The 115,343-nt window shown below is 42.6% G+C and carries 104 protein-coding genes and 1 riboswitch (2 of these 105 only partly in view); of the genes, 49 read left to right on the forward strand and 55 right to left on the reverse strand.

What is annotated here, in order from left to right; all coding sequences use genetic code 11:
• The 9 genes from recG to LP316_RS02880 form a co-directional block, all read left to right on the forward strand.
• Nucleotides 1-1,432: the 3' portion of an ATP-dependent DNA helicase RecG gene (recG, locus tag LP316_RS02840; RefSeq protein WP_193022582.1), read on the forward strand. The gene continues 671 nt to the left of window position 1, outside the view; only the last 1,432 of its 2,103 coding nucleotides appear in the window; its start codon lies off the left edge, out of view; the stop codon is at nt 1,430-1,432.
• A 68-nt stretch (nt 1,433-1,500) separates the two neighbouring features.
• Entirely contained in the window at nt 1,501-2,271 is a 771-nt protein-coding gene (gene ubiE, locus LP316_RS02845) for a bifunctional demethylmenaquinone methyltransferase/2-methoxy-6-polyprenyl-1,4-benzoquinol methylase UbiE (protein ID WP_193022583.1), read from the forward strand.
• Nucleotides 2,271-2,900: an SCP2 domain-containing protein gene (locus tag LP316_RS02850; RefSeq protein ID WP_193022584.1), complete on the forward strand. Its 630-nt coding sequence runs from the start codon at nt 2,271-2,273 to the stop codon at nt 2,898-2,900. Before ubiE ends, LP316_RS02850 begins: the two co-directional genes overlap by 1 nt.
• Nucleotides 2,901-2,914: 14 nt before the next feature.
• Nucleotides 2,915-4,549 (forward strand): ubiquinone biosynthesis regulatory protein kinase UbiB, encoded by a 1,635-nt coding sequence (ubiB, locus tag LP316_RS02855; RefSeq protein WP_193022585.1) that lies wholly within the window; start codon nt 2,915-2,917, stop codon nt 4,547-4,549.
• A gap of 175 nt (nt 4,550-4,724) precedes the next feature.
• A complete protein-coding gene (locus tag LP316_RS02860) occupies nt 4,725-5,429 on the forward strand; it encodes a DUF1538 domain-containing protein (RefSeq protein WP_193022586.1) in 705 nt (234 codons plus the stop codon).
• Nucleotides 5,426-6,214 carry a DUF1538 domain-containing protein gene (locus LP316_RS02865; RefSeq protein WP_193022587.1) on the forward strand — a complete coding sequence of 263 codons (789 nt, stop codon included), beginning with the start codon at nt 5,426-5,428 and terminating at the stop codon, nt 6,212-6,214. The genes LP316_RS02860 and LP316_RS02865 overlap by 4 nt, the downstream gene beginning before the upstream one ends.
• Nucleotides 6,215-6,259: 45 nt before the next feature.
• Complete coding sequence (locus LP316_RS02870; protein ID WP_193022588.1) at nt 6,260-6,610, forward strand: P-II family nitrogen regulator; 351 nt, start codon at nt 6,260-6,262, stop codon at nt 6,608-6,610.
• The gene (locus LP316_RS02875) at nt 6,607-7,014 is read left to right on the forward strand and encodes a CBS domain-containing protein (protein ID WP_226960789.1); all 408 of its coding nucleotides are present in this window, start codon (nt 6,607-6,609) and stop codon (nt 7,012-7,014) included. Before LP316_RS02870 ends, LP316_RS02875 begins: the two co-directional genes overlap by 4 nt.
• A gap of 115 nt (nt 7,015-7,129) precedes the next feature.
• Nucleotides 7,130-7,507, forward strand: coding sequence for a PH domain-containing protein (locus LP316_RS02880; RefSeq protein WP_193022589.1), 378 nt, complete (start codon nt 7,130-7,132; stop codon nt 7,505-7,507).
• 58 nt (nt 7,508-7,565) lie between these two features.
• On the opposite strand, the gene rep is transcribed toward LP316_RS02880, so the two are convergent.
• Nucleotides 7,566-9,578, reverse strand: coding sequence for a DNA helicase Rep (rep, locus tag LP316_RS02885; protein ID WP_193022590.1), 2,013 nt, complete (start codon nt 9,576-9,578; stop codon nt 7,566-7,568).
• A gap of 136 nt (nt 9,579-9,714) precedes the next feature.
• On the opposite strand from rep, the gene ubiK reads away from it, so the two are divergent.
• A complete protein-coding gene (gene ubiK, locus LP316_RS02890) occupies nt 9,715-9,972 on the forward strand; it encodes a ubiquinone biosynthesis accessory factor UbiK (RefSeq protein WP_193022591.1) in 258 nt (85 codons plus the stop codon).
• Between the two features lie 637 nt (nt 9,973-10,609).
• Here ubiK and ilvA read toward each other — a convergent pair.
• From ilvA to ilvG, 5 genes are all read right to left on the reverse strand, one after another.
• The gene (ilvA, locus tag LP316_RS02895; protein WP_193022592.1) at nt 10,610-12,178 is read right to left on the reverse strand and encodes a threonine ammonia-lyase, biosynthetic; all 1,569 of its coding nucleotides are present in this window, start codon (nt 12,176-12,178) and stop codon (nt 10,610-10,612) included.
• Between the two features lie 4 nt (nt 12,179-12,182).
• Nucleotides 12,183-14,063: a dihydroxy-acid dehydratase gene (gene ilvD, locus LP316_RS02900; RefSeq protein ID WP_193022593.1), complete on the reverse strand. Its 1,881-nt coding sequence runs from the start codon at nt 14,061-14,063 to the stop codon at nt 12,183-12,185.
• 80 nt (nt 14,064-14,143) lie between these two features.
• Entirely contained in the window at nt 14,144-15,070 is a 927-nt protein-coding gene (locus tag LP316_RS02905; RefSeq protein WP_193022594.1) for a branched-chain amino acid transaminase, read from the reverse strand.
• An 80-nt stretch (nt 15,071-15,150) separates the two neighbouring features.
• On the reverse strand, nt 15,151-15,408 hold the full coding sequence (gene ilvM / locus LP316_RS02910; RefSeq protein WP_193022595.1) for an acetolactate synthase 2 small subunit: 258 nt from the start codon (nt 15,406-15,408) through the stop codon (nt 15,151-15,153).
• Nucleotides 15,408-17,072, reverse strand: a complete 1,665-nt coding sequence (gene ilvG / locus LP316_RS02915; protein ID WP_193022596.1) for an acetolactate synthase 2 catalytic subunit — start codon at nt 17,070-17,072, stop codon at nt 15,408-15,410. The genes ilvM and ilvG overlap by 1 nt, the downstream gene beginning before the upstream one ends.
• A 455-nt stretch (nt 17,073-17,527) precedes the next feature.
• Here ilvG and LP316_RS02920 point away from each other — a divergent pair, with 455 nt between their 5' ends.
• Nucleotides 17,528-19,057 (forward strand): YifB family Mg chelatase-like AAA ATPase, encoded by a 1,530-nt coding sequence (locus LP316_RS02920; RefSeq protein ID WP_193022597.1) that lies wholly within the window; start codon nt 17,528-17,530, stop codon nt 19,055-19,057.
• On the opposite strand, the gene ilvY is transcribed toward LP316_RS02920, so the two are convergent.
• Nucleotides 19,044-19,928, reverse strand: coding sequence for an HTH-type transcriptional activator IlvY (gene ilvY / locus LP316_RS02925; protein ID WP_193022598.1), 885 nt, complete (start codon nt 19,926-19,928; stop codon nt 19,044-19,046). The two genes, LP316_RS02920 and ilvY, sit on opposite strands and share 14 nt — an antisense overlap.
• Nucleotides 19,929-20,039: 111 nt before the next feature.
• On the opposite strand from ilvY, the gene ilvC reads away from it, so the two are divergent.
• Nucleotides 20,040-21,524 (forward strand): ketol-acid reductoisomerase, encoded by a 1,485-nt coding sequence (gene ilvC, locus LP316_RS02930; protein WP_193022599.1) that lies wholly within the window; start codon nt 20,040-20,042, stop codon nt 21,522-21,524.
• 122 nt (nt 21,525-21,646) lie between these two features.
• Here ilvC and LP316_RS02935 read toward each other — a convergent pair whose 3' ends face one another.
• The 3 genes from LP316_RS02935 to speE form a co-directional block, all read right to left on the reverse strand.
• On the reverse strand, nt 21,647-22,906 hold the full coding sequence (locus tag LP316_RS02935; protein WP_193022600.1) for a glutamate-5-semialdehyde dehydrogenase: 1,260 nt from the start codon (nt 22,904-22,906) through the stop codon (nt 21,647-21,649).
• A gap of 3 nt (nt 22,907-22,909) precedes the next feature.
• Nucleotides 22,910-24,025 (reverse strand): glutamate 5-kinase, encoded by a 1,116-nt coding sequence (gene proB / locus LP316_RS02940; protein ID WP_193022601.1) that lies wholly within the window; start codon nt 24,023-24,025, stop codon nt 22,910-22,912.
• Nucleotides 24,026-24,231: 206 nt separating this feature from the next.
• Nucleotides 24,232-25,098: a polyamine aminopropyltransferase gene (gene speE / locus LP316_RS02945; RefSeq protein ID WP_193022602.1), complete on the reverse strand. Its 867-nt coding sequence runs from the start codon at nt 25,096-25,098 to the stop codon at nt 24,232-24,234.
• A 116-nt stretch (nt 25,099-25,214) separates the two neighbouring features.
• Between speE and speA the strand changes: the two genes are divergently transcribed.
• From speA to LP316_RS02960, 3 genes are read left to right on the forward strand one after another with little or no spacing between them, the layout of a single operon-like run.
• Nucleotides 25,215-27,095, forward strand: a complete 1,881-nt coding sequence (speA, locus tag LP316_RS02950) for a biosynthetic arginine decarboxylase (protein ID WP_193022603.1) — start codon at nt 25,215-25,217, stop codon at nt 27,093-27,095.
• 13 nt (nt 27,096-27,108) lie between these two features.
• Complete coding sequence (locus LP316_RS02955; protein ID WP_193022604.1) at nt 27,109-28,008, forward strand: acyltransferase; 900 nt, start codon at nt 27,109-27,111, stop codon at nt 28,006-28,008.
• Nucleotides 28,009-28,031: 23 nt separating this feature from the next.
• Nucleotides 28,032-29,270: a mechanosensitive ion channel family protein gene (locus LP316_RS02960; RefSeq protein WP_193022605.1), complete on the forward strand. Its 1,239-nt coding sequence runs from the start codon at nt 28,032-28,034 to the stop codon at nt 29,268-29,270.
• A 30-nt stretch (nt 29,271-29,300) separates the two neighbouring features.
• Here LP316_RS02960 and tesB read toward each other — a convergent pair whose 3' ends face one another.
• Complete coding sequence (gene tesB, locus LP316_RS02965; protein WP_193022606.1) at nt 29,301-30,158, reverse strand: acyl-CoA thioesterase II; 858 nt, start codon at nt 30,156-30,158, stop codon at nt 29,301-29,303.
• Between the two features lie 222 nt (nt 30,159-30,380).
• Here tesB and LP316_RS02970 point away from each other — a divergent pair, with 222 nt between their 5' ends.
• A complete protein-coding gene (locus tag LP316_RS02970; RefSeq protein ID WP_193022607.1) occupies nt 30,381-30,635 on the forward strand; it encodes a hypothetical protein in 255 nt (84 codons plus the stop codon).
• Nucleotides 30,636-30,764: 129 nt separating this feature from the next.
• Here the strand turns inward: LP316_RS02970 and LP316_RS02975 are convergent, their stop codons facing one another.
• The 4 genes from LP316_RS02975 to LP316_RS02990 all read right to left on the reverse strand — a co-directional run bounded on the left by LP316_RS02975 (nt 30,765) and on the right by LP316_RS02990 (nt 36,239).
• Nucleotides 30,765-31,583: a hypothetical protein gene (locus LP316_RS02975; RefSeq protein ID WP_193022608.1), complete on the reverse strand. Its 819-nt coding sequence runs from the start codon at nt 31,581-31,583 to the stop codon at nt 30,765-30,767.
• Between the two features lie 108 nt (nt 31,584-31,691).
• Entirely contained in the window at nt 31,692-32,210 is a 519-nt protein-coding gene (locus tag LP316_RS02980) for a hypothetical protein (protein WP_193022609.1), read from the reverse strand.
• A gap of 15 nt (nt 32,211-32,225) precedes the next feature.
• Nucleotides 32,226-34,127, reverse strand: coding sequence for a tetratricopeptide repeat protein (locus tag LP316_RS02985; RefSeq protein WP_193022610.1), 1,902 nt, complete (start codon nt 34,125-34,127; stop codon nt 32,226-32,228).
• 89 nt (nt 34,128-34,216) lie between these two features.
• A riboswitch (cyclic di-GMP riboswitch) is annotated at nt 34,217-34,300 on the forward strand.
• Nucleotides 34,301-34,472: 172 nt separating this feature from the next.
• Entirely contained in the window at nt 34,473-36,239 is a 1,767-nt protein-coding gene (locus LP316_RS02990; protein ID WP_193022611.1) for a DUF885 domain-containing protein, read from the reverse strand.
• 212 nt (nt 36,240-36,451) lie between these two features.
• Here LP316_RS02990 and LP316_RS02995 point away from each other — a divergent pair, with 212 nt between their 5' ends.
• Entirely contained in the window at nt 36,452-37,459 is a 1,008-nt protein-coding gene (locus tag LP316_RS02995) for a GGDEF domain-containing protein (RefSeq protein WP_193022612.1), read from the forward strand.
• On the opposite strand, the gene LP316_RS03000 is transcribed toward LP316_RS02995, so the two are convergent.
• From LP316_RS03000 to LP316_RS03015, 4 genes are all read right to left on the reverse strand, one after another.
• The gene (locus LP316_RS03000; RefSeq protein ID WP_193022613.1) at nt 37,446-37,907 is read right to left on the reverse strand and encodes a DUF523 domain-containing protein; all 462 of its coding nucleotides are present in this window, start codon (nt 37,905-37,907) and stop codon (nt 37,446-37,448) included. The two genes, LP316_RS02995 and LP316_RS03000, sit on opposite strands and share 14 nt — an antisense overlap.
• A complete protein-coding gene (locus tag LP316_RS03005; protein WP_193022614.1) occupies nt 37,907-39,502 on the reverse strand; it encodes a GGDEF domain-containing protein in 1,596 nt (531 codons plus the stop codon). Before LP316_RS03005 ends, LP316_RS03000 begins: the two co-directional genes overlap by 1 nt.
• 68 nt (nt 39,503-39,570) lie before the next feature.
• A complete protein-coding gene (locus LP316_RS03010; RefSeq protein WP_193022615.1) occupies nt 39,571-39,897 on the reverse strand; it encodes a DUF3630 family protein in 327 nt (108 codons plus the stop codon).
• Complete coding sequence (locus tag LP316_RS03015; protein ID WP_193022616.1) at nt 39,885-41,357, reverse strand: protein adenylyltransferase SelO; 1,473 nt, start codon at nt 41,355-41,357, stop codon at nt 39,885-39,887. Before LP316_RS03015 ends, LP316_RS03010 begins: the two co-directional genes overlap by 13 nt.
• A 472-nt stretch (nt 41,358-41,829) precedes the next feature.
• On the opposite strand from LP316_RS03015, the gene LP316_RS03020 reads away from it, so the two are divergent.
• A complete protein-coding gene (locus LP316_RS03020; protein ID WP_193022617.1) occupies nt 41,830-42,129 on the forward strand; it encodes a c-type cytochrome in 300 nt (99 codons plus the stop codon).
• 77 nt (nt 42,130-42,206) lie between these two features.
• On the opposite strand, the gene recQ is transcribed toward LP316_RS03020, so the two are convergent.
• On the reverse strand, nt 42,207-44,027 hold the full coding sequence (recQ, locus tag LP316_RS03025; protein ID WP_193022618.1) for a DNA helicase RecQ: 1,821 nt from the start codon (nt 44,025-44,027) through the stop codon (nt 42,207-42,209).
• A gap of 189 nt (nt 44,028-44,216) precedes the next feature.
• Here recQ and rarD point away from each other — a divergent pair, with 189 nt between their 5' ends.
• Nucleotides 44,217-45,113: an EamA family transporter RarD gene (rarD, locus tag LP316_RS03030; RefSeq protein ID WP_193022619.1), complete on the forward strand. Its 897-nt coding sequence runs from the start codon at nt 44,217-44,219 to the stop codon at nt 45,111-45,113.
• 24 nt (nt 45,114-45,137) lie between these two features.
• Here rarD and LP316_RS03035 read toward each other — a convergent pair whose 3' ends face one another.
• Genes LP316_RS03035 through LP316_RS16050 form a run of 7 tightly spaced genes read right to left on the reverse strand, consistent with a single transcriptional unit; the run spans nt 45,138 to nt 52,306 of the window.
• Complete coding sequence (locus LP316_RS03035; protein ID WP_193022620.1) at nt 45,138-46,394, reverse strand: diguanylate cyclase; 1,257 nt, start codon at nt 46,392-46,394, stop codon at nt 45,138-45,140.
• A gap of 12 nt (nt 46,395-46,406) precedes the next feature.
• Nucleotides 46,407-48,584, reverse strand: coding sequence for a DNA helicase II (gene uvrD / locus LP316_RS03040; protein ID WP_193022621.1), 2,178 nt, complete (start codon nt 48,582-48,584; stop codon nt 46,407-46,409).
• A gap of 18 nt (nt 48,585-48,602) precedes the next feature.
• Nucleotides 48,603-49,322, reverse strand: a complete 720-nt coding sequence (locus LP316_RS03045) for an HAD-IA family hydrolase (protein ID WP_193022622.1) — start codon at nt 49,320-49,322, stop codon at nt 48,603-48,605.
• A complete protein-coding gene (locus LP316_RS03050; RefSeq protein WP_226960790.1) occupies nt 49,322-50,059 on the reverse strand; it encodes a DUF484 family protein in 738 nt (245 codons plus the stop codon). The genes LP316_RS03045 and LP316_RS03050 overlap by 1 nt, the downstream gene beginning before the upstream one ends.
• On the reverse strand, nt 50,056-50,886 hold the full coding sequence (gene dapF / locus LP316_RS03055; RefSeq protein WP_193022623.1) for a diaminopimelate epimerase: 831 nt from the start codon (nt 50,884-50,886) through the stop codon (nt 50,056-50,058). Before dapF ends, LP316_RS03050 begins: the two co-directional genes overlap by 4 nt.
• 10 nt (nt 50,887-50,896) lie before the next feature.
• Complete coding sequence (gene lysA, locus LP316_RS03060; RefSeq protein ID WP_193022624.1) at nt 50,897-52,168, reverse strand: diaminopimelate decarboxylase; 1,272 nt, start codon at nt 52,166-52,168, stop codon at nt 50,897-50,899.
• A 3-nt stretch (nt 52,169-52,171) separates the two neighbouring features.
• Nucleotides 52,172-52,306 (reverse strand): hypothetical protein, encoded by a 135-nt coding sequence (locus tag LP316_RS16050; RefSeq protein WP_264298964.1) that lies wholly within the window; start codon nt 52,304-52,306, stop codon nt 52,172-52,174.
• 160 nt (nt 52,307-52,466) lie between these two features.
• Between LP316_RS16050 and cyaY the strand changes: the two genes are divergently transcribed.
• From cyaY to LP316_RS03090, 6 genes are read left to right on the forward strand one after another with little or no spacing between them, the layout of a single operon-like run.
• Nucleotides 52,467-52,787 carry an iron donor protein CyaY gene (gene cyaY / locus LP316_RS03065; RefSeq protein ID WP_193022625.1) on the forward strand — a complete coding sequence of 107 codons (321 nt, stop codon included), beginning with the start codon at nt 52,467-52,469 and terminating at the stop codon, nt 52,785-52,787.
• A 14-nt stretch (nt 52,788-52,801) separates the two neighbouring features.
• Complete coding sequence (gene hemC, locus LP316_RS03070) at nt 52,802-53,731, forward strand: hydroxymethylbilane synthase (RefSeq protein ID WP_193022626.1); 930 nt, start codon at nt 52,802-52,804, stop codon at nt 53,729-53,731.
• Nucleotides 53,718-54,452: a uroporphyrinogen-III synthase gene (locus tag LP316_RS03075; protein ID WP_193022627.1), complete on the forward strand. Its 735-nt coding sequence runs from the start codon at nt 53,718-53,720 to the stop codon at nt 54,450-54,452. Before hemC ends, LP316_RS03075 begins: the two co-directional genes overlap by 14 nt.
• The gene (locus LP316_RS03080) at nt 54,442-55,785 is read left to right on the forward strand and encodes a uroporphyrinogen-III C-methyltransferase (protein WP_193022628.1); all 1,344 of its coding nucleotides are present in this window, start codon (nt 54,442-54,444) and stop codon (nt 55,783-55,785) included. Before LP316_RS03075 ends, LP316_RS03080 begins: the two co-directional genes overlap by 11 nt.
• A complete protein-coding gene (locus LP316_RS03085; protein WP_193022629.1) occupies nt 55,782-56,963 on the forward strand; it encodes a heme biosynthesis HemY N-terminal domain-containing protein in 1,182 nt (393 codons plus the stop codon). The genes LP316_RS03080 and LP316_RS03085 overlap by 4 nt, the downstream gene beginning before the upstream one ends.
• Before the next feature lie 38 nt (nt 56,964-57,001).
• Complete coding sequence (locus tag LP316_RS03090) at nt 57,002-57,622, forward strand: hypothetical protein (RefSeq protein WP_193022630.1); 621 nt, start codon at nt 57,002-57,004, stop codon at nt 57,620-57,622.
• 56 nt (nt 57,623-57,678) lie between these two features.
• Here LP316_RS03090 and fre read toward each other — a convergent pair whose 3' ends face one another.
• The 5 genes from fre to trxA all read right to left on the reverse strand — a co-directional run bounded on the left by fre (nt 57,679) and on the right by trxA (nt 62,604).
• Nucleotides 57,679-58,374: an NAD(P)H-flavin reductase gene (gene fre / locus LP316_RS03095; protein ID WP_193022631.1), complete on the reverse strand. Its 696-nt coding sequence runs from the start codon at nt 58,372-58,374 to the stop codon at nt 57,679-57,681.
• A 39-nt stretch (nt 58,375-58,413) separates the two neighbouring features.
• The gene (gene ubiD, locus LP316_RS03100; protein ID WP_193022632.1) at nt 58,414-59,883 is read right to left on the reverse strand and encodes a 4-hydroxy-3-polyprenylbenzoate decarboxylase; all 1,470 of its coding nucleotides are present in this window, start codon (nt 59,881-59,883) and stop codon (nt 58,414-58,416) included.
• Between the two features lie 82 nt (nt 59,884-59,965).
• Complete coding sequence (locus tag LP316_RS03105; protein WP_193022633.1) at nt 59,966-60,733, reverse strand: substrate-binding periplasmic protein; 768 nt, start codon at nt 60,731-60,733, stop codon at nt 59,966-59,968.
• Nucleotides 60,734-60,794: 61 nt separating this feature from the next.
• Nucleotides 60,795-62,054, reverse strand: coding sequence for a transcription termination factor Rho (gene rho, locus LP316_RS03110; RefSeq protein WP_193022634.1), 1,260 nt, complete (start codon nt 62,052-62,054; stop codon nt 60,795-60,797).
• Between the two features lie 223 nt (nt 62,055-62,277).
• Nucleotides 62,278-62,604, reverse strand: coding sequence for a thioredoxin TrxA (gene trxA / locus LP316_RS03115; RefSeq protein ID WP_193022635.1), 327 nt, complete (start codon nt 62,602-62,604; stop codon nt 62,278-62,280).
• A 237-nt stretch (nt 62,605-62,841) separates the two neighbouring features.
• Between trxA and rhlB the strand changes: the two genes are divergently transcribed.
• Together rhlB and LP316_RS03125 are read left to right on the forward strand one after the other, a co-directional pair.
• The gene (gene rhlB / locus LP316_RS03120) at nt 62,842-64,104 is read left to right on the forward strand and encodes an ATP-dependent RNA helicase RhlB (RefSeq protein WP_193022636.1); all 1,263 of its coding nucleotides are present in this window, start codon (nt 62,842-62,844) and stop codon (nt 64,102-64,104) included.
• Between the two features lie 5 nt (nt 64,105-64,109).
• The gene (locus tag LP316_RS03125; protein ID WP_193022637.1) at nt 64,110-65,591 is read left to right on the forward strand and encodes a guanosine-5'-triphosphate,3'-diphosphate pyrophosphatase; all 1,482 of its coding nucleotides are present in this window, start codon (nt 64,110-64,112) and stop codon (nt 65,589-65,591) included.
• 26 nt (nt 65,592-65,617) lie between these two features.
• Here LP316_RS03125 and hemB read toward each other — a convergent pair whose 3' ends face one another.
• The 7 genes from hemB to tatA are packed head-to-tail and all read right to left on the reverse strand — an operon-like array spanning nt 65,618 to nt 71,081.
• Nucleotides 65,618-66,628, reverse strand: coding sequence for a porphobilinogen synthase (gene hemB, locus LP316_RS03130; RefSeq protein ID WP_193022638.1), 1,011 nt, complete (start codon nt 66,626-66,628; stop codon nt 65,618-65,620).
• 6 nt (nt 66,629-66,634) lie between these two features.
• Nucleotides 66,635-68,482, reverse strand: coding sequence for a diguanylate cyclase (locus tag LP316_RS15965; RefSeq protein WP_226960791.1), 1,848 nt, complete (start codon nt 68,480-68,482; stop codon nt 66,635-66,637).
• Complete coding sequence (locus LP316_RS03140; RefSeq protein ID WP_193022639.1) at nt 68,475-69,272, reverse strand: TatD family hydrolase; 798 nt, start codon at nt 69,270-69,272, stop codon at nt 68,475-68,477. Before LP316_RS03140 ends, LP316_RS15965 begins: the two co-directional genes overlap by 8 nt.
• Before the next feature lie 4 nt (nt 69,273-69,276).
• The gene (locus LP316_RS03145) at nt 69,277-69,780 is read right to left on the reverse strand and encodes a hypothetical protein (protein WP_193022640.1); all 504 of its coding nucleotides are present in this window, start codon (nt 69,778-69,780) and stop codon (nt 69,277-69,279) included.
• Entirely contained in the window at nt 69,773-70,522 is a 750-nt protein-coding gene (gene tatC, locus LP316_RS03150) for a twin-arginine translocase subunit TatC (protein WP_193022641.1), read from the reverse strand. The genes LP316_RS03145 and tatC overlap by 8 nt, the downstream gene beginning before the upstream one ends.
• Nucleotides 70,523-70,864: a Sec-independent protein translocase protein TatB gene (gene tatB / locus LP316_RS03155; RefSeq protein WP_193022642.1), complete on the reverse strand. Its 342-nt coding sequence runs from the start codon at nt 70,862-70,864 to the stop codon at nt 70,523-70,525. It lies immediately after the preceding gene.
• A 4-nt stretch (nt 70,865-70,868) separates the two neighbouring features.
• The gene (tatA, locus tag LP316_RS03160; RefSeq protein ID WP_193022643.1) at nt 70,869-71,081 is read right to left on the reverse strand and encodes a Sec-independent protein translocase subunit TatA; all 213 of its coding nucleotides are present in this window, start codon (nt 71,079-71,081) and stop codon (nt 70,869-70,871) included.
• 100 nt (nt 71,082-71,181) lie between these two features.
• Between tatA and LP316_RS03165 the strand changes: the two genes are divergently transcribed.
• Nucleotides 71,182-72,264, forward strand: coding sequence for a hypothetical protein (locus tag LP316_RS03165; RefSeq protein ID WP_193022644.1), 1,083 nt, complete (start codon nt 71,182-71,184; stop codon nt 72,262-72,264).
• 272 nt (nt 72,265-72,536) lie between these two features.
• Here LP316_RS03165 and LP316_RS03170 read toward each other — a convergent pair whose 3' ends face one another.
• Both LP316_RS03170 and LP316_RS03175 read right to left on the reverse strand, forming a co-directional pair.
• Nucleotides 72,537-73,571, reverse strand: a complete 1,035-nt coding sequence (locus LP316_RS03170) for a DUF2157 domain-containing protein (RefSeq protein ID WP_193022645.1) — start codon at nt 73,569-73,571, stop codon at nt 72,537-72,539.
• An 82-nt stretch (nt 73,572-73,653) separates the two neighbouring features.
• Nucleotides 73,654-76,245 (reverse strand): EAL domain-containing protein, encoded by a 2,592-nt coding sequence (locus tag LP316_RS03175; protein WP_193022646.1) that lies wholly within the window; start codon nt 76,243-76,245, stop codon nt 73,654-73,656.
• 291 nt (nt 76,246-76,536) lie between these two features.
• Here LP316_RS03175 and LP316_RS03180 point away from each other — a divergent pair, with 291 nt between their 5' ends.
• Genes LP316_RS03180 through LP316_RS03190 form a run of 3 tightly spaced genes read left to right on the forward strand, consistent with a single transcriptional unit; the run spans nt 76,537 to nt 82,320 of the window.
• The gene (locus tag LP316_RS03180; protein WP_193022647.1) at nt 76,537-77,943 is read left to right on the forward strand and encodes an efflux transporter outer membrane subunit; all 1,407 of its coding nucleotides are present in this window, start codon (nt 76,537-76,539) and stop codon (nt 77,941-77,943) included.
• Entirely contained in the window at nt 77,933-79,201 is a 1,269-nt protein-coding gene (locus tag LP316_RS03185) for an efflux RND transporter periplasmic adaptor subunit (RefSeq protein WP_193022648.1), read from the forward strand. The genes LP316_RS03180 and LP316_RS03185 overlap by 11 nt, the downstream gene beginning before the upstream one ends.
• Complete coding sequence (locus LP316_RS03190) at nt 79,198-82,320, forward strand: efflux RND transporter permease subunit (protein ID WP_193022649.1); 3,123 nt, start codon at nt 79,198-79,200, stop codon at nt 82,318-82,320. The genes LP316_RS03185 and LP316_RS03190 overlap by 4 nt, the downstream gene beginning before the upstream one ends.
• Before the next feature lie 102 nt (nt 82,321-82,422).
• Here LP316_RS03190 and rpoH read toward each other — a convergent pair whose 3' ends face one another.
• A complete protein-coding gene (gene rpoH, locus LP316_RS03195; RefSeq protein ID WP_193022650.1) occupies nt 82,423-83,286 on the reverse strand; it encodes an RNA polymerase sigma factor RpoH in 864 nt (287 codons plus the stop codon).
• 223 nt (nt 83,287-83,509) lie between these two features.
• Here rpoH and LP316_RS03200 point away from each other — a divergent pair, with 223 nt between their 5' ends.
• Nucleotides 83,510-84,736 (forward strand): EAL and HDOD domain-containing protein, encoded by a 1,227-nt coding sequence (locus LP316_RS03200; protein ID WP_193022651.1) that lies wholly within the window; start codon nt 83,510-83,512, stop codon nt 84,734-84,736.
• Here the strand turns inward: LP316_RS03200 and ftsX are convergent.
• The 3 genes from ftsX to ftsY form a co-directional block, all read right to left on the reverse strand.
• On the reverse strand, nt 84,714-85,685 hold the full coding sequence (gene ftsX / locus LP316_RS03205; RefSeq protein ID WP_193022652.1) for a permease-like cell division protein FtsX: 972 nt from the start codon (nt 85,683-85,685) through the stop codon (nt 84,714-84,716). The genes LP316_RS03200 and ftsX overlap by 23 nt on opposite strands.
• On the reverse strand, nt 85,678-86,373 hold the full coding sequence (gene ftsE, locus LP316_RS03210; protein ID WP_193022653.1) for a cell division ATP-binding protein FtsE: 696 nt from the start codon (nt 86,371-86,373) through the stop codon (nt 85,678-85,680). Before ftsE ends, ftsX begins: the two co-directional genes overlap by 8 nt.
• Before the next feature lie 84 nt (nt 86,374-86,457).
• Entirely contained in the window at nt 86,458-87,711 is a 1,254-nt protein-coding gene (ftsY, locus tag LP316_RS03215; RefSeq protein WP_193022654.1) for a signal recognition particle-docking protein FtsY, read from the reverse strand.
• Nucleotides 87,712-87,834: 123 nt separating this feature from the next.
• On the opposite strand from ftsY, the gene rsmD reads away from it, so the two are divergent.
• Nucleotides 87,835-88,416, forward strand: a complete 582-nt coding sequence (gene rsmD / locus LP316_RS03220; RefSeq protein WP_193022655.1) for a 16S rRNA (guanine(966)-N(2))-methyltransferase RsmD — start codon at nt 87,835-87,837, stop codon at nt 88,414-88,416.
• A 54-nt stretch (nt 88,417-88,470) separates the two neighbouring features.
• On the opposite strand, the gene LP316_RS03225 is transcribed toward rsmD, so the two are convergent.
• The 4 genes from LP316_RS03225 to LP316_RS03240 all read right to left on the reverse strand — a co-directional run bounded on the left by LP316_RS03225 (nt 88,471) and on the right by LP316_RS03240 (nt 92,899).
• Nucleotides 88,471-89,058, reverse strand: coding sequence for a YjaG family protein (locus LP316_RS03225; RefSeq protein WP_193022656.1), 588 nt, complete (start codon nt 89,056-89,058; stop codon nt 88,471-88,473).
• Nucleotides 89,059-89,314: 256 nt separating this feature from the next.
• Nucleotides 89,315-89,989, reverse strand: coding sequence for a transporter substrate-binding domain-containing protein (locus tag LP316_RS03230; protein WP_193022657.1), 675 nt, complete (start codon nt 89,987-89,989; stop codon nt 89,315-89,317).
• A 280-nt stretch (nt 89,990-90,269) separates the two neighbouring features.
• The gene (locus tag LP316_RS03235; RefSeq protein ID WP_193022658.1) at nt 90,270-91,964 is read right to left on the reverse strand and encodes a hypothetical protein; all 1,695 of its coding nucleotides are present in this window, start codon (nt 91,962-91,964) and stop codon (nt 90,270-90,272) included.
• A 167-nt stretch (nt 91,965-92,131) separates the two neighbouring features.
• A complete protein-coding gene (locus LP316_RS03240; RefSeq protein WP_193022659.1) occupies nt 92,132-92,899 on the reverse strand; it encodes a SapC family protein in 768 nt (255 codons plus the stop codon).
• A gap of 243 nt (nt 92,900-93,142) precedes the next feature.
• Here LP316_RS03240 and LP316_RS03245 point away from each other — a divergent pair, with 243 nt between their 5' ends.
• Both LP316_RS03245 and LP316_RS03250 read left to right on the forward strand, forming a co-directional pair.
• Nucleotides 93,143-94,000 (forward strand): EamA family transporter, encoded by an 858-nt coding sequence (locus LP316_RS03245; RefSeq protein ID WP_193022660.1) that lies wholly within the window; start codon nt 93,143-93,145, stop codon nt 93,998-94,000.
• Nucleotides 94,000-94,302: a hypothetical protein gene (locus tag LP316_RS03250; protein ID WP_193022661.1), complete on the forward strand. Its 303-nt coding sequence runs from the start codon at nt 94,000-94,002 to the stop codon at nt 94,300-94,302. The genes LP316_RS03245 and LP316_RS03250 overlap by 1 nt, the downstream gene beginning before the upstream one ends.
• Before the next feature lie 89 nt (nt 94,303-94,391).
• On the opposite strand, the gene LP316_RS03255 is transcribed toward LP316_RS03250, so the two are convergent.
• The 3 genes from LP316_RS03255 to LP316_RS03265 all read right to left on the reverse strand — a co-directional run bounded on the left by LP316_RS03255 (nt 94,392) and on the right by LP316_RS03265 (nt 98,584).
• Nucleotides 94,392-95,957 carry an AMP-binding protein gene (locus LP316_RS03255; RefSeq protein ID WP_193022662.1) on the reverse strand — a complete coding sequence of 522 codons (1,566 nt, stop codon included), beginning with the start codon at nt 95,955-95,957 and terminating at the stop codon, nt 94,392-94,394.
• Nucleotides 95,958-95,979: 22 nt separating this feature from the next.
• Nucleotides 95,980-97,395, reverse strand: coding sequence for a coniferyl aldehyde dehydrogenase (locus tag LP316_RS03260; protein WP_193022663.1), 1,416 nt, complete (start codon nt 97,393-97,395; stop codon nt 95,980-95,982).
• A 127-nt stretch (nt 97,396-97,522) separates the two neighbouring features.
• Nucleotides 97,523-98,584 (reverse strand): AraC family transcriptional regulator, encoded by a 1,062-nt coding sequence (locus tag LP316_RS03265; RefSeq protein ID WP_193022664.1) that lies wholly within the window; start codon nt 98,582-98,584, stop codon nt 97,523-97,525.
• Nucleotides 98,585-98,767: 183 nt separating this feature from the next.
• On the opposite strand from LP316_RS03265, the gene LP316_RS03270 reads away from it, so the two are divergent.
• Together LP316_RS03270 and LP316_RS03275 are read left to right on the forward strand one after the other, a co-directional pair.
• Nucleotides 98,768-100,630, forward strand: coding sequence for a DUF1302 domain-containing protein (locus LP316_RS03270; protein WP_193022665.1), 1,863 nt, complete (start codon nt 98,768-98,770; stop codon nt 100,628-100,630).
• An 8-nt stretch (nt 100,631-100,638) separates the two neighbouring features.
• Nucleotides 100,639-102,000, forward strand: a complete 1,362-nt coding sequence (locus LP316_RS03275) for a DUF1329 domain-containing protein (RefSeq protein WP_193022666.1) — start codon at nt 100,639-100,641, stop codon at nt 101,998-102,000.
• A gap of 190 nt (nt 102,001-102,190) precedes the next feature.
• Here LP316_RS03275 and LP316_RS03280 read toward each other — a convergent pair whose 3' ends face one another.
• Entirely contained in the window at nt 102,191-103,162 is a 972-nt protein-coding gene (locus LP316_RS03280; RefSeq protein ID WP_193022667.1) for an integron integrase, read from the reverse strand.
• 246 nt (nt 103,163-103,408) lie between these two features.
• On the opposite strand from LP316_RS03280, the gene LP316_RS03285 reads away from it, so the two are divergent.
• From LP316_RS03285 to LP316_RS03330, 10 genes are all read left to right on the forward strand, one after another.
• Nucleotides 103,409-103,729 (forward strand): hypothetical protein, encoded by a 321-nt coding sequence (locus LP316_RS03285; RefSeq protein WP_193022668.1) that lies wholly within the window; start codon nt 103,409-103,411, stop codon nt 103,727-103,729.
• Nucleotides 103,730-104,380: 651 nt separating this feature from the next.
• Entirely contained in the window at nt 104,381-104,722 is a 342-nt protein-coding gene (locus LP316_RS03290) for a hypothetical protein (RefSeq protein ID WP_193022669.1), read from the forward strand.
• 108 nt (nt 104,723-104,830) lie between these two features.
• Nucleotides 104,831-105,148, forward strand: coding sequence for a hypothetical protein (locus LP316_RS03295; RefSeq protein ID WP_193022670.1), 318 nt, complete (start codon nt 104,831-104,833; stop codon nt 105,146-105,148).
• 105 nt (nt 105,149-105,253) lie between these two features.
• Nucleotides 105,254-105,664 carry a hypothetical protein gene (locus LP316_RS03300; protein ID WP_193022671.1) on the forward strand — a complete coding sequence of 137 codons (411 nt, stop codon included), beginning with the start codon at nt 105,254-105,256 and terminating at the stop codon, nt 105,662-105,664.
• A 107-nt stretch (nt 105,665-105,771) separates the two neighbouring features.
• Nucleotides 105,772-106,188, forward strand: coding sequence for a hypothetical protein (locus LP316_RS03305; protein WP_193022672.1), 417 nt, complete (start codon nt 105,772-105,774; stop codon nt 106,186-106,188).
• A 116-nt stretch (nt 106,189-106,304) separates the two neighbouring features.
• Nucleotides 106,305-106,613, forward strand: coding sequence for a hypothetical protein (locus LP316_RS03310; RefSeq protein WP_193022673.1), 309 nt, complete (start codon nt 106,305-106,307; stop codon nt 106,611-106,613).
• Nucleotides 106,614-106,763: 150 nt separating this feature from the next.
• A complete protein-coding gene (locus tag LP316_RS03315; RefSeq protein WP_193022674.1) occupies nt 106,764-107,030 on the forward strand; it encodes a BrnT family toxin in 267 nt (88 codons plus the stop codon).
• Entirely contained in the window at nt 107,017-107,238 is a 222-nt protein-coding gene (gene brnA, locus LP316_RS03320; RefSeq protein WP_193022675.1) for a type II toxin-antitoxin system BrnA family antitoxin, read from the forward strand. The genes LP316_RS03315 and brnA overlap by 14 nt, the downstream gene beginning before the upstream one ends.
• Nucleotides 107,239-107,295: 57 nt before the next feature.
• Entirely contained in the window at nt 107,296-108,726 is a 1,431-nt protein-coding gene (locus tag LP316_RS03325; RefSeq protein WP_226960792.1) for a DUF1214 domain-containing protein, read from the forward strand.
• Nucleotides 108,727-108,828: 102 nt separating this feature from the next.
• The gene (locus LP316_RS03330; protein WP_193022676.1) at nt 108,829-109,095 is read left to right on the forward strand and encodes a hypothetical protein; all 267 of its coding nucleotides are present in this window, start codon (nt 108,829-108,831) and stop codon (nt 109,093-109,095) included.
• 541 nt (nt 109,096-109,636) lie between these two features.
• On the opposite strand, the gene LP316_RS03335 is transcribed toward LP316_RS03330, so the two are convergent.
• Nucleotides 109,637-111,244 carry a GMC family oxidoreductase gene (locus tag LP316_RS03335; protein ID WP_193022677.1) on the reverse strand — a complete coding sequence of 536 codons (1,608 nt, stop codon included), beginning with the start codon at nt 111,242-111,244 and terminating at the stop codon, nt 109,637-109,639.
• A gap of 318 nt (nt 111,245-111,562) precedes the next feature.
• Here LP316_RS03335 and LP316_RS03340 point away from each other — a divergent pair, with 318 nt between their 5' ends.
• Both LP316_RS03340 and LP316_RS03345 read left to right on the forward strand, forming a co-directional pair.
• Nucleotides 111,563-112,678, forward strand: a complete 1,116-nt coding sequence (locus tag LP316_RS03340) for a WD40/YVTN/BNR-like repeat-containing protein (RefSeq protein ID WP_193022678.1) — start codon at nt 111,563-111,565, stop codon at nt 112,676-112,678.
• A gap of 9 nt (nt 112,679-112,687) precedes the next feature.
• Entirely contained in the window at nt 112,688-115,021 is a 2,334-nt protein-coding gene (locus LP316_RS03345; protein WP_193022679.1) for an efflux RND transporter permease subunit, read from the forward strand.
• Nucleotides 115,022-115,098: 77 nt separating this feature from the next.
• On the opposite strand, the gene LP316_RS03350 is transcribed toward LP316_RS03345, so the two are convergent.
• Nucleotides 115,099-115,343, reverse strand: the 3' end of a protein-coding gene (locus tag LP316_RS03350) for a hypothetical protein (protein ID WP_193022680.1). 529 nt of this gene lie beyond the right edge of the window; 245 of the gene's 774 nt are visible here — the last part of the coding sequence; its start codon lies beyond the right edge, outside the window — the gene reads right to left on this strand; the stop codon is at nt 115,099-115,101.

Consider the following 115,343-nt stretch of genomic DNA (forward strand, 5'->3'; position numbering starts at 1 on the left):
ACACCCTGCACAATTACGCCTGATCAAAGAAGAATTGCTAGCCCATAACTTGAGCATGCTAAAGTTGCGCGAATCGAGTGACAAGCACTTTGCCGTTACCTTGCAGGTCGATGATAAATTGAATAAAAAATTCTTAAAAAGCCTGCCATTTTCACCAACCAATGCCCAAGCCAGAGTGGTTGACGAAATTCGCGCCGATTTATCGAAAAATCTGCCGATGATGCGCTTGGTACAAGGCGATGTTGGCTCAGGTAAAACACTGGTCGCTGCGCTCGCGGCGTTAACCGCGATTAGCCAAGGCTATCAAGTCGCTCTGATGGCGCCGACAGAAATTCTAGCAGAGCAACACGCGATTAATTTCAAAGAATGGTTTGAGCCACTCGGAATAAACGTTGGTTGGCTCGCAGGTAAAACCAAAGCCAAAGCACGCCGAGAAGCACTTGAGAAAATCGAGTCTGGCGAAATGCAACTTGCCGTTGGCACCCATGCATTGTTTCAAGATCAGGTGAATTTTAACAAACTCGCGCTGATCATTATCGATGAGCAACACCGATTTGGTGTTCATCAGCGCCTATCACTGCGCGAAAAAGGCGCGTTTGACGATAAATACCCACATCAGCTGATCATGACGGCAACGCCAATTCCACGTACCCTTGCGATGACCGCCTACGCGGATTTAGACACCTCAGTGATCGATGAGCTCCCACCGGGACGTACACCGATACAAACCATCGCACTGCCAGACGATCGCCGCGATCAAGTCATTGAACGTATTCGCGAAGGCTGTAGCCAAGATAAGCGCCAAGCCTATTGGGTGTGTACCTTGATTGAAGAATCGGAAGTACTGCAATGTCAGGCCGCCGAAGATACGGCTAATTATCTTGCCAGCCAATTACCCGAGCTCCACATTGGCCTTGTACACGGTCGGATGAAGCCGGCGGAAAAACAGCAAGTTATGGAAGCCTTTAAAGCGGGCGATCTCGATTTATTGGTGGCAACGACGGTCATTGAAGTGGGTGTAAACGTGCCCAACGCCAGTATTATGGTGATTGAGAACCCTGAGCGTTTAGGCTTAGCACAACTGCATCAGCTGCGCGGTCGCGTTGGCCGAGGGGCAGTGGCATCACATTGCGTGTTAATGTATAAATCGCCACTGTCTAAAACAGCAATCAAACGCTTAGGCGTGTTGCGCGAAAGCAATGACGGCTTTGTGATTGCTCAAAAAGATTTAGAAATACGCGGGCCGGGTGAATTACTCGGCACCAAACAAACCGGTTTGGCCGATTTGAAAATTGCCGATTTAGTGCGCGACGCCCAACTAATTCCAGAAGTACAACAACACGCGTTATTGCTGTGGAAAAAGTATCCCGAAAAAGCCAATGCTTTAATCGATCGTTGGTTGGGTAACCGAGAAAAATATTCAAACGCTTGATACAGAACAATTGTTGTCGTGCCAAGCATACAGTAAACTAGAGCGAAATCTTAACGTAGAGCAAGTTGATGTCATCTCCAGAACAATCAAATCAAAACGAACAAACCACACACTTTGGCTATAAAACCGTAGATAAAGACAATAAAGCGTCAATGGTTGCTGATGTTTTTCACTCGGTCGCGGCGCAATACGATGTGATGAATGATTTGATGTCGTTTGGCATCCACCGCTTGTGGAAACGCTTTACCATTGATGCCTCAGGTGTTCGCCCGGGTAATAAAGTGCTTGATTTAGCGGGTGGTACTGGCGATTTAACGGCTAAGTTCTCACAAATTGTCGGTAAAGATGGCCAAGTCATTTTAGCCGATATCAACAGCTCTATGTTGAATGTTGGTCGTGATAAATTGCGCGATCGCGGTTTAGTCCAAAACATTGAATACGTGCAAGCGAATGCTGAATGCTTACCGTTTGAAGATAACACCTTCGACATTATTACCATTGCCTTTGGCTTGCGTAACGTCACCGATAAAGACAAAGCATTGCGCTCAATGTATCGCGTATTAAAGCCAGGTGGCCGCTTATTAGTGCTCGAGTTTTCAAAACCTGAGCACGATTTATTAAACAAAGCCTACGATTTCTACTCATTTAATATTCTGCCGAAAATGGGCGAATTGGTTGCTAAAGATGGCGATAGTTACCAATACTTAGCTGAGTCAATTCGCATGCACCCAGATCAAGTAACTCTTGAAGGCATGATGAAAGAGGCTGGCTTTGAGCAAACCACCTACAAAAACCTAACCGGTGGTATTGTTGCGCTGCACAAAGGGTACAAATTCTAATGGTCAGTTGGCTCTTGCCTACCCAAATGATGACCGGCGCGCTTGAAGCGATTATTAATCAAGCCTTGGTTAAAAATATAAACCCTTCAGTGTCGACCATTGAAATTGAAGGCAAGCACCTAACGCTTGATATTGCCGAGTTAGGCCAACCGCTAACCATCGGCTTTAGCGATGGCAAGGCCTATGTGCTCACCCAAGTCAGCGATGCTGATTGTGTTATTTCAACGAGTTTAAGTACATTAGCTGAGCTCAAACAATCACAACAATTAACCGAGCTTATTAAACAAGATAAGCTCGATATTCAAGGCGATTTAAAAACTGCACAACAGTTTGCCAAAGTATTTGAACAGTTAACCATTGATTGGCAATCAGAGCTTGCCAAACACATCGGTGATCTAGCGACCTATCGCTTAACCAAGGCTGCTGATTTTATCAAAAACAAAGCGCGCTTTGCGAAACAACAAATAGCTGAAGATTTTAGCCAATGGCTCATTTGCGAAAAAAAGTTAGCGGTTACCGATGTCGAGCTCAATCACTTCGGCCATGACGTAGCCCAGTTAGAACAGCATCTTGCTGCGCTAACCCAACGCGTTAATGCTATCGCCTCTTCAATTAACGACAACACTTAAGAGCCTAGTTACCCGTGAAAAGTAAACGTTTACATCAAATCGTCAAAACCTTTATGCAGTATGGCTTAGACGAGCTGGTCCCAAAACATTTACTACCTTGGTATGTCAAACTTGCCAAAGGCTCTTTGTTTTGGCTGAGAAATAAACACCAAGATAAGCCCAAGGCAGCGCGCTTTCGTTTAGCGATTGAATCACTCGGCCCTGTGTTTATTAAATTCGGCCAAATGCTATCAACGCGTCGTGATTTACTGCCTGATGATTTTGCCAATGAACTGGCACTGCTTCAAGATCAGGTTTCGCCCTTTGACGGCGAACAAGCCAAGCAAATTGTGATTCAAGCAATTGGCGAAACAGTGTTTGAACAGCAGATTACCAACTTTGATACCACGCCACTGGCATCGGCTTCAATTGCGCAAGTACATGCGGCAACGCTACTGCACGACGGTGAAGAAAAAGAAGTGGTGATCAAAGTATTACGCCCAGACATTGCTGACATTATTCATGCCGATCTTGAAGTGATGGAGTTTTTCGCGGGCTTTGTCGCCAAATGGTTATCCGATGGCAAGCGCTTACGTCCGAAAGAAGTGGTTAATGAATATCGCAAAACCATTCTCGATGAACTCGATTTACTGCGCGAAGCAGCAAATGGCATTCAATTAAAGCGCAACTTTAGCCAAGGTCGCCAGTACGACGATATTCTCTATGTGCCTGAAGTCTATAGCGAGTATAGCCATAAAAACGTGTTGGTGATGGAGCGAATTTACGGTATTGGCGTTGGTGAAATAGAGCAGTTAAAAGCCAATAACGTCAATATGAAGCTGCTTGCAGAGCGCGGCGTTCAAGTGTTTTTTACCCAAGTGTTTCGCGATAGCTTCTTTCATGCCGACATGCATCCGGGTAACGTATTTGTTAACGCTACCAACCCTCAAGATCCCACTTGGATAGCAATTGATTGCGGTATTGTTGGCACGCTAAACAAAGAAGATAAACGCTACTTGGCGGAAAATTTCGTTGCCTTTTTTAATCGCGATTACCACAAAGTTGCGCAGCTGCATGTCGATTCTGGTTGGGTGCCGAGAAACACCAGTGTTGACGAGTTTGAATTTGCCATTCGCACCGTCTGTGAGCCAATTTTCAATAAACCTTTGGCTGAAATTTCCTTTGGCCAAGTGCTAGTGAGCCTGTTTAATACGGCGCGCCGTTTTAATATGGAAGTACAGCCTCAATTAGTGCTGTTACAAAAAACTTTGTTGTATATCGAAGGGTTAGGGCGCCAACTTTTCCCTGAACTTGATTTGTGGGATACCGCTAAGCCATTTCTTGAAGATTGGGTAAAAGAACAAATGGGCGTTAAAGCGGTGTATAAAAAAGTTAAAGACAACCTGCCGTTTTGGAATGAAAAACTGCCTGAAATTCCTGACCTAGTATATGACTACTTACAAGCAGGTAAAGAAAATCACCAGGCTCAACAACGCCTTATGCTTGAGTTAAATCAGCAACAACAGCGCAGTCAAAAACGCGTTATCTTTAGCGTTATCGGCGGTAGCTTTTTGATTTCTAGCGGCGTGATGTTCTCTGCCAATACGGTGATTAGCGGTATTTTATTTATCAGCGCGGTTATTTTCTTACGTCAGTCGTTAAAGAAATAGCTATAGCTGATATTTCGCATTAACACTTACTTTGCTTAATGTTATCAATTGTTATCCTAATGATATTTTCATTGTTATAAATCAAATTATTGTTCTCGAATATTCTCTACACTGAACTTATGTTTGTTCGTAGAGATTCACCTTGACTGCCACGCTCAAAAAATTAGGAAAATTTTTGATCGATAGCGTGCGCGATTTAGCGCCAATCGTGCTTGTCATCTTGTTTTTCCAATTATTCATTATTCAACAACCGCTACCTAATGTTGGCCAAGTATTGGTTGGCGTACTTTTTGTGCTCTTTGGCCTGACCTTTTTTATTCATGGTTTAGAACAAGGCTTATTCCCGATTGGTGAATCCATGGCACATGCTTTTGCCCAAAAAGGCAGTGTATTCTGGCTATTGATTTTCGCCTTTTCACTCGGATTTGGCACCACCATCGCTGAACCAGCGCTGATCGCCATTGCAGCTGAAGCTGCCGAGGTTGCCGCTAATGGCAATATGATTGCAGCAACTGAGGAAGCTAAAGCCTCATACGCCTCGGGATTGCGTTTTACCGTGGCTTTTTCTGTTGGATTAGCGATTTTAATTGGTGTGCTGAGAATTATTAAAGGCTGGCCAATTCAATGGTTGATCATTGGTGGCTATATTTTAGTGGTCATTATGACCATGTTTGCCCCCGTTGAAATTATTGGTATTGCCTACGACTCTGGTGGGGTGACAACCTCAACGATTACTGTACCGCTTGTCACCGCACTTGGCGTCGGGCTCGCATCATCAATATCAGGCCGAAACCCAATGACAGATGGCTTTGGTTTAATTGCACTTGCTTCACTCACCCCGATGATTTTCGTGATGGCATACGGTATGGTGATGTTATGAGCATAGTGGCAATGTTCTCTGAGTTTATTACAACGTTATTAACCACTATTACCGACGTACTGCCAATAGCGGCGATATTGTTTGGTTTTCAATTTGCCGTTATTCGCAAGCCGATTCCCAATTTAGCTAAAGTTTTAGTTGGTTTTGTCTGGGTTATTATTGGTTTATCACTGTTTTTAATTGGCCTTGAATGGGCCTTGTTCCCGCTCGGTAAATTGATGGCGCAGCAGCTAACCGATCCTGCTTTTATCGCCGGCGTTGATGCCAGTGAAACCGCTGCTAATATCGTACTGCATTGGCAAGATTATGCTTGGGTTTACGTATTTGCTTTTTTAATTGGTTTTAGTACCACTATTGCCGAGCCCTCGTTGATTGCGGTTGCCATTAAAGCTAATGACGTATCAGGTGGTGCAATTGGCGTGTGGGGCTTACGCATTGCTGTGGCAATTGGCGTTGCTGTAGGTATTTCATTAGGGTGCTACCGGATTGTTGTTGGCGACCCGATACATTGGTACATTATTGTTGGCTATATCGTGGTTGTTATCCAAACCATGTTCGCGCCTAAGATGATCATTCCACTAGCGTATGATTCAGGAGGCGTAACAACCTCAACAGTAACTGTACCTTTAGTTGCGGCATTAGGATTAGGTTTAGCTGAGACCGTGCCGGGCAGAAGCCCGCTGATTGACGGCTTTGGCCTAATTGCTTTTGCCAGTTTATTTCCGATTATTTCTGTTATGGCATATGCGCAAATATCACAATGGCGCGCCAGTAGACAAAACTAATCCAACGCATTCCTGCCATAGCGCAGGTATTAAGGGAGAAAATGCATGCATTTTAAGATGATCATTGTATTTACTGACGATAACGTGACTGAAGACGTAATGGATGCCGCACGTAAAGCGGGTGCAACAGGTGCGACGGTAATTAATAATGCCAGAGGAGAAGGCTTAGAGAAGCCAAAAACCTTTTTTGGACTATCGCTAGACACCCAACGTGATGTATTAATTTTTTTAGTAGAAGAGCATTTGAGTCGCCACATTTTAGAAACTATCGCCAAAGTTGGTGAGTTTGACGAAAAGCCTGGCACAGGTATCGCTTTTCAAATTGATGTCGAAGACGCCGTTGGCGTAAGCCATCAAATTAATCAATTAACCTCAACGGTGGAGAGTGAGCTGTGAATAATAAATTAGCAATCAAAGCAAAAGATGTGATGACGCAGAATTTCATCAAACTTGATGGCTTAGCCACAGTTCAAGACGCGATTAATGCGATGCGAGCGAGCAATTGTGAAGTTGTTATCGTCAACAAACGCGATCAGCATGACGCTTACGGTATTTTGATGTTATCAGACATTGCCAAAAAGGTATTAGCAAAAGACAAAGCGCCAGAGCGGGTTAATATTTATGAAGTAATGACGAAACCGGTTATTCCCGTAGCACCAGAGTTAGATATTCGTTACTGCGCACGTTTATTCGACCAAGTCGGTTTGTCATGCGCACCGGTAATCGAAGCAGAAGAGTTGCTCGGCTTAGTAGGCTATAAAGAGCTTTTGATGGCCATGTTTGACGCCGCAGACGCATAACTTAGGTGCCTATTTAGAACGAAGCCGAGTAATACTCGGCTTTTTTGTGCCTAAACCAATTCATTTGGTTTATATTGGTAGTTATACCAATATAAATAATAAATAAGGATATGTAATGATAGATTTTAATAGCTCGGATTTATTCAAACTAAAATCGGTAGATCACGATAAAGCACGCGACGACTTTCATCGCTTTTTAATTGATGGTGAAGAAATTTTTGCCGTCTTTAAAACCTTTCGCGACCAAGTGGTGTTCACCAATAAACGGGTTATTGCCGCCAATGTTCAAGGTATTACGGGCTCTAAGGTCGATTACACCTCAATTCCGTACAGTAAAATTCAAACCTTTTCGATTGAAACCTCTGGCTCACTCGATCTCGATTGTGAAATTCAATTGTATATCAGCAGTGTCGGTAAAGTCGGCTTTGAGATTAGCGGTAGCTTCGATATTGTTGGCTTTAACAAAATGCTCAGCGAATTCGTCTTATCTTAATACTTGGGGTCAGAGTCAATTGACTCTGCCCCCTCTAATCTATAACAGAGTTTCAAGGTTATTTTTTTAATAACGCCCGCAGGTTGGCAACGCCCATTTTGGCTTTTTCTTGCGTTTGCTCGCGCGATTGTGGCTTGCGAGTATTTTCCCAGATCAAATCGTCTTGTGGTAGTTCATGCAAGAAACGACTTGGCTCAGTTCGAGCAACTTCGCCAAACTGTCTGCGTTCTTTGGCGTAAGTGAATATTAACTCACGTTGAGCACGGGTGATGCCAACATAAGCTAATCGACGCTCTTCTTCAACGTTACCTTCATCCATTGAGGTTTGGTGAGGTAATAAACCTTCTTCCATACCAATCAGGAATACATAAGGAAACTCTAGCCCTTTTGATGCGTGTAGAGTCATCAGTTGAACTTGATCGGCGTTGTCTTCTTCTTCACCGCGCTCCATCATATCGCGCAGGGTCAACCGAGTAACCACTTGCGCAAGTGTCATCGGCTCGTCCATGTCTGAGCCTTCAAGCATATCTGTCACCCAACTAAATAGCTGGGTAACATTTTTCATTCGCATTTCAGCCGCTTTTGCACTGGTTGATGAATCGTAAAGAAAATCTTCATAGTTCATTTCGCGCACCATGGCGCGCAATACAGCAGCGGTATCACCGCGCTGGGCATTATCTGCGGTTTCGACGATCCAACGAGTAAACTTTTGCACGTTAACTAAACCGCGGCCGGTTAGGTGTTGCTCTAACCCCAACTCAAAGCTAGCCGCGAACATACTAATTTGGCGCATATTGGCGTAAGTACCTAGCTTCTCTAGAGTTGCCGGACCAATTTCCCGTTTCGGGACATTCACAATACGCAAAAAGGCGTTATCGTCATCAGGGTTCACAATAAGGCGTAAATACGCCATCATGTCTTTGATTTCAGCGCGTGAGAAGAATGACGTACCACCACTTATTTTATACGGGATACGGTTGGTCATTAATGCCTTTTCAAGCAATCGCGATTGGTGATTACCTCGATACAGCACGGCGTAGTCGCGATATTGGGTTTTGTTCATAAAGCGATGACCAATGAGCTCCCCGACTAAACGCTCAACTTCGTGCTCTTCGTTTTTGGTTTCAACGACTTTTAGCTCAACACCGTATGCCAATTCACTAAACAGCGCTTTGTCATAATCGTGCGGGTTGTTGGCGATCAAAATATTAGCGCATTTTAATATACGGCCACTAGAGCGATAGTTTTGCTCAAGTTTAATCAATTTTAGGCTCGGGTAATCTTTACCAAGCAAGACAAGATTTTGCGGTTTTGCTCCACGCCATGAGTAGATCGACTGATCATCATCACCCACTACGGTCAATAAACCTTTATCACCAGTAATCAGTTTTACCAATTCGTATTGACTGGCATTAGTATCTTGATACTCATCGACTAGCATATATTGAATCTTTTGCTGCCAACGCTCGCGTACTTGCGGGAAATTGCGAAACATCAAGGTAGGGATCAAAATCAAATCATCAAAGTCGAGCGCATTATACGCTCTCATATGTTGTTGATAGCGTTGATAAAACTCAGCGTACATTCGGGTATCAGCATCACCGGCATATTCAATGGCTTGTTCAGGTAGTAACAAATCATTTTTCCAGTTGGAAATCATCATTTGTAGTTTACTGAGCAAATCTTTATCTCCGTCTAACTCCTCGAGGGTCAGCTCTTTTAATAGGGCAATGGTGTCTTGATCGTCGAACAACGTAAAACCGGGCTTGTAACCTAGCGTGCGGATCTCTTTGCGAATAATGTCTAAACCTAACGAGTGAAAGGTCGATACCGTTAAACCACGCGTTAAGTCGCGACCAAGCATATTACTTACCCGCTCTTTCATTTCACGGGCGGCTTTATTAGTAAAGGTTACCGCTGCAATATTTCTCGCTTTATAGCCACACTTTTGAATGAGGTAAGCTATTTTTTGACAAATTACACCCGTTTTACCGCTACCAGCGCCTGCTAAAACTAGACAAGGACCAGAGACATATTTTACTGCCTCTTCTTGCCTTGGGTTTAATCTCATTGCCAATGTTTACTACCTCTAAAATAAAAAGGCGATTTTACCTGTTTTTATGATCAAGAGCAGTATTGAAAACAAAAATTCTCGCACCAATAACAAAATTGATTACAATGAGCTATCGAATCAATAGGACAAACACATGATTAACGCGAAAAAACTTGAAGAAATCGCTCAGCAAGTCACCGATGCTATTCCACCGGGTTTAAAAAACTTAGCTAATGATTTTGAAGATAAGACTAAGACGGTTATCCAACGCAAACTCGCTGAGTTAGATGTTGTTTCACGCGAAGAGTTTGATGTACAAACGCAAGTGTTGTTAAAAACACGTGCTCAAATTGCCGAGCTTGAAAAGAAAATCGCTGATCTTGAAGCGAAATTAGCGGAAAAAGAAGATTAATTAGATAAACGAGATGCCCGAGAAGTTGGGCATCTTTCAAATACCTGCAATAGTGCATTTGCAGGAGATTACCGTCTTCACGGTAATGACGGCATAGTGTCTTACCCGAGCAGTCGGGTATCTCATGTTGTAATGAATAATTGGCTAGGAGATTCCCGCTAACAACATGCGGGAATGACGATAATAATACTCGATAATATGAATACACCGTCATACCCGAGCAGTCGGGTATCTCATACCGTAATGCGTAATTGGCTTAGAGATTCCCGCTAACAACATGCGGGAATGACGATATTTTATGTTCTAAGAAATGACTAATTTGCGTTCTCGAGAACGACGATGTTGATCCTCGATAAGATAAACACACCGTCATACCCGAGCAGTCGGGTATCTCATACTGTAATGCGTAATTGGCTAGAAGATTCCCGCTAACAACATGCGGGAATGACTAATTTTCAACATGCGAGAGTAACTTTTTTTTAAAGTCTGTAATGACGATAGTAATCCTCGATAAGATAAACACACCGTCATACCCGAGCAGTCGGGTATCTCATACTGTAATGCGTAATTGGCTAGAAGATTCCCGCTAACAACATGCGGGAATGACTCATTATTTTTGCTCTGTAATGACGATGAGTTACTTACTCAAAAACGCTTTAAATGCTGGATTTTGGCTTTCTTCTTGCCACTTATAGCCCAAATCTTTTAAGTGCCTAAAAAACGCAAGCTGCTCTTCATTACCTACTTCAAAACCAGCCAGTACTTGGCCATATGCCGCACCGTGGTTGCGATAATGAAACAAGGTGATATTCCACAGCTCGCCCAAGGTTGCGAGAAAGTTTTCCAATGCGCCCGGCGCTTCAGGAAATTCAAACCTAAATAGTCGCTCTTGGGCAGAATTCGGATTAGGGCCACCCACCATATAACGAACATGTAATTTGGCTAATTCGTTGTCGGTTAAATCAATAGCGCTAAAGCCTTGCTCGTTAAGCTGGTGGCAAAGCTGCTCGCGCTCTTCATTGCCGCTAATTTTTACGCCAACAAAAACATCGGCTTGTGTTTTGCCAACAAAACGATAATTAAACTCGGTGATCACTCGCGAGCCCAAAGACTGACAAAAGCGCTTGAAGCTACCTTTTTCTTCAGGAATGGTTACCGCAAACACGGCTTCTTTTTGCTCACCAAGCTCACAGCGCTCTGAAACATAGCGCAAGCTATGAAAGTTCATATTAGCGCCAGACAAAATAGCCGCTAGGTTTTCATTGCCACGACTGGTTTGACAGTATTTATTGACCCCCGCCAATGACAACGCGCCAGCTGGTTCAGCAATGACCCGTGTTTGCTCAAACACTTCTTTTATTGCCGCGCATATTTCATCAGTAGTAACCGTAATCACTTGATCACAATACTGCTTGATAATATCAAAGGTATGTTGACCAATGCGCTTGACCGCGACACCATCGGCAAATAATCCTACTTGCGCTAAATCTGTTGGTTCACCTTTTTCCATTGCTGCTTTTAAACAGGCAGAATCTTCGGCTTCCACACCGATAATCTTGATATCAGGGCGTAATTCTTTGAGATAAACCGCCATGCCAGCGAGTAAACCACCACCGCCAACCGGCACAAACACCGCGTCTAATTGATGGTTTTGTTGCAATAGCTCTTTGGCAACTGTGCCTTGACCAGCGATAACATCGGGATCATCAAACGGATGTACGATAGTTTTACTTTCTTGCTCAGCAATGGCTAATGACGCTTCTTGTGCATCGTTAAAGCTTTTGCCAATCAATCTAACATCAGCGCCAAGGCGCTTAACGTTTTCAACTTTAATATCAGGGGTGGTGATCGGCATAACAATGGTTGCCGTGATACCCAGTTTTTTAGCCGCTAACGCCAAGCCTTGGGCGTGATTACCAGCCGAGGCTGCAACCACGCCTTGCGCTTTTTGCTCATCCGCTAATTGGGCGAGCTTGTTATAAGCACCGCGCAGTTTGAATGAGTGCACGGGTTGTTGATCTTCTCGCTTGAGATAAACTTGATTGCCATTGCCAAGGCGCGCCGAAATTTTATGGCAATGAGTTAAATCAGATTCAACCGCGACATCGTACACCGGTGCCAGTAATATCTTTTTTAAATAATCAATTGCCATGTCTGCTTCGCCTTGTTGGCCGTCGCTACGTGTCACTGTCCCTGAGGTAGTCATCTTGCTAATCCTTTTCAGACGGACTGTGATGAGGCGCTGCGCCATCAAGTACTGCGCGATCTCGCACCGCACCTTTATCGGCACTGGTCGCCAACATCGCGTAATTTTTTAATGCATAGCTAATTGGTCGCACGCGATCTTTTGGCTGCCATGCGTTTTTGCGCGTATTCATTGCTTGTTTGCGCGCAGCGAGTTCTTCATCAGAAAGGTTTAAAGAAATACTGCGATTTGGAATATCGATCGCAATAATATCGCCGTTTTCAATTAAGGCAATTGCCCCTCCGTTAGCCGCTTCTGGAGAAATATGGCCAATCGATAAGCCAGAAGTACCGCCCGAGAAACGACCATCAGTTATTAATGCACATTGTTTACCTAAGCCCATAGACTTTAAATAGGTGGTTGGGTAAAGCATTTCTTGCATACCTGGGCCGCCTTTTGGGCCTTCGTATCGGATCACCACGACTTCACCAGCAACGACTTTACCCGATAAAATACCATCTACCGCATCGTCTTGGCTTTCAAAAACGTGCGCAGGGCCTGTAAACGTTAGGTTTTCTTCAGCAACGCCGGCGGTTTTCACGACACAACCGTCGAGTGCAATATTACCGGTAAGCACCGCTAAACCACCTTCAGTTGAAAAAGCATGATCGATTGAGCGGATGCAGCCATTTTCACGATCGTCATCTAGGGTATCCCAACGGCAATCTTGGCTAAAAGCTTTGGTCGTGCGAATACCGGCTGGACCGGCTCGATAAAAGGTTTTGATTGCTTCGTCTTCGGTCACCTTAATATCATATTGCTTAAGGTGCTCTGCAAGGCTGGTGCCTAAGACATTGGTGACATTCATTTTCAATAAATTAGCACGTGCCAATTCACCTAAAATAGCAATAACGCCGCCAGCACGGTGAACGTCTTCCATGTGATAATCTGGCGTTGACGGTGCGACTTTACACAACTGAGGTACGATACGTGACAATTTGTCCATATCTGCCATGGTGTAATCAATCTCGCCTTCTTGCGCGATCGCCAGTAAGTGTAAAATGGTGTTGGTTGAACCGCCCATCGCAATATCTAAACACATTGCATTGTGCAAAGCGTCTTTATTGGCAATGTTGCGCGGTAAGGCAGTTTCATCGTCTTGTTGATAATAGCGCTTGGTTAATTCAACGATTTGCTTACCCGCTTTTAAAAATAATTGCTCGCGATCGGCATGAGTTGCCAACATTGAGCCATTACCAGGTAAGGCTAACCCCAACGCTTCAGCTAAACAGTTCATTGAGTTTGCCGTGAACATGCCCGAACAAGAGCCACAGGTTGGGCACGCTGAGCGCTCTACTTGTTTGCTTTGCTCGTCTGACACGGTTGGATCGGCACCTTGGATCATGGCATCAACCAAATCGAGCTTGATAATTTGATCTGAAAGCTTAGTTTTACCCGCTTCCATCGGGCCACCAGAAACAAAAATAACCGGAATATTCAACCGCATTGCGGCCATTAGCATGCCCGGTGTTATCTTGTCACAGTTGGAAATACAAACCATGGCATCAGCACAATGCGCGTTCACCATGTATTCAACGGAGTCAGCGATAAGATCGCGCGATGGTAAACTATAAAGCATGCCCGAATGGCCCATGGCAATGCCGTCATCAACCGCGATAGTATTGAATTCTTTCGCTACGCCACCCGCGTCTTCAATTGCGCCCGCAACGAGCTGCCCCATATCCTTTAAATGAACATGACCAGGAACAAATTGCGTAAACGAGTTAACGACAGCGACAATCGGCTTGCCAAAATCTTCATCTGTCATACCTGTTGCACGCCAGAGCGCACGCGCGCCTGCCATGTTGCGGCCTTGAGTAGAAGTAGCAGATCTTAATTTTGGCATGGTGGTTTTGTCCTATCGTTAGAAATTTTATTATTTAAATAAGTGGATGCGCTAAATCCGATTAGCGCATCCAAGGTTGATTATTCAACCGGTAAAAGCCATGAATCAGGGATTTCAGTTGAGCCGTCAAACATACCGAAAAACGCTTCTTGGATAGCTTTGGTAATTGGCCCACGTGTGCCGTTACCTACAGGCATACCATCAACGGTTTTCACTGGCACAACTTCAGTTGCGGTGCCGGTCATAAAGAATTCATCAGCAAGATAGAGTGACTCGCGAGAAATCGGCTCTTCGCGAACTTCGTAGCCCAATTGCTTAGCTAATTGCATCACCGTATCACGGGTTAAGCCGGGTAAAATTGATGCCGTGCTAAATGGAGTATAAATAACACCGTTACGCACTAAGAATAAGTTTTGGCCAGCGCCTTCACTAACCATATTATTAACATCCAACGCGATCCCTTCGGTATAACCATGACGGCCAGCTTCCATTGAAATTAATTGCGAAGATAAGTAATTTCCGCCAGCTTTCGCTGCTGTTGGCATCGTGTTCGGCGCTAATCGGTTCCAACTTGATACACCAACATCAACACCTTGTTCAATGGCTTCTGCACCTAAATAAGCTTCCCAGCTAAATGCTGCAACCATTAAATCAGCTTTTGCATCGGCAGGTGGACGAAGCCCCATGCCCACATCACCTAAAAAGGCTAATGGACGTAAATAGGCTGAGGCTAAACCATTTTTAGCTACTGCATCTTTACATGCTTGCTCAACTTCTTCTTGGGTGTATGGGATATTCATTCGATAGACCTTTGCTGAATCGAACAAACGTTTGATGTGCTCTTCTAGACGAAAAATACACGTGCCTTTGTGCGTTTTGTAGGCGCGAATACCTTCAAAAACCGATGAACCGTAATGTAATGCATGGCTCATCACGTGAACTGTCGCATTTTGCCAAGGCATGAGCTCACCGTTAAACCAAATTAATTCTGCATTTACTTTTGCCATTGTTGTTGTCCTAAATATATTCTGTCGCTTGCTGTAAGAAAAAATTACAACAAACAAATTTCTTGTTAATTATGCGTGTATTATGCACTTGCTAATTGCATGGCTGTATTGTCTACCGTGACACTCTTGATGTCGATGAGTTTATTAATTTGATCTATCAACAGCTCAATGGGTCGCTCACTACTGACCAATAGCTCGATAATACCGATATTATTCTCAGTGTTAACCCGCGCGTTGATGCCGTTAATGAGAAAACCGCGGTAGCGAGCAACTTGTAAAATTCGCTCGAGTACCACTTGTTTATCATCGGCCGTGATGTTTAATTGATAACGATTCATTAGGTACTCTCCATCATTTTGTCATTGGCCGTTTCTGGCGGCACTAATGGCCAAACATTGTCTTTGGCATCAATTTTTACTTGTAATAGATAAGGGCCATCGTGATCGAGCATTTCTTCGATAGCGTCAATCACTTCGTGCTTTTTCTCTATTTTGCGTGCTTTAATATCAAAGGCTTGAGCAAGCATTAAAAAATCGGGGTTATCTGATAAATCGGTTTCACTTAATCGACCATTGAAGAATAAATCTTGCCATTGGCGTACCATGCCCAATTTTGAATTATCGATTAAGACGATTTTAACCGGTAGTTGAAAACGCTTAATGGTTGCTAGCTCTTGCACATTCATCATGATCGAGCCATCACCTGATACCGCGATAACACAATCGTATGGGCGGCTCACTTGCGCGCCGATCGCCGCTGGCAAACCAAAGCCCATCGTACCCATACCACCACTGGTTAAAAAATTCGTTGGATCGGAAAATTTCATGTGTTGGGCAGCCCACATTTGATGCTGACCAACATCAGTAGTGACACAAGTATTTTTCGGCATGCGTGAGCTGATTTCGTTTAATACCGCTGGCGCGAAGATATTCTCACCTGGGTGATCATAGCGCCAACCAAAATCAGCTTGCATTTGACGACAGCAAGCTTGCCATTCGGTGATCGCCAATGGCACTTCTAGCGCCGGTAAATTCACTTTAAGATCACCTAAAACAGGGACATCCGCTTTGCGGCGTTTATCGATTTCAGCGGTGTCGATATCAAAGTGGATCACCTTGGCATGGGGGGCAAATTCCGCTAGCTTGCCGGTAACCCGATCATCAAATCGCGCACCAACGGCAACGAGTAAGTCGCATTCTTGTACTGCTAGATTAGCGGCTTTTGTGCCGTGCATGCCTAACATCCCCATGTAGTTCGGATCGTTAGGGTCAATTGCACCAAGTCCTTTCAAGGTAGAAACACTCGGCATACCTGTGGTTGCGGCAAAACTGCGCAGTTCATCTATAGCTTGTGCCATACCAACGCCGCCACCGACATATAACACGGGTCTTTTAGCCTTGCTCATCAGTGCAAGTGCACCACCGACATTGGCTGGAGGTAATTTGACTTTGTTTTTTAAATGCGAGTAATTACCGGGTTTTTCCTCGACCATGGCAATCTGAACATCTTTGGGAATATCAACCAAAACCGGCCCTTGACGCCCTTCTAGCGCGATGGCAAAAGCGCGATGAAGTACTTTTTCTAAATCATTAACATCGGTGACTTGAAACGAGTGTTTGGTACAAGCTAACGACAAACCAAAAACATCAATTTCTTGGAAGGCGTCTGAACCCATTGCCGCTGTTGCAACCTGACCTGTGATAGCAACAATTGGGATGGAGTCAGCTAGTGCATCGGCTAACCCCGTAATGAGGTTAGTAGCCCCAGGGCCTGAGGTGGCAAAGCAGACACCCACTTGCTCAGACGCTCTGGCGTAACCAATTGCTGAAAACGCAGCGCCTTGCTCATGACGGCAGAGAAAATGCTCTACATCACTATCATAAAGCGCATCGTAAATTGGCATGATGGCACCGCCGGGATAGCCAAAAACGTGTTTTACATTGTGTTGCTCTAGCACTTTAAAGAGTAATGCTGCGCCAGTTGTCGTTTGTTCACTTGCCATGTGTGTATTTAAGAATATGCAAAAAGTTAATCATCAATCCTGTAACTTAGTACATTTCTTTCCTCTGTCGTTGTTAAGTAAAAGCTTGGTAGCTAGCTTGGTAAATTTTTGCCCTAAAAAAACAAAACCCCCGGTCCTTTCGGAGCGGGGGTTTGTTGTAAAAATAAATTTTTTAACGCAACAAACACTCCCGCGGCGAAATAATAATCACCACGACGAGGATAATGTTAATAATAATTGCGTTTAACTTATGCATATTTATTTAAAAATTATGAAAATTTATTTTAATAGCTGTCTTTTTTAAATTAGTACCATAGCTCTAATTCATCGCGCAAGTGATTTTTTGTTTTTTGTTAAACTTTTTTCTCGCGATTAAAAACGATTAGTTATTAAGCAAAAAATAAAGAGCTTAACTACACTAATAACGTTCAAGATATTTATTAAATGGAATTATTATGTCTTTAGCCTGTGTCTATAGCCGTGCTCGTTTAGGACTTGAAGCACCGCAAGTAACTGTTGAAGTGCACATTGCCAATGGCTTGCCTGCCTTTCACATCGTTGGTTTACCTGAAACCTCAGTCAAAGAATCAAAAGATCGGGTACGCAGTGCCATTTTAAATTGTGGCTTTGAATTTCCAGCTAAGCGGATAACGATAAATTTAGCACCTGCCGACCTGCCCAAAGAAGGTGGTCGCTATGACTTACCTATTGCCATTGGGATTTTACTTGCCTCACAACAATTGCCGAACACTGAAATTGAGCAATATGAATTTGCTGGTGAACTCGCGTTATCGGGTGAACTACGACCAATAATTGGCGATATACCGATGGCGATGGCTTGTGCTCGAGAAAATCGCACCTTAGTGATGCCATTAACGAGCGCACAAAAAGCGAGCCATGTTAAATCGGCAAAAGTACTCGGCCTTGGCCATTTAACTCAGTTATTTAGCCATTTTGCCAAACAACAAACACTGCCGTTGATGGAATGCCCACCGCAAACAGAGCCGTCGAGCACCACCTTGGAGCTGCTCGATATGGCCGATGTTGTTGGTCAGCCTCACGCCAAACGCGCATTAGAAATAGCTGCAAGTGGTGGCCATAACCTACTGTTTATTGGCCCGCCAGGCACAGGAAAAACCATGCTTGCTAGCCGACTACCCGGTATTTTACCGACCATGACTGAGCAAGAAGCATTAGAAGTATCGGCGCTGGCTTCAATTTCTCAACAAACCATTGACGAGAGCAATTGGTATACCCGACCTTTTCGCGCGCCACATCACACCGCGTCATCAGCGGCATTAATTGGTGGCGGCAGTCAGCCTAAACCCGGTGAAGTGTCATTAGCCCACAACGGCGTATTGTTTCTAGACGAGCTGCCAGAATTTGATCGCAAAGTACTAGACGTGCTGCGGGAGCCGATGGAATCAAATGAAGTGACCATTTCTCGCGCTAGCCAAAAACTGACATTTCCGGCGAACTTTCAGTTGGTAGCGGCTATGAATCCGAGCCCGACAGGGTTTTATAATGATAATCGCTCAACCCCTGAGCAAATCTTAAAATATTTAAGCCGGTTATCTGGGCCGTTTTTAGATCGGATTGATATTCAAATTGAAGTGGCTAGGTTGCCACGCGGCATGTGGGCGAATGAGCAAAACGAAGGGGAATGCAGTGCTCAGATCAAACAACGCGTTGCACAATGTCGCGACATTCAATTAGCTCGTCAAGGCTGTGCCAATGCACAGATGAGTAGCGGGCAAATCAAACACTATTGTTATTTGAGTCACGACGATAATGAGTTTTTAGAGCTCGCCGTTGAAAAGTTAGGGTTATCGACTCGAGCACATCACAAAATTCTCAAGATTGCTCGTACCTTGGCAGATATGTCAGGTCAAAAAGAGATCGCCAACAACCACTTAGTTGAAGCGCTTTCCTATCGTGCAATGGATAGAATATTACGCCATTTAACCGAGTCTATGGCGTATTGATAGCGTCGAAAAAGGCTTTCACTAAGGGTTGCTGTTTTTTGATATTTAAACAACAAACACCAAGATCAAACGGTTTGATATCCGTTTTGATATCTAATACTTTCACGCGGTTTTTTAATGGGCTTAACTCGGTCACTACCTGCGGGGCAATACCTACACCACAGCCTAACGCCACCATAGAAACAATCGCTTCGTGGCCAGAAACATTGGCGTAAATCGATGGCTTGCCGTAATGTAATTGACGAAACCACTTTTCAAAACGCGTACGTGCCAAGCCTTGCTCTGGCAAGATGATTGGCACCTTAGCCCAATCAATATGACTGCGACTAACCAACTGCTCTACTGGGCAAACCATCGCTGGGGCAATCAGCTGCAGTTCAATCTCGCTCAAGTGGTGAAAGTAAAAACTACTCGATAATTCATCGGGTTTGGCAGCAATGGCGATATCAACGCTTTGCTGCTGAATTTGGCTAACCGCATCGGCGGCATCACCCGTGGAGAGCATAATTTCGACCATGGGATGTTGCTGGCGAAAGCGATCAAGCAAATCGGGTAAGTGACTGTATGCGGCAGTAACAGAACAGTAAATATGTAATTTACCGGTGAGTTGTACTTGCTGTTTCGCTAAGTCGAGTTTTAACCCTTCTAACTGGCTTTGTTGCAACAAGGCGTAGTCTTGCAGTTTTTCGCCTGCTTGCGTTAACACAACATTGCGATTATCGCGGTGTAATAACTTACAACCGAGCTCATCTTCTAAGCGCTGTACCACTCGGCTTAACGTCGACGGGCTAACATAAAACGCTTCAGCTGTTTTACCAAAGTGTAAGCTCTGCGCTAAGTGAGCAAACATCGCCAGTGCTTTGGCGTCCATACCTCAACCTTTATTGCAAATTTTGCAACATAATAATGCAAATATATCAATTTAAGCAATATGATTTTTGTATTAGGCTTGCCTCAATACGTTTTTCTGGAGAGTAGTCACATGGCAAATTATTTCAATACCTTAAGCCTAAGAGAGCAATTAGCGCAATTGGGCAAGTGTCGTTTTATGAAGCGCGAAGAGTTTCAAGACGGTTGTAATTACATCAAAGATTGGAATATTGTGATTGTCGGTTGTGGTGCCCAAGGCCTCAATCAAGGGTTAAATATGCGTGATTCTGGTTTACAGATCTCCTACGCACTGCGCGAAGCGGCGATTGCTGAAAAACGCCAATCATATCAATGGGCAACCGAGCACGGTTTTACCGTTGGTACTTATGAAGAATTGATCCCACAAGCCGATTTAGTCTTAAACCTAACGCCAGATAAACAGCATACCTCGGCGGTAAGCGCAGTAATGCCACTGATGAAACACGGCGCGACCTTGTCATACTCGCACGGTTTTAACATTGTTGAAGAAGGCATGCAGGTTCGTCCAGATATCACCGTGATAATGGTTGCGCCTAAGTGCCCGGGTACCGAAGTACGCGAAGAATACAAACGCGGTTTTGGGGTACCCACCTTAATTGCTGTGCACCCTGAAAACGATCCAAATGGCGACGGTTTAGCCATTGCCAAAGCCTACGCAAGCGCCACTGGTGGTGATCGCGCTGGTGTTCTAGAGTCATCATTTATTGCGGAAGTAAAATCTGACCTAATGGGTGAGCAAACCATTTTATGTGGCATGTTACAAACCGGCGCGATTTTAGGTCATCAGCAGTTAGTCGCTAATGGCGTTGAAGCAGGCTATGCCCGTAAATTGATTCAATACGGTTGGGAAACGGTTACCGAAGGGTTAAAACACGGCGGTATCACCAATATGATGGATAGACTGTCGAACCCAGCGAAAATCAAAGCCTACGACATGGCGGATGAGTTAAAAGATATTTTACGCCCGTTGTTTGAAAAACACATGGACGATATTATCGATGGCACATTCTCAACCACCATGATGGAAGATTGGGCAAACGATGATGCCAACCTATTAACTTGGCGTGCACAAACGGCTGAAACATCATTTGAATTAGCCCCTGATTGCGACACCGAAATCACCGAGCAAGAGTTTTACGACAAAGGGATTTTCTTAGTCGCGATGATCAAAGCAGGTGTAGAATTGGCCTTTGAGTCGATGGTTGCGGCCGGCATTATTGAAGAGTCAGCTTATTACGAGTCGTTACACGAAACACCGTTAATTGCCAACTGTATCGCGCGTAACAAATTATATGAAATGAACGTGGTTATTTCAGATACTGCCGAATACGGTAACTATTTATTTAGCCATGCGGCTGTACCATTACTATCTGATTTTGTTAGTAAACTTTCGTTAGAAGATTTAGGACAAGGTTTAGCTGATCCGTCAAACCAAGTTGATAATCAACGCTTAATCGAAGTCAATGACGCCATTCGCAATCACAGCGTTGAAATCATCGGTAAAGAGCTGCGCGGTTACATGACCGATATGAAGCGCATTGTAAGTGATAGCTTATAGCTCGATTGAAACAGGTGCTCGCTGACTGAAATTACCAAGTAAAGTTGTCGGGTAGATTCAGTTAAAAAGCGGTACGAGTTGCACCTCGTACCGCTTTTTTATTACCACAATTTTAATATTTTCTATCGGACTTGGCCGTCACCAATAACAACAAACTTCTGCGTGGTTAATGCTGCTAACCCCATCGGGCCATAAGCATGTAGTTTACTCGTTGAAATGCCAATTTCCGAGCCTAAGCCAAGCTCACCACCATCTGAAAAGCGCGATGAGGCATTAACCATGACAACAGACGAGTTAATTTGGCGAATAAATTGCTGCGTTCGCGACGTATCTTGGCTGACAATCACTTCGGTATGATCTGAGGTGTAGCGATTAATATGGTCAATGGCAGCACTAAAACTATCAACCACTTTAATGGCGATTTCCTGCGCCAAGTATTCTGCCTGAAAATCACTTTCATCAGCTAACTCTGCATTATTAAAATAAGGCAGTGCTAACTCACAGGCATGAATTTTTACCTTAAATTGAGCGAGTGCTTGCTGTGCCTGAGGTAAAAATTGACTGGCAATATCTTGGTGAACGAGTAGCGTTTCTATGGCATTACAGGCACTAGGGCGCTGTGTTTTGCCATTAACCAAAATCGCTAACGCTTTATCTAAGTTGGCAAATTTATCGATAAACAGATGACAAACGCCCTTAAAATGCTGGATCACCGGAATTTGGCTTTTCTCTGTCACCATAGTAATTAAGCCTTCACCACCGCGGGGTATCACTAAATCGATATACTCTCGCATGGTGAGTAACTGTTCTATCATTTGGCGTGATGTATCCGGGATCACGGTAGCAATTGCCGTTGGCAGTAGATGAGCGACAAGCGCTTGGTGTATACACTTTGCAAGTGCCAGATTACTGTGAATCGCCTCGCTGCCGCCACGCAAAATAACCCCGTTACCCGATTTAATACACAAAGCAGCAGCTTCTGCCGTCACGTTAGGTCGAGCCTCGTAAATCATCGCAATAACACCCAACGGGATACGCATTTTGCCGACTTGTAAACCATTAGGACGTAAAGTTGTTTGGTCGATCGTGCCGACGGGATCGGGCAAACTAATAATTTCTCGAATGGCCTCAGCGATATCGACGATCCGTTGCTCGGTCAACAATAAGCGATCGAGCATAGCTTCTGTTAAGCCTTTTGCTCGCCCCGCTTCAATATCTTTAGTATTGGCTAATAAAATATCATCAATGCTTTGCTCAATGGTATCGGCAATAGTGCGCAATAAATCATTTTTCTCAGTCGCGGTGCACTGAGCTATCGTTAAACTGGCTTGTTTTGCTGCTTGCGCAGCGAGTTTCATATCAAATTCGTTAGCACTTTGCATCGTCTATTCCTTGTGTTGAGCATTGATTAAAACCAAATCGTCGCGATGAACAATCACTTTGCTCGGACAAAAACCCAAAAGCTTTTCAAATGAGTCACTGTGTTGACCTTTAATTTTATTGAGATCGCGACTGTTGTATTGACTAATACCTTTGGCAATAATCTGTTCACTGGTTTGGCAGCGCATTTCTATTGAATCACCAACGTCAAACTGGCCGTTAACTTGGACGATCCCTGACGCTAATAAACTTGCGCCCTTGGTAGTCAACGCTTTACTAGCGCCGGCATCAAGTACGAGTTGACCAGCACTTTTTAAGGTATGTTTAAGCCAGTGCTTTTTCGCTTTAGTCACGCTATCTTGCGGTGTAAATAAAGTGCCGGGATTTTCGCCACGCAATAGCTGGTCAAACGCTTCAGGCTGAGCACCATCAACAATAAACGTAGCAATACCGTTATCTACGGCTTTTTCGGCGGCTTGAATTTTAGTTTTCATGCCACCAGTGGCAATATGATTTTGGCTACCGCCAGCCATCGCATAGATTGCTGGCGTGATCTGATTGATCACCTTCAGCTTTTTAGCTTGTGGATTCGTTCGCGGGTCTTGATCATAAACGCCATCGACATCGCTTAAAATTAATAGGCAATCTGCCTCACTGACCATAGCAACGAGCGCCGCCAAGTTGTCATTATCACCGACTTTGAGCTCATCAGTTGCGACAGTATCGTTTTCGTTAACGATCGGGATAATTTTATTTTCTAGCAAAATACGCAAAGTATTGCGGATATTGATATAGCGCTTGCGATCTTTTAAATCACCATGGGTGATCAGTAGCTGTGAGCACGGTACATCAAAAAAGCGCTGCCAATTGGCCATCATTTTCATTTGCCCTACCGCTGCCATGGCTTGTTTAGCGGGGATGGAGGGGTTGGGTGAGCCGTGTTGAATTAATTGGCGGCCAGCGGCAACACTGCCTGATGACACTAAAATAACTTCTTTACCAGCGAGATGACACTGGGTAATAAAACGGGCAATACTCAATAAATGCTGGCCACTGCAGCCATGACCTTGAGGTGCAACTAAGGCACTGCCCACTTTGATAACAACACGGTTAAAGTTCATTGTTCCTTCCTTAATCAGTTCCATCTTTAGCATGAACTTAATTAACCTGATAAGCAATGAACTTTTTGCTTTGTTTTTAGACAAAAACGCAATTTTTAATACGTTAAATCAATAATCATTCCATAAAGGTGTTTTTCATGAGTTAACCTTGAGGTTTATGATTAATAAATTGATACAAATCAAAAAATGTCGTTTTTTTCACCTAGCTATTTACGACGAGTAAACGCCTTTTTAACAAAGTTAGGTAATGCTTTGGCGCCTTGATGAATTTCTGCATTGTAGTAAAGAGTTTCAAAAGTGGCTTGTTTAGCATCATCTTCTCTAAAACCATCAATACTTTGATCTTTTCTCGCTAGCGTACAACTCCACCAACCACTTGGATAAATCGGCTGTGGAAAGTTTAGCGTTTGCAAATCGGCAAAGCCTACATCTTCCATGGCATGGCGCATTGCGGTTAATAACTCTAAATGATAAAGCGGCGATTCACTTTGTTGAACGAGAATTCCACCGGGTTTTAAGGCTGTTAAACAAGATTGGTAAAATGCGTGATTGAACAATCCTTCACCAGGTCCGATTGGGTCGGTTGAATCAACGATCACGATATCGATTGAATTTGGCGCAGCATCCTTCATAAACTTGATGCCGTCATCAAACATAATCGTTGCTCTTGGGTCATTATTTGACTCGCATAATTCAGGAAAGTATTGCTCTGCCATTTGTGTAACAACTTCGTCAATATCTATCTGGTATGCTTGTTTAACGCCCTGGTGTTTAAGCACTTCTTTTAACGTACCGCAATCACCACCACCAATAATTACCACAGTTTCTGGGTTTTCATGGGTGAATAGCGCAGGGTGGGTCATCATTTCGTGATATAAGAAATTCTCACGAGTTGAGACCATAGTGCAACCATCAATCGTCATTAATTTGCCAAACTGAGTGGTTTGGTAAATTTCTACTTTTTGAAAATCTGACTGTTGCTCTGCTAGTTTCTCAGTGATTTTTAACGAGTATGCACTTTCTACGTCTGTGTGAACCTCGGTGAACCAGTTTTTAGCGTCAAATGTTGACATGTTTTAGCTTCCAATTAACAAACTCACTATGAGTTTACTCAAAATTTTGCGATTTATACTGAAACTTAAGCGATTTGTCATTAAAATTAATCAATTCTGTGTGTTGAGAGTGAACAATGACAAAGGCAACAACACAAGCCATTGATACATACAACGTTGATGAGTGGGGCCAAGGCTACTTTACCATTGCTGATAATGGTCACCTGATCGCCCAACCAACGGTTAACGACAAATATCCAGCTATTGATATGGTTGAGTTAGTCGAAGCGATGCAAAACCAAGGGGTTACCTTACCTGTTTTGGTCAGGTTTACTGATATTTTACAACATCGCGTGACTAAGTTAGTAAACGCCTTTAAACGGGCAAAAGAAGCTAGAAACTATACTGGTAAATACACCGCTGTTTACCCTATTAAGGTCAATCAACAACACAGTGTTGTTGAGCACTTGCTCAAAGATAGCAACGGTAAAGTTGGCCTTGAAGCCGGCAGTAAACCAGAACTACTGGCAATTTTAGGCGTTACGACACAACCGATAAAAATTATCTGTAATGGTTATAAGGATTCAGAATTTTTACGCTTGGCCTGCATTGGCAGCAAAATGGGCCACGATGTTTGCATCGTGATCGAAAAGATCAGTGAATTAAAAACCTTCCTGCGCGATGCCGACTTTGCTCAGCCATTACCTTCATTAGGTATTCGGATCAAACTGCATTCAGCAGCGAAAGGCAAATGGCAAAATACCGGCGGAGAAAAAGGTAAGTTCGGTTTAAACGCCAGCCAGTTACTCGATGCCATTGACCTGCTAAAGCAACACAATGCTTTAGATTTACTCAACTTAGTGCATTTTCACATTGGCTCTCAAGTGGCCAATATTCGCGATATTTATAATGCGATTAACGAATGTGCTCAACATTACGCTCAATTTCACGCGATTGGTGTCAATATTAAAACAGTTGATGTAGGCGGCGGCTTAGGTGTTGATTATGACGGCAGTCAGTCACGCAGCGCTTGTTCAATGAACTACTCAGTAGAAGAGTATGCGAAAAATGTGGTTAATGGCTTTGCCGATGTTTGTCAGCAATTAGGCTTACCTCAACCAGATATTATTTCTGAGTCAGGTCGAGCAATGACCGCGCATCACGCGGTACTCATTACTAACGTAATTGAGTGTGAGCCATCATTAAGCAAACGCTCTCCTGCGCCAATTACTGAAGACGCCTCTAAAGAGTTACAGCAATTAGCGACAATTGCCGAGAAAATCAACCGCCGCAATGCAATTGAGCTTTATCACGATGCCAAGCACACCTTTATCGACGCACACCAACAATACAGCCACGGCCAGTTGTCTTTGATTGATTGGGCCAATACCGAGCAATGGTATTTCCACTGTTTGGGCAAAATTAAACAGGTGCTTGACCCAAGGCAGCGAGCGCATCACGAATTACTTGATCGACTTAACGAAAAACTTGCCGATAAGCTGTTTTGTAACTTTTCATTGTTCCAATCCATGCCGGATGCATGGGGTATCGATCAATTATTCCCGATTATGCCGCTATCTGATTTAGATAAGCCGCTTGATCAGCGTGTGATTATTCAAGATATGACCTGTGATTCAGATGGTCAGATCAAGCAATACGTTGACGGTGGTGGTATTGAAAACAGTTTACCGACGCCACAGTTTAATCCTGAAAAGCCGTATCATATGGCGATGTTTATGGTCGGTGCTTATCAAGAAATTTTAGGTGATTTACACAACCTATTTGGCGATACCGACTCGGTGCACGTTGAAGCGACCGAGCAAGGCTTTATCATTAAAGAGCATATTAAAGGAGAAAGTGCTGCTGATGTGTTGCGCACCGTACATTTTAATAAAAGTGACATGCTAGACAACTATCAAAAGCGATTTAAAAACAGTAAAGTATCAGAGCACGAGATAACGCTACTGCTTACTGAGTTGAGTGAGAGTATCGACGGCTACACCTACTTCGAAGAATAAAAAAGAGAGAATTATGTTACGTTTTTTGCCAGCAGTACTCATTGGCTGCTTGTCATTCTTGCTTTACGTTGTTAATACCCTGTTTTGGTTTGTGCCTATTTTTATTGGCTCAATCTTCAAGTTACTGATCCCACTAAAACCGTGGCAAAAGCTCATGAGTTATTTACTCGATGCCATGGCAAATAGCTGGGTTGCCGTGAACACTTTGAATCAAAAATTATTTATTGGTACCAAAATCGATGTTCAAGGCTTGAGTAACTTAAAGCTTAACGATTGGTATTTGGTGATCAGTAACCACCAGAGTTGGGTTGATATTTTGGTGCTGCAACGCATCATGTTAGGACAAATTCCATTTTTAAAATTCTTCTTAAAAAAAGAGCTTATTTACGTACCGGTCATTGGTATTGCGTGGTGGGCATTAGATTTCCCATTTATGAAACGCTACAGCCAAGCGTTTTTAAAACGCAACCCTCACCTCATCGGCTCTGATATCAAAACAACCCGTAAAGCCTGCGAAAAGTTTAAGCACAAGCCAGTGAGTATCATGAACTTTATTGAAGGAACGCGTTTTACCCAAGCTAAACACGATAAACAGAACTCGCCTTTTGAACACCTGTTACGGCCTAAGGCAGGCGGTATCGCTTACGTTTTAGATGCCATGGGCAAACATTTAACCAAAGTCGTTAATGTCACCATTTATTACCCAAAAGGTATCCCAAGTTTTTGGCAGTTTATTTCAGGTCAAGTTCACAGTATTAAAGTAAAAGTTGATACCTTTGATATTAACGAAAAAATGTCAGGTGACTACTTTAATGACAAAGCCTTTAAACAATCTTTCCAACAATGGTTAAACCAATTGTGGTTAGAAAAAGATCAAGAACTCAAGCTATTGGCGCAACAAACAAAAAGTTAATAGTGCCGTAAGGAGCAAGCATAATGGAGACATGGTTAAACTTTTTGTCGTCAAATGGCGCAAGCCCCGAAATGGTAGGCTGGGTTGAACATCTGTCAGGCCTACTTGTTGTTCTAACCTTGGCTATTATTGCTCGCTATGTGGCGAAGTATCCAATTAAGTCTGTTATTAAACAGGCGGTTAGCAAATCTCGCAACACCTATGACGATTTACTTGACCAAGAAAAGGTTTTAGATAGGCTTACCGCTATCGTCCCTAGTGTTGTGATTATTTTGAGCGCGCCGCTAGTCTTACAGCAAGAGCATTCGATCACACACATTGTTGTGACATTTGCTAAATGTATGATCAGTTTTCAGGTTGCTAAAACCATAAGCGCCCTGTTAAATGTGATTAATCGAACCTATGAATCAGTTGCCCAAGAGCGTTATATTCCGCTCAACCCTATCATTCAAGTGCTCAAACTTACCTTATATTTAATCGCACTTATTTTAGCTGTCTCTTTTGTTGTTGACCGCTCGCCACTGTACTTACTCAGTGGCTTAGGGGCAATAGCAGCCGCTTTAATGTTAGTGTTTCAAGATACAATAAAGGGGTTTGCTGCCAGTATGCAAATCTCGGCTAATAAAATGGTCACCATTGGTGATTGGGTCGAGCTGCCAAAATATGGCGCTGATGGTGATGTTCTCGAGATCGGCTTAACCACAGTTAAAATACAAAACTTTGATAAAACCATTGTTACTGTGCCGACTTATGCGCTCACTTCAGACTCGTTTAAGAACTGGCACGGCATGAAAATTTCAGGTGGTCGAAGAATCAAACGTACGATTGCCATCGACACCAATAGCATTCGCTTTTATCAAGCAGACGATCTAGAGCAGTTAAAACACTTAACCTTGTTAAAGCCATATATCGAAGAAAAGCTTGCTCACATCAACGCAGAAAGTGCCGAAAAAAATCTCGCAGAAAACGATATCAATGCACGACAACTCACCAATATAGGTACTTTTCGCGCCTATATTACGCTGTATTTAAAACAGCACGACCAAGTTAATCACTCGATGACCTGCATGGTGAGGCAATTACCCGCTGAAGCGAAAGGTATTCCACTAGAGCTATATTTTTTCAGTAAAGACAAGCGCTGGATTAGTTATGAAGGCATTCAATCTGATATTTTTGATCACTTATACGCCATCGCCCCAATTTTTGATTTGCGTATTTTCCAATTGCCCAGTGGCTATGATTGGCAGCAGGCTAGGCGCTAAATTAGCGCCATTAAGAGGCCAAACTAACCATTAGATAGGTCGAATAACACCTTCTTGCACTGTCGAAGCAACCAATTCACCTTGTTGGTTAAAGATTTTTCCTCGAACAAAGCCTCGGCCGTTACTTGCTGACGGGCTTTCCATTGAATACAACAACCAATCATCAAACCTAAACGGGCGGTGAAACCACATCGCGTGATCTATAGTGGCAATTTGAATATTGCCATGCCAATGCGAGGCGCTATGCGGATAAAGAGAGGTCGGCAAAAAGTGATAGTCAGAGGTATACGCCAACATATACATATGGGTTCTTAAGTCGTCTGGTAATGAACCATTAGTTTTGATCCACATGTCACAGGCAGGCGCCATTTTTTCAGGTTTTACCCAGTTGTAAATTTGTACCGGTCTAATTTCTATCGGCTTTTCTGCTAAAAACTTGGCTTTCACTGGATCTGGGAAAAAGGACTGGTTTGCCGCAATGAAATCCTGAAAAGAGGCGATACCATGTGGCCCTTCTACCTTTGGCATGGCATCTTGATGGTCAAAGCCTTCAGAAAATGGTTGGAAAGACGCTGTCATATAGAATATCGCCTTGCCATTTTGGATCGCCTTAACACGACGTGTCGATACCGTTCTGCCATCGCGAATGGTTTCTACGTCATAAATCACTGGCTTTTTGGCGTCACCTGGTAATAAAAAGTAAGAGTGTAATGAGTGCACCATACGATCGGCATCAACGGTATTTTGGGCCGCAGATAGCGCTTGCCCCATAACTTGGCCACCAAATAACGCTTTAAAACCTAAGTCTTGGCTTTGGCCTCGAAAGAGGCCGTCTTCAATTTTCTCTAGCGATAATAGGTCGAGTAAATTTGTTAGTACTTGGCTCATAAACACTCTGTGAAATTATTTTTAAAAATCTGTGGTCTAGTATAACAACAGCATACGTATTGATACTAACAGTATGTCTGACTTACTGGTCGTATTTGTTCAATCTTTTTGGTTTTTTTTCAATCTGATTGTTGAATAAGCAGACAAACTAGTTTATGTTGAACTCACTTATGGTTAAAGAAGTAACTTACTCATAAGATTACTAAATATTTGAGGTAAGCAATGCAAGCGTTACGTGAAAGAGAAGTTTTGTTAGAGAGGCGCCAATATTGCCCGGAACAATCTGCTCTGTGGGACAAGTTAACTCTAGCTCAAAAATTTGCTGCGAGCAGCTTAACGCAATTTGGCTATGATTTAACATTCATAAGAAACAGCAATAGAGGAAGCGTCGCTGTTTTGCTTTGCAACGGAAATGCCGCAACGATTTCAGATGATGGCGAAATCAATACCGCGCCAGATATTCAAATCAGATTTTAAAAAAGCGCTCATTGGGCGCTTTTTTCTTGCCTAACATTCACAGCTGTCGTGAGTTAACAAATTAGCTAATTTAGCCATAATCACATTTTATCTATGGATTAGCTTGCTCAATAATACGTTTTTGTAGCTTTAATGATCGGTGTATATAGTGCTTAAAGAATCAGACAAGCCAAATTTCCACTCCCCGTCCTGATTCACTAGAGTTTCATCATTGTTAGATAAAACAGTCAGCTCACCTCCTACACTGACAAAATAAGTTATCGTGCCATTCACAAACTCAAAACCTTTAACTTTACAACCCTCGTTTTTTTCACAAGATAACTTCTTTTCACCAATTAATACTAGCGAATTTCCAGATTTTAAGCTTTGACCAAAGTAACGAACCTTATCGCACTGTACTCCTTTTTTTGGACAATATGGAGCAATGGCAACGTAGAATCCAGCAGTGAGTAATAATGAGGACGGCTCTATCACAAGTTTAGCCCGTGATACTTGTTCGGGGCTTGCTTTAGGAGACATTGAGGGATTTGGAAAGCGTTTTGTTCCATTGTACTCTAGGTTGACGGCTCCAACACCACCAGTATTGACAATAAGATCTCTCCAACCATTTGTTGAAGTGTTTTTCACATAGATTGGCGGGCTTGTTATGGTGCCACGAGATAACAATGAAAAGCCCGATAGTTCACCTTTAAAAACAGCAAATGAACAGCCGCCAGTACCGCAATAATTTCGATCAACAATAGATACCAAAGCGTCTATGTAACCGTCATTGTTTAAATCTTCAAACCCAATTTCAACTCTTGGCAATGGTTCTGCTTTATCCAAGCTAAACGCTTCTCGAATAGAAAAGGAAAGTTCATGTATCAGATTTTCGTCAGCTTGAAGAGGTATTAGAGATTGGCAAATGATTATGAGCGTTAGCGTTATTTTTGTGATTGTTTTTATCATGACAAGTCCAGTTTGAACCATTATTAATGGTGTTATGTGGAGTCAACGTTATACGGGGTCAATGGTAACAAACCCTGACCCCGAGCTTACTGCAAAACGATTGTCTAGCTAAGCTATTTCCTTAGTTTTTTGGTTTTGCATTTGTTTTGTTTGGATTTCAAGCTGCAGCTCAATAAAGCTGATAAAAACACATAAATCTTTACTCGCCCACATTTGTCGAATCTTTGCATCACTCTCGCGAACGTGTTCGTCTATATCAGAAAAATAGCGCTTACCCGTATCACCTAAAAACTTGCTATACAGTTGGCTAACCGTTTGCTCGCCCTTTAATAGTTCGCGATAGACATTAGAATATTGACTAAGTAAATACGAGATCACCAATAACTCATGCTTCATTTTTTCGTCATCGCTCACTTTATCTTGCAATTGACTCAGCCTTCTTTTGAGCATGTCTTGATGACGTGTTCCAGCTAGTACCATCGAATTAGCAATCGATAGGTTTTCTTGTTTAGTCATTTTTGCTTCGCGCTTGTAGGCGCTTATTTCCTTTTTGAAATGCTCTGCGCGATAAAATAAATAAATGCTAATCAAAAATAAAATAGCGGTAATACCTATGATCAGAAACATGATTTTCCTTTGACGTTAAGTTTTTAATTGTTCTTGTTCTTTGATTGAATCGGTTAGTCGCGATAAAAAGATATATGGCTCGATATCTTGCACCGTTGGTGAATCGACCGCGTAGTTAAAATAGACCACAAAATCGCCTAGATTAGCAAAAAATCGCACGCGTAACGCTTCGGTTAACGCTTTAATTTTTACTTGTACATCATCGAGTGTTTGATGTGGAAATATTAACAAATATTCACTGTTATTGAGTTCACCAGCCAAATCAAACTCATCAATATATTCATTTACCACAGTGGCAATCGATCGCTTTGCCTCATCTAAGCCTTTGCGATTCGTTCGAAACAATAAGTCATTCCAATTTGTCACTTTAATATACGCGACACAAATTGGATACTCATAACGACGGGCTTTTTTAAACGCTAATTGGTACATCTGCTTGGTTTTTGTACTACTGGCTAATATATCAACTGGCGACTCGTGTTCTTTATAAGCTTGTGAGTGTTTATCCCGCCTGCGCATCAATAATAACAATACGAGTAAAGCCACCAGCAAGACATTAAATACTGACAAACTAAAAATAAGTTGATTTTTCTTCTGATAGCGCAGGTTATACTCTGCTTCTAACTTCGTCTTATCAGCTATGTCTAGGGCTATTTGCCTTGCTTGCTGTTGAGGTACATGGGGAGAAACCTTAGTGAAGCGATATTGATTCAATGACGCAATGTGTTTTTCCGATGCCTCTAAGTATTTCTGCTGGTACTGCCACGCTAGTTGATATTTCGCCTCATTCGCATACATCTGGCTAAGTAATTGATATAGTTCTATTTGATCCGACGTTAGCTCCATATTTTTCGATAGGCTTTCGGCGCGTAATAACAAGGATTTTACGTAATCATCTTCGGATAGTTCAAAAGACACTTTCGCCAAATTGATCAGTGCGGTTAAATACGGCTTAGTCAAATTTTGACCATTAAAAATGCTCTCAGCACGTTGTAAACGCTGTTGAGCATCAATCATACTACCTTGATCAAATAGTACCAGCCCTAGCCCCAACTCTGCGTAAGCTAAACGAATGGGTGCTTCGACTTTTTCAGCCTCTACCCGAGCTTCCCAATAAGCATTATAGGCATCGTCTAGACGCCCCATCTTCCAATAGGCTGAAGCCAACGAGTAATATGTGTTACCTAGGCGCTTAAGCTGTTTGAGTTCAAATCGCAGCTTCAATACCTTTAAATGTATGCTAACTGCCGTGTCATAATCTTCGAGATAATGATAGGCAACAGCGAGAATTTCTAACAACTCAATTTGTTGTGAGTAACTGCGAAAACGAAGGGTAATACGGTTAATCAGTTCGAGCTCAGCAACTGCCTCTTCATACTGTGAAGTTAAGGCAAAATAGACCGCTCTATAACCATGAGCTTTTAGTCGGCTTTTGATATCTTCTTCAGTGGCTAAATTAAGAACTTCATCGGCTTTCGTTTTAACTTTTTCAAATTGACCTTGGCTGTAGTTAGCTAGCGCCACTTTCAACAACAGCTCTAACTGAGTTTTTCGATCCAGTGAAATGACCTTTAAACCGTCGAGAGAAAACTGCCGCGCTTGCTCCATGTCGCCTTTACTTATCGCAACATCAGCAAGCAACACATAGGTTTTAGCGATAGTATCACCGTGATATAAACGGCGCGAGCGGATCACCTTTTGGGCGAGCGCCACCACTTTATCTGTGGCTAAGTAGTCGCTTCCTTTTTCGTAATAGGCGTCGATAAGCTCGGTATTTTGGGCAACACTTTTTTCTTCACTCGACTGTGCTAACACGAACTGAGCACAACAGAGCAAGATCAGGCCTATAAGCCCCTTTGTCCAACCTACCACTAATATTTGCCCCTTTGACACTGCGTTCAAGATGAATATAACCATTTTCTCAACTTTAACACAGCCACTAAAATTAAAGCTAGCGCTCTATTTACTTTAGCTTTTGATTCACTATAATGGCGGTTGAGTACTGTTACTCGAAAAGGCAAATTTGGTGAAAGCCAAAGACGCAAAGTTACCGGTCTACGGGCATAGCCTAAGACAGCGGGACTACCGAACTTGATACAGTGGGGGCTTATCTTTTTTGATAGGACTAATGTTTCCGGTACTTTGCAGCTTGCTTTTCGCTTCTTCTCGTCAATATCTGACGATATTCATCCCAAAAACCAAACATAGTAATGCAGTTACTGTAGGCACTTTGCCATGCAAAGCACCCACAATGACTTAACACTATTTTTGCTGAGCTTCCCTGTCAGCAATATAGTTTTCAATAATCAACTCAAGCATCGACAATGGCATCGAACCATTTTTCAATATTTCATCGTGAAATTCTCGTAGATCAAACTGCTGACCTAAACGCTGCTCCGCATCTTTTCGCAAGCGTTTAATCGTCAGCTCACCGATTTTGTATGAAAGCGCCTGACCGGGCCAAGAAATATAACGATCGATCTCTGTAGTGACATTATGTAGTGATAATGCCGTGTTGCTGGCGAGAAAGTCGATCGCTCGTTGGCGTGACCAACCCATTTGATGCATGCCCGTATCGACTACCAAACGCGCCGCGCGCCACATTTCATAAGTTAAGCGACCAAAATCACTGTATGGATCTTGGTAAAAACCAGCTTCTATGCCTAAATACTCTGAATATAATCCCCAACCTTCGCCAAATGCTGAAATATAAGTTTGGTTGCGAAATTTAGGGACGTTCTGCATTTCACGCGCAATTGAGCCTTGCAAATGATGCCCCGGTACGGCTTCATGTAGCGTAAGCGCCTCTAAAACATATAACGGTCGTCTATCTAACCGATACGTATTGACCCAATAATTACCCGGTTGATCATCACGAGACGGGCCTGAGTAGCGACCCGTTGTGTATTTAGGCGCAATATTAGCAGGGACTTCGATAACGCCATAAGGCGTTCTTGGTAGTGTTTTAAATAAACTCGGTAGCTTGGCATCCATTTTCTTGGCGATAAATGAAGCTTCTTTTAACAAGTCTTCCGGTGTTTTTGCATAAAACTGCTCGTCGGTGCGTAAAAACTCTACGAAATCAGCAAAGCTACCATCAAACGCAACGCGATCAATAATGCTCTGCATCTCAGCACGAATGCGCTTCACTTCGGCCAAGCCAATGTTGTGAACTTCTTCGGCACTAATATCTAAGGTGGTGTAGTGCTTTACTCGATTGTCGTAAAACGCGAGGCCATTGGGCATAGCGCTAGCTGCAATATTATCACGAGTATTGGGAATATAATTATTGACCATAAAATCAAAATACTTTTGATAGCTAGCATAAACCTCTTTGCTGATGACCTCTTTAGCTTGTGTGCGCAACGCCGCTTGCTGCTCATCACTGAAGTGTTTGGGCATGTCATTAAATGGACGGTAATAAGTAGATTGTGTAACGTCCTCTTTAATAAATGCGGCAATTGATTGTTCATAACCAGCTAATACGGCTTTAGGTTGGGTAATTCCTTGATCAAGCCCGAGTTGCATCCAAGCCATTTGCTGATCGAAATATTTTGGCAATGCCGCTAAACGGGCAAGATAATCTTGATAATCTTGGAACGTGCTCATTTTAGTTGAAGATGCGATCCAGCTGATCCAGACGTGAAAACCCGATTCTGCGGTAAATGGTGTGTAATGCGACTTAAAGGTGTATAAATCTAATTCATTTTTAATTCGGTAACTCAGGACAGCGAAATTAATTTGCTCATTGGTATCAAGTTGCTCGCGATCAACCTCGAGTAACGACTGATAAATCGCGGCCAATTGGCGGTTGTTTTTGGCCAAGTTTTCTGCTGATAGATCGGGTAACTCAGCGTTGCTTCCACCGGGTTCATTGCGATTTAACGGACTACTAGACTCATTGTAATTATGGTATTTTTCAATAACTTGAGAAAGCTTATCTGATTCGCTAAGTGACTGTTCCACGGTACTCTGGCAGCCGGCGACTAGCATCAACGCCGCGAGTGTCAACCAAGATATAAATCGCATGTTGTGTATCCTTAATGATTTATTATAAGTCTAACGATTATGGCTAAATGCACCAAGCGTTTAGTCTGATTTAACCTTCATTTAACCGTATTGTTGTAAATTACTCGTTAATAAAAACCACTAAACGACGATTTTTTAGCTAAAAATACTAGCAGTTTTACTTACTTTGCTAGACAATAGCTTTAAAAGAATAATAATTAATACATAATACTTTGAAGTATATAGATTCCATTCAGCAAGCTAATAAAAAAATGGCGCTGGCTGCTCAACAGCTAGATGAATGGCGACTCCCTGCAAATCCGATCAACTACACCATCAGCTATGAATACGTTGAAGGTAAAAATGCTTCTCTCATTAATGCCGTACAACAACGTCTAGCTGAGGGCAAAACGCTTGATAATTTCTCGATGGAGGAATTTTATAAACACTATATCCTTGGCCAAAGTAAATTTAGAGATGAGCTTGTCGACGATATGACCGATGTGGTTAGCCAAGTCGATAAAAGTGCGCAGCAATCGGCGCAGCAGGTTGAACGATTTATTAATAAGCTCGATGCCAACTTAGTGCATATTAATCAAGGTGAAGGCGAAAAATCGCAGTTGGCGATCCACAATATTCGTCGTGCTTCAGACGATTTTAAATCACAGCAACAAAGCTTAATTGAGCGCCTACTTGCCTCACAGCAAAAAGCTCGCGCGCTAAAAGCAGAGCTAGATAAAGTTAAGCAAGAAATATATCTCGACCCGATCACCGGTATGTACAACCGCAAGGCATTGCACAAACACTTGGACACTTGGCACAAGCAAGACCCATCACGCCAGCTCGCGGCAATCGTTGTATCTATTGACCAATTCACCGAATTTCACGACAAGTTTGGGCCATTAATCGGCAACGTGTTGTTGTCTAAAATAGCGCAAAAAGTCAGTAGTTATGTTGATGACAGTGGCCTACCTGTGCGAACAACTAACGATGAGTTTTTAATTTTCTTACCTGATATTGATAAGCATATTGCCGGCGAAATAGCGGAGAAAATTCGTCAAGGGGTAGAAAAGTTGCGATTTATCAGCAGTAAATCTGGCGTTAGGTTTCCGAAAATGACGATTTCATTAGGGGTCGACTGTTTCGCAGTGAGTGAGTCGTCAACCGCTTTGATCACTAAAGCCCGTCGTATTCTTAGCCAACACCCCGGTGACACCAGTAATAAAGTCATTCTCGCTTAATTAGGCTGATTAGCTGGTCTAGAGTTTCTTCTGAAAAAACTTGAATACCATTGTCACTTAAGAGCTTTGCCGTGATCCCCATACCTGCAACTTTACGCTGTGAAAAACTGCCGTCGTAAACGAGATTACTGCCACATGATGGGCTTGACTCTTTTAATAAAGCATAGCGAATACCGTGCTTAAGGCATAAAGTAAGTGCACGATGAGCACCTTCAATAAACGCTTGGGTGACATCTTCCCCATCACAGGTTTTCACCTTTTGGCTAGTCGGATTATACTCTGCAGGTGCACGAGGAACACTCAAACCGCCAGCAACCTCTGGGCATATATTGACTAAACGCCCTTGCTGCTGCCATGTTTGAATAATGTTTTGCGCAAGCGGTTTTGATTGACCGTCATAGCGAACGGGCTGCCCGAGAAGGCAACTACTGATTAGAATTTTTTCCATTAAGCTTTATTAACTTGGTCTTGGTGCTGCTCTTCAACATCACTGACATACACCATATTACGCCCCAAGTGTTTTGCTTGATACAAGGCTTGATCGGCTAAGTGAAGCAGTCTCGTTGAGGTGACACCATTTCTTGGATACATCGCAATGCCAATCGATGTCGTGAGTTGTTCGATTTGTTTAGATTGATGACTTACCACTAAATTTTCAACTAATACACGAATTTTTTCTGCTAATAGATAGGCTTCTCGCAAGTTAGTATCAGGGCAAATGATGCAAAATTCTTCGCCACCGTAACGACATGCAACATCCGACATCCGCAAATTGTGTTTAAACACATCGGCGACTAATTTCAACACTTTGTCGCCAGCATCATGACCATGGGTATCATTGAGTTGCTTAAAATAATCTAAATCTATCATCAACAGTGCTAGCGTTGACTTATAGCGAATGGCACCACTTAAACTCTTTTCCAAAGCTTCAGATAAAAATCGACGATTGTAGAGATTCGTCAGCGGATCGCGAATAACCTTTTCTTTCAGGTCATTTTTCAACTGTAAATTAATCAAGGCAATATTTAACTGGGACACAAATTTTAAAATATGCTCAACGCTGTCTTTTGAAATACGGTGTTTATCATGCTTTAAATGAATCGCACCATATTGTTGATCGTCATTAATCAAAGCAACGATTAATGAACGGTTTCTCAGTGTGTAATATTGATTGAGATATTCCCTGCGCGCCTCATTCTTAAACCATGTTTTGCTGATCAGCACTTTACTTGTATAAGCGCTATTTCTACCCCAGCTACCAAAAGGCCTTAACGCACCTGTGGTATTGTCACAAAACAAAACCGAACCTGAGTAACCTGGAAAAATTTGAGGAAAATCGCGTTTAATTTCCTGAGCCGCTTGTGCCAAATTGTCTAACTGATTAATTGACGCGGTTAATTGGTGCATCAGCATAATTTCACGCGTTTTAACGGTAACCGCATGCTTTTGCAACTCTTTAGCTTGTTCGACAGAGATTCGAATATATTTTCGAAACGCGAATAGCATAAGTAAGATCACAGCAAAGGTTAATAAAACCACCCGCATAATCATGCTTTGATCATTAAACCACGCGAATTGGCTATCGGATTTATTGAGCGTTAATAATAGTGCCTGACGCTCATTTAACGGACTCAAATAATGCCAATAATTTGAGGAGCTAATAAACTTTGGCGAAGAGATTGGCGCCCCCGATATAAAGCTCTGCGCTATGCTCGCTTGTTCTTTGTTTGAAAGCTGAATAAATTGATTCTTTCTTGAGAAATTAATGAGATCAATAGCAAGGGCTTGAGGAAGTTTTTCTTGATGATTAAATTGTTGATAGATTGATGTTAGTTGGTCATTTACAGAGGTATTATTTTGCTTTTCCGAAAGCGTATCGAAGTCGACATTAACCAACAAGAGGTTAACCGCTTCGACCATCCTAAATCGAACCCGTTCTTGATTGTTTTGATGATGTTGCCAAACAAAGCCCACCAAGATGACAACGTATACCATCAAGGGAGCTAAAATTGGCAAAATGTAATCAGAAAAACGATACTTCATTGATAACTAACGCATTATTAAGAATAAATCTTTGTTATTGTTAGGCCTAATCAATTCAGTATAGAAGCTTATTCACATTTTGCTAATTTTTTGTTCACATTTTCAAAAATATAACGAAGAGAATCAGTATCTTGATGATTAACCACCTCCAACCAACAAGACGCGCTATAAAGCTCAAAATTAACCAATAAATCGAGCGTATCGACACGAATATGGAAAGTCTCGATATCAGCTCCTTGAGCATGCTCAATGAGTGTGACATCGTCGAATAGAGAAAAAACGTCCTCAGCAAGTGCTGTTACATCATCTTGTCGCCAACTTTGCAGAAAATAAACCTGAATAACTGCTGATGTTTCATGGCGAATATAGTCGACTGAGGTGATTAACTGCTGCATGAGATGTTTAACTCCTTACCCCATTGAGGTGCTTGTTTAGCATAAGCATTATAACGCGGCTGCTCATCAAATGGCGTTGCTAAAATGGTTTGCAACCTAGCAATTTCACTATAATCACCGGCATAAGCGCTGTTAATCGCATTTTGTGCCAAGTAATTTCGCAAAATGTATTTCGGATTCACTTGGTTTTGTCGAATGACGCGCTCGGTGCGAGCGAGTGGATTGTCTCGTAATCTCGTCTTGTATTGGTTAAGCCACTGCTCAATCGGTTGTTGATCAGCAAATTCATCGAGCAGTGCTTGGCAACGCTCAAAACTCGTCTGATGCTCATCAACATAGCTAAGTTGCCTAAACACCCGAGTATAGTCTGCCTGTTGCTGTGCCATTATCGCCAAAAGTTGCCCGATAAGCTCAGTATCACTTTGACGCCACTGACTAAACCCGAGTTTTTGTGCCATCAGCTCGTTGTAATGACTCACTAGCACTGGCTCATAGTGTCTAAGCGCTTGCCTGATTTGCTCGGTATTTAGCCAAGTTGAGAACGTATAGGCGAGGGCATTCAAATTCCACAAGCCAATACTCGGCTGCTGCTCAAACGCATAACGGCCAGTGTGATCCGATGTATTACTGATAAAGCTTGGTTGATAAGTATCTAAAAAACCAAAGGGACCATAGTCAATGGTTAGCCCCAAGATAGACATGTTATCGGTGTTGAGTACACCGTGGGTAAAACCCACCGCTTGCCATTTAGCGATCAGCCTTGCTGTGCGCTCAACAATTGCTTGCAGCATCGCCAAGTGAGGATTGTCGCTTTTGTTCTGCTCAGGAAAATAATGCGTTAAGCAAAAGTCTGCCAGCTTGTTTAACGTCGCTTTTTTATTGTGATGAAAAAAGTATTCGAAGTGGCCAAAGCGAATGTGGCTGGTAGCAAACCGCGTTAATATTGCGCCGGGTTCGGCTTGTTCACGCCACACCTGCTCACTCGTGCTGGTGATGGCTAATGCTCTTGTTGTTGGAATGTCTAACTGGTGCATTGCCTCACTAGCTAAATATTCACGAATAGTCGACCTCAATACCGCTCGACCATCGCCATGGCGAGAAAATGGTGTAATACCTGCCCCCTTGAGTTGTAGCTCGTAGTATTCTCCTCGGTCAGTTTTTAGCTCGCCAATATTCAAGGCTCGACCATCGCCAAGTTGCGGAACATATTGACCAAATTGATGACCGGCGTAGACCTGAGCGGCACTAAAGCCATTTGGGGGTAGTTGTTGACCCGTGATCATCGCTAAAAAGTTTTCACTCTTTGCATGATCAGCACAGATCATTAAATCATTTCTCGCCGTATCATTAATACAAACCAAGTGATTATCAGCAAACACTGAAGCGGCGGCGTGTTGATAAGCCTCTGGAATTGCGTTATAAAATCGATTAGTAAATGAAAACGTTGACTGTGTTGCCATTGTCTACTCGGCTAAATTGAACATGATACCAATCTGGATAATAACATGGTCAGCTCAGAGCTACATCAGTCATTCGAGTACAATCAAAATGTTCTATATATAGTTATTCTATATCTAGAACATTTTGGGCCGTAATCGGGTGACTGATGAGCTCCCGAGGGCTTGGCTAAAAGGCTTTACTACATTGTTGCCTACATGGATGTAGGTTTTTGGGTTAGGTCTGGAACAAGTAACCTGTACTGGTTTTTGAAATGGAATAACCATATCTTAAAAACAAGTGCCGCGTATTAAAGCCTTTTAACTCAAGCTGAGCGACCATTTATTTATCCAGATTGGTATTTTTCTATGATACTTTGTTTTAGAACAAAAAGTTCAGCAAAGATCAGGGAAAATAATCTGGGACAGACCTGTAGTTTTTCCCTATAATTGGCAACAGAAAAATTATATTTATTTAAAAAGAGAGATATTAGCTATGAAAAAAATGATCTTAGCTGCGGCGGCAACAATTGTTATGGCTTCTCCAGCATTTGCAGGCGACCCTGCTATTGGTAAAACAAAATCAGCGACATGTGCTGCTTGTCACGGTGCAAATGGTATTTCTGCTATCCCGATGTACCCTAACCTTGCCGGTCAAAAAGAAGCGTACCTTGCTAAGCAATTACGCGATTTCAAATCTGGTGCACGTAAAGATCCTGTAATGGCGCCAATGGCTATGGCTATTGCTGATGAAGACATCGAGCACGTAGCTGCATACTTCGCAAGCCTTAAGTAATCGAAGTTTCAAATCGAAAGAAAAAGCGTTCAACATGAACGCTTTTTTTATCTTTGTTTTTTATTACACCAAGTAAATTAACCAAGCGATTCAAGGTGCTCTTTGATCACCACTAAAAAAGCACTTCCGTAGCGCGCTAGTTTAGTATCACCAACACCAGTAACATTGAGCATAGCTTGCGGTGTCGTCGGTTGCCGTTTAGCCATATCTGATAACGTAGCGTCGTTAAACACAATATAAGGGGCAATATCTTCAGCCTCAGCAATCGTCTTTCTCAATGCTCGTAGCTTACTAAACAATTGACGATCATAGCTTTTATTACCGGCTTGATCGTGACGCCAATAACTAGCGTTTTGCAGTCTTGGCGATGCCAACATTAATGGCTCCTGTGCTTTTAATACAGCATGTGAGGCTTGTGTTAGCATCAGTGCAGAGTGCTGAGTAATGTCTTGTTGTAAATAGCCCAAGTGAATAAGCTGTCGAATAATTGAAAACCAATAGCCCGGTGTTTTATCTTTGCCAATACCAAACGTTGAGACTTGATCATGGCCTTGCTTGATAATGACCTCGTTTTTCACGCCGCGCAGCACATCGATAACGTATTTAATATCGCCTTGTTGCTCAATGCGATAAACACAAGATAACACCATTTGAGCCACTTGCGTTGCATCGAATTGACTCGGTGGATCTAAACAAATATCGCAGTTGCCACAGGCGTCTTTGGTAAATTGAGCAAAATAGTTTAATACCACTTTTCGGCGGCAAATTTGTGCTTCAACAAAACCACTAATCGCCATAAAGCGTTGCATTTCAACATTTACCCGTTGCTCATTTTCGCCATCACTAATGCGCTTTTTGATCCGCTCGACATCTTTATCATCATGTAAAATAAGCGCCTCAGCTGGCAAGCCATCACGTCCTGCTCGGCCGATTTCCTGATAATAGGACTCTAACGTACGCGGTGGCTCAAAGTGAATGACAAAGCGAATATTCGGTTTGTTAATACCCAAGCCAAAGGCTACGGTTGCTACCACAACCTGTAATTTATCTTTGATAAAGCGGTCTTGGACACTGTTGCGCAATGCTATATCAAGCCCCGCGTGATAAGCGTCAGCATCAATGCCCTGACCTTTTAAATACTCGGTTAAACGCTCAACTTGCCAACGACTATTACAATAGATAATACCGCTGTCTTGCTTTTGTTTTTTGATATAGCGGGTAATTTGCTGATCGCCGTAATATTTTTCAGCTAAAGTTAAACGGATATTGGGCCGATCAAAACTGCCTAAATAAATATAAGGATCGTTGAGGTTTAACTGTGCTAGAATATCTTTTCGCGTAGCAACATCAGCTGTTGCAGTCAGCGCCATCATAGGCACATGAGGAAAATTCTCTTTGACGATTTTAAGGTTGGTATAAGCCGGCCGAAAATCATGGCCCCATTGTGAAATACAGTGTGCTTCATCAACGGCAAACAAACTGATCTTAAGCTGGGTTAAGCACATCATAAAATAGTGATTATTTAGCCGTTCTGGCGCTAAATACAGCAGTTTAATTTGCCCTTGGCTAATACCTGCAAAAATTTGCTCAGTCGATTGTTGGTCAACCGTTGAGTTGATATACGCTGCGCCAATGCCTTGTCGAACCAGACTATCGACCTGATCTTTCATTAAGGCAATCAATGGCGAAATAACAATGGTCACCCCAGGTAACAAGCTCGCTGGCAACTGGTAACACAATGACTTTCCTGCACCTGTTGGCATTAGTACTAATGAATCTCGCGATTGATAGACACTTTCGATGACTTGCGCTTGACCATCGCGCAGCGATGAATAGCCAAATTGATGCTTGAGCGCGTGATTTATATCATCTAAAGAAAAAACAACGGGTGGTAACACGGGTGAACTTGTCGGAGAAAAATATTGGCCCTATTTTACCCGAGTTGACCGATAAAGGTAGTGTAATTTCACCGCACCAGATTAATTAAGCCACTTCATGTGAAGTTAAAAGTGAAGTTAAAATTCCTTAATCCTAAACACAGTGATATGATGCGCGTCTTTTTTATCACCTGAGTGCTTAATTAGCTTATGTCGACTGCACAAGATTCTCGTACTGGTGTCATTAATGCCGTTGCCGCCTACTCAATGTGGGGCATAGCACCGTTATATTTCAAACTTATCGCTGAGGTTTCTTCAGGTGAAATACTCATTCATCGCATTGTTTGGTCGTCACTTTTGCTTTTTGGCTTGTTGGTTGTTATGCGAAAAATACCCGCGACAATCAAAGCAATTAAACAATCGAAAACCTTAACCATTCTATCGCTAAGTGCCACGCTTTTAGCCGTCAACTGGTTTTTGTTTATCTGGGCGGTCAACAATGATTATATATTGGATGCCAGTTTAGGCTATTACATTAATCCCCTATTAAATGTCGCGCTTGGCATGATTTTTCTGGGCGAGAAACTTAGAAGACTTCAGATTATTGCAGTGGTACTCGCAATCATCGGGGTCGGTGTGCAACTTGTAATACTCGGCTCCATTCCCATTATTTCATTAGCGCTTGCTGGCACATTTGCCTGTTATGGCTTAATTCGAAAAAAATTGGCCATTGATACCTTTATCGGCCTATTCATTGAGTCATTATTAATGTTACCCGTCGCGCTCATGGCGTGGCTCTGGGTAATCGACAGTAGCACCGTAAACATGGCCAATAACTCAGCCTATCTCAATACTTTACTGATCTGTGCTGGCATAGTTACGACCGCACCACTACTTTGTTTCACTGCGGCAGCTAAACGCCTACCATTATCAACACTGGGTTTTTTCCAATACATAGGTCCAAGTATTATGTTCCTATTGGCAATGTTCCACTTCAACGAACCCCTCGCCCTGCCTAAGCTAGTCACTTTTGGCTTTATTTGGAGCGCATTGGCAATTTATAGCTTTGACTCACTCAAGCAGCAAAAAAAAGCCCGCTCTAATTAGCGGGCTGTGTATTCTTAACGATTGCTAATCGTTGTCATCACCGTGAATAACGACCTGATTACGACCGTTTTCTTTGGCGTTATATAGCGCTGAATCAGCTAAATTTAATTGCTCTGCAACGCCAGATTTAACATTCATTGCAACCCCAATACTGACAGAGATTGAAATGGCATTATCTTCATAAGGGATTTGTTGAATTGATAATTCACGTCTAAAATCATCGAGTTTTGAGTACATTTGATCTTCGTTAACCCCTGCTAAAACAACGGCAAACTCTTCACCACCTAAGCGCCCTAACACACTGTTACCAAGATATTTGCGCATATACAAAGAAACCACTTTTAAAATGTGGTCGCCAGCTTCGTGACCGTAATTATCGTTGATCGCTTTAAAGTGATCTAAATCTATCATCGCGGCACAGTATGGCACATCTGATTTCAAGCACTTAGCCACGAATTGCTGGGCTTGTTGGAAAAACGCTCGGCGATTCGGCAACTCGGTTAAATAATCAGTATTAGCGGCGTGTTTGATTTGCTCGATATGGCTCAAACTTTCAATATTTTGCGTAATGCGACAATAGAACTCTTCAGGGCAGAATGGCTTTCTCAAGAAATCATCAGCGCCATTTTTGATAAATCTTGCGCTGTGAATACCCGATGTTGCGCCAGATATGCCAATAATCGATAATTGATCGCGATTGTATTTTTTGCGAATTTCATTGGTTAACACAATGCCGTCCATCTCTGGCATTTCAAGATCGGTTATGACCATTTTAATGTGAGGGTTAGCCGCTAACACCTCGAGCGCTTCAACGCCATTTGTTGCACCATAGGTTTTAAAATTGCGGCGCTTAAGTAATTCGGTAACGTGTTTGCGAGCTGACAGTGAATCATCAACCACTAACACACCGATACTGCTATTGGTGGTTTGCCAATGTAAAATGCGTTTGAGATATAAAAATGCTTGGCTGTTTTCTTTAGGAATGTAGTCGATAACCGGTAGTGATAGAATGCGTTCACGCGTTTTATCATCCATCTTGCCAGTGAGTACTAAACTTGGAATTTGGTTGGCAAGGACTAATTCAATCGCCTCACCATCAGGGGCATCGGGTAGTGCATAATCGACTGTTGCGGCAAAAAACTCTTGATCGGTATTTAAGATCGCTTCTACTTCAGACAGCGTTTTAGCAAGGACTACATTGAAGTTTAACGCTTCACCGATCTGCTTAATCACCGATGCAATCGGTTTACTGTCTTCGACAACTAATAAGTTTCTTACCATAGTTTATTACTCTCAATTTACTGCTTGCAGATTTGCATAAGCAACCACCAGCCACTTGCTACCAAATTGGTCAAAGTTGACTTGTATGCGGCTTTGCGCACCACTGCCTTCATAATTTAAAACCACGCCTTCTCCAAACTTTGGATGCATCACTTGCTGCCCGAGGGCAAAGCCTGTGTTGTCAAAACTCTCTGTTGTAAAAGACGATGAAAAGCGGCCACTGGTTACCGGACGACTCACTTGCTGTTGCAATCGAATCTCTTCAATACACTCACTGGGCAACTCGCGAATAAAGCGACTTTGCTTGTGATATTTTTCTTGCCCGTATAAACGACGTGACTCCGCATGACATAAGTATAGCTTCTCCATCGCACGTGTCATGCCAACGTAGCACAATCGTCTTTCTTCTTCTAATCGGCCGATTTCTTCTGCCGATTGCATTGATGGGAACATGCCTTCCTCTAAGCCAGCAATAAACACTAACTTAAATTCTAGACCTTTAGCACTGTGCATTGTCATTAACTGCACGGCGGGTTCATAATCATCGGCTTGCGACTCACCGGCTTCTAGTGATGCATGGGTTAAAAAGGCATTGAGATCTGTCATTTCTTCTTCGAGTTCAGGATCTTTTTCAAAGGTCTGACAGGCGGTGACCAACTCGTTCAAGTTTTCAATTCGCGCTTGTGCTCGCTCACCCTTTTCTGCCTCATACATGGCTTTTAAACCACTGTTTTTAATGACGTAATCGGCTTGCTGATCAAGGTTTAGATTAACGGCATCATCTTCTAGCTGATCAATTAAATCGATAAAATTTTTGATCATTTTGGCACTGCGGCCTTTGAGCTCCTCATGAGTCAGCATATGCTGACACGCTTGCCACATGGTCATTTCTAAACTGCGCGCGGCATCTCGTACTAAACTCAATGTCGTATTGCCGATACCGCGTGTTGGCGTATTCACAATGCGTTCAAACGAAGCATCATCGTCGCGATTAGCAATGAGGCGCAAATAGGCGAGCGCATCTTTGATTTCTTGTCGATCGAAGAAGCGCTGACCGCCATAAATACGGTAAGGCAAGTGCTCTTTTAATAACGCTTCTTCTAAAATACGCGACTGAGCGTTGTTGCGATATAAAATGGCTACATCGTCTAGTGAGCCATTTTGCGCACGCCAGCTAGTAATGCGATCAGAAATAAAACGCGCTTCGTCTAAGTCGTTAAATGCTGTGTAGATAGAAATTTTTTCGCCTTCACCATCTTGGGTCCACAAGTCTTTTCCCAAGCGGTTATTGTTATTGGCTATCAGGTGATTGGCTGCCTGTAAAATATTAGCGGTAGAGCGGTAGTTTTGTTCAAGTCGAATAGTTTGAGCACCAGCAAAATCGGTTAAAAAGCGCTGAATATTTTCCACTTTAGCGCCGCGCCAACCGTAAATTGATTGATCATCGTCGCCGACAATCATCACGCGACCTTGCTCACCACCAAGTAATCTCAACCACGCGTATTGAATCGCGTTGGTATCTTGGAATTCGTCGACCAAAATATGGCGAAAGCGCTGCTGGTAATGATGCAACAATACCGGATTATTGAGCCAGAGTTCATGAGCGCGCAGCAATAATTCAGCAAAATCGACAAGGCCTGCGCGATCACAGGCTTCTTGGTAGGCTTGATACACTTTGACAAACATCTGTTCGGTGGGATCATAACTGTGCTCAATGTGCTGCGGACGAATGCCTTCATCCTTTTTGCCATTGATATACCATTGCATTTGTTTAGCTGGCCAACGTTTTTCGTCGATGTTTAACGCTTTTAAAATCCGTTTGATCAAACGCGTTTGGTCGTCTGAATCAAGCACTTGGAAATTTTGCGGTAATTTGGCTTCTTGAAAGTGCATGCGCAATAACCGATGGGCTAAACCGTGGAACGTGCCAATCCACATCCCGTGAACGCCACCACCGGTAGTTTGTTCGACCCTTGCGCGCATTTCTGCGGCGGCTTTATTGGTGAAGGTAACGGCTAAAATACTGTGAGCTGAGGCTTGCTCAACTTTCATCAACCAAGCTATACGGTGCACTAAAACACGGGTTTTACCACTGCCAGCACCAGCGAGTACCAGCATATTTTGTAGCGGCGCGGCTACCGCTTCTCGTTGCTTGTCATTCAAGCCATCAATTAAGTCAGAAACATCCATTATGGGATCTCTAGTTACCTAGTTGGGTAATTGTAAAAGTTGTTCGACACTGGAAATTTCAACATTTGGCAGCACTTTTAACGGCTTACCAACATCGTATTTGTTTAACCAAGCGCTTTGGCAGCCTGCGCGCATAGCGCCGAAAATGTCAGCGTGGCCACAATCGCCAACATGTAACAGTTGGCTGGGCCTAATATCAAGTAATTGGCAGGCTTGGTTAAACATATCGCTATCCGGCTTTTGTAAATTGCCATCGCCTGCTAGAAAAATATGGGTAAAGTAGGGGGCTAAACCAACCCGGCGAACATCAACGTTACCATTCGTAATCGCAACGAGTGGCAGCTTTTGAGCTAATTGCGCTAAAAAATCTAGCGTGGCTTGCTCAACCGTAAAGTTACTGCGCTGATATAAGAAATGTTCCAATCCTTGCTTTGCCAATTTTGTCGCAAGTTCATCAGCCAAGCCAAGCGCGGTTAAACCATGGTGATAGACCACTTCGCGTACTTTAGTGACGTCATGCTTTAACATCGGGGTTTGTTTGACGACCGCTTGGCGATACGGCCACCAAAATTTAGCGCTATAATCTTGCTCAGGTAAACCGTGAGGTGGCAGTACTTGGTTGAAGTACTGATTCATCGCTTGGTCGGCGGCAATCATTTGTTCGCGATTGCTATAGAGCGTGTCATCTAAGTCAAAGCTGATCGCCTTTATCGCTTTAAAGCGACGATAAAACTTCATTACTTAGCCTGTAAATGTTGACCGAGTAATTTGCCAACAAGTTTTCTAAACTGCTCAAGCAATAAGGTATCCATTGTTGGGTCAAAATGATCGGCATCTTGTGAGCTAATCGCAATAAAACCAAGTGTTTCATCGCCATTTTCTAGCTTGATCAGCACAACAGAGCCGGTAGTCGGCTCAGTAAAAATCATCTCTTGCTCACTTTGCTGTAAACGACCAAAGTAGTAATCATTTTTTGTTAGTCGATTTTGCAGTACGCCATAACAGTCATTGGTAATGACATTTTGATGATCGAGTAGTTTATCAATTAGCCACAATTTACAGTCGGCCAATGATAATAGTTGTGTACAAGCCTGATGGATACAGTCGATAATCTCTTGCGCACTTTGGCAATCGATCATGCGCATATACATGTCGCTGTATAAAAAGAACAGTCGCTCATTTTGCTGTGCTGTTGACATCAAGTGGGTGATTTCTTCTTCTAAGCCTTGTACTTTTTGACGCAATACTTGCTGTTGACGCTCAACTAATGACACCACACCGCGTTGTGGCTCTTGTAGTCTCAAACTCGCAAGCAGCGCTGGATGACGAAGGAAAAAATCAGGGTGTTGCACTAGGTAATCGGCAACGATTTGCTCAGTGACTTGGCTGCCCACTTTGGCGATCATTTCATCGCTAACACCTTCAATGTTTGCGTCTAATTTTTCTTGTTGGTTCTGAAGGTTGTCATTGTTCATAAGTGTAATTGCCCATCGAATACATGCACTGCAGGACCTGACATTTTGACTGAATGGCCAGGACCTTTCCAAAAAATACGTAATTTACCACCGGGAAGCTCAACCGTCACTTGGTTGGCGAGCTTTTTCTGAATTTGCCCTACCACTACGGCTGCACAAGCACCACTGCCACAAGCGAGTGTTTCACCTGCGCCGCGCTCATAAACCCGCAACTTAACAAACTTGTCTGAGACAATTTCCATAAAGCCAACATTTGCTTGCTCAGGAAAACGCTCGTGGTGTGAAATTTCAGCACCCAAGGTTTCGACCGGAGCAGATTCAATATCATCGACCGTGACCACGCAATGCGGGTTACCCATTGAAACCGCGCCACAAAATACGGTTTCATCGTCAGTGCGAATAATATACGTGCCTTCTTTTTTCTGCGCTTGAAATGGAATTTGATTCGGTTCAAGTTGCGGGACGGGCATATGCACCGAAATATTGCCGTCGCGCTCAACAAATAGCGTCATCTTGCCTGCTTGCGTTGACACTTTGATCTTGGTTTTATTGGTCAGCCCTTTTAATCGGACAAACTTGGCGAAACAGCGCGCGCCATTGCCGCACTGGCTAACTTCGCTGCCGTCAGCATTAAAAATGCGATAGTGGAAATCTAGATCGGGATCATACGGCGGCTCAACAACTAACAGTTGGTCAAAGCCGACACCAAAATTGCGATCCGCCAACTGCTTAATTTGTTCATTCGATAAAAAGACATTCTGCGTGACATTGTCTAACACCAAAAAGTCGTTACCTAGACCATGCATTTTTGAAAAATTTACTAACATACCACTCTTCTTACTGCGCCGAAGGCTGTTCCGGTAAAACAGTTTCGCCGTGCCACAAACTTTCAATCGTTTCACGCTGACGAACTAAGTGTGCGGCTTCGCCATCAACCATCACTTCAGCAGCGCGCGGCCGAGAATTATAATTTGAACTCATGGTAAAACCATAGGCACCAGCTGAGCGCACGGCAAGTAAATCGCCAGCAACTAGTGATAACTTGCGCTCTTTGCCAAGAAAGTCACCGGTTTCACAGATCGGGCCAACAATATCGTAGGCTTGCTCTTCAACTTCAGGGCGTACCGTTTGTTCAACGGGAATAATTTGCTGATAGGCTTGATACAAAGACGGACGAATTAAATCGTTCATTGCCGCATCAACAATGGCAAAATGGCGACCTTCATTAACTTTTAAAAACTCCACTTCTGTTACCAAAATACCGGCATTGGCCATGATCGCTCGACCTGGCTCATAAATTAAGGTCAGATCGTAATTCGCGAGTTTTTCAGCTAACGCTTTGGCGTAATCGTTAGGATGCGGCGGCTGCTCTTGATCGTAGCAAACGCCAAGGCCACCACCGACATCGAGGTGGGAAAGCGCAATGCCCATGTCTGACAAGCGATCAATTAACGCTAATACCCGATCAAGTGCATCTAAAAACGGGGCCATGTCAGTGAGTTGAGAGCCAATATGGCAATCAACGCCCTTAACTGCTAGCCCAGGCATTTGATTTGCTTTTTGATAAAGCTTGATCGCTTCTTCAATGCTGACGCCGAATTTGTTTTCTTTTAAACCCGTTGAAATATACGGATGGGTGCCAGCATCAACATCGGGATTTACCCGCAGTGAAATATTCGCCACTTTATTTTTATTTAGCGCAACGTGATTAATACGCTCTAGCTCGGCCGCTGATTCAACATTAAAGCAGTAAATTTCTTGATCGAGTGCATAAGCTATTTCGGCTGACGTTTTACCGACGCCCGAGAACACCACTTTTTTCGGATCACCACCGGCTTGAATAACGCGTGCAAGCTCGCCTTGCGAGACAATATCAAAACCACTGCCAAGTCGCGCCATGGTATTTAATACCGCCAAATTACTATTAGCTTTTACCGCGTAACAAACTAAATGCGGCTGGTCACCTGCCGCCTTATCAAAGGCGTGCCAGTGGCGCTCAATCGTTGCGCGAGAATAGACGTATAAAGGCGTACCGTAAGTTTTTGCCAACGAAGTCACTGAGCAGTCTTCAGCAAAGAGTGACTCGCCTCGGCGATTAAAATAGTCCACGAATTACTGTTCCTGTGAAGAGGTAGTTGAAGTAGTTTGCGAAGGTGGCTCTTGATATAGCTCACCATTTAAGCCACAGCCCGATAAACACAAAACCAATAAACTACAAACGAATGAGATAACTTTTTGCTTGTTCATATGAATTTCATACCAAATATCTTTAGATAATTGGTCTTTCGAGTTTTTTTACCATGATAGACGTTTTATAATCGCTTTTATACAACGAATTTTATTACCTTGACGTATATCAGTATAAAGGTGAATAAAATTGCTACATTACACGAGTTAAAGGATAATTATGAACGATAGCCAATACAATTTAATTGCTGATGACTTACTACTGGCAATTGAAGAGGCCATTGAAGATTGTGGTGTTGATATCGACTACGAAAGCGTCGGTTCAATGCTGACATTAGCGTTCAAAAATGGCTCAAAAATCATTATTAACAAACAAGCACCGCTACATGAAATATGGGTCGCTACTAAGTTTAACGGTCACCACTTCGTTTTTGATGGCGAACATTGGCAAGATAAACGCGGCGGCGGCGAGCTTTGGCAGTTTTTATCTAACGCAGTAAGCGTTCAGGCCGAAGCCACCATAGAACTAAGTGCTGAATAAATTAAGGTAGTTTCATGACCCCCACTGTACGCATTGCTACGCGTAAAAGCGCTTTAGCACTATGGCAAGCTGAATATGTTAAAGCTCAATTAGAGCACTTTCATGACAATATCAAGGTTGAACTTGTTCCTATGGTGACCAAAGGCGATATTATTCTAGATACGCCATTAGCCAAAGTTGGCGGTAAGGGCCTGTTTGTCAAAGAACTCGAAGTTGCGATGCTAGAAGGTCGCGCCGATATCGCCGTGCATTCGATGAAAGATGTGCCGGTCGAATTTCCTGAAGGCTTAGGGCTTGAAATTATCTGCCCGCGTGAAGATCCACGCGATGCTTTTGTCTCAAATACCATAGCCAGTTTTGCCGACTTACCACAAGGCGCGATTGTTGGCACGTCAAGCTTGCGTCGCCAATGCCAAATCAAAGCATTGCGCCCTGATCTCGATATTCGCGATTTGCGCGGTAATGTAAATACTCGATTGAAAAAGCTCGACGACGGTCAATACGATGCCATTATTTTGGCAGCAGCTGGCTTAATTCGCTTGGAAATGCCTGAGCGCATCAAAGAATTTATCGAGCCTGAGGTCATGCTACCCGCTAACGGCCAAGGCGCTGTTGGCATTGAATGCCGCACCAATGACGAGCAAATAAAAGCCCTGTTAGCCCCTTTAGCTTGTGAGCAAACTCGTATTCGCGTACTCGCTGAGCGTGCGATGAACCGCGCACTTGAAGGCGGTTGCCAAGTCCCGATTGGCGCATTTGCGACCTTAGATGGTGATCAAGTGCTGCTAAAAGGTTTAGTGGGTGCTGTTGACGGCTCACAAGTGATCGAAAAATCGATTACCGGCCATAAAGATCAAGCCGAACAATTAGGTCAATCTCTCGCACAAGATTTATTGGCAATGGGCGCCGACAAAATCCTTAAGCAGGTTTATGACCAAGCATAAGCCTCACGTATTAGTGACTCGGCCTGAACCCAAAGGCCGAGAGCTCACCGCTTTATTCATCAAGCATGGCTATAAAGCGCGCTTTGAACCTCTATTCGATTATCAAGCCCACGCGTTAGCTACAGAAAAACCGCAAGCAGATATTGCCATTTTTATCTCACAAGCTGCCGTTGAATTTGCACAGCAGCAATCGGCTATTAACCGCTGGCAGGTAACAACCTTTATTGCTGTCGGCCAAGCAACCCAATTAGCGTTAGAAAAGCTCGGTATTTCAGCTATTTCACCTGATCAGCAAAACAGCGAAGGCATGTTAGCGTTGCCAGCGCTCAGCCAAGTTGATAACAAAAGTATTATTATTATTCGCGGTGACGAAGGCCGAGAATTATTGTTTGAGCAATTAGTAGCACGCGGCGCCAAGGTAACGTATTTACAAAGTTATCAACGATTATGGCGAACATTCCCCAGCCAAATGGCTCAGCAGTGGCACCAAGAGGGGATAAACTTTATTATCTGCACAAGTGTCGCTATGCTAGAAAAGATGGCAAAATTATTAGTAACGACTGATAATTACTGGCAAAGATCATGTATTTGGGTAGTTGCCAGTGCACGGATTTACGCAAAAGCAAAGCAGTTAGAATTAACCCACATTATTCTAGCCAAAGGCGCAAGCAACCAAGATTTACTGACCGCTTGCCAAAATGGAAGTAATTATGACCGATAAAAAATCAACGCCAACCGACTCAACTGCGTCTGAAAAGGCTGTAGAAACCGACAACACAGATCAGGCAACACAACCAAGTACGCCTGAGGCAGTCGAACATAGCGCTGAGTCAAAAGTCGCAACATCAAAGCCTTCAACTGCCACAGAAAAAAGCGCAGTAAAAGCCGACGATAAAACTACGGCTAAGGCCAGTACATCATCAAAAACTGCGCAGCGTAGCCAACCAGAGCCACCAGCACCGATAAAACGTAGCAACAAGCTTGCAGGGTTTGCGTTATTCCTAGCGTTATTAGCCATAGCTGGTGTTGTGGGTGTTTTTTATTGGTATCAACAACAGCTATTGGTGTTAAACCAACAAGCCTCGAGTAAAGTCGCCGAGTTAGAGCGTGCTAACCAAAACCAAATTAATGGCTTGATTGCCAACCAGAGCAAAGTACTTGAAGCTAAAATTGCCAGTGCTCAACAAGGCGGAAAGTCTGAACTTGCCCAAGTTTCAAAAACTATCAGCCAACTCAATCAACAAGTGATTGAGCTAAAAGACATGCGTTCAAGCGACTGGCTACTCCACGAAGCGCAATACCTAGTTCGCCTAGCATCTCGTGCATTGTGGTTAGAAGACGACACGCAAGGTGCGATTACCTTACTGCGAGATGCCGACAATCGTCTTATCGAACTTAACGATCCCAATTTACTGCCATTGCGCGAAGTCATTCATCAAGATATAGAGCAACTTTCGCTATTACCGGCGCTCGAAAGTGAAGCTGTAATTTTGACCTTAATCGGTCTAGAAAAACAAATCGAGCAACTGCCGTTAGCATTAGCCTACAAGCCTGATAGCGCAGAACAAGAAACAGATCTTACTCTCAGTGACAACACCGATGATTGGCGTGAAAATTTGGCAAAATCATGGCAGCGCTTAATGGATGACTTTATTACCGTGCGCCGCCGCACAGCCAATGTTGAACCTTTACTCGCACCACAGCAACAGCAAAATCTACAGCAAAACCTGAGTTTAAAACTACAAGTTGCTCAATGGGCGGTTACACGTAAAAATCCCGCGTTATTCAAACAAAGTATTGCCGATGTTCAAGCATGGTTAACAACCTATTATGATGCAGATAGCCAACAAGTGATTAGCTTTAGTGAGCGACTAACAAGCTTAACCGATAGCGTGATCGACCTACCATTACCGAGCAAGTTGCGTTCATTAGGTGCAATTTCTCAAACGCTCGACAGCAAGACCAATCGCGCACCAACGCAAGTCCCCTTGCTAGAAAAACTGCCAATGCCTAAGCCTGTATCAACCGACAAGGACGGTGAGGGCAACGCATGAAAAGTATAATGTTATTTATTCTGTTGTTTCTGCTTGCCGTGGCAATAAGCCCAATGCTGATCGGCGAGAAAGGTTACATCTTGATTGCCATGGGCAATATCACGATTGAATCGACAGTGGTCACCGCTGCAGTACTACTGTTTTTCAGTATGATCGCATTGTTTATTGTCTTGCGCGTTATCAGCGGTAGCGTCAGTTTTAGTTTTAGCACGTGGCGCAAGTTTTCACTGGCGAGTAAACGCAAAGCCAAGCGCAATTTTCGCAAAAGTGTTGCCGCCTATATCTTAGGCGATTACAAAACGGCAGAAACATTGTCGGTAAAAAGCGCAGAGCCCATCGATAACCAAGATATCGCTTATCTTATCGCTGCCGATAGCGCCCAAAAACAAGAAAATAAAGCCAATACGCTGCACTACTTACAATACTTAGAAAGCAGTGAAAATACTAAGCACCACATTGAAAGTGCGCTCGTGCGCTTAAATACGTTAATGGCACTTCAAGAGTATAAAAAAGCGCGTGAATTACTCGATGAATATCATCGCCATATTGGCCATGAATCACGCCTACTGGCGCTAGAAATTTCGCTATCACTGGCTGAATTGCGTTTTGACCACGCTATTGAGTACCTAGTGCGCGCCCGTAAAGATAAAAATATTGGTGAAGATGAAGTTTGCCAATGGGAGCGTGTTGCTTTTACTGGCCAGTTTAACTTGATCATTCGAGAAAAGAGTAATGATGCGCTGCACAATTATTGGCAAGATCTACCGCGCAAAGTAAAACAGCGTGAAACCGTGATCAGCTGCTACGCCCATGTATTAGCGGAAAATAATATTCAACAAGGCCTGAGCAAAGTGTTATTGCCACTTATTAAGCCAGGTACGAATGCCGAGTTACTCAAAACACTTCGCGACTTACCACTGACTAAAGCTGATGACTTAATTGCTAATGTCCAAAAAATCGTGCAAAAACAACCTGAAAACGGTGTCTGGCTCAGTTATTTAGGTCATGTTGCTGGCCAGACAAAAGACTGGGATATGGCAAGCAAGGCATTTCATTCACTCGCTCAGCTTGAACATTACCAGATGGATAAACAAGATTACGTTATGTATAGCAAAGCGTTAATCGCACAAAATAAAATCCAAGAAGCTAATGATATATTAGTTAAAGCGTTAGCTTAAAGATCAAAAATGGAGAAGAGTTCAATAAAGGAAGGTCAATGAACAATGAAACAATAGATATATTAGTACAAGCTGTATTAATTATTCCCGCCTGTTTGTATTGTTTATATTTTTTATCAATGGCGTTGAATGGTGCTAATAAAAAGTTATTTCAAGTTATTATTTTTAATATTGTTTTTTATTCCTTTTTGGTCGCATTTTCTTTAAAAATTGGACTTCTGTGGTATTTCAATCAACAGCCAGATTTTTTGATGGCGTTTTTCAATGTATTCGTCTTAATGTTGGTTTTATTTGCTTTAACATTTCATTACAGCATGTATGTGACAGATTGCACTGTAAAATCTGTTATGAACGCGATAGAAGAAATAAAAGAAGAGCAGGAATTCAATTATGAAATAAATGAGTACAATTCAGGTCGTAAGTTTACACTAGTTAATATTAATGATAATGCTAAAAATAAAATTAGTATCAGCTCTATATTCGGTTTAACTGTTATAGGAGTGTTTAATGAAAAAAGGTTTAACTCATTAAATTTGCTAGATAATGTTGAGATAAAGTTACAAAACAATGCTAAGAAAACAGATGTTGATGCAATTATTTGTTACGTTCTTATTTTAGTTATTGTGAGTGTGTTAATTGCAGGTAACTTTCTTAAATAAAAGGCAGCATCGAATAAATGCTACCTTTTACTAAAAAATTATGTTCAAAGTTAATTTTAAATAAACGCAAAAGCATCGGCAAACATATGCGCTTTAATGCCACCTTGCTCGATAAAATCTTGACGAACTTTGCCAACCATATCAAAACGACCAGCTAAATAAATATCATACGGCTCAAAGCTAACAATATCTTTCATCGCCACTTCGTGTACTAAACCCACTTTACCTTGCCAGTTCTCATCAGGCGTTTCAACCACGGGAATGAAGCTCGAATGAGCCAGCTTGCCAATCGTTTGTGCTGTTTTTTCTAGCTCATAGCAAGCACTTGGTTCACGTAATCCCCAGTAAACAATCACAGGACGCTGGCACTGGCTGTTAACCAAATGCTCGAAAATCGACTTGATGTAAGAAAACCCAGTTCCGCCAGCTAGTAATAGAATAGGGCGCTCACTATCAGCTCTAAACTGCGCCTTGCCCGCTGGCATTTCAACTTGGACGGTTGCTGATGCTTTGATGCGATCAATAACCTGCATTGGGTAGCTATCAGCACCATAGGCACCAATTTGCAGCTCAATGATTTCACTTTCTGGCGCGCTAGCGATAGAAAATGGTCGTTTGTCTTCTTCAGACATAACAAAATTCAAGTACTGCCCAGCTTCGAACGAGACAGCTTGTTCAGGCTTTAACAGCACTTTATACACGTGCTCAGTTAACGGGCTAATTTCCACTACCTGACAAGTAATTGTTTTCATATTTAACCTTACATCTTAGTTGGCATATACGTGAAACGGCTATTCTAAAATGCCGAGTGATTGCCAAATCTCATCTACTTCTTGTTTAACTGCTTCGTCCATCACGATAGGTACACCCCACTCGCGATCGGTTTCGCCCGGCCATTTATTGGTTGCATCTAACCCCATTTTAGAGCCTAAGCCCGAAACTGGCGAAGCAAAGTCTAAATAATCGATTGGCGTATTATCGATTAACGTGGTGTCGCGTGTCGGATCCATCCGCGTGGTCATTGCCCAGATCACATCGTTCCAATCTCGTGCATTCACATCGTCATCACAAACAATGACGAATTTGGTATACATAAATTGTCGCAAGAACGACCATACCCCCATCATCACACGCTTGGCATGGCCAGGGTATTGTTTCTTAATGGTCACTACCGCCATGCGATACGAGCAGCCCTCTGGTGGCAGATAAAAGTCGACAATTTCAGGGAACTGCTTTTGAATAATCGGTACAAACACTTCATTTAACGCAACCCCCAAAATGGCTGGCTCATCGGGTGGACGCCCCGTATAAGTGCTGTGATAAATCGGTTTATGTCGTTGCGTAATATGGGTAACGGTAAAGACAGGGAAATCATCAACTTCATTGTAGTAACCGGTGTGATCGCCATACGGCCCTTCAGGCGCCATTTCATCTGGATCGATATAACCTTCTAGCACGATTTCAGCCGATGCTGGCACTTGTAAATCGTTACTAATCGATTGGACAACTTCGGTCTTACTACCGCGCAAAAGGCCAGCAAACGCATATTCAGAGAGTGTATCTGGGACAGGTGTCACTGCCCCTAAAATCGTCGCTGGATCTGCGCCTAACGCGACTGAAACTGGGAATTTCTCACCCGGATGCTCTTTTTTCCACTCAAAAAAGTCTAATGCGCCACCGCGATGCGATAACCAGCGCATAATCACTTTGTTTTTACCGAGCAATTGCTGACGGTAAATCCCTAAGTTTTGACGCTTTTTATGTGGCCCTTTGGTAATCGTTAAACCCCAAGTGATCAAAGGGGCGACATCACCAGGCCAACACAGTTGGATAGGTAACTTAGTTAAATCAACATCATCACCGGTCAACACCACCTCTTGGCAAGCGGCCTTTTTGACTTGCTTGGCCGGCATATTCAAGACTTTCTTGTATACCGGAATTTTATTTAACGCATCGCGAAAGCCCTTGGGTGGCTCAGGCTCTTTTAACATCGCTAACAACTTGCCTAACTCGCGTAGCGCGGTTAAATCTGGCTGGCCCATCGCCAATGCTACCCGCTCTGGCGTACCAAACAAGTTGGTTAATACCGGCATATCAAAACCAATAGGATTTTCAAACAGCAAGGCAGGACCTTTGGCGCGTAAGGTGCGGTCGCTAATTTCCGTCATGGTTAACTCAGTTGATATCGGTTGAGTGATGCGTTTGAGCTGACCTTTAGCTTCTAATTGTTCGATAAAATCGCGTAAGTCGTTGTATTTCATTGAGCGTTGCGTTCTAAAATTTGCTGAGCATTATATGCTATTGCAAGGATTAACCAAAGCGTGAAATCAATCACCTTAGCTCTTATTCAAGCTTGTCTATTTCAGGTGACTCATCGTAAGCCTGTAAAAGACGACTAATAAGATGAGGGTCGGTTCCCTTACTAAATGCAAAATATAATTGAGTAGAAGGTACAGGTAACGGATGGAACTCAACCAACCGATCACAATTTAAGCTCATTTTTTGGCAAAAAGCCGCCAAACTGGTACTGTTTGCAGGAATCGCATCAACGCGTTTTTTATTGAGCATATTCACCATTTGAACGGGGTTATTTACTAATTGGAGGTTTTCATAACCATACTTTGTGAGGTGCTGCTCTGTCGCCGAATTGCGGATTGCCGCGATGTTAAGTGCCTTTAATTCCTGCTGTGACAAAGACGAAAAAGCCTGTTGATTCTCTTTCAGGGTATACAGTGAATAGCTCAAATCAGTGATCGGTCGCCCCCAGATAAATTCATGCTCTCTTGCTGGTGTTCGGGCAATCGAAAAGATCATCACATTAGGGCTATTGAGCGCGATATTATAAGCGCGTGCCCATGGCAGTACTTCTATCTCCGCGGCTAAATTCGCTCCGGTCAACATCGCCTGAACCGTTTCGGCGTTTTTGCCTTTGATTACGCTATTTTCAAGGTACTGAACCGGATAAGAATCTTCGGTCACGATCCGTAAATTAGTCGCACTAGCGGACAGCGAGCAAAAAAAGACCAATAAAAGTGCATTTAACGCTCGATGCCAACCACCTTTACAAGTTATTAATTTTTCGAGGGTTTTAACAATATTGAAATTCATCATTTCGCTACTACCAAATACGAAAAAGCCAGCAATTAAGCTGGCTCTTAGATAACGCTTTGATTTATTGACGCTTCATCGAGTCGAAGAATTCATCATTGGTTTTGGTCATTGCCAACTTATCAATAAGGAATTCCATTGCATCAATTTCACCCATTTCATGAACGATTTTGCGCAATATCCACATTTTTTGTAGTTCGTCAGGTTTAGTCAATAATTCTTCGCGACGCGTGCCACTGCGGTTAATGTGGATAGCAGGGAATACGCGCTTCTCTGCAATTTTACGAGAAAGGTGTAGTTCCATATTACCTGTACCTTTAAACTCCTCGTAAATCACTTCATCCATTTTTGAACCGGTTTCAATTAGCGCTGTTGCGATAATCGTTAAGCTACCACCTTCTTCAATATTACGCGCAGCACCAAAGAAACGCTTCGGACGGTGTAAAGCGTTAGCGTCAACACCACCGGTTAAAATTTTACCCGATGAAGGAATAACTGTGTTGTAGGCACGGGCTAAACGGGTAATAGAATCTAATAAGATAACCACATCTTTTTTGTGTTCAGTTAAACGCTTAGCTTTTTCAATAACCATTTCAGCTACTTGCACGTGACGACTCGCTGGCTCGTCAAAAGTAGATGCAACAACTTCACCTTTAACTAGGCGTTGCATTTCAGTCACTTCTTCCGGACGCTCGTCAATCAGTAACACCATTAACTCACACTCTGGGTGGTTATAGGCAATACTTTGGGCAATGTTCTGTAAAAGTAAGGTTTTACCCGCTTTTGGTGGCGCAACAATCAAGCCGCGCTGACCTTTACCGATAGGTGATGCTAAGTCTAAAACGCGTGCGGTAATATCTTCAGTTGAACCGTTACCGCGCTCCATGCCTAAGCGTTCATTGGCGTGAATAGGTGTTAAGTTTTCAAATAAGATTTTATTGCGAGAGTTTTCTGGGCGGTCGAAGTTAACTTCATTAACTTTTAATAGGGCAAAGTAACGCTCGCCGTCTTTAGGTGGACGAATTTTACCTTGAATAGTATCACCGGTGCGCAAACTAAAGCGGCGAATCTGACTCGGTGAGACATAAATATCATCAGGCCCTGCTAAGTATGATGAATCTGCCGAGCGTAAAAAACCAAAACCATCTTGTAAAATCTCAAGTACACCACCACCGAAAATGTCTTCACCGCTTTTAGCGTGAGCTTTTAAAATGGCGAAAATAATATCTTGTTTGCGGTGTCTAGCTAAATGCTCAAGTTTCATTGATTCAGCAAGTTGCACCAATTCATTAATCGATTTTTCTTTAAGTTCGGTAAGATTCATAGTGAGAGTACTTAAAAATATTTAATATGTTTGATGGCCTGACGGAGCAGGTTCACAATATTATAGAAAGTGTTTTTGGTTGATATGTAAACTTCGTTTGAATGCTAAACTTAGCATTAATTTTCGAATAGGTAAAGAAAGTGGCGTTTCTTTCTAAATTTTCTTGTGTTAAATCAGCCTAAATAACAAAAAAGCCCTAAAAAGGGCTTTTCTATCTTATCGCTTATAAGTTGTTATCTAAAAACTCTTTCAATTGAGTTTTCGATAAAGCACCTACTTTGGTGTCAGCTACATTACCGTCTTTAAATAACAATAATGTTGGGATACCGCGGATGCCGTATTTTGGTGGCGTGCCCGCATTTTGGTCGATGTTTAATTTAGCTACCGTTACTTTGCCGTCGTATTCTTCAGCAATGTCGTTTAATAGCGGGGCGATCATTTTACATGGACCACACCATTCAGCCCAAAAATCAACAAGTACAGGACCAGATGCATTAATGACATCTGCTTCAAAACTATCATCTGTTAGCTGAACAATCTTATCGCTCATTATTTTCTCCGTTGTATGTGGCCTAACTGCCTGATGGTGGAAGAGTATAACGCTATCTTCCACAGATACCAAATCACCCTTTTTTATATCTAATACCAACCGTTATTAAAATTCGATCAATGCAACGCACTTTATCACGCAAAAGAGGGTAAAAATCTTGCTTAACACCTATATAAGGGCGCAAGAAACAATAATCAATAGTTTTTTATTAACTGCTTACCTGTTAAGCTAGCAGCCATGAAAAAAACACACTTATCAGATAAAAAGTTTGCCGACTTAAACCTGGATCCAAAGGTAGTGGCCGGTTTACATGCCATGGGCTTTGAACAATGCACCTCAATTCAGGCAAAATCGTTGCCAGTATTAATTGAAGGTAAAGACATTGCAGGCCAAGCACAAACAGGTGAAGGTAAAACAATTGCCTTTTTAGCCGCCACGTTCCATCGCTTGATGCAGTCAGAACGACCGAACAATAATAATCCTCGCGCGATTATTATGGCGCCAACTCGAGAACTTGCGATTCAAATCCAGAAAGACGCTATTGAAATGGCGAAAAGCACAGGTTTGCGCGTAGGCGTTGTCTACGGTGGTGAAGGTTACGACTCGCAACGAGAAACGCTCGAAAAGGGTGTTGATATTCTGATTGGCACCTGTGGTCGCTTAATCGATTACCTAAAGCAGGGTATTTACCAATTAAACAATATTGAAGCGGTTGTGCTAGACGAAGCCGACCGAATGTTTGATTTAGGCTTTATTAAAGACATTCGTTACTTGTTTAGACGCATGCCTGAAGCGAAAGAGCGCTTAAACATGTTGTTCTCTGCCACCTTGTCATTCCGGGTAAAAGAACTTGCCTTTGAGCACATGAACGATCCGGTCAGTGTTGAAATTGAGCCAGAGCAAAAAACCAACCTGCGCATTTCAGAAGAGCTATTTTATCCATCGAACGAAGATAAAATGACCTTACTTCAAACACTGATCGAAGAAGAGTGGCCAGAAAAAGCGATTATTTTTGCCAACACCAAACACTCATGTGAAAACGTCTACAATTACCTTGTTGCCGACAAACACCGCGTAGGCCTATTAACAGGTGATATCCCACAAAAGAAACGCTTAAACATTTTAGAGAGTTTCAAAAAGGGTAACTTAGATATTTTAGTGGCAACCGACGTTGCTGCCCGTGGTTTACATATTCCGTCGGTAAGTCACGTGTTTAATTACGACTTACCCGATGATTGCGAAGACTACGTTCACCGCATTGGCCGTACTGGTCGCGCGGGAGCGACGGGGCATGCGATTAGCTTAGCTTGTGAGGAATATGTTTTTAACTTGCCGGCGATCGAAAACTATATCGAGCACACCTTACCTGTTAGTAAATACGATCCCGATGCTTTATTGACCGACTTGCCTAAACCAAAACCTAGACAACGTCGTCATAAACCACATAATGGCGGACAAAACCGTACAAAAACCTCGTATAACAAACAACGTAGAAATTAACGCTTATGACATCACCTTTGTACGCTGTTATTGATTTAGGCTCAAACAGCTTTCATATGCTCATTACCCGCCAACTGGCTGACAGCGTACAAATTGTTGATAAAATTAAGCGTAAAGTGCGTTTGGCCAGTGGCCTTAACACTGACAATATGTTGAGTGATGAAGCAATTGAGCGCGGTTTAGAGTGCATGCGCTTTTTCGCGGAGCGATTACAAGACTTTCCCAAACAAAACATTCGAGTTGTCGCTACAGCGACTTTAAGACTCGCGAAAAACCGCGATGTTTTTATCGAACAAGCCAACCAAATTTTGGGGCATAATATTCAATTATTATCAGGGGTTGAAGAAGCCAAAACGATTTATAAGGGCGTGGCTTATACTTCCAATATCCAAGGTAATAAATTAGTTTTCGATATTGGTGGTGCCAGTACTGAAATTATCATTGGTGAAAATGTTGAGCCACTCAAAGCAATGAGCTTAGATATCGGCTGTGTTACCTTCAACCAAACATTTTTCAACGCTGGCGCATTAACGCTAAGCGCCTTTGAACTGGCTACAGCACAAGCCAAATTACATATCAATAGCGTGATCAGCGAATACCAAGGGTTAACCTTTGATGTTGTGCTTGGCGGTTCGGGAACCATGCAAGCGTTGGCTGAAATTTTAATGCATCAGCAAAAACCTACCCTCATCGATTACGAGTTTTTATGTGCGATTAAACAGCAACTCATCGCCTGCAAAACCATTGATGCGATTAGTATTGGCGGTTTAGACGGGGAGCGTATTCCAGTTTTTGCCAGTGGCCTTGCGATTTTAATCGCATTATTTGAAGTGTTTGAAGTTAAGACCTTGCGTTTGTCATCAGGCGCGCTGCGTGAAGGTTTGCTTTACGATATGTTACCAAGTGCAAAAACGGTTGACATAGCGGCCTTAACCATTAATTCGATGATGGTGAAATATCACGTTGAACAGCAACAAAGTGAGCGGGTTACCAGTATTGCTCAGCAACTTTTTAATGGCTGTGTTGATCACTGGCCAGCCATTGTCAATGATGATTATTTTGTCGTTAATGCGGCTTGCCAACTACACGAAATCGGTTTGCTGATCGACTTCAAGAACCAACAAAAGCACGGCGCCTATATTGTTAATAACAGCCAAATGCTAGGCTTTGATCAAAGTCAAAAGCAAACGCTTGCCATGCTCATTGCCCAACAAAAATCTGACATTGATTTACAATATTTGGCCAGCCAGCTGTTACCGCTAAACACCTGTGCATCGCTACTCGCAATTGTCCGCCTTGCGATTTTACTGGCAAGCAGACGTCACGACAAACATCTACCAACACTCACATTAATTAGTGATGTCGATAGCCTAACGCTAGGGTTTGAACACGCTTGGTTAGCTAGCCATCCGCTGATTGCAGATGAATTAAGACAAGAAGTAAAACAGTTTGGCAAACTAGGTATTAAGCTGAACGTTAATACCTAGCGCAATCCATAAGACGGCATTAAGCCTTACTTGTCTTCTGTTAACCAGTATGCCACTTGCTTGGCAAAATAAGTCAATATACCATCGGCACCCGCGCGTTTAAATGCTAATAAACCTTCCATGACGCAAGGTCTTTCAGCTAACCAACCGTTTTGAATTGCAGCCATGTGCATAGCATATTCACCACTGACTTGATATGCATAGGTTGGCACTTGGAAGTTATCTTTAACACGACGCACTATATCTAAATAGGGCATGCCTGGCTTAACCATCACCATATCAGCGCCTTCGTGAATGTCTTGAGCGATTTCGTGTAGCGCTTCATCGCTGTTTGCCGGATCCATTTGATAAGAGTATTTGTTACCGCCTTTAATATTGCCAGCAGAGCCAACCGCATCTCTAAATGGGCCATAGTAGTTTGACGCATATTTTGCTGAGTACGCTAAAATACGGGTGTTAACAAAGCCGTGCGCTTCAAGTTCTTCGCGAATAGCGCCAACGCGACCATCCATCATGTCTGACGGTGCAACGACATCTGCGCCGGCTTGTGCGTGCGATAAGGCCTGTTTTACAAGAATGTCTTTCGTCACTTCATTTAACACGTAGCCGTTATCGTCGATAATGCCGTCTTGACCATGAGTGGTAAAGGGATCTAAGGCGACATCGGTAATAACACCAAGTTCTGGAAATTTCGCTTTGAGCGCGCGAACAGCACGTTGAGCAAGACCATCAGGGTTGTATGCTTCTTCTGCCATCAACGATTTTTTATCTGCTGGTGTGACCGGAAATAACGCAATCGCAGGTACGCCCAAATCAACTAATTCTTGTGCTTCTTCGAGCAACAAGTCGATGCTTTTACGCTCAACACCTGGCATTGATTCAACCGACTCACGTTGGTTTTCACCTTCTAACACAAACACGGGGTAAATTAAGTCATTAACCGTCAATTGGTTTTCTGACATCAAACGGCGAGAAAAATCATCAGCTCTCATTCGTCGCATACGACGTGCTGGGTATTGTCCAAAACTCTTTGTCATTGTGTTCTACTTTTCTAAATTAATCGGCAAATATTGAACCTGATTTCGGCCCTCGTTCTTTGCCCGATACAGTGCTTTATCAGCACAACTAAATAAGGTTTCTACTGTAGCAAAAGATTCTTGTCGGTAGGTTGAAATACCGCAACTTATCGTTAAGTTGATTTCGTTCTCTGCTAGCGTAATCGGGTGTTCTTCTACTTGCTTGCGCAACTTTTCCGCAATTGCCATCGCACCTTGTTCATCGGTTTCAGGCAATATAATACAAAACTCTTCACCGCCATAACGACACGCGATATCGGTGCTGCGTTGGGTTGTCAGCTTGATCAGTGAGGCGACAGCAATCAAACTTTTGTCACCGCCTAAATGACCAAAATTATCATTGACTTGCTTAAAGTGATCAATGTCGATCAGCAATAAACTCAACGGCGTTAAATTTCGCTTGCTACGTCTAAATTCCGCCAGTATTTTTTGATCGTAAAAACGACGATTATACAAGCTCGTTAGCTCGTCCGTCGTGTTTGTTCGCTCTAACTCTTGGTTTGCTTGCTCGAGTTCTTGCAACGCTATATTAAGTTCAAAGGTTCGCTCTTGTACCCTAGATTCTAACTCTTCTTGGGTGGTATTTTGTAAGGCAAGGAGTTCTTCTTGTGCTTTTCTTGTTGCATTGGCCTGCGCTAACGCCTGTCTTTGCGCTAACTGCTTGTCTTGAATTTGGTGGTAATACTGTTTACTCAGCAAAAACACCACCAAAATATTATGCAACCAAAAGCCGACAAACATCAGGGTATGTGACTGCTCAAACCAATAGTAATTGTAGCTGTAATAATAGAGCACGCCCAAGCAAAGTTGAATTGCCGAGATAATGGTAAACGCTAACGATAACCGAACCTTGCGCTGATAGAGCTGCCAACCAATGACAACAATGGCGCCGGTAACAATAAAATGCATCAAACTTGAAATTGCGCTGTTAATACGAGTATCAATAAGCAAGCTCAATGGAATATAAACTACCAAAATTAAGCCAACGGTTTTTAAGATTCGATGGGCACGCGGTAATCGCTGACGTAAATTAAACAGGTTTTCAATAAACAAAAAGTAAAAAATTACGGAAATAGCACCTAAAATAGGAGACTCTACTGAGCGCAACTCAGGATATTCGGGGAAGAAAAAATAGAGGTTGTACCCCATAGTCGTGGTTAACAACAAAGTACGAGTAACAAAAAACGCAAATAGCCATAACAGTGGCCCATTGCCGGTACCAAAGTACAACAACAAAGCAGCGATTGATAAACACAACATACCGCCAATGGCAAAACCTTGAGTAAATTGAGCGTCAAACGATGCTTCGACAAATGCCGACTCTTTACTGAGCTTGATCTGAACCAACTCAGGCCAATCAGCTTCAATCGCTAAGTATACCGTCGAACGGCCAAATGCCGTTAACGGCATCGATATCGACCAAGTATCATTATTGAGTAAACTCACCGATAACGCTTTTGGGTCTAGGCGTTTATCAACGTAAAATGCTTTGATGTTTTGCAGTGCATGGCGATTAGCTATATTGATAAAGGCAGTTGCGGCATCTTCGTGGTGATTGGCAACTTCAAATCGAAGCCAATTTTTACCTTCGGCCAAGCGGATATAGTTAGCATTGTCGACTTGGCTATCTTGCCAAGCACTTGCCGGTGCAGCCAAGACGGCCGATACTGAAGACACCGCTAATGACTGCATACGCAGCGCTTGATACTCGGTGACAACAAACGTTGTCGACTTTTCTTTGAAGCCGTAAACGGTTTGGCCATTAGTTGCCAAGCTTGTTAACAATAACCAGCAAAGCAAGGCCAACCTAGCCATGACAGCTCCCTAACTTAAACACGCGAGCCGCATTGTTTTGGCTGTGTTCAATAATGACTTGTTCACTCTCACCATATAACTGCGCTAGGGTGCTAACGACAAAACCGAGGTAACTTGGCTCGTTGCGGCTCGATTTAGGTTTTGGCCGAATCGTACGAGGGGTTAGATACGGCGCATCCGTTTCAATCATTAACCGCTCAAGTGGGATCAGTGGCACGATAGATTGGAGCGCTTGGCCTCGGCGTTCATCGCAAACCCAACCAGTAATACCAATATACATGTCATGCGCTAAACAAGTTTCTAACTCTTGTTGGTTGCCAGTAAAACAATGAGAAACCATTGCTGGTACTTTACCCAAATAAGGTTTAAGACAGCCAAACCATGTGTCAAATGCATCGCGCTGGTGCAAAAACAGCGGTTTTTGTAATTCACTGGCGAGCGCTATTTGCGCCTCAAAAACCCGTTGTTGATTCGCCGGTGTTGAAAAATTGCGATTAAAATCAAGGCCGCATTCGCCAATAGCTTTAACACAAGCATGTGATGTCGTTAATAATCGCAATTGCTCGATAAAGTCATCACTCACGTGATCAGCGTCATGTGGATGAACACCACATGTACTAGATAAAAAATCGGGGTATTGTTGGCATAGCGCAACAGCTTGACTACTTTCAGCAACACTCGTTCCCGTGACCAAGCAATGCTTAACACCAGCTAATTGAGCGCGATCAATTACCTCAGGTAAGTCTTTACTAAAGCGACTATTGGTTAAGTTAACCCCGATATCAATCAAGTACTTACTTCACTCTTTTTACACGAATCTTACGGTTGTAACCGACTTTCTTTAAATACACGGCACTCCAAGCCCCTTTAAACAATTCAACTTTATCACCCGCTTGTAAGCGCAGTGATTCAGTATCTGTTTGGTGCCAGCGCTGGCCGTTCTCAAAAGTTAGCTTGAGTTTTTTCTTCGCCGAATACGAAACCTTCGCGACAGTAAACTGAACGCGCTCTAACTCATCGGGTTTTTTATCTTTTTTCAGGTGATGATCGCCAAACTCATCCACGTTGTTTTCCGGCTTTACAGGTGGCTCAATCGCTGGCGCCGGTATAACCTTGGTTTTAGCTGTCGCATCTGCCTTTTTCGAGGAATTCGCAAGGTTGTCGTAACAAGCTAAACGCTCAGTTGAAGAAGCTATTTGGGCACATTGTTGCAATGAGCTATTGAGATCAACGGCATAGGTACTACCAACAAATAGACTCGAAAAGATAAGTGCACGAGTGACAATGGATTTAATCATGGATACTTTCCTGCTTAGAGAGATTTTTCTTATTTTTTGACTGTATCGACGCAATAATGACACCAACTTCAAACAGTAACAACATAGGTAAGGCAAGTAGCGTTTGTGAGATAACATCTGGCGGCGTAAGTAACATCCCAATAACAAACGCACCAACAATTATATACGGGCGTTTTGCTTTTAAACTTTCTGGTGTCGTCACCCCTGTCCAACACAGTAAAATTATGGCAATAGGAATTTCAAAGGCGACACCAAAGGCAAAGAATATTTTTAAAATAAAATCTAGATAGCTCGATATATCCGTCGCTATTGTGACGCCTTCAGGCGCAACGGACGTAAAAAATGCAAACGCCAGTGGAAATACCACAAAATAAGCAAACGCAACACCACAATAAAACAAAAACGAACTACCAAACATTAATGGTGCCACTAGGCGTTTTTCATTCTGGTACAACCCCGGCGCAATAAACGCCCAAATCTGGTAAAGAATAAATGGAATGGCTAAAAACAATGACAGAATCAGCGTTAGCTTGAACGGCGCAAAAAAGGGTGAAGCGACCTCAGTTGCGATCATTTGAGTGCCTTCTGGTAACACGTCGAGTAACGGTTTAGCAATAAATTGATAAAGGTCTTGAGCAAAGTAAACTAAACCACAAAAAATCAGCAAAACCGCCAATATCGACCTTAACAAGCGCGATCTTAATTCGATTAAGTGATCAAAAAGCGTTGATGACTGAGACATTTATTCTTGTTTTTCTGTTGATTGCGAAGGCGCTGCGCCATCGTCTTTCTTGGCGTAAGGGCGATTGACCATATCTGCTGCCTCTTTGAGTTGAGCAACCGATTGTGCGACATCCGGCGAAAGGTTTTCCATATTGGCCTGCTCGGCCTTTTTCAAATTCTCGTGTAATTCATGCACACGCAACTCTTCTTTGAGTTCGCTTTGAACGTTTTGACTAAACGCTTTAACGTTTCTCACCCAGTTGCGAACAGTGCGTATGGCTGTTGGTAAGCGCTCTGGCCCGAGCACGACAAGGCCAATTACCATAATAAGTAACAGCTCCCAAAAACCAATATCAAACATGAACTTAAGCCTGCTCTTTGTCTTTCTCTGTCGCTTGTTTAGCTTTTTGGCTTTCGTCGGTTAGCGATTCTGTTTTTTCATCTTCACTCATCGCTTTTTTAAAGCCTTTTACTGCGCTGCCTAAATCGCCACCCATACCACGTAACTTCTTGGTACCAAATAACAAGATAATAATTACCGCAATAATAACAAGCTGCCAAATACTAATACCGCCCATAGCATTCTCCTAAAATTAAGTTATGATGATTATAAAGTGTTGGAAATAAAAAGCACGTATTTCAAGTAACTTGAGTTCGCCATGTGCCGATGGAGTGTCGATGAGCAGAAAAAGTAAAATAACTCAGCTTGTGTTGTTGGCGTCGAGTTTTTTATGTTTTGCTACTCAGGCACAAGAAACTGGTGATACCCAAAAAGCTCAGAAGCCAGAGAGTGAAATACCACTGACTGAGGCTGAGCGCAAAACCATTGAGCAAATTGAAGAGCTTGAGCAAAAAGTACTTAGGCCTATCCCTGAATTAAAGCCATTAACCGAATTAACCGTATCGCCAGAAATGAATGACTGGATGGAAGAAGTGCACCGCGATATTTCTGAATCAGTGCACCAGTCAATGATTTGGTTCGATGGTTTCTTCAACGACAACCCTGGCCACGAACTCATGCCAAAATCTCTTGCTAGGATATCAACTTCATGGTTGCCTCGAGCGCGCGATTGGAGTGAGGTCAAAATCAGGTTCAAATTAAAAGCAAAATTGCCTTATTTTAAAAACAAAGTAGACGTCATTTTTTCAGATGATGACTACGCCGATCAACTTCCGCTTGAATCAGAGCAGGTAAAAGGTAGCTTTGAAGAAAGCAGCTTCGCGGCAGCAATCCGCTATATCCACAAACAAGACAGTAAAGAATTTACTGATACTCGTGTCGGTATTTCTGGTAGTGAGCTTTTTGTTCGAAGCCGCTACAAACGCACACACGTATGGCAAGAAAAGCACAGTTTTATCTTCACACCATCAATAGAGTACTACACTGACGATGGTTTAGGGGCTCGTTTGTTATTAGAGTATGACTACCAATTAAATCCCGACCACCTATTTCGCCTCAACTACTCTATTCGCGGCTCAGAATCATTTTCAGGTATTCGCTGGAAGCACGGGTTGTATTACCTGCGTCATATTTCCGATAAAGAAGCGAGCGTCTTTGGTTTTTTAGTTGAAGGTGAGCGCAATGGAGAAAATGGCTTTTTAATTGAAAACCACACCTTGAGTTACCGCTATCGCTTCAACGCCATTAAAAAGTGGTTATTTTTCGAGATTGAACCCTTCGTTGAATGGCCAGAAGAAGATAACTATAGCACGACGCCAGGTATCGCATTCAAAGTAGAAGGTTATTTCGCTAAGGGGTGAGCCTACTAGCGGCTATAATTATCTGAATAAATATCAGGTGATATCTATCGGGTTCAGTCAAATCGGGAGGAGCTAGATTGTACCAATTGCAGAAGTAAGCCAACTAGTGCCGTCATCCCGTTGAAGAACGGGATCTCCTACATTTTTTTTACTTACATCCATGCAAGCATTTACTTCAATGACGGTGTATTTTTATGAATACACTTTATTCCGTAAATCACTCTCTTGTGCCTGTTACTACCCAGTGAAAATTTAAGGTCAGGCATAAGCAGCTACAATCTATGCTTAGCTGCTAATAATTTACGTAATGTATCGGGCAACACACTTCTTGCTTTTTCAGTTATTGCGAGTTCATTTTTTTGCCACAAAACGCCTAAATATATAACGAACAAACCAAGCAAGGTTAAGGAAATCGGGAATAACCAACTCTCTTTAAAGACATTTGATGCAAGATGGCTAATATAACCGCAGCATCCTATTGCGCCAAAAACAACAAATACCCGTCTGATAATTAATACACCGATAAAGATCATGCCCAAGTTTATGGTGAAATAGATAAACTTTGCCAATTCACTATCTGAAGATTGAGAAGACAAGCCACCCCAAAAGGCAATCACACCAAAAAGGTAAAGCCAAAACGAATAATCAGCTTTACTGGTTGAGCGTACCTCAACATAAAAAGCTACAGCTATCATGAGTAACCCAGTATACATAGAGACTACTTTTCTTAACTGCCAACTATTTTCGTCGCCATAGATCATCACCGATAGATCCATGCTCAAGTACCAAAGTGTTACGGCAATCGGCATAATCAAAAATGGGTATTTGTATTTTCGCGCGATGATCACACCCACAGCGAGCGTACTTAACTCCATATAGAGCCAATGCCATTTAATCGTTCGGTGGTACTGGCGGTAGACACTTTCATCTGGCCATACCCCTAGGGCTTGTTGCAAGCCATAAACGGCTAATGGTGTTAAGGCAATAACAAAAGTACCACAAATGCCAGCAGGAATAGCTAAACCTTTAGCTTTGAAATGATTGGTAAGTTTCAGTCCAACAGCGGCATAGAATAATGAAATGAAGAAAATGCCGAGGCCGCCAAATGATTCCCAACCTAAGTTCATGAACAGCGTCATTGCGCCAATCGCGAGCATCCCACCGAGGTAATAAAGCACATGGGTAAAATCAAATTTAGGCGTAATTTCAGGTTGTTGTTTGAAAAATGCTATGAGCTGGTTAGCTTGCTGTGATGAAATAATATTTTCTTTAACTGCGCCTTCCAACTGCTCTCTATTGATATTCATGAAACACTCCTTCGCTTGTTGTGCCGCCAATTTGAGCAATAAGCAATACTTAAGGCATGTAACCTACAGTAGCATAACTAGCTTAAGCCTTGAGCTTATGACTATCGATCAACTCAGCAATTGACGACTCAATCTTAGTTGGTCGGCTAATGTGGTAGCCCTGACCAAATTCACAACCAACGCCTTGTAGTTTCTTCAGCATAGTTTCAGATTCAATACCTTCAGCGACAATGCGGTAGCCAAATTGCTCACCCAGCTCGTTCAGCGCTTTGACCAAAGTAAGGTTCTTGTCGCTATTATTGAGCGTGCGAATAAAGCTGCGATCTAGCTTAATAAACTCAAACGGATAACTGTGTAAAAAACTGAAAGACGAAACCCCGGCGCCATAATCATCAAGCGCCAATTTCACGCCAAAGTCTTTTAATTTTCGCAACCCTTTGTGAGCTAATTCAGTATGCTGGGTAAACGCCGACTCATTAAACTCTAAAATCAGTCGCTCAGGCTCAACGGTATTTTGCTTAATTAAGGCAATTAACTTATTGAGTTGATTTGCTTGAGTGAGCTGTCGACCAGATAAATTCACCCCAATAAATGCGTTATTGTATTGGCTGTGATCTTGCCACTGAGCTAACTGTTGGCAAACCTCTTCAATAACCCATGTTTCAATATCGAGAATAATGCCGGTTTCTTCAGCCATAAACAAAAACTGACTCGGCGTGAGCAAACCTTTGGTCGGGTGCTTCCAGCGCAGCAATGCTTCAAAGCCAATGGCATTAGTACTATCTAGGTTGGAGATTTGTTGATAATGTAATTCGAACTCTTGTCGCTTAATAGCCGCGCGAAGTTCCTGCTCTAACGACATATTTTCAAGTAACTTTTCACGCATACTTTCATCGAAAAAGACAAAGCGACCGCGACCTAAGCTTTTGGCTTGATACATGGCGGCATCAGCATCGCGTAAAATTTCATTGGCATCGTTGTATTGATGGCTACACAAGGCAATACCAATACTTGCATTAGAGTAAAGTTCATTGCCGTCGTATACAAAAGGTTCAGCGATTCTGTCGATAATACGCGAACAGACATCTTCAACGTCTTCTTGGCTCTGCATAGAATCGAGTAAAACGACGAATTCATCACCGCCCAATCGCGCCAGTAAATCGTTATCGCGTACACAAAATTTTAGGCGGTTTGCTATTTCAACTAAAAATTCATCACCGGCGTGATGACCTAAGGTATCGTTGATCATTTTAAAGCGATCTAAATCGATAAACAGCACAGCAAAGCGATTTTGCGGATGGCGCTTAATATGGCGAAGTGCAAAGCTCAAACGATCGGAAAACATCGCTCGATTCGGCAGTGTTGTCAGTGAATCGTGATGTGCTTCGTGATAAAGCTTGGCCTCAGCTTTCCGGCGCTCCTCTACTTGCATACGCAAATTGAGGTTACTAATTTGCAATTCTTTAGTGCGTTCATTAACCAAACGCTCTAAATCATCTTTATTCTTTTGCTCTTGCAACTGGTGATTTTTCTGGCTGATCGCGCTAGCGATGTGATCGGCGATAAAGCGAATAATTTCTAAATCGTCTCGCTGATAAGCATTTTCTTGATAAAAATCTTGCAGCGCTAGCACACCGATCACTTCACCTTGGTACATTAAAGGGGCAGAGAGCCAAGCTTTCGGTAAACTGTTATTAAACTGAGTAAAAGATAAGTCTTGCGCTTCAATGGTACCGCTAGAAGATAAACTCACCAACTGTTGTTCAGCAAGCAATAAAGGTGCTGACAAAACAATTGTCCGCTCAGTTAAACCCGACTTGCGCCGACTTGAGTTAATCTCAATAATTTGTTCATTGACAATGTACGGGTATTCTAACTTGTATCCGTCATTCGACAGCAGGCTGATAAAAAAGTTTTTCGCCGGCAGAAGTTTTTTCACTTGCGTATGCAGCGCTTGGTAGAACTGCTGAATATCATCGCTTGAGGCGGTAATTTCTGAAATCGCGAGCAAAACCTTATGCACATTTTCAGCTTTTTTTCGTTCGACAATTTCTTTTTGTAATTGCGCATTAGCCTGGGTTAGTTTGCGTGTGCGCTCGGCAATACTATGTTCAAGCGACTGACGAGAACGCACCCGATCAATTGCCGTTACAATGTGCTCACTAATAAAGGTCAATAAATCAGCATCGGCTTTGTCAAAAGCTAGGTCGGCTTGATAGCTTTGGATAGCAATCACGCCAATCACTTTATTGCCGCGCTTCAAAGGAGCGCCGAGCCACTCTAAACAATGACAATGATGGCTTTGCAATTTAGCTGGATAAAAGTGTTGAGTGCGAGCCTCTTTATAGACTTGTGCGCTCAAGCCTGTTTGCCAATCTTCAACTGAAGTATTGACGATAAGCTCGGCATCAACATTATTTTGCATGTAAGCTAATTCAAGTTGTTGATGCTGATTAACTATAGCGATGTGAAAGTTTTTAGTACGGAAAATCGGCTCTACCACAGAAGCAAGTGCGGTATAAAAAGCGTTCATGTCAGTCACAGTAGCCGCCAACTCCGACAGAGTTAACAGGTTAGACTGCATGTTTTTGAGGTGTCGGTACTTCTTGAGTAACGACTTAAATTTTGGCAGCTGTCGAGCAGCAATAAAACTATCGCTCGCCTTGCATTCCATTAAGGCTTTCCATTTTATTAGTATTATTTTTAAGCAGTCAGTCTAACAAAAAACACAGACATGACCACCTTTTTTATAACCTCATGATAAAAAAAAGGTTAACGTTAAGCAATAGTTAGGTATAAACACTGATAATTCATGATTAGCGCAACAACTGCGCTATTTTTGAACGTCAAACTAATCGATATAACTGGCGTTAACGTAAAGTTGTGTAAATAGTATTTTCTCTTTAGCAAAAATCCATAAACTGATGTCATCAAAGAATAAATATCAATGCAAGGTAATAACAAGATGAAGCTAAGTCGGCAGCTCGCTCCCGCCTTTATCACAAGCGTGTTACTAATTGGTTGCGCCACTCAATCGCCACTCGACGAGCAAGCGATACTTGAGCACGCACCTAACCAATGGCAGCAGGCCAAACAAGATCGCGAGCTCAACACCCAATGGTTAGCCACCGCAAGTAGTCCACAATTAGCAGCCTTAGTAGAACAAGCACTCAGTAGTAATCGTCAGTTAAAGCAACAAGCACTCGATTTAGCGATTCAAGCCGAACAAGTTAATATTAACGATGCGGCGCTTTGGCCAGAAATCGACTTTTCCCTTACCAGCTCTCGACAATCGTCTGGTGAACCAAGACGCTACAGCAACACCAATAATGTCGCTATCGATGTCAGCTATGAAATTGATATTTGGGGTAAACTTTCAGATTCAGCGAAACAAAGCCACTTGCTCTACCTATCTACCAAAGCCAATTATCAAGCGGCGCGAAATCAGTTAATCACCGATGTCATTAATAGTTATTTCGCGCTGATCAGCGCTCAACGACTCAAAGCTTTAGTTGAACAGCGCGTCGCCCTATCAAAAGAAAACTTAGACATTATTCTCTCGGGCTACAAACAAGGTCTAAATGAAGCGCTTGATGTGTATCTTGCCCGCAATGACCTAAATGCTGAACTATCTTCATTAGCAGCTCAGGAAGCTCAATTACAACAAGCCAGTGCTACCCTTGAATACTTAGTCGGTGATTACCCTAGTGGTTTGCTTGCTGCATCAGGAGAGTTGCCGGCAGTGCTCGATAATATATTACTCGGTGTGCCCTCAGAGCTGATCAAACAAAAACCGGTACTACAAGCCAATTGGTACCAATTGCTCGCCCAAGATGCTGCCCTCGCATTTGCCCATAAGCAACGTTTTCCAAGTATTCGAATCAGCGGTAGTTATGGTAGCCAAGCCAATCAATTAGATGACTTATTATCTGGCTCTTCTGTTGCATGGTCGTTATTAGGCGGGTTAACTATGCCGTTATTTAATGCTGGTGAACTCAAGTCAATCGAACAACAGCAACGTTTGAAGTTACAACAACAAGAGCAAGCGTATATCGATAGTGTTTATCAAGCGTTCTTGGATGTTGAACGTGGTATCAATTTAGAAAGCAGCTTGCAAGAGCAATATCAGCGAACCTTGGCAGCACAAGAAAATGCCGTCATTGCTCAAACGCTAGCGTTTGAGCAATATCAAAATGGCCTAGTGAGTTACACCACGGTTCTCGATGCCCAAGAACGCGCTTTTAATGCACAAAGCAATGTTATTTCATTAAAAAATCAATTAATTACTAATCGCGTAAACCTATATGTAGCCCTAGGCGGTGACTATAGCCAAGGTTTACTGTTACAAGAGCGTCTGACCAATGATGAATAAAAAATATTTACTTCCTATCGCGATAGTTGCCACAACCGTGTTGGTGATATTTTTCATCACCAGTAATCCGCCAAGCGCGAAAAGAGGGCGCGGCGTACCAACAACGCAATTGGTTGTTGAAACTAAAACGCTAGCACCACAACGTTATCAAGTGATTATTGAGAGTTTTGGCACCGTAAAACCTCGCACAAAAAGCTCTTTAGTCACACAAGTATCAGGACAAATTTTGTCTATCAGCCCGAACTTCAGAGAAGGTGGCACATTTAAAAAGGGCGAAGTCTTGGTAAAGCTCGACGATAGAGATTATCGCGCCGATGTCAAAATTGCCCGTGCAGCTGTATTTTCTGCCCAACAAGCCTTAGCGGAAGAAAAAGCGCGTAGTAAGCAAGCATTAACTGACTGGAATCGGCTTGCCAATGGTGAAACACCCACCGATTTAGTCTTGCGTAAGCCTCAATTAGAAGCAGCAAAAGCGAGCTTAATGTCAGCACAAGCACAGTTAGAAATTAAAGAGCTCGCGCTTGAACGCAGCCAAGTGATCGCGCCATTTGATGGCCGCGTACTCGACAAACAAGTAGACGTAGGCCAAGTGGTATCGAGTAATACTCAACTAGCCAGTATTTACGCGACGGATTACGTCGAGATCAGACTACCTATCAACAACAATGATCTCGCGTTAATGACCTTGCCCGAATCGTTTAAAGCCTCAAATATCATTGATGTTGCCTTTAGTTCAACGCTAGTCGGTAAGCAACGCTGGCAAGGTCAGGTTATTCGTTCTGAAGCCGCAATAGACGACAGCTCACAACAGCTTTATGTCGTCGCTCAAATCAATCAACCGTTTGAAGTTAACAAAAATCAACCCGTACCGATAAAAATTGGCCAATACTTAACGGCCAATATCGCTGGCAACGTACTAAATGACGCCCTCGTTGTACCAAATAATACGATTTATCAAGGTAGCTATGTTTATACCGTTAGTGATGGCCGAGTTTACCGTAAAGCCGTTGATATTTTATGGCAAAACAGTGAAGAAGCGATTATTGCCAATGGGTTAAGTGCTGGTGATCAGCTCGTCATGACTTCCTTAGGTCAAGTAAGTTCGGGCACCAAGGTCGCGATTTTAGGCGACCAACCTATCGAAAAAAGTAAACGCGAGCAGCCGGTCAAGCTCTCAAACAAAAGATCTGAAACCACGATCGGCGACGGCCAAGCTAAAACTGCCAATCAGGCAAAGATTGAGGAGGCAAACCTATGATTGCATGGTTCGCTAAAAACTCAGTAGCCGCCAACCTGTTGATGGCGTTTATTTTGGTGATCGGGCTCGGCTCATTATCAACTAAAATACCATTAGAAGTCTTTCCTTCTGTTGAATCTGAAGTTATTTCCGTTCGCATCTCTTTGCGTGGAGCAACGCCTGAGGATGTTGAAAAAGGCGTGACGATTCGCATTGAAGAAGCAGTTCAAGATCTCGAAGGCATCGAGCGCATTGTCAGTAGCTCTTCGGAGAATAGCTCGTCTGTCAATATAGAAGTAGAAAGTGGTTATGATCCACGTGAAATGCTTGCCGATGTAAAAAGTCGAGTCGATGCCATCAACACCTTTCCCGTTGACGCCGAAAAACCGATTATTGCCCTAGCACAAAGAAAGCGCGAAGTTATCGCCGTTACGGTGACTAGCCCATATAGTGAAAAAGAGACACTTGAATTTGCCGAAGTTGTGCGCGATGAATTATTGCGCCTTCCTGGTGTCACTCAGCTCGACTTAAGCGGTGTGAGAAATTACGAAATTAGCTTAACGCTATCGCAAGATCAGCTCCGTCAATATGGCTTAACTATCAATGAAGTCTCAAGGCAAGTAAATGCCTTTAGTACTGACGTATCAGCAGGTAACTTACGCTCCTCTGGTGGTGATATTTTATTGCGCTCAAAAGGGCAAGCGTATTACAAAGATGAATTTGCCGATATTCCCATCAAGACACGTGCTGACGGTACCATTATTCGCTTGCGCGATGTTGCTACGATTAATGATGGTTTTGAAGAAACCCCCATTAGAACGCGTTTCAATGGGCAACAAGCGGCATTTATTGATGTTTACCGCATAGGTCAGCAAAGTGCGATTGAAGTCGCCGATCAAGTCAAAGCTTATATCGACCGTCGCCAAGATACCCTGCCAGAGGGGTTTGCCTTAAGCTATTGGGATGATGACTCAGAAATCGTCAAAAACCGTATCGCCACCTTAACCTCTAGTGCTTTGCAAGGCGGTTTTTTAGTCTTGCTACTGTTAACTTTATTTTTGCGCCCATCAATCGCCTTTTGGGTCTTTATTGGTATCCCTGTGTCATTTATGGGGGCCTTTATTTTTATGCCAGTATTTGGCGTAACACTCAATATAATGAGCTTATTCGGCTTTATTTTAGTACTCGGCATTGTCGTCGATGACGCTATCGTCACCGGCGAAAACATCTACACCCATTTACGTAACGCTGAGTCAGGTGAAGAAGCTGCGATTAAAGGTACTCAAGAAGTCGCGACACCCGTGACTTTTGGTATTTTAACAACGGTAACCGCTTTTCTACCGATGTTGTTTATCGAAGGTCGCCGCGGCGCGCTATTTTCACAAATCGCCATCGTTGTTATCCCAGTGTTAATATTTTCCTTGATTGAATCGAAATTTGTTTTGCCGGCGCACTTGAAGAAAATCAAGCTGCGCGGCCAAAGTAAACCCAATCGCTTAGAGCGCTTCCAGCAACGTTTTGCCGATGGCTTTGAACGGGCAATTTTAAAATTTTATCAGCCGCTATTATCTGTTGCGCTACGCAATAAAATGACAACGATATCGCTATTTGTTGGCACTTTTTTAATTATCATCGCTTTATTGATGTCCGGTTGGAGTAAGTTTGTCTTTTTCCCTAGAATACCGAGTGAAACAGTAAGGCTCAACTTAACCATGCCCAACGGCACGCCATTTGAAGTGACCAATCAGCACATTATTAATATTGCTGCCCAAGCTGAAAAATTACAGCAAAAATACGTTGATAAAGAGACTAACCAAAGTGTGATCATGAATGTGCTAGCAACAACGGGTGGCCGCGGTGGCACTTCTCACGTCGGTGGCGTGCGCTTTGAATTAGTGCCGCCTGAAAAACGCACGATTAATGTCACATCTCGCCAAATGGTTGCCGAATGGCGGCAATTAGTTGGTCAAATACCTGGGGCAGAGTCGATGACCTATCGAGCAGAAATCGGTCGTTCATCAGATCCCATCGATGTTCAGCTAACCGGAAATTCACTTGAAACCTTGCAAGAGGTTGCCAATAAAGTGAAGCTCCATCTGGCCACTTACCCGACGGTGTTCGATATTGCAGACAGCTTATCTGACGGTAAAGAAGAGCTACAAATTGAACTAACGCAACAAGGTAAAGCGCTCGGCTTATCTAGGCAAGAAGTTGCTAGCCAAGTTCGCAATGCCTATTTTGGTGCTCAGGCACAGCGTATTCAGCGTGGTCGTGACGATGTTCGCGTAATGGTGTTGCTGCCGATTGAGGAGCGTCGTTCTTTAGCAGATCTCAAACACATCTTAATCGATACACCGTCAGGAGCCAAAGTACCGCTATCTCATATCGCTGAGCTGATCCCCGGTAAAAGCCCATCAACTATTCGCCGTATCGATCGTTATCGCACGGTAAATGTTACCGCAGATATCGATAAGCAAACCGCTAATATGACGGCACTAAACGCCGACTTGAAAGTGTTTTTAGATAATTTAGTCGCTCAATATCCTGGCATTAATCACTCGTTAGAGGGCGAGGCTAAAGAGCAACGCGAGTCATTTGGTTCACTCGGTTGGGGGTTACTGTTTGTCTTTTTTGTCATTTACGCACTACTGGCTATTCCTTTTAAATCCTATATCCAACCGCTTATTGTGATGAGTGTGATCCCATTTGGTTTAATTGGCGCATTCATCGGCCATTGGATCATGGGCATGGATTTAACCTTATTTAGCTTACTCGGCATGCTCGCATTGATAGGTGTTGTGGTTAATGACTCGTTGGTACTAGTTGATTTTATCAATAAGAAGAAACAGCAGGGTTACAACATTGCCAACGCCGTGCTTACCGCCGGTGCTTCACGCTTTAGGCCAGTGATGCTAACTAGCTTGACCACTTTTATAGGCTTGATGCCACTGCTCTTTGAAAAATCGACGCAAGCGCAGTTTTTGATCCCAATGGCTATTTCACTTGGCTTTGGTATTTTATTTGCGACTTTTATCACCTTGATATTAGTGCCAGTAAACTACCTAGTGGTTGAGCGATTAAAAGGCAACAAGGTCAAAACAGAAGAATTAATACTGCCAGCAAGAGCAATAACAAGCTAACCAGTCTTTATCTTAGCTCATTTACAACAGACATAAAAAAGCCCGGTACTGCCGGGCTTTTCATTATTTATTAGCTCACTTTGCTTATTAGCACAGACTCAATTAGACAAGAGCGGTTTTGAGTTTAGTCAAAGCATTTTTTTCTAACTGACGAACACGCTCAGCAGAAATACTATATTTTTCAGCAAGCTCTTGCAGTGTCGCTTTATCGTCATCTAACCAACGCGTTTTAACGATATCCTGACTGCGATCATCTAAAGCGACTAAAGCATTCGCTAACCGCTTATTTGCGTGCGCTTCATAGTCTTGCTCTTCAACCATAACGGCTAAATCTGAACGTTTATCTTCTAAGTACTGTGCTGGTGAAAAGTTGCCAGTTGCACTTGCCGAATCATCATCGTCAGAGCTTAGTTCAAATGCTTGATCTTGATTGCTCATACGGGACTCCATTTCAAGCACGTCTTTAGTTGAAACACCTAAAGTTTCAGCAACGTTATCAATTTCGTCTTGGCTAAACCAACCCAAACGCTTTTTGTTTTTGCGCAGGTTAAAGAATAGTTTACGTTGTGCCTTTGTGGTGGCAACTTTAACGATTCGCCAGTTCTTTAATACGAACTCGTGAATTTCAGCTTTGATCCAGTGGACAGCGAATGACACTAGGCGCACACCGACCTCAGGATTGAAACGCTTTACCGCCTTCATTAGGCCTACGTTACCCTCTTGGATTAAATCTGCTTGTGGTAACCCATATCCCGCATAGCCTTTGGCAATGTGAATAACAAAACGCAAGTGTGACATGATCAACTCTTGCGCGGCTTGTAAGTCATTTTCGTGATGTAAACGAGTCGCCAATTCATGCTCGCGCTCAGCGCTAAGCATAGGAATGCTGTATGCAGATTGTACGTAAGCTTCAATGCTCCCACTTTGTGGAACCGTTAACGCCATTGATTGCATCGTATTACTCATTTTGATCCTCGATTAACATGGTCTCGCGATAATAACACGCGATTACGTCTTTTGCTATGCCTATATGCTACTCATTTGAATAGACCTTGGGGCATTAAAAATAATTTCAAGTATAATCAAATGAAACAGCACACTTGTAACAATTATCGATCATTTTGTTAGATTTTTTATCAACTTTCATTGTATGCTAGCTTGAGGAAAAGCCGCAATATTGAGGTAGCTTTTGTATTCATATGTAGCACGACAACCGATCTTAGACAGCAACCAAGAACTTGTTGCTTATGAGTTATTATTTCGAGACGGTGAAAGTAACCAATTTCCTAATATTTGTCCCGATCAAGCAACGTCAAACTTATTAACCAACAACCATTTGCACATGGGAGTTGAAAAGGTGACCGGTGACTTACCCGCGTTTATTAATTTTCACGCCGATACCTTAATTAAAAATTTTCCTAGCTTTCTCGATCCAGAAAAAGTGGTGATCGAAATACTTGAAGATGTTCCTATCAGTGAAGAACTGCTAACCGCCTGCCGAGATCTGCGAGCAAAAGGCTATAAATTCGCACTCGACGACCATGATTTTGATCCTAAATGGGACGTATTTTTCCCGTTAGTTGATATTATTAAAGTCGATGTGCTCAACACCAATATGTTATCGATCAGTCGATATGTTCGCCGTTTACAGGAACACAACCTTGTTTTACTCGCTGAAAAAGTAGAAACAGCGGAGCAGTTTGCGCAACTAAAATTACTCGGATTTACCCACTTCCAAGGGTATTTCTTCGCCCGGCCAGAAATGATCAAACAAAAGAAAATCTCCACGGCTAAGCAAAAGATACTTTCACTGATTGAGCAAGCAAATCAAGTACAACTCGACTTTGACAAGATCAGTGAGATCTTTAGCAGTGATACAGGTTTAACCTATAAATTACTGCGTTTTATTAATAGCCCTACTTATGGTCGCAATCAAGAAATCACTTCGCTTAAACACGCGTTAATTTACATTGGTGAAGCCGAGTTGAAAAAATTTATCGCATTGCTCGCACTGTCAGATTTGAACGAAGATCAGCCAAGTGAAACCTTGCGAATGTCGCTGACAAGAGCAAAGTTCTGCGAACAAATTTCAAACCTACGCCAAGACGAAGAAAACCCACCGAAAGCATTTTTGACCGGTATGCTATCAATGATTGATGGTATCTTAAATTCCGAGCTCGACTCAGTCTTGGAAATATTGCCAATTCACCCAGAAATCAAAGCCGCACTGAAAGGTAAGAAAAACAACTTGTTTGGTTATTTGTTATTAGCGCGAAAATCCGAGAAAGGTTTGTGGCAACAAGCAGAAAAGCTTGCTGACAAATTGAAAATTGCCAAAGAGCAATACTATCAAGCCCATGCTAAAGCACTAGAATGGGCCGATGAAATGATGCTTACTCAGCAGACGGCTCAATAGCCTTGATGTGCTTTCTAACTGAAATATAGCTACCTAGTAACCCTAAGGTAACGGCGAATAACAATAGTGTTAGCACTTCACCGCCTGCTAACGCTTGAAAGTCAAAGCGTTGCTGATAGACCTCGGTAAGTTTAGTAATGGCACTCGATAAGTAACCGACAAGCAACCAAATGAGTACGGTGGCGAGCAAGCCACCAAAAATGCCATACCACATACCTGCGTATAAAAAAGGTCGTTGAATGAAACTATCTGTCGCGCCAACCAATTTCATCACCGCGATAGTTTGGCGTTGATTGAGAATTTGCAAGCGAATGGTATTGCCAATAATTAACACAACAGACGTACACAGCAGCAAGGCGACTGACATAACAATATCTTCAATTAAATTAGCAATTGCCTCTAAGCGGGTTAACCACTCTAGATCCAGTTGACCGACATCAACTTCTCGTTCATTTTTTAATTTAGCTAGTAACTCTTTTGCTGCTGTTGATTGACTGTGGCGCTGAGTTGGTGTGACTAACAATGTTGCTGGCAACGGGTTGTTATCGAGATAACCTAATGCACCGCCAAAACCAGAAGACTGGCTAAACTCAGCTAGCGCCTGCTTTGGTGAAATGTAAATAACATCATCCACTTCAGGGTAAAGTGATACCCTTTGAACCAATGCTTGTGCCGCTTTTTCAGACGTTGAAAGCTTTAAATAAAGCGTGATTTGTGAAGCACTGTGCCATTGATGCGATACGGCTTGAGCGTTTTTAACGAACACGTGTAAGGTCGCAGGTAAGGTTAAACTTATCCCCAATACCACCACTGTCATTATCGTGGTAAACGGCGTTCGCCATAAGTCACCCAGGCTGCCAATTGCCTGTTGTAAGTGTCTTATTGGTAATGATGTTAACTTTTGCCAAAAAGTAGGTCGATGGGCGATTGCACTCGTTGATTTAGCCATGCTCACCTCCCAAGTTTAACCCTTCAACTACACCATCGTTGATCATGTTGCCTTGTTTTAGGGTCAGGGTGCGATATTTCATTCTGGCAATCAATCCCAGATCATGGGTCGCAATCAGCACCGATACACCGACGGCATTAAAGTCTTCAAACAGTTTAATAATTTCAAGTGATAACTTGGGATCTAGGTTACCCGTTGGTTCATCGGCAAGGATAATAGGTGGCTTGTTGACGATGGCACGTGCGATACCAACACGTTGTTGCTCACCCCCAGAAAGCATATAAGGATAACAGCGAATTTTCTCTAATAAGTGAACTTTTTCCAACGCTGTTTCAACGCGCTTTTTAATTTCTTTTGCACTAAAGCCCTCAATGACTAGCGGTAGGGCGACGTTGTCAAAAACCGTGCGATCCATCAGTAAGTTGTGGTTTTGGAAAATCATGCCAATACCGCGGCGAACATAGGGGATGTCCTGATATTTGATATTGGCAAGTTCAGTACCATTGATATTGATACTGCCGCTACTCGGTTTTTCCATTAGCGAGATGAGTTTTAATAACGTACTTTTACCCGCACCAGAGTGACCAGTGAGAAAAGCCATTTCGCCAGAGTCTACCTTAAAGCTGACTTGCTTTAGCGCGAGAAAACCACCGGGATATGTTTTACTAACGTTATTAAATTCTATCATTTGGCTACATTTTTATAATTTTTATTATCTTAGTGCCTTTAGCTTAGTGCTGACAATAGCTTATTCCATTATGTGAATGAAACACTATTCTTCACGCTCAAATAACGCATCGATAAAATCATCGGCAACGAATGGGCGCAAGTCATCAATACCTTCACCAACGCCTAGGTAACGAATTGGAATTTGGTATTTATCGGCAATCGCAAAAATCACACCACCTTTAGCAGTACCATCTAACTTTGATAGTGTAATGCCTGATAAATCAACCGCCTCTTTAAAGAGTTGCGCTTGGCTTAGGGCATTTTGCCCGGTGCCGGCATCTAATGTCAGCATGACTTCATGTGGCGCGTTTTCATCGATTTTTTTCATCACTCGAACAACTTTCTTCAGTTCTTCCATTAAGTGACCTTTGTTTTGTAAACGACCCGCGGTATCGGCAATGAGAACATCGACATTTCTGGCTTTAGCCGCACTTAATGCGTCAAAGATTACCGAAGCACTATCTGCGCCGGTATGTTGAGCGATAACTGGAATATCGTTGCGCTCGCCCCATACTTGTAATTGTTCCACTGCGGCGGCTCGGAAGGTATCACCAGCGGCTAACATCACTGATTTGCCTTGGGCTTGGTATTGTTTTGCCAACTTACCAATAGTCGTGGTTTTACCAACACCGTTAACACCGACCATTAAAATAACGAACGGGCCATCGGCGTTATCGATATTTAGTGGCTGATCAACAGGCGCTATGGTGTTTTTCAGCTCTTGCTTTAACAAATCGTAGAGTGCTTCTGCGTCTTTAAGTTGCTTGCGGTTGGCTGATTCAGTTAACGAATCGATGATTCGCGTTGTGGTATCAACGCCGACGTCTGCTAATAGTAAATGTTCTTCGAGCTCTTCAAATAATTCGTCGTCAATTTTTTTGCCGCGAAATAAATCAAAAATTCCACCACCGATACTTTGGCGAGTTTTTGATAAACCTGACTTTAAACGGGCGAAAAAGCCTAGTTTTGGCTCTGGCTCTGGCTCTGGCTCTGGCTCTGGCTCTGGCTCTGGCTCTGGCTCTGGCTCTGGCTCTGGCTCTGGCTCTGGCTCTGGCTCTGGCTCTGGCTCTGGCTCTGGCTCTGGCTCTGGCTCTGGCTCTGGCTCTGGCTCTGGCTCTGCAACAGTTTCTTCAACTTCAGGGGGAGTTTCAACTGCTTCGGTTTCACTGGGCGCTACAACCTGTTCAGAAGCCTCTTGGCTTTCAACGACTTGCTCATCTTCCTGTTGTTTAACCGTTTCTTCTTGGTCCTTACTGCCTAATCCTAACCAGGAAAATAAACCTTTCTTTTTGCTCATAATGCTTTATTTCAATACGTTGCGTAATTTGGATCGTTTGTTAATAGTTTTTCATGACAAACAGCGATAAAATTGCCGATATATTACCACCTTAATCCATTAGACAAAACAGCAACGATCGATATGGCAAAACAACGTTCAAGTAAAAAATCAACTTCAGGCTCTATTCGAATAATTGCTGGCATGCATCGCGGCAGAAAGTTACCCGTGCTTGACGCACAAGGCTTGCGACCAACGACCGATCGGGTAAAAGAAACCGTGTTTAACTGGCTAATGCCCTATTGCCGAGAAAGTGACTGCCTCGATTGCTTTGCCGGTGCCGGCTCTCTGGGTTTTGAAGCCTTATCTCGCGGCGCAAATAGTGTGGTGATGTGCGAATTGGATAAGTCAGCTGCCCAACAACTAACGCGCAACGCTAAGCTCCTAAATGCAGAGAATGTTCAAGTAATACAAGGAGATGCGTTAACTTACCTGCGACAACCACCTCAGGCGAAAGACATCATTTTTATCGATCCACCATTTAGGCAAGGCTTAGCAGAAAAGGCTATCAACGAAGTAGATAAGGGGTGGCTAAAACCCAATGGCTTAGTGTATCTAGAAGTTGAATCAGAATTACAGTTGTCTAACTTGCCGTCTAGTTGGTGCTTGCTCAAAGAAAAAGTGGCTGGGCAGGTCGCTTACCGACTATACCAAAAGACAACTTAAACCTTGGCTTAAAGCAATATCACGGTGCAAGCAAGCGTCAGCTAAGAGAAGGACTTAGCTAATTTCAATGCCTAAATTAGACATGCCTTCCTCTAATACCATTGCTTTTGCTTCCTTACAGCTAGCTTTGGTTTCTGGCGCATTAGCAATAAAGTCAAACAACTGTTGTTGGGTTGCTAACTCCCACTGCATCAGCGGGTGTTGCTCAATTGCTTGGTCAAGCTCTGCTTGCTCTAGCTCTTCGTGTTCGGAAAGCTCTAGTTCGCAATAGAAATTAACCGAATTGAGCGACAATTGGGCGACGTTGTCAAAGTTCTCTAGCTCTTTGTCTTGCATCCCTTGTAATAACGAAATCATCGCCATGGTGACATCGATCGCGGGAAAGACACCAAAACTGTCAAATTGCTCAGGATCGGGGATCAGCGGCTCTAGCTTGGCAAGCTGTGCATTGTAATTAATTTTGCACGATTGATTTTTGTCTAACCATTGCCAAACCAAATCGAGTTGGTTGCGCAATAATTTTGGCTCACCAAATTCCGTTACTTCATAAAACATGAATAAATTCGGTAACATGCGCTCCATAAGCGCTGCGCTAAAAGCGACTTGTTGCCAATGATTCAAGCGAGATAAGTTGACTGTCACAATGTTACTCTTTCGATGATATGCGCCGACATTATATCAAGTGAATGAGCAAATTGATCACTTTGCGCGAATTAAAAAATGAATAGTGATAAGTCGTATCTTGATTTAACTTTGGCGATGCACAACCGATTGCGAGAAATCAAAGTTTGGGAGACCTCATATTTGAGCCAAATAAAAAAACAAGTAGCTAGCGATCAACTTATTATATTTATCATCAGTGAACTCTGCCTAGGTGAGCGCCACAACGCTGTACCACTTAATTAATGAGGTTGGTTTCAGCTGCTTTTTGATATTGAGTTATGCATCGATCATGGACGTGCAGGGTTATTGGGGTCTCAAATAATGATGTAGTGGAAAACTGTAATTTTGCCTTATTCTCTGCTTCTAAACTCTCAAACGACCATGAATCGGCTAACCCTAAGTCGACACGAGATAAAAGAACCATCATAACAATAGCTTGAGGCGATTCAGCAAAAGCTACCTCAATACCTGCATTCTCAAATTCTTGAAGAAATGTTGAGTTATCACTTGTTCTTAGCAGTGCAACTGTCTGACCTTTTAGCTGCTCTAGCGCCGTCCACGCAAAGTCTCCTTGTTGCTTTAAACGCACGAGTCCGATCTTCACCTTCTCTTGAGATAAAGCAAAGCTCTTGTAATCATTAGTGTTTCTTATCGGATAAAAACTGGCGCACCACGGACCTTCACTAAGGTAGCGAGCGGCGCGTGCTGGTGGCAAAAACAACGGGCTAGCAGTAACATGGGAATTTGCTAATCGACTTTCTAGCAATTCAAACGCAATGCCGCCGCTTTTGTTGTTAAGCGTTGTAAAAGGCGGATACTCAACTGCGACAACTTCCAAACTAAATGTTTCGGCGGCTAAGTGATAGGAAAACAAACAACTGAAGATTATTATTCGTTTTAATAAATTCACTCTACCTCCCAAAAGAACCGTCAATTATAAGCAAAGATAGATTAAAGCGATAAAAAATCAAACAATGTTTGACTAGCACATAACAAATACTTCCTAGATAGATAAACAGATAGTGACTATTTATACTTGGCATGAGTGAGCATTCAATTTTCTTGATGTTAGCTTAACACGCCATGCCAAAATACTCGCATTATAGTCACCCTTGTTTACACTGCAGGCTTGGCGTTATCAACAGTCGAGTTTGATAACGCCTTCTTATTTATACAAGTGCCATCTATGCCTAACTTGAGGTTTGTTTGGCTAACTGCTTTTGCGCGTATTCAAAGCGCAGGCGATACTCTTGTAACTTGTCTTCCAATTCAGCGGTTGAAGTTGATAGCTTTTCTGAGAGTTCGAAATTCTCGTCGCGCAAATATTTGATTGTTTCGCGTGCTTTTTCGTAATCTTCTTGCTCTTTTTTGCGACGCAACTGTGCTTTTTCTTTTTGTAGCTCGGTATCATCAATTAACTGTTGATATTTTTCTTGCGCCTCTTCTTTCTCTGCTTGGAAGTTTTGGGCTTGCTGCTCTAGTGCTTTATTGGCTTGTTCTTGCTCGGCTAGCGCTTCATTGAGTTGTGTTATTTGTTGTTGTAACGCTTCACTTTCTTGCTGACTTTGCACCAAGGCATTTTGTTGCTCTGTTAGCTGATTATTGAGTTCAGCAAGGCTTTGCTCTAATGCTTTTTGGCGCTGCTTTTTCTGTTCATTGCGCTGGTTGAGATCTTCAATGGTGAGTTGTAATTTATCTTGTTGCGCCGTGTTGTCGTCTATCGTCGCTTGGTATTCATCAATCATGGCTTGCATGGTGGCAATATGCTCTTTTTGCTCGGCAATGGTTTGCTCACTATCGGCAACGCGTTGATGGGTTTGTTGAATATTTTGCTCTAGCTCGCCACATTTGGTGGTTAAGTTGGTGACATCTTGCTGGTACTGACGATTTTGCTCTTGCTCCGTTTCAATGCTTGCGTGTAATTCACTGATATCGTTTTGCAGTGCATTGATGTGACTTTGCTGTTGCTCTATTAAGCTTGTTTGTTCACTTGCTGACTGCTCTTGTTCAGACTTGGTTTGCGTTAAGCTTTGAGTCAATTGTTGAACTGTTGCTTGTTCTTCAGCTAGGTTGGTTGTAAGTTCGCTATTGGTTTTTGTTGCTTGCTCTAGTTGGTCTTGCGATTTTTCAAGCATCGAACGCAATTCATCGATACAGTCTTGTGCTGATTGCTGACTGGTCTGATTCGACGCTAACTGTTGATTAAATTCAATTTGTTGCTGAGTTAACGCTTGCTCTGCAAGGCTCAATTCATTTTGCAAATTCGCTTCGGTTTGCTTTAATTTTGCAACTTGTTGTGCGAGTTGGTCTTGTACCGCTTGTTGATCGTTTAAGTGCTGCTTTTCCGATAACTTAAGTTGCTCATTGAGGTTAGCTAATTCAGCTTGTAAATTGACTTCGATCTGTTCGCGCTTCGAGAGATCTGCCGCCGCTGATTTTTGAAAATCATCAAACTCACGCTGAATATGCAGCTCTCTTGCTTCTGTGGCTTGAATAGTTTTCACTAGAGATTCAATTTTATCATTGAGTTCGGCAATAACAACTTGGTCTTGCTTGTGGCTATCGGCGAGCGCTGCGTCGTTATCACTTTGCTGATTCAACTGAGATTTTAACTCGAGATTATCGCTGTTTAAGACATTTATCTGTTGTTCTTTTAATGCCAAACGCTCGTTGAGTTGCTCTATTTGTTGATAAGCGTTGGCTAAGCCCTTTTCAATTTTCTGAAATTCTGGTTGGCTCTTAACATCTAGCGGCTCCGGGGTTACTTCTGATTGCGCCTTAACAAGCAATTGGTTAAAGCGCTCTTCGAGTTTGAGGTATATCTCACCGGTTAGGTTTTGTAACTCATCTTCAACGGCCTGCATCAGTTTTTTATTATCAGCCATGTCTTCCTCTTACAACTCACTAGTAAGTATGTGTGATCACAAATAGTACCCTAGCATATCAATGACGAGGTGTTAATTTTTAATCAATTTTTCGTTCTACCATTTTGTGAAGACGTAAAAAAACCTAGCAATTGCTAGGTTTTTCATTAACTTATTTAAGCAATGGGTTATGCGTTTGCCGCTTGTTGCTCTTCAGCGTCGGCTGGTGCAACGCGCAAGCTAACGACTTTCTTACCATCTGTTTCGTTGCGCAATTTAGCTAAACGATTGATTTGGCCTAAAGAAAGTAGCATTGCGTGCATAGGAACAAAAATGCCACGCTTAGTAAAGTCGAGGATCTTTTCATCTGATAACGCTTGTAATTTTTGCTCATCGATACCGAATAAACCAACAAGTTTCTTCTTCTCGCCTGTTGCGTAATCGATGTTAAGTTGTAGTTCAGCAAGTAACTCGTGATCGACGAGTTCTTTAACAAACTTTTCAGTTAACACTTCGCTATTGTATAAGTCGCCTAATGCTTCTTGAATGTTTTTGAATAACTGTGTTTCTTCACCTTTTTCGTCGAATAAAGGTAAGTCTTTGTCTTCACCAACGTATTCGCTATCTAAGTCAACACATGTGGTTAGTGTTTTTTCTTTTTCAGGATCTAAACCTAAGCTAAATGGTGCTAATGCTAATGCTTGTGGCATGAATAACGAATCTAATACGCCGTCTTTGTAGTATAAGTTCTCGCCAGCTTCTAAGCCGGTCATTAATACTGGGCGGAAACGCTCACCGTCTTTGATTAAGAAAATAGGGAAGCTTGTTGCTAATTGTGGGAATTCACGAGCGTGTGTCGCGATAATGTGTTGGTTTGAAATATCTGGTAAGCCACGTTGTGTAGCAACTTTTAAGTTTTGGTGTGATTCTTTTTTAACTGGGGCAAAGTTAGCCATAATTCTTCTCTTCTTTGAATGTTTGCCTGAACAAAAGGCTTATAATATTTTTTTAAGTAATACCAACAAAATTGAGTATTTCCCATGATATCAGTTATGGAGACGAGGTAATGCGGTTTCAATAGCCAGACTGCATTTTTTTATTCCGCGACTGCATTGCTGTCTTCATTTTTCAAAAAAAGGCTAGCAAGTCAAGCATAGTCAGCGTAAATTTCACAGATATTTAACTTAATAGGATAAATTTTGCTCGCTTTAGTTTTTGTTTCGCTGTTATGGGCATTTTCATTTGGTATTATCAAAGGTGAGCTCACTGATTTACCACCCTCACTTGTCGCCCACCTGAGGCTTTTATTAAGTTTCTTGGTGTTTTTGCCGATCGCGCTTTGGTTGAGAAAAATGACAATCTCCTACAAGTTAATAGTGCTTGGCTGTATTCAATTTGGCGTCATGTACATCGCCTATATTTTTTCTTACCAATATTTACCCGGCTATTTAGTTGCCGTACTCACTATCTTCACGCCGCTTTACGTCATGTTATTTGATGCCATCTTGAGAAAACAATTTAACAGCCATTGGTTTTTACCCATTATATTATCGATCGTAGGTGCTGGTGTTTTAGTTTACCGAGAAAGTAATGCCGAGCAGTGGCTTGTTGGTTTTTTGATTTTGCAAGTCGCTAATCTCGCCTTTGCCTTTGGCCAGATCTATTATCAACACTACGCTAAACAGACGACGACATTAGCTCAGCACACCAGCAATATGACGAACATGTATTTCGGCGCTGCCGTTTTTTCAGGGCTCGTTATGCTCTCTCAGTTAGGTAGTTCCGTTGGACAAGTAGCCATTAGCGAGCGTCAAATTTACTTTCTCTTGTATCTTGGAGTCATTGCCTCCGGTTTTGGCTTCTTCTTGTGGAATTGGGGCGCAAAGCAAGTATCACCTTCTACGTTAGCCATTATGAACAATGGTTATGTGCCACTGGCGATACTGTTATCGTTTACCGTATTTGATGAACAAGTAGACTTAATCAGGTTGGTTATAGGCACTAGCCTAATCGTGCTAAGCTTAGTTTGGGCATACAAACAGCAAGGGAGAACTTAATGCGTAAGATAGGGTTAATAGCGTTATTATTTAGCTTGTGCTTACCTAGCTATGCGATGCCAGATATCCGAATAGAACATGGCAAAAGCTTAGATGGCTTTGCTCGCGCGCGCATTATCAACAACACAACCGAAATACTGGCTTGTTACGTCGCGATTGACGGCTATAAAAAGAAATTTGTTCTCGGCCCGCTCAAGCCGTCCACCTGGTACAAGGCAACCGATAAGCGCTTTAATTATAAGCACTTTAGTACTTGGTGCGACTATCTCGAGTTTTATCCACACTATGCAAAATATCAGTAACACTAATAGAAACAAGGGTTACAAACTAAAAAGCCAGTTATCACAATGCGTTGTAATAACTGGCTTTAAACGATTAATAACAATGACTGTTATGCAGAGCGCAACTCTCGACGCAAAATTTTACCAACAGTTGATTTTGGTAACTCATCTAAGATAACCACTTTTTTCGGCACTTTGTAAGCCGTTAAGTGTTCGCGACAGTGCTCGATAATAGCCTCAGGATCAACCTCGCCCTCAACCGTGATGTAAGCAGCGACTTTTTCACCTGTTTTGTCGTCACTCTCACCAATAACCGCAGCTTCTAGTACCGAGTTATGCTTAGTCAGAACGTCTTCAACTTCATTAGGGTAGACGTTAAAACCAGATACGATGATCATATCTTTTAAGCGATCAACAATTTTAATTTCACCTGTTTCAAGGCGAATACCGACATCACCTGTTTTAAAGAAGCCATCTTTCATCACTTTGGCTGTTTCTTCAGGCATATTCCAATAGCCGCTCATTACCTGCGGACCACGGGCAACGATTTGACCTTCATCAACCACTTGGTCGTTATCGTCCCAAAGTTCAATTTCGGTATCACTAAGTGGCTTACCAACAGTGCCTAAAACTTCGTGATCTGGCGTATTTAAGCAAAGCACAGGTGACGTTTCTGATAACCCATAGCCTTCAGTAATCGAGCAACCGGTTACCTGACGCCAAATATCGACTGCCGAAGACGTTAACGCCGTACCGCCTGAAATGGTTAGCTTCAATTTAGAAAAGTCTAACGCTTTAAATCCTTCGTGATGACACAAACCAACAAACAACGTGTTGATCCCAGCAAAGCCGGTAAACTGAAATGGTGCTATTTGTTTAACAAAGGCATCTAAATCACGTGGATTAGGAATAAGGACATTTAAGCAGCCGCGAGAAAAGAACATCACCATGTTCACGGTAAAAGCATAAATGTGGTAGAGCGGCAGTGGACAAACAAACGTTTCTTCGCCTTCTATACATTTATCACCTAATCGATCAAATACTTGTGCAGAGTTAGCAATAATATTGTGATGGCTTAAGCGAGCCCCCTTCGAAACGCCGGTTGTGCCACCGGTATATTGCAGCACACAATCATCATCACCAGCGCTTGTTTGACGCGGCTTTAAATCCGCGTTTTGATGTTGCGCTAAAATCGCATTAAAACTCACACAATTTGCTGGCGCATCTTGTCCCTCTGGCATTAATAAATCTGGTGCTTTTGTGGTGATCACCAGCTCAATATCGACGTCATTTTGAATCGCTTCGAACTTAGGTAATAAGTCTTCTAGAATGACTAAAGCCTTAGCACCTGAATCTTTAAATTGGTGCTGCATTTCACGTGGTGTATACAAAGGGTTAGTATTTACTAAGATCAAGCCAGCACGCAATGCACCATAAGCAGCTATCGGATATTGAATCAAATTAGGTAATTGAATTGCAATGCGATCGCCTTCATTGATCGCAGGGTGATTTTGCAAAAAGCTTGCTAAGGCACGTGATTTTTGCTCGATTTCAGCAAAGGTTAAGGTTTGCCCTAAGCATGAGTATGCTGGTTTGTCAGCATGTTTGGCTAATGTATCCTCGACGAAATCAGCCAAGTGATGATGTTGTAATGCTAGTGCAGAGTTCGTTGTCATCGTTATTTATCCTATCTGCTTATTATTTTATAAAAAGTTTATAGACTAAGTTGTGTAATGCCGTGCCATATGGCGGGAACAATAAGCTAGTTAAGCTAATTTTGCCGCGTGATAAAATAGCTTTGGCATGAGAAAAGGTTTTAAAGCCTTCAATGCCGTGGTAATTCCCCATACCAGAATGGCCGACACCACCAAACGGTAAATCTTCAACAGCCACATGGAAAGCCGCTTCATTAATACAAACACCACCAGAGTGAGTATTGGCTAAAATATGTTGTTGAGTTTGCTTGTTGAAACTGTAGATGTATAACGCTAGTGGGCGCTCATGGCGCTGAATATAGGCGATTGCGTCGTTAACATCGTCGTATTCCATGATCGGTAACAAGGGACCAAAAATCTCTTGTTGCATTACTGTCATATCTTCGGTTACTTGTTCTAAAACAGTAAGCGGTAATTGACGAGTCTTATTGCAATTAGGATTTTGGTTGAGTTCAGTAACAACAGCCCCTTTGGCTTTAGCATCCTCAACTAAGCCGACAAGGCGCTGATACTGCCCATCATTGACGACACTCGTGTAATCTTGGTTGTTATCTATCGCAGGGAACATTTTGGCAAATAATTGCTGTAATTCTTGTACCGTTTCGCGACTTTTACCACGAGGAACAAACAGGTAATCTGGCGCGACACAAGTTTGCCCAGAGTTCAGGGTTTTACCGAGCATTAAACGAGCGACGGCCGTTTTAATAGGCATATCAGGCGCAATAATGGCTGGCGATTTTCCACCTAATTCCAATGTTACAGGTACTAAATTTTCAGCGGCGGCGCGCATCACTAATTTACCGACATTAGTTGAGCCAGTAAAAAATAGGTGATCAAAGTTTAGTGCCGAGAACTTAGCCGCAACGCTTGCGTCACCATCTATGATAGCCACTTTATCTTGGCTAAAATACTGACTGACAAGCTGAGCTAATACTTGAGTTGTTTTTGGTGTGAATTCAGACATTTTGATCATTGCTCGGTTACCCGCCGCCAATGCGGTTGTCAGCGGACCTAAAGCAAGGAAAATCGGATAGTTCCACGGCACCATAATACCAACCACGCCAAGCGGTTGATATTCAACACGCGCACTGGCAGGTTGAAACAAAATACCAACGTGACGCTTTTGTGGTTTCATCCACTTTTTTAATTGTTTTTTGGCATAGTGGATACCCGCAACAGTTGTCAGAATATCACCAATTTTTGAGTCGTCGACTGAGCGATTACCAAAGTCTTCGTTCATCGCACTCACTAGTGCATCTTGATTATCGAGTACTAGCGATTTTAACGTATCAAGGTCGTTAATACGCGCTTGATACTCAGGATAAGGATTTGCGTTAAAGGCTACCTTTTGCTGATCTAAAATGTGATCTAACTGCTGTAACTCTTGATTGTCTTCCATTTATTTCCCCCAAAACGCTCTTTCGAGCTTATCGAACCAAATTAACTCGACTGTTGAGCTATGGTTTCAAAGTATTATTCAACAGTTTTATCGCAAAAAAATGTTTAACCGCGCCAAAAACTAATCATCAAAGGGTAGAGCGTGGCTCTGTGCTTTCCATGATAATGTTATGCTGCTGCTTGCGATAAACGCCTGGCGTAACACCAGTCCAACGCTTGAACGCTCTGTTAAAATTACCAATGTTTGAAAAGCCAACTAAGTAACCAATCTCACTAAATGATAAATGGCTTTGCAAGATGTATTCGAGCGCGAGCTTTTTGCGGGTATTTTCTAGAATATCTCGAAAGCTCGTCTGTTTTTCTTGGAGGCGACGTTGCAGGTTGCGCAAGCTCATCCCAAGTTGCGATGCAATTTCAGTTTGGGATGGCGTGCCAAGCGGCAACATTTCATAGATGCGGTTTTTTACTAGCTGCTCGACATCGTTTTTATCAAGCCGAGACAGATAATCATCGAGAATTTTCTCGTGGCTCTGGGTTAATAGTGGATTACCACCAACCAGTTGCTTAGAAAGTGTTTTTTCGTCAAAAACCAAACTTAACTCATCACTATCGAAGACAATGTCACATTTGAAGTAGTCATTCAAAAAGCTGGTATCATAATTCGGTTTTGGCCAATTAAAGTGTATTTCCAAAGGGTTGTAGTCGGTCTTTAGCGTTTCTCGAGCGAACTGTACTATGGTACCTAAAAAGGCAATAATACAATCTTGGGTTAGCACCGGACGTTGTGAATCTTCATAGCACTTAATATCCATAACAAAGTGTATGTTTTCACCGCGTTCTTCGACGTTTAGCGTACATGTATTGGAGACAACTCGCTTGTAGCGAGCGATTCGATAAAGCGCATCTTTCAAGCTTTCAGACGACATCATGGCATAACCTAATGCGTGAAACATGCCTGGGTGAAATGCTTTGGCTATTGCCAGAGCGAAATCTTTACGGCCTTTTTTGCGGTTGCAATAATCGATAATCAGCGCCATTTTTTCAGCAGACAAGCGAGACTCTTGATCTTTAAAGTCCTCCGACTTTACATCACAATCTTTGAGAACGTCGGCAAGATCTATTTGCCATTCCTCAAGCACCCGAGTAATGGGGATCATCCAACCACTTAACACTGAAAAATAACTGCTCATATTCTTGGCTAATCACTAAACTTAATTACCTAACAAATTACCGTGTTTTGCATGAAATGACAATCATTTGGCACGTATAGCCTCCCTTTTTCTAGGGATTTGTCTGTATCTTAGAGGCGTCAGTTCGATAACAATTTCGAACAATTTAAAAAAACTAATACTGACAAACCTTCTGGGGGATATATGAGCATATTACGCAACAACAAAAGCGCACTTGGCTTAGCCATTGGTGCTGCTTTATTCGCGTCAAACGCCAACTCAGCTGAGTTCTACTTTGGTGAAAATGATGACATTTTACTCACCATAAACTCTCAGTTATCAATTGGTGCAAGCTGGCGCATTGAGGATCAAGACCCTCGCTATATTTCAGCAAACAATGGTGGCACAGGTGCAACCATGACGACTGACGATGGTAATTTGAACTTTGACAAGGGCGACACCTTCTCAAAAATTATCAAGGGTTCACACGAGCTACAATTATCAAAAGACAATTACGGTGCTTTTGTTCGTTTCAAATACTGGCATGACAAAGAACTTCAATACGAATCACGTCCTTTTGGCCATTCACCAAACGGTTATGAGCCAGGTGCGCCGCTAAATGACGATGGTTTTCAAAATTACTCAAAGTTTTCTGGCATCGCGTTACTTGACGCGTATGTCTACGGCACATTTGAGTTAGGTGAGTCGTTACTTGACGTACGTGTTGGTCGCCAAGTGTTGAGCTGGGGTGAGTCAACGTTTATCCAAGGTGGTATGAACTCTACCAACCCATTTGATGTAAGTGCATTGCGCCGCCCTGGTGCCGATCTTAAAGAAGGTATTTTACCTGTCGGCATGGTATACGGTAACTTAGGCCTGACGGAAAACTTATCGATTGAAGCATTTTACCAATACGAGTGGGAAAAGTTCGCCATTGATGCCTGTGGTACCTTATTCCAAGGCGCTGACTTTGCCGCAGATGGGTGTAACTACATTCAAGTAGGTGATACGCCAGAGAAGATAGCTTTCGATTTAGGTATTCACGCTGAGCGTCGCCCTGATATTGAACCTGATGACGGTGGCCAATACGGTTTAGCAATGCGCTATTTTTCACCTGAGCTCAACGACACTGAGTTTGGCTTGTACTACATGAACATTCATTCTCGCGTACCGTTAATCAATGCAGTTCGCACAGCCGTACCTTTGGCTACAGGTGACTCATCGTTAATTTTTGTGCCTAAAGGGCTAGATCCAACAGGTGGTCAACTAGCTGCATTAAATCCTGCTTACGCCATTGCGTTCCCTGAAGATTTAAAGTTTTACGGGGCTAGCTTTGCAACCAACGTTGCTGGTTTAGCGTTATCTGGTGAAGTTTCATACAAGCCAGATACACCGGTACAGATTAATGGACCAGAAATTTTAAATGCTGCACTTTCTGAGAACCCAGCATTCCGTTTTACCGACCGTATGACATCAGTGGGCTACGGTGAAATGGTACAAGGTTGGGATGAGTACGATGTCACTCAAATTCAAGTCACTGCTTTACAGTTTTTTGAACGCGTGATGGGGGCTGCTCGCTTAACCGTAATCGGTGAAGCTGGGGTCATTTTAACAGATGGTATTGAAGATTCAGATCAACGCTACGGCCGCAACGCTGTATTTGGTTTAGGTGATTTTGATGCCGGCTTTACTCATCCAGTAGCGGGTTTCCAGGTTAACTGTAGCAACTTACTGGCCGCTGGCGCTATTGCTGGCGACTGTTCAAATGACGGCTATGTTACTGACTCAGCATGGGGTTACCGCTTACGAGCTATTTGGGATTACCCTGATGTTTACGCTGGTATTTCACTTAAGCCGACGCTTGCTTGGTCACACGATGTCAGTGGTTATTCTCCTGAGCCAGCACAACAATTCAACGAAGGTAAAAAAGTTTTAGGCTTATCTCTTGAAGCATCATACCTTCAAAAATACAGTGCAACTGTAGGGTATTCTCAATTTTCAGGCGGTAGTCATAACATCTTGACTGACAAAGACTTCGTTTCTCTCAGCTTTGCAGTTTCATACTAGGAGTTATCATGAAAAATTTATTCAAAGTAACCGGCCTATTATCGATTACGTTAATTGCTAGCGCAGTTAACGCGAAAGTGAGCCCACAAGAGGCAGCCAAATTAGGCTCAGAGCTCACTTACATCGGTGCCGAAAAAGCAGGAAATGCCGCAGGAACCATTCCTGCGTATACCGGTGGTTTAACAAGCACTAACACACCAAAAAGTGAAGATAGTGGCCGCCCAAACAACCCGTTTCCTAACGATAAAGTACTGTTCACTATTACCAACAGTAATTTAGATCAGTACAAGGCTAATTTATCGCCAGGTCAAATCGCGATGTTTGAAAAGTACCCGAGCTATCGCATGCCGGTTTATCAAACCCGCCGCACAGCAGCCTATCCAGCAAGCTTGCATAGCGTTATTAAGAAAAATGCCGAAAATGCTGAGCTCATACAAGGGGGCAATGGTTTAGCAAATTTTGACACCACGATTCCTTTTGCCATTCCGCAAAATGCCAACGAAGTTATTTGGAACCACATCACGCGCTATCGCGGTGGCTCAGCCCGTCGTTTCCTAACGACAATTCCAGCGCAAGCAGATGGCTCTTTTGTACCGGTAAAAATGAATGACCAACTCGTTTGGCCTGAATTTTTAGACGGTGGTCGTGATGCTAAGAAAGACGACAATATTTTGTTCTACTATCTGCAAGTCATCACTGCGCCTGCGCGTTTAACGGGTACCGCATTAATGGTTCACGAAACGATTGATCAAGTTTCAGAAGCGCGTAAAGCTTGGGTTTACAATGCCGGGCAACGCCGAGTTCGCCGAGCGCCAAACGTCTCGTATGACGGTCCAGCGGCAGGTACTGATGGCTTAAGAACGTCTGATAACTACGATATGTACAATGGTGCGCCAGATCGTTACGACTGGAAGTTAGTCGGTAAGAAAGAATTATACATTCCATATAACTCATACCAATTAATGGACACCAGTGCCAAATACAAAGACTTGATCCAAGCAGGGCACTTAAACCCAGATTACTTGCGTTACGAGCTACACCGCGTATGGGAAGTTGAAGGAACCTTGAAAGAAGGTGCTCGCCATATCTACGCTAAACGTACCTTGTTTATCGACGAAGACACTTGGGGTGCATCGGTCATTGATCACTACGATGGTCGCGGTGACCTATGGCGTGTCGCTGAAGCGCACAACGTTCAATTTTACGACGTAGATACGCCTTGGATGGTCGCTGAAGCCTTATACGACTTAAACTCAGGTCGCTATATAACAACAGGTTTAAGTAACGAAGAGCCTAAGTTTATGGTGTGGGGTGAGAAGAATAGTCGCAAGGCATTTTCAACTTCTGCATTGCGTCGAATCGGCAAATAACAAGACATAGCGATCAAAAAAGGCCGGGGTATCCTGGGCTGACGATATTGGGGATCTCAAATTTGAGATCCCTTTTTTATTTCCCTAAGAAATTTGCTACCTCTAGTGACTTAATCCATTTAAAAATATTAGAAAGTAGCTCTTCAACCCTTGCTGTATAAAGGATTCCTAGAATTTGATATATGCCTCATTAAAGTAGCTTACTCAATGGGCTAACCACTCCATTAGCACCTTGTTGTAAAACATGGGTATATATCTGTGTCGTTTTAACGTCTGAGTGACCAAGTTGGCTTTGCACAGTACGAATATCGGCACCCGATTGTAGTAGATGAGTTGCAAACGAATGCCGTAAGGTATGAGGTGTAATTGGTTTAGTAAGTTGTGCTTTTAATGCTGCCTTTTTAATAGCTTTGCGCACTCCCGTTGGATAAAAGTGATGTCGTCTTATTTCGCCTGTTTCTGGATCTGCACTTAACTTATAAGAGGGAAATAGATATTGCCACGCCAGAGATTTGTTAGCTGATGGATATTTACGAGCAAGGGCATTCGGCATCCAAACACCAGAATATTGCTCGTTTTTAATGTCAAACTGCAAATAATCGTTGACCTGAATTATTTGACTTCGCAATAAAGGAACTAACTCGCTAGCTAAAGTCACTATGCGGTGTTTATTGCCTTTGCCATTCCATATGCGAATGCTTTTATAATCGAAATCAATGTCTTGAACTCGTAGTTGCACAGCCTCCATCACGCGCAAACCACTACCGTACATTAAGCCTGCGATTAAGTAATAGCGTTTATCTAAAAATGACATCAACAATTTTACTTCATCAGGTGTCATAACAATGGGAAGTTTTTGCTGTTTTTTACTACGTACAAATACTAGGTTGGGCGACAACTCTTGTTTTATGATGTGTTTATATAAAAATGCCAGCGCATTTAAAGCCGTAGCTTGAGTTTTAGGCGACACATTTTTCTTCAAAACTAAATAATCTAAATATTTCTCAACCTCGTTATCTCCCATAGATGAGGGGTGTCGCTTGTCGTGATAATTAATAAACCCTGCAATCCATTTTAAGTAAGTGTCAACGGACCGCATAGAATATTGTTTGGTTAGCATGTAATCTACGATTGAGTTTAAAAAAGGCGAACGTGTTCTCATCATCATTCCATTGAAATTTAACCTGTATACATATACAGTTTGACTATTTTGCCTCCATAGTCAAGAAAACGAGTAAATGGATCGTTTTCTACTTTTTGTTAGCAAGTGATTTCTCTAAATAATAATAATTTAGCAATAGTTTAAGATGTATGGTAAAACTGGTTCAATCAGATAAACGACCCAACCAATGGTAGAAAAACGACCCGTTGGGTCGATATTAAATTGTTATATGCGCAGGGAGTTTGCATGAAATATTGGATAATACTTCTAACATTTTTTTCTTCTTATTCTTTAGCATCGACCACTAAGTTTGAGTGTAAATATCATGATTATAATTTGGTACTAAAAGCTGGAGGCAATGATCATATTGTTCATGAACTTAGTATTAACGGCAAATTCGTAATTGATGAATTAATTGAAGGCATCTGGTTTATCGAAGAAATAAATTGTAGAAAAGAAGGCTATGAAATTATTGCTAGTCATATCCAGTTCAACGACCCAACTCAAAAGAGTTTCATGTTAACTTACCATCCAGATAAAGGTTATAAAATCGAAGCTGGCATATAACAAACCAATTAAGCACGGGACTGCTAAAGCTTGGCTCAGTTCCGCTTCGCTACACAAGTTTAGCCAAGCATTTATCAGCCCCTTATTGGGGCGTTATGTACCTTTCAAGGATTGAGGTATCAATTTGACCAAGCATAATCTCCTTCTGGGTTTCAGTTACGCTGCGATTTGGCTTGGCGTAACCACATTAATTTTTCAGTTTGGTTTTGAGTTTCCAATGTCTTGGACGCAATCAATACTAGAAACCCCTCATTTATCCGAATCATTAAAAATACTTAGCATACGGACTTTATGGACTGTTGAATTTGCTTTACATATATTGCTAGCGTCAATTCCCTCAAGTTACCTTATCGTAAAATTTTCCACTGATATCTCATTCAAAACTATTGCTAAAATTTCTCTTATTTCGCTTGTATTCTTATCGGCATTCTTACTAGCTGTAATGCCCAAATATGTGCCGTTTTATTTTGCACTATTGTATGTAACTATAAGCTTTGTATATATTTTATATGGCTGTGTTAGGTGCATGAGGTACATAACAAGCCAATAAAGTGATGGGACTGCTAATGCTTGGCTCGGTTCCGCTTCGCTTCACAAGTATAGCCAAGCATTATCAGCCTCTTATTGGGGCGTTAGCTGTACAAGGAAGTTATGAGTAGCATCAAATTTCATTCCAAATGGGAGGCTGAACTGCAATCTGAAGAGGTTGTAATTTCGGGAATTTGGTATTACCAAAACGAAATTCCATATACAGCTGAACTAATCAAACAAAAATGGAATTATAGAAGCGCCGATTTAACTATTCTTGATGAAATTCTTGAAGTTCCATTTTGTGATTATATTGATTACTCTATTAGTGATGAGGGAGTAATATGGTTTTGGCGTTTTCAAAATGGAAATAAAAAAACGAGCAGTCCTACTTTTCCAACATTTTTCTTAGCCAGAGACCATATTAATACTTATGGTTATAAGTACAAGTTAGAAGAGCGCTAGGTACAGCTAACAAGCCAATCAAGTCGGACGTATAACAGTTGGCTGCGTTCACTTCGTTCACAATTATAGCCAACTATTATCCGCCGCTTATTGGGGCGTTATATACCTATGGAAGCATCGAAGAAGTCAGCATTTTTAGCAGGTGGAATTATCGTAATTAGCGGAATGCTAATTGAATCATTGTCACTTCCATTTTCTTGGGTGTTAAGCACGCTCGTATTTTTTCCAACAATCTTTTATCTGGTCATAGGTAAAGAGATTCATCGAGAATATAAACGAGGTGCCCATATTAGTAATGGCTTTTATAAAGGACCTAAAGATACTGAAGGCAAGCGTATATATGGTCGGGTCTTTTTACGTATGTTAATTTGGTTTTTAGGTGCAGTTGTAACTAGTATTTTAATCACAGTAATAAGCGGTATATAACAAGCCAATTAAGCGCGGGACTGCTAAAGCTTGGCTCAGTTCCGCTTCGCTACACAGTTTAGCCAAGCATTTATCAGCCCCTTATTGGGGCGTTAGGTAACACAATTGAGTCCAGAGAGAATTCAAACATCGGCGTTAATATTGTTAGGTTTATTACCTGCAACAATATTGTTGTTATTTTCTTTCATTCCCTTAGGCATCAATATTATTTTTATCTTTGATGATGAATTTGATTTCTCTTTCGCTATGTTATTACCGTGCATCGGAGCATTGCTAGGTTACGTGGGGTTGGTAGCTTCAGTTTTTAGGTTTCATATTTCAAATACTTTAAAAACTGTATTTCTTGCTATTGGTATTATTGCTGTGCTTTTTGTTGCTTATGACGGTTTAAGTGACCTAGCAAAGCCTTATAATTTGTGGTTAAGATATTGGTATGGCTATTTTTATTTATGCCCCGTAATAGTCGCAGTATATCTAATAGTTCGTAATCTGAAAGACCGAGAAATTGTTACCTAACAAGTTACTCAAAAGGACGCAAAACGCTTGGCTCGCGCTCCTTCGTCGCTAATTTTAGCCAAGCATTTTACGCCCATTAGTAAGGCGTTAGCTATACAAGGAGTTCCATGAGCGATCCGCAGAAAACTTGGGAAGAATATTACTCCCGAATCAAAAATAGAAAAATCGATGAAGCAACTCAACTGTGGAATGCTGTTGTAAGTTCAGGTGCAAATGAGGAAACAATATTCGCTATGGATTTTTCTCATTTCTGTGACGTTTCATCGAAGTTAAATGAATTAGCTCAACAACTCACTGAAAACTATGAAATTAAGCTTAGTGAAGTTGACGAAAAAGGATATCAACTACTTACTGGCACGACTCGCCCATATGGTAATGAATTGAGCAAAGAAGACTTCATAAACTGGGTTGAATTTATGTGTGATGTAGCTCAATCATACAGCTGTGTCTTTTCAGAGTTTTCAATCGAAAGTCCTGAACTTGGACAAGTATGGTCAAATACAGAATTTGAATCGGAAGTATAGCTAACAAGAGAATAAATAGTGATTCACAGTAGTTTGTCACTTTTAGTTGCAAACAACGCAATAAAATTGCCAAACTAGGCTCACACATTATTCAGGCGTTATGTGTTTCGTATAGTATGAGTTTCAAAAAAAGTGACGAAGGTTTCGAATGTGAAACCGTACAAAAGAAGCAAAGCTATATCCATAAGGATTGTATCGTTAAGATCTTCGGGTATACACAGGACTTAGGCACTTACGATGAACTAAGACTGGGTATAGAGACTACACATGGAGTTACCTACCATTTTTCCGAAGAAGAAGCAGGTTGGCAAAGTTTAGTGGATTGGGTTAAAGACTTCGCCTCGTTAGAAAGTGATTGGATGTCAAAAGCGTATCCTGAGCCATTTTCACGAGAAATTAAAACGCTGTGGGAAATAAACACATAACAAGCCAATTCAGAAATGGGACTGCTAATAGCTTGCTCAGTTCCGCTTCGCTACACAATTTTAGCAAGCTATTATCAGCCCCTGATTGGGGCGTTAGCCATCCTTATCTAAATCTTGCATAAAACTTAAAAAAGGTATACTTTTTATATCATGTATACTTTCGAATATGATCCCAAGAAAAGTGAAATCAATCTCGATAAACACGGAATCGATTTTGAGGAAGCTCAATCATTGTGGAATGATCCTGATTTAGTTGAGATCCCTGCAAATACAAGTGATGAACCCCGTTCTCTAGTTATTGCTATCCACAAAGGTAAATGCTGGTCTGCTGTAATAACTCATAGAACACCAAATGTTCGTATTATTTCTGTCAGACGTTCTAGAAAAAATGAGGTGGAATTCTATGAAAGCTTCTGAGTTTGATAAAAAGTTTGATGATGGTGAAGATATTTTATCTAATCTTGACCTATCTAAAGCTAAGCGTACTACCCAAGAAACTAAGCGAGTAAATGTCGACTTCCCAACATGGATGCTTGATTCGCTCGATCGTGAGGCTAGTCGTGTTGGCGTAACTAGGCAATCCATAATTAAAGTTTGGCTTGCAGAGCGCTTAGAGCACCTATAAAGTCATCAGGTAAAGCATGGCTAACAAGCGCCTAAACTCCGACAATGTGAAGTTGTCATGGTTTTGGCACACTACGCAAAAAGCCATGCCAACCATTGCGTGTTAGCCGGACAAGAGAACGATCGAGATAAACAAATGAATTATTGCAAAAAAATATACCGAATGAAGCCTGTCGCACTTAAGTTACCTGCGCTGGTCGGACTGCTGGCGGTTTTCTTAACGCCGCCCAGCATGGCACAGCATCCGCTCGACATAGAAACTGTGTCGGATGCTTATGTCTACCTGCTGGGGCGGTCGATTGTTATCCGACAGGAGCATACGGATATTGCCGAGCCGGCTGTTGACTACAACGTGATCAAGTACAACCCTGTCGGCTCGGCAGAATTCGTGAATCCGAACCTCGACGTTGCCTATCTCGAGGCATGGATTGCCGTGGATGACAAGACGCCCGTATTGCTCGAAATTCCAGAGATCGGGGACCGTTACTATACCGCGCAGATTTGTAACGAATGGGGCGACGTGATTGTTAATATCAACGAGCGTAATTTCCCGTCGAACCCTTCTGGCAAGTTTGCTTTTGTTGCTCCAGGCTCCAAAGCCAAGGTCCCTGCCGATGCCGTGCGTATTGAATTGCACTCTCGCAAGGCAAAGATGCTCGCTCGTGTTGAGCTAAAAACAAATACCGAAGAGGCGATAGCACTGCAAAAGCAATTCAAGCTCAGGGCGCTCGGCGAACCCGTGATTGAACCGGCGACTCCGATACCGGAGTTTGGCAACAAAGAATTGCTAGGCGTCGAAATTTTCGACTATGCCGAGCCGGTACTGAACAGTGCTCTGGATATCTCACCAATCGCCGCACGCATGCAAGCAAGGGTTCACGATATAGCATTGCAAGCCAAGGATAAGCAACACCGGGATAAGTTGGATACGATGATCAGAACTCAGGTAGTGCCAAATTTTCTGCAGTACGCGGTGACCAAATCCGGCGTATTCAAAAACAACTGGCTTGGAACGCTCGGCACCGGCAACTACGGAAGCGACTACTGGATGCGGAGCTCCGCTAACCTGGTAGGCCTTTGGGCCAACACGAATGATGAGGTAATCTACTTTGTCGCAACCAAGGATGCCGAAGGCCAACCTCTCAACGGATCGAATGACTATGTGCTTGAGTTTCCTGCAGCAAGTCGCCCGGACGCCGTAGTGGATGGTTACTGGTCGGTGATTCTCGTCGATGTACCAGACTATCGCGTTGTGCCTAACTCGTTAAATCGTTTTAACTTAAATAGTTATTCTGGATTGAAGTTCGAGCCCGACGGGTCATTGAGGATTCTTGTGGCCAAAAAGCCGAATGCCAAAGTGCCAGAATCCAATTGGCTCCCTTCTGCTGATGGCAAAGGTTTTTCGCTTACCCTAAGAACCTACGTACCGAAAGACATAGTTAAGAGGGGAGACTGGTTTCCTCCAAGCCTCACAAAGGTTGCTCAGTAGAGCTTTGGGCGGCTAACAAGGCGCTGCACAAGGACAAATTTACGCTTCGCTCCAATTTGCCAGTGAGCTTGGCGTTGGTTTCTCAATAGATTGGAGTCACAAATGACAGATGGAGATCCTAAAAAAGCAGGTGAAACAATACTTGAAGTTGTGGACAATCAGATAAACGCTAATGACCCTCCTTTGGTTAAGGAAACATTTAATCGTTTACGTAAACTTGGTATTAGCCGAAGAGAATCAAAAAAATACATTGCTTGTGCTTTATCTGTCGAAATATTTGATGTTGTCAAAAATAGCAACGAAATTGACTATGATAGGTATTTTACTAATCTTCAAAATCTGCCCGAGATGCCATGGGATGATGAGTAGAGAAACATACAAGCCAATAAAGCATGGGACTGCTAAAGCTTGGCTTTTGTCACTGCGTTCCATATTTTAGCCAAGCTAATTATTTGCCCTTAGTGTAGGCGTTACCGACGTCTGCTATAACAATTAACTCTTAATTTAAATAAAATCTGCAACCATCTCTGATTAGCACAAAGCTACTATCAATAGTCGCCTATAAATGGAGGATATCCCGTTCTTCAACGGGATGACGGTACTAGTTTTCTTACTTCTGTAACTGGTACTTAGTGACCATAAAAACTACGAAAAAGTTTAGCTGCTACCCTAACGAAAGCACTAGTGCACTAAAACAACTAAATTATTGTATTTATTAATATAGAACCGTTACTTTGTAATTTTATCAATGACTTTTCTATTCTTAATTTATTGACTTTAATTGATATTAAAAATAAATAGGGACCACATAGAGCCCTAATTGCGTATCAGTTCAGGGTTATCCCGCCTTTTTTATTACCAAAACTATTTGGGATTTAGCGCAAATTGACGCTAAATCCCAGTTACTTTTTTAGAGGTTATGCGCTTGTTTAATGAAATCAGCCGCTTTTTCACCAATCATAATAGTTGGCGCGTTGGTATTACCGCTAACCAGTGTTGGCATAATTGACGCGTCAACCACGCGTAAGTTTTCGATACCATAAACTTTTAATTGAGCATCGACCACGGCTTGTTGATCGTCCGCGGTTCCCATTTTACAGGTGCCAACAGGGTGGTATTGGGTATCTGCGCGATTGCGAATATCTTGCTCCATTGCCACGCGATCACCTTGCTCTACGTGATACAGCATCTTTTCATTAATCGATGCTAATGGCTCGGACTCCAGAATTTTCTGCATGCGTTGCGCACCTTCTAGCAGTACTTCCATGTCCGCTGGATCATCAAAAAATCTCGGATCGATATCTAATGACTCACTTGGATCTGCCGAGCGCAATCTAACCTCTCCGCGAGATTCAGGACGCAACAAGGTAATATGGCAACTAATACCATGACCAAGGTTTACCGTACGGGCATGATTATCGACAATACCTGCAACCCAAACTAACTGAACATCAGCGCTCGGCACATCTTCGTTAGTCTTGTAAAACGCGCCCGACTCGGCAATTGTACTGGTAACTTTACCTTGACGAGAATTCTTCCACTTAACAATTTCTTTGAGCATGTGAACACCGCCGGTGAAACTCAAACCAAAAGAATCTTCTGACGCCTTGACTTTAAAGGTTTGGACATAGTCGATATGATCTTGTAAATTTTGACCAACCCCCGGTAAATCTTTAACAACTTCAATGCCGTGCTCTGCTAAATGGGCTTTTGGGCCAATACCTGACAACATCATTATTTGTGGTGAACCAAACGCGCCAGCACTTAAAATAACTTCTTTGTTAGCAAACACTTCCTGCACTTTACCTTTAACACTAAAGCGCACGCCTGTTGCAACATTGGCTTGCGTGATCACTTTTTCAGTTAGCGCATGAGTAATAACCGTTAAATTAGGGCGATCTAAATTGGGGGTTAAATAAGCTTTTGCCGCACTCCAACGTTCACCGTTTCTCACTGTTCGCTGGTACATGAAACAACCGTCTTGTGTTTCACCATTATAATCAGGGTTACGCGGCAGACCTTGTGCCTCACAAGCCTGTAAAAACAGTTCGTTATATGGGCTGGCATCAGTTGCATCACTGACGTACAAAGGGCCGTCATTGCCGTGATACTCATTGACCAAACGCTCATTGTTTTCTGACTTTTTGAAATAAGGTAGCACCTCATCATAACTCCAACCGGCGTTGCCAAGCTCAGCCCATTGGTCATAATCGAAACGAGCACCACGGACATATAACATCGCGTTAGTCGATGAGCTACCGCCTAGCGTTTTACCTCTTGGTTGGTAACCTTTACGGCCATTTAACCCTGGTTGAGGGACTGTTTCAAACGCCCAGTTATTGTGCTTGGTCGGGAGCATTGCTGCGACCCCCATTGGTGCGTGAATAAATGGGCTAGTGTCAGGGCCACCGGCTTCCAGTAAGCAAACGGTTACATCTGGATTCTCCGACAAACGGCCAGCCAGTGCACAACCAGCAGAGCCTCCCCCGACTATAATGAAATCGTATGTGTTTGACATTTTACTTCCTCAACCTGTTGCTGCCATTTCGATGAATTATTATTAAATTTGGCAGTGTGATATTAAATCTCTACTCTATATCCTATTTCACTACCTCTGCGCGGCTTAAGCAAGACATTTGGCACGTTAGGACAATAAGTTGGCGGATTGCTCTTTTTGTTTAAACACTAGCAACATCAGCGTAACATTTCAGCCATATTTTCTAAAAATTCAAACAAGTGTTTAGTTAAAGATAAAAGTTTGGCGTAGTCAGAACATTTAATTATGGTTAATCTCACTAATAATGATCATCCCTTTAACTATTCCATCAAGATAATAATGAAGAAAAGATACCAAGGGTTGAAGTTGTTTTGCCTCATCGCTCTTCTACAAAGCAACTTGAGCCACGCGCAAATAGATTTATTAACGATGCCAAGTGTTAAAAGCCACTTGGTCACTAAGAGTGTTCTCACGTCTTTAGTCACCAACAATTCTCAGATAACCGCCGTTGGTGAACGTGGTCATATCATGCAATGGCAAGACCAACAAAACTGGCAACAAGAAATCGCCCCGGTAAGTGTGATGCTGACCTCGGTAACAACACTTTCTGATGGAAGCCAAATAGCCGTTGGGCACGATGCGGTCATTTTAAAGTCATCAAGCAATCATTCATGGAAAAAAGTATTTGATGGTTTCGAGTTAACAACATTAAAGCGCCAATTTTTAGAGCAACAACAACAGGCTATCACCGAGTTAATTGCAACGTCACAGGACGATGACGAAATAGAAGAACTCGAGTATCAACTAGAAGAAATCACTTTTTCACTTGATGATGCAATCGCTGAACAAGAAGCCGGCCCTAACAAACCACTGTTGTCGGTTACCGTTGCCGATAATGATGTACTATTTGCCCTTGGTGCCTACGGTACCTTATTAAAAAGTGATGACAAAGGTGAGCAATGGCAGCTTATTGAGGGCTTACTCGATAACCCCGACAAATTCCATTTAAACGATATTACCTACAGCAATGGTGTGCTAAACATTGTTGGTGAAAATGGCATTAGCTTTCGCTCAACAGACCAAGGTGCGAGCTGGGAGTTTATCGAATTACCGTACACCGGCAGTATGTTTGGTATTGTAAGCCATGCTAAACAGCAAAGTTTTGTCAGTCACGGGTTGCAAGGTAATGTCCTCATTTCCAATGATTTAGGTAATAGCTGGCAATCAGTGGATATGCCTCACACCACCAGTTTGTTGGGCGGTACTATGACGGCAACAGGCGACGTTTATTTAGTTGGTCACGGCGGATTAATTACCCACTTTAATATCAACACACCTAATGATGTCAGTGTGATTAAACATCCATCTGGCTCGGCATTTTCTGATGTCTTAATTGACGATAACCGACTCATTCTCGTAGGCCAATTTGGCTTAGCCGAATGGCAATTAAAGTAGGAAGTGACCATGTCTAATCAGCCATCTAAATTAGAACAATTTATTGAGCAATTTGTCTTTAGCCATCGTGCCTTAATGCTTGCGATAATCGTGAGTGTCTGCGGGTTTCTAACCTACCAAGCGAGTTTTATTAAGCCCGAAGCAAGCTTCACCAAAATGGTACCGGGCAAGCATGAATTCATCGAAAATTACCTTGATTACCGCAAAGAGCTTGCCGATTTAGGCAATGTAGTAAGGATTGTCGTCGAGAATAAAAACGGCGATATTTTTGATGCTAATTTCCAAGAAGTATTAAAAAAAGCGACGGATGAAGTTTTCTTTATTCCCGGTGTCAACCGCAACTCACTCAAGTCGCTTTGGACGCCTAATGTGCGTTGGTCAGAAGTAACCGAAGAAGGTTTTGTTGGCGGTGCAGTTATTCCCGATGGCTATGATGGCTCAGCGGAAATGATCGAACAAATTAAAGCCAATGTGTTTAAATCTGGCCAAGTCGGTATTTTAGTTGCTAATAACTTTAAATCGGCGATTATCTTAGCGCCATTGCAAGATGTAAACCCGGAAACCGGTTTAGCGCTTGATTATCGCGAGTTGTCTACGCAACTCGAAGAGCGCGTGAGAAACCAATTTGTCAATGACGATATCGATATCAAAATCGTTGGTTTTGCTAAAGTTGTTGGCGACCTCATTGAGGGCGCGCTAAAGGTCATCGCCTTTTTTGGCTTAGCCGTACTGATCACTTTTGCGCTATTGTATGCGTACTCACGTTGTATTAAGAGTACTATTGCCGTGCTATCATTCTCTATACTCGCGGTATTTTGTCAGCTGGGCATACTCAACTTACTCGGCTATGGCATTAACCCGTACTCAATGCTAGTTCCGTTTTTGGTATTTGCTATTGGCGTGAGTCACGGCGTTCAAATCATCAACTCGATTATCAATCACGTTGCCACCGGCGCGGAAAAGCTTGAAGCCGCAAAACTTGCCTTTAGATCGCTCTATTTAGCGGGGATCACAGCACTGGTTAGTGACGCTATAGGCTTTACGACATTAATGGTGATTGATATTGGGGTAATTCGCGAATTGGCGATTGCCGCAAGTATTGGTGTTGCGGTAATTATCGTGACTAATTTGATTGCATTGCCAATCGTCATGTCATATGTCGGCGTATCCAAATCTGGCGTTGAATACGCTCGCCAATCTCACCATAAAATCAGTATTGTCGAGCGCTTATTCGCCGGTTTTGCGCAAGCCAAACAAGCCAAAATAGCACTGGTTGTTGCCGCTATATTTCTCGCTCTGGGTCTGTACTTCTCGCAATTTATGAAGATCGGTGATTTAGATGCCGGTGCACCTGAATTACGCCCAGACTCACGCTACAACTTAGATAATGCCTTTATCGTTGATAACTACTCAACGAGTACAGACGTATTTGTTGTGATGGCCAAAACAGCGCCAGATCAGTGTATTGCTCATCAAAACTTGGTGTGGATTGATCAATTCCAATGGCACCTGAAGAACGTTAAAGGCGTACAAGACGTAAAATCGATTGCTGATATTTCTAAATTTGGTGTCTTTGGTATGAATGAAGGGGCGCTCAAGTGGTACTCACTTAATCGCAACCAATTTGTCACCAATGCCTCGCTTGCCAAAGTACCGCCGGGCTTGATCAACCAAGACTGCTCGATGGCTCCGGTATTAGTGTTTTTGAATGATCACAAGGCCGAGACGCTAGAGCGGGTTGTCGCCAATGTTCGTGAGTTTAATCAGCTTAACTCGCCTGACACGGTAGAATTTTTAATGGCTGCAGGTAATGCTGGCATTGAAGCGGCTACCAATTCAGTGATTGAACAAGCGCAAACTGAAATGCTGATCTGGGTTTACTCCGTTGTAATTGCCCTGTGTTTACTGACCTTTAGATCAATCAAAACGGTCACGGCTATCATTATTCCACTTATTTTGACCTCGATTATGAGCCAGGGCTTGATGGCAATTTTAGGTATTGGTGTAAAAGTGGCAACACTTCCTGTTATTGCTCTTGGTGTTGGTATAGGTGTCGATTACGGTATTTATATTTTCTCAAAGGTAAAAGAAGCGTTATCTATGGGTAAGTCGTTACACCTAACTTACTTATACGCCTTAAACCAAACTGGTAAAGCCGTAGCATTTACCGGTATGACGCTGGCCATTTCAGTGGCTACTTGGGTATTTTCGCCAATCAAGTTCCAAGCTGATATGGGCATACTGCTCACCTTTATGTTTATTTGGAACATGCTCGGCGCACTGATCTTAATTCCAGCTATCGCTTGGTTATTAGGCATCGGCAAAGAGAACGAGCAAAAATAAAAGCTCCCCAGCACTGGAGTACGAGTAAGCATGATAAAGGGCGTGCTTACTCACCTGTACTCCAGTGCTGACTTCTTCTACTTCCTATCAAATGACTTGCGTTTGTGGCCGTGCCACCGATTAACACCCAACAGTAAAGCTACCGCCATTAACAACTGGCTAGAGGGCTCAGGCACCGGCATCGCTGCAGCTTTTTTGTCACCACTGAGCATTAATTGATCGAAAGCGAAATCTTCGTCGCCAGCATCAAAATTGGCAAAACTTACTTGGATATCTAATACGCTACCTAAAGCAACTTGTCGACTAAACAAGGCAAACGTAT

The organism is Thalassotalea sp. LPB0316 (genome assembly GCF_014898095.1).
Lineage (GTDB): Bacteria > Pseudomonadota > Gammaproteobacteria > Enterobacterales > Alteromonadaceae > Thalassotalea_G.

What these genes read in the sequence shown, in the direction of transcription:
- ubiE (WP_193022583.1), top strand. Translation starts at nt 1,501, where the DNA reads ATGTCATCTCCAGAACAATCAAATCAAAACGAACAAACCACACACTTT.
- LP316_RS02850 (WP_193022584.1), top strand. Translation starts at nt 2,271, where the DNA reads ATGGTCAGTTGGCTCTTGCCTACCCAAATGATGACCGGCGCGCTTGAA.
- LP316_RS02865 (WP_193022587.1), top strand. Translation starts at nt 5,426, where the DNA reads ATGAGCATAGTGGCAATGTTCTCTGAGTTTATTACAACGTTATTAACC.
- LP316_RS02870 (WP_193022588.1), top strand. Translation starts at nt 6,260, where the DNA reads ATGCATTTTAAGATGATCATTGTATTTACTGACGATAACGTGACTGAA.
- LP316_RS02880 (WP_193022589.1), top strand. Translation starts at nt 7,130, where the DNA reads ATGATAGATTTTAATAGCTCGGATTTATTCAAACTAAAATCGGTAGAT.
- rep (WP_193022590.1), bottom strand. Translation starts at nt 9,578, where the DNA reads ATGAGATTAAACCCAAGGCAAGAAGAGGCAGTAAAATATGTCTCTGGT.
- ubiK (WP_193022591.1), top strand. Translation starts at nt 9,715, where the DNA reads ATGATTAACGCGAAAAAACTTGAAGAAATCGCTCAGCAAGTCACCGAT.
- ilvA (WP_193022592.1), bottom strand. Translation starts at nt 12,178, where the DNA reads ATGACTACCTCAGGGACAGTGACACGTAGCGACGGCCAACAAGGCGAA.
- ilvD (WP_193022593.1), bottom strand. Translation starts at nt 14,063, where the DNA reads ATGCCAAAATTAAGATCTGCTACTTCTACTCAAGGCCGCAACATGGCA.
- LP316_RS02905 (WP_193022594.1), bottom strand. Translation starts at nt 15,070, where the DNA reads ATGGCAAAAGTAAATGCAGAATTAATTTGGTTTAACGGTGAGCTCATG.
- ilvM (WP_193022595.1), bottom strand. Translation starts at nt 15,408, where the DNA reads ATGAATCGTTATCAATTAAACATCACGGCCGATGATAAACAAGTGGTA.
- ilvG (WP_193022596.1), bottom strand. Translation starts at nt 17,072, where the DNA reads ATGGCAAGTGAACAAACGACAACTGGCGCAGCATTACTCTTTAAAGTG.
- LP316_RS02920 (WP_193022597.1), top strand. Translation starts at nt 17,528, where the DNA reads ATGTCTTTAGCCTGTGTCTATAGCCGTGCTCGTTTAGGACTTGAAGCA.
- ilvY (WP_193022598.1), bottom strand. Translation starts at nt 19,928, where the DNA reads ATGGACGCCAAAGCACTGGCGATGTTTGCTCACTTAGCGCAGAGCTTA.
- ilvC (WP_193022599.1), top strand. Translation starts at nt 20,040, where the DNA reads ATGGCAAATTATTTCAATACCTTAAGCCTAAGAGAGCAATTAGCGCAA.
- LP316_RS02935 (WP_193022600.1), bottom strand. Translation starts at nt 22,906, where the DNA reads ATGCAAAGTGCTAACGAATTTGATATGAAACTCGCTGCGCAAGCAGCA.
- proB (WP_193022601.1), bottom strand. Translation starts at nt 24,025, where the DNA reads ATGAACTTTAACCGTGTTGTTATCAAAGTGGGCAGTGCCTTAGTTGCA.
- speE (WP_193022602.1), bottom strand. Translation starts at nt 25,098, where the DNA reads ATGTCAACATTTGACGCTAAAAACTGGTTCACCGAGGTTCACACAGAC.
- speA (WP_193022603.1), top strand. Translation starts at nt 25,215, where the DNA reads ATGACAAAGGCAACAACACAAGCCATTGATACATACAACGTTGATGAG.
- LP316_RS02955 (WP_193022604.1), top strand. Translation starts at nt 27,109, where the DNA reads ATGTTACGTTTTTTGCCAGCAGTACTCATTGGCTGCTTGTCATTCTTG.
- LP316_RS02960 (WP_193022605.1), top strand. Translation starts at nt 28,032, where the DNA reads ATGGAGACATGGTTAAACTTTTTGTCGTCAAATGGCGCAAGCCCCGAA.
- tesB (WP_193022606.1), bottom strand. Translation starts at nt 30,158, where the DNA reads ATGAGCCAAGTACTAACAAATTTACTCGACCTATTATCGCTAGAGAAA.
- LP316_RS02970 (WP_193022607.1), top strand. Translation starts at nt 30,381, where the DNA reads ATGCAAGCGTTACGTGAAAGAGAAGTTTTGTTAGAGAGGCGCCAATAT.
- LP316_RS02975 (WP_193022608.1), bottom strand. Translation starts at nt 31,583, where the DNA reads ATGATAAAAACAATCACAAAAATAACGCTAACGCTCATAATCATTTGC.
- LP316_RS02980 (WP_193022609.1), bottom strand. Translation starts at nt 32,210, where the DNA reads ATGTTTCTGATCATAGGTATTACCGCTATTTTATTTTTGATTAGCATT.
- LP316_RS02985 (WP_193022610.1), bottom strand. Translation starts at nt 34,127, where the DNA reads ATGGTTATATTCATCTTGAACGCAGTGTCAAAGGGGCAAATATTAGTG.
- LP316_RS02990 (WP_193022611.1), bottom strand. Translation starts at nt 36,239, where the DNA reads ATGCGATTTATATCTTGGTTGACACTCGCGGCGTTGATGCTAGTCGCC.
- LP316_RS03000 (WP_193022613.1), bottom strand. Translation starts at nt 37,907, where the DNA reads ATGGAAAAAATTCTAATCAGTAGTTGCCTTCTCGGGCAGCCCGTTCGC.
- LP316_RS03005 (WP_193022614.1), bottom strand. Translation starts at nt 39,502, where the DNA reads ATGAAGTATCGTTTTTCTGATTACATTTTGCCAATTTTAGCTCCCTTG.
- LP316_RS03010 (WP_193022615.1), bottom strand. Translation starts at nt 39,897, where the DNA reads ATGCAGCAGTTAATCACCTCAGTCGACTATATTCGCCATGAAACATCA.
- LP316_RS03015 (WP_193022616.1), bottom strand. Translation starts at nt 41,357, where the DNA reads ATGGCAACACAGTCAACGTTTTCATTTACTAATCGATTTTATAACGCA.
- LP316_RS03020 (WP_193022617.1), top strand. Translation starts at nt 41,830, where the DNA reads ATGAAAAAAATGATCTTAGCTGCGGCGGCAACAATTGTTATGGCTTCT.
- rarD (WP_193022619.1), top strand. Translation starts at nt 44,217, where the DNA reads ATGTCGACTGCACAAGATTCTCGTACTGGTGTCATTAATGCCGTTGCC.
- LP316_RS03035 (WP_193022620.1), bottom strand. Translation starts at nt 46,394, where the DNA reads ATGGTAAGAAACTTATTAGTTGTCGAAGACAGTAAACCGATTGCATCG.
- uvrD (WP_193022621.1), bottom strand. Translation starts at nt 48,584, where the DNA reads ATGGATGTTTCTGACTTAATTGATGGCTTGAATGACAAGCAACGAGAA.
- LP316_RS03045 (WP_193022622.1), bottom strand. Translation starts at nt 49,322, where the DNA reads ATGAAGTTTTATCGTCGCTTTAAAGCGATAAAGGCGATCAGCTTTGAC.
- LP316_RS03050 (WP_226960790.1), bottom strand. Translation starts at nt 50,059, where the DNA reads ATGAACAATGACAACCTTCAGAACCAACAAGAAAAATTAGACGCAAAC.
- dapF (WP_193022623.1), bottom strand. Translation starts at nt 50,886, where the DNA reads ATGTTAGTAAATTTTTCAAAAATGCATGGTCTAGGTAACGACTTTTTG.
- LP316_RS16050 (WP_264298964.1), bottom strand. Translation starts at nt 52,306, where the DNA reads ATGAACAAGCAAAAAGTTATCTCATTCGTTTGTAGTTTATTGGTTTTG.
- cyaY (WP_193022625.1), top strand. Translation starts at nt 52,467, where the DNA reads ATGAACGATAGCCAATACAATTTAATTGCTGATGACTTACTACTGGCA.
- hemC (WP_193022626.1), top strand. Translation starts at nt 52,802, where the DNA reads ATGACCCCCACTGTACGCATTGCTACGCGTAAAAGCGCTTTAGCACTA.
- LP316_RS03075 (WP_193022627.1), top strand. Translation starts at nt 53,718, where the DNA reads ATGACCAAGCATAAGCCTCACGTATTAGTGACTCGGCCTGAACCCAAA.
- LP316_RS03080 (WP_193022628.1), top strand. Translation starts at nt 54,442, where the DNA reads ATGACCGATAAAAAATCAACGCCAACCGACTCAACTGCGTCTGAAAAG.
- LP316_RS03085 (WP_193022629.1), top strand. Translation starts at nt 55,782, where the DNA reads ATGAAAAGTATAATGTTATTTATTCTGTTGTTTCTGCTTGCCGTGGCA.
- LP316_RS03090 (WP_193022630.1), top strand. Translation starts at nt 57,002, where the DNA reads ATGAACAATGAAACAATAGATATATTAGTACAAGCTGTATTAATTATT.
- fre (WP_193022631.1), bottom strand. Translation starts at nt 58,374, where the DNA reads ATGAAAACAATTACTTGTCAGGTAGTGGAAATTAGCCCGTTAACTGAG.
- ubiD (WP_193022632.1), bottom strand. Translation starts at nt 59,883, where the DNA reads ATGAAATACAACGACTTACGCGATTTTATCGAACAATTAGAAGCTAAA.
- LP316_RS03105 (WP_193022633.1), bottom strand. Translation starts at nt 60,733, where the DNA reads ATGATGAATTTCAATATTGTTAAAACCCTCGAAAAATTAATAACTTGT.
- rho (WP_193022634.1), bottom strand. Translation starts at nt 62,054, where the DNA reads ATGAATCTTACCGAACTTAAAGAAAAATCGATTAATGAATTGGTGCAA.
- trxA (WP_193022635.1), bottom strand. Translation starts at nt 62,604, where the DNA reads ATGAGCGATAAGATTGTTCAGCTAACAGATGATAGTTTTGAAGCAGAT.
- rhlB (WP_193022636.1), top strand. Translation starts at nt 62,842, where the DNA reads ATGAAAAAAACACACTTATCAGATAAAAAGTTTGCCGACTTAAACCTG.
- LP316_RS03125 (WP_193022637.1), top strand. Translation starts at nt 64,110, where the DNA reads ATGACATCACCTTTGTACGCTGTTATTGATTTAGGCTCAAACAGCTTT.
- hemB (WP_193022638.1), bottom strand. Translation starts at nt 66,628, where the DNA reads ATGACAAAGAGTTTTGGACAATACCCAGCACGTCGTATGCGACGAATG.
- LP316_RS15965 (WP_226960791.1), bottom strand. Translation starts at nt 68,482, where the DNA reads ATGGCTAGGTTGGCCTTGCTTTGCTGGTTATTGTTAACAAGCTTGGCA.
- LP316_RS03145 (WP_193022640.1), bottom strand. Translation starts at nt 69,780, where the DNA reads ATGATTAAATCCATTGTCACTCGTGCACTTATCTTTTCGAGTCTATTT.
- tatC (WP_193022641.1), bottom strand. Translation starts at nt 70,522, where the DNA reads ATGTCTCAGTCATCAACGCTTTTTGATCACTTAATCGAATTAAGATCG.
- tatB (WP_193022642.1), bottom strand. Translation starts at nt 70,864, where the DNA reads ATGTTTGATATTGGTTTTTGGGAGCTGTTACTTATTATGGTAATTGGC.
- tatA (WP_193022643.1), bottom strand. Translation starts at nt 71,081, where the DNA reads ATGGGCGGTATTAGTATTTGGCAGCTTGTTATTATTGCGGTAATTATT.
- LP316_RS03165 (WP_193022644.1), top strand. Translation starts at nt 71,182, where the DNA reads ATGAGCAGAAAAAGTAAAATAACTCAGCTTGTGTTGTTGGCGTCGAGT.
- LP316_RS03170 (WP_193022645.1), bottom strand. Translation starts at nt 73,571, where the DNA reads ATGAATATCAATAGAGAGCAGTTGGAAGGCGCAGTTAAAGAAAATATT.
- LP316_RS03175 (WP_193022646.1), bottom strand. Translation starts at nt 76,245, where the DNA reads ATGGAATGCAAGGCGAGCGATAGTTTTATTGCTGCTCGACAGCTGCCA.
- LP316_RS03180 (WP_193022647.1), top strand. Translation starts at nt 76,537, where the DNA reads ATGAAGCTAAGTCGGCAGCTCGCTCCCGCCTTTATCACAAGCGTGTTA.
- LP316_RS03185 (WP_193022648.1), top strand. Translation starts at nt 77,933, where the DNA reads ATGATGAATAAAAAATATTTACTTCCTATCGCGATAGTTGCCACAACC.
- LP316_RS03190 (WP_193022649.1), top strand. Translation starts at nt 79,198, where the DNA reads ATGATTGCATGGTTCGCTAAAAACTCAGTAGCCGCCAACCTGTTGATG.
- rpoH (WP_193022650.1), bottom strand. Translation starts at nt 83,286, where the DNA reads ATGAGTAATACGATGCAATCAATGGCGTTAACGGTTCCACAAAGTGGG.
- ftsX (WP_193022652.1), bottom strand. Translation starts at nt 85,685, where the DNA reads ATGGCTAAATCAACGAGTGCAATCGCCCATCGACCTACTTTTTGGCAA.
- ftsE (WP_193022653.1), bottom strand. Translation starts at nt 86,373, where the DNA reads ATGATAGAATTTAATAACGTTAGTAAAACATATCCCGGTGGTTTTCTC.
- ftsY (WP_193022654.1), bottom strand. Translation starts at nt 87,711, where the DNA reads ATGAGCAAAAAGAAAGGTTTATTTTCCTGGTTAGGATTAGGCAGTAAG.
- rsmD (WP_193022655.1), top strand. Translation starts at nt 87,835, where the DNA reads ATGGCAAAACAACGTTCAAGTAAAAAATCAACTTCAGGCTCTATTCGA.
- LP316_RS03235 (WP_193022658.1), bottom strand. Translation starts at nt 91,964, where the DNA reads ATGGCTGATAATAAAAAACTGATGCAGGCCGTTGAAGATGAGTTACAA.
- LP316_RS03240 (WP_193022659.1), bottom strand. Translation starts at nt 92,899, where the DNA reads ATGGCTAACTTTGCCCCAGTTAAAAAAGAATCACACCAAAACTTAAAA.
- LP316_RS03250 (WP_193022661.1), top strand. Translation starts at nt 94,000, where the DNA reads ATGCGTAAGATAGGGTTAATAGCGTTATTATTTAGCTTGTGCTTACCT.
- LP316_RS03255 (WP_193022662.1), bottom strand. Translation starts at nt 95,957, where the DNA reads ATGACAACGAACTCTGCACTAGCATTACAACATCATCACTTGGCTGAT.
- LP316_RS03260 (WP_193022663.1), bottom strand. Translation starts at nt 97,395, where the DNA reads ATGGAAGACAATCAAGAGTTACAGCAGTTAGATCACATTTTAGATCAG.
- LP316_RS03265 (WP_193022664.1), bottom strand. Translation starts at nt 98,584, where the DNA reads ATGAGCAGTTATTTTTCAGTGTTAAGTGGTTGGATGATCCCCATTACT.
- LP316_RS03270 (WP_193022665.1), top strand. Translation starts at nt 98,768, where the DNA reads ATGAGCATATTACGCAACAACAAAAGCGCACTTGGCTTAGCCATTGGT.
- LP316_RS03275 (WP_193022666.1), top strand. Translation starts at nt 100,639, where the DNA reads ATGAAAAATTTATTCAAAGTAACCGGCCTATTATCGATTACGTTAATT.
- LP316_RS03280 (WP_193022667.1), bottom strand. Translation starts at nt 103,162, where the DNA reads ATGAGAACACGTTCGCCTTTTTTAAACTCAATCGTAGATTACATGCTA.
- LP316_RS03285 (WP_193022668.1), top strand. Translation starts at nt 103,409, where the DNA reads ATGAAATATTGGATAATACTTCTAACATTTTTTTCTTCTTATTCTTTA.
- LP316_RS03290 (WP_193022669.1), top strand. Translation starts at nt 104,381, where the DNA reads ATGAGTAGCATCAAATTTCATTCCAAATGGGAGGCTGAACTGCAATCT.
- LP316_RS03295 (WP_193022670.1), top strand. Translation starts at nt 104,831, where the DNA reads ATGGAAGCATCGAAGAAGTCAGCATTTTTAGCAGGTGGAATTATCGTA.
- LP316_RS03305 (WP_193022672.1), top strand. Translation starts at nt 105,772, where the DNA reads ATGAGCGATCCGCAGAAAACTTGGGAAGAATATTACTCCCGAATCAAA.
- LP316_RS03310 (WP_193022673.1), top strand. Translation starts at nt 106,305, where the DNA reads ATGAGTTTCAAAAAAAGTGACGAAGGTTTCGAATGTGAAACCGTACAA.
- LP316_RS03315 (WP_193022674.1), top strand. Translation starts at nt 106,764, where the DNA reads ATGTATACTTTCGAATATGATCCCAAGAAAAGTGAAATCAATCTCGAT.
- brnA (WP_193022675.1), top strand. Translation starts at nt 107,017, where the DNA reads ATGAAAGCTTCTGAGTTTGATAAAAAGTTTGATGATGGTGAAGATATT.
- LP316_RS03325 (WP_226960792.1), top strand. Translation starts at nt 107,296, where the DNA reads ATGGTTTTGGCACACTACGCAAAAAGCCATGCCAACCATTGCGTGTTA.
- LP316_RS03330 (WP_193022676.1), top strand. Translation starts at nt 108,829, where the DNA reads ATGACAGATGGAGATCCTAAAAAAGCAGGTGAAACAATACTTGAAGTT.
- LP316_RS03335 (WP_193022677.1), bottom strand. Translation starts at nt 111,244, where the DNA reads ATGTCAAACACATACGATTTCATTATAGTCGGGGGAGGCTCTGCTGGT.
- LP316_RS03340 (WP_193022678.1), top strand. Translation starts at nt 111,563, where the DNA reads ATGAAGAAAAGATACCAAGGGTTGAAGTTGTTTTGCCTCATCGCTCTT.
- LP316_RS03345 (WP_193022679.1), top strand. Translation starts at nt 112,688, where the DNA reads ATGTCTAATCAGCCATCTAAATTAGAACAATTTATTGAGCAATTTGTC.